The 115343-nt window shown below is 29.6% G+C and carries 117 protein-coding genes, 1 tRNA gene and 2 pseudogenes (2 of these 120 cut by a window edge); 33 read left to right on the top strand and 87 right to left on the bottom strand.

The features are described from left to right. From CD56_RS01575 to kpsM, 23 genes and pseudogenes are all read right to left on the bottom strand, one after another. Positions 1 to 637, bottom strand: partial view of a sugar phosphate nucleotidyltransferase gene (locus CD56_RS01575; RefSeq protein WP_047208751.1) — the 5' end (the start) only. Its footprint begins 860 nt before the window's first position; the window shows 637 of its 1497 coding nt (coding positions 1-637); the start codon lies at positions 635 to 637; the stop codon falls past the left edge of the window. A 1-nt stretch (position 638) separates the two neighbouring features. After that, positions 639 to 1364 (bottom strand): class II aldolase/adducin family protein, encoded by a 726-nt coding sequence (locus CD56_RS01570; RefSeq protein WP_047208000.1) that lies wholly within the window; start codon positions 1362 to 1364, stop codon positions 639 to 641. Then, a complete protein-coding gene (locus CD56_RS01565) occupies positions 1354 to 2652 on the bottom strand; it encodes an HAD-IA family hydrolase (RefSeq protein WP_047207999.1) in 1299 nt (432 codons plus the stop codon). Before CD56_RS01565 ends, CD56_RS01570 begins: the two co-directional genes overlap by 11 nt. Next, a complete protein-coding gene (locus tag CD56_RS01560) occupies positions 2645 to 3238 on the bottom strand; it encodes a PI-PLC domain-containing protein (protein WP_047207998.1) in 594 nt (197 codons plus the stop codon). Before CD56_RS01560 ends, CD56_RS01565 begins: the two co-directional genes overlap by 8 nt. Then, complete coding sequence (locus tag CD56_RS08395) at positions 3235 to 4926, bottom strand: hypothetical protein (RefSeq protein WP_047207997.1); 1692 nt, start codon at positions 4924 to 4926, stop codon at positions 3235 to 3237. The genes CD56_RS01560 and CD56_RS08395 overlap by 4 nt, the downstream gene beginning before the upstream one ends. Then, complete coding sequence (locus CD56_RS01550; RefSeq protein WP_047207996.1) at positions 4923 to 6920, bottom strand: hypothetical protein; 1998 nt, start codon at positions 6918 to 6920, stop codon at positions 4923 to 4925. Before CD56_RS01550 ends, CD56_RS08395 begins: the two co-directional genes overlap by 4 nt. 10 nt (positions 6921 to 6930) lie before the next feature. Next, entirely contained in the window at positions 6931 to 10197 is a 3267-nt protein-coding gene (locus tag CD56_RS01545; protein WP_047207995.1) for a hypothetical protein, read from the bottom strand. Next, positions 10178 to 10927, bottom strand: a complete 750-nt coding sequence (locus tag CD56_RS01540; protein ID WP_047207994.1) for an inositol monophosphatase family protein — start codon at positions 10925 to 10927, stop codon at positions 10178 to 10180. Before CD56_RS01540 ends, CD56_RS01545 begins: the two co-directional genes overlap by 20 nt. After that, a complete protein-coding gene (locus tag CD56_RS01535) occupies positions 10924 to 11418 on the bottom strand; it encodes a YhcH/YjgK/YiaL family protein (protein WP_047207993.1) in 495 nt (164 codons plus the stop codon). The genes CD56_RS01540 and CD56_RS01535 overlap by 4 nt, the downstream gene beginning before the upstream one ends. Continuing rightward, a complete protein-coding gene (locus CD56_RS01530; RefSeq protein ID WP_047207992.1) occupies positions 11418 to 12350 on the bottom strand; it encodes a phosphoglycerate dehydrogenase in 933 nt (310 codons plus the stop codon). The genes CD56_RS01535 and CD56_RS01530 overlap by 1 nt, the downstream gene beginning before the upstream one ends. After that, positions 12340 to 13050: an acylneuraminate cytidylyltransferase family protein gene (locus tag CD56_RS01525; protein ID WP_047207991.1), complete on the bottom strand. Its 711-nt coding sequence runs from the start codon at positions 13048 to 13050 to the stop codon at positions 12340 to 12342. The genes CD56_RS01530 and CD56_RS01525 overlap by 11 nt, the downstream gene beginning before the upstream one ends. Continuing rightward, entirely contained in the window at positions 13043 to 14050 is a 1008-nt protein-coding gene (locus CD56_RS01520; RefSeq protein WP_047207990.1) for a Gfo/Idh/MocA family protein, read from the bottom strand. The genes CD56_RS01525 and CD56_RS01520 overlap by 8 nt, the downstream gene beginning before the upstream one ends. A gap of 3 nt (positions 14051 to 14053) precedes the next feature. Beyond that, positions 14054 to 14626: an SIS domain-containing protein gene (locus CD56_RS01515; protein ID WP_047207989.1), complete on the bottom strand. Its 573-nt coding sequence runs from the start codon at positions 14624 to 14626 to the stop codon at positions 14054 to 14056. Next, on the bottom strand, positions 14626 to 15333 hold the full coding sequence (locus CD56_RS01510) for a cyclase family protein (RefSeq protein WP_047207988.1): 708 nt from the start codon (positions 15331 to 15333) through the stop codon (positions 14626 to 14628). The genes CD56_RS01515 and CD56_RS01510 overlap by 1 nt, the downstream gene beginning before the upstream one ends. Beyond that, entirely contained in the window at positions 15323 to 18217 is a 2895-nt protein-coding gene (locus tag CD56_RS01505) for a glycosyltransferase (protein ID WP_047207987.1), read from the bottom strand. The genes CD56_RS01510 and CD56_RS01505 overlap by 11 nt, the downstream gene beginning before the upstream one ends. Continuing rightward, positions 18204 to 20219: a glycosyltransferase family 2 protein gene (locus tag CD56_RS01500; RefSeq protein WP_235375838.1), complete on the bottom strand. Its 2016-nt coding sequence runs from the start codon at positions 20217 to 20219 to the stop codon at positions 18204 to 18206. The genes CD56_RS01505 and CD56_RS01500 overlap by 14 nt, the downstream gene beginning before the upstream one ends. A gap of 16 nt (positions 20220 to 20235) precedes the next feature. Further along, positions 20236 to 21603 (bottom strand): glycosyltransferase family 2 protein, encoded by a 1368-nt coding sequence (locus CD56_RS01495; protein ID WP_047207986.1) that lies wholly within the window; start codon positions 21601 to 21603, stop codon positions 20236 to 20238. Between the two features lie 184 nt (positions 21604 to 21787). After that, positions 21788 to 22654 (bottom strand): annotated as a pseudogene (locus CD56_RS01490) (glycosyltransferase); the annotation flags it as partial. Continuing rightward, positions 22651 to 23607 (bottom strand): KpsF/GutQ family sugar-phosphate isomerase, encoded by a 957-nt coding sequence (locus CD56_RS01485; RefSeq protein WP_047207985.1) that lies wholly within the window; start codon positions 23605 to 23607, stop codon positions 22651 to 22653. The gene CD56_RS01485 and the pseudogene CD56_RS01490, both read right to left, overlap by 4 nt. A gap of 8 nt (positions 23608 to 23615) precedes the next feature. Next, positions 23616 to 25274 carry a polysaccharide biosynthesis/export family protein gene (locus tag CD56_RS01480; protein ID WP_047207984.1) on the bottom strand — a complete coding sequence of 553 codons (1659 nt, stop codon included), beginning with the start codon at positions 25272 to 25274 and terminating at the stop codon, positions 23616 to 23618. Then, on the bottom strand, positions 25274 to 26389 hold the full coding sequence (locus tag CD56_RS01475; RefSeq protein ID WP_047207983.1) for a capsule biosynthesis protein: 1116 nt from the start codon (positions 26387 to 26389) through the stop codon (positions 25274 to 25276). The genes CD56_RS01480 and CD56_RS01475 overlap by 1 nt, the downstream gene beginning before the upstream one ends. Continuing rightward, a complete protein-coding gene (locus tag CD56_RS01470; RefSeq protein ID WP_047207982.1) occupies positions 26379 to 27050 on the bottom strand; it encodes an ABC transporter ATP-binding protein in 672 nt (223 codons plus the stop codon). Before CD56_RS01470 ends, CD56_RS01475 begins: the two co-directional genes overlap by 11 nt. Then, complete coding sequence (gene kpsM, locus CD56_RS01465) at positions 27047 to 27823, bottom strand: capsule polysaccharide transporter KpsM (protein WP_047207981.1); 777 nt, start codon at positions 27821 to 27823, stop codon at positions 27047 to 27049. Before kpsM ends, CD56_RS01470 begins: the two co-directional genes overlap by 4 nt. Before the next feature lie 81 nt (positions 27824 to 27904). Here kpsM and CD56_RS01460 point away from each other — a divergent pair, with 81 nt between their 5' ends. After that, entirely contained in the window at positions 27905 to 28714 is an 810-nt protein-coding gene (locus CD56_RS01460; RefSeq protein ID WP_047208748.1) for a ferritin-like domain-containing protein, read from the top strand. Here CD56_RS01460 and CD56_RS01455 read toward each other — a convergent pair. The 4 genes from CD56_RS01455 to acpP form a co-directional block, all read right to left on the bottom strand. Further along, positions 28705 to 28780 (bottom strand) — tRNA-Phe (locus tag CD56_RS01455). The two genes, CD56_RS01460 and CD56_RS01455, sit on opposite strands and share 10 nt — an antisense overlap. Positions 28781 to 28848: 68 nt before the next feature. After that, positions 28849 to 29784, bottom strand: coding sequence for an acetyl-CoA carboxylase carboxyltransferase subunit alpha (locus CD56_RS01450; RefSeq protein WP_039617520.1), 936 nt, complete (start codon positions 29782 to 29784; stop codon positions 28849 to 28851). Between the two features lies 1 nt (position 29785). Next, the gene (locus tag CD56_RS01445; protein ID WP_039627924.1) at positions 29786 to 31000 is read right to left on the bottom strand and encodes a beta-ketoacyl-ACP synthase II; all 1215 of its coding nucleotides are present in this window, start codon (positions 30998 to 31000) and stop codon (positions 29786 to 29788) included. Positions 31001 to 31026: 26 nt separating this feature from the next. Continuing rightward, positions 31027 to 31260: an acyl carrier protein gene (acpP, locus tag CD56_RS01440; protein WP_039617517.1), complete on the bottom strand. Its 234-nt coding sequence runs from the start codon at positions 31258 to 31260 to the stop codon at positions 31027 to 31029. 145 nt (positions 31261 to 31405) lie between these two features. On the opposite strand from acpP, the gene tenA reads away from it, so the two are divergent. Then, the gene (gene tenA / locus CD56_RS01435) at positions 31406 to 32071 is read left to right on the top strand and encodes a thiaminase II (RefSeq protein WP_047207980.1); all 666 of its coding nucleotides are present in this window, start codon (positions 31406 to 31408) and stop codon (positions 32069 to 32071) included. A 15-nt stretch (positions 32072 to 32086) separates the two neighbouring features. On the opposite strand, the gene feoB is transcribed toward tenA, so the two are convergent. The 7 genes from feoB to CD56_RS01400 form a co-directional block, all read right to left on the bottom strand. Continuing rightward, positions 32087 to 34111, bottom strand: coding sequence for a ferrous iron transport protein B (gene feoB / locus CD56_RS01430; protein ID WP_047207979.1), 2025 nt, complete (start codon positions 34109 to 34111; stop codon positions 32087 to 32089). Continuing rightward, on the bottom strand, positions 34111 to 34338 hold the full coding sequence (locus tag CD56_RS01425; protein WP_039617512.1) for a FeoA family protein: 228 nt from the start codon (positions 34336 to 34338) through the stop codon (positions 34111 to 34113). Before CD56_RS01425 ends, feoB begins: the two co-directional genes overlap by 1 nt. Before the next feature lie 92 nt (positions 34339 to 34430). After that, on the bottom strand, positions 34431 to 35771 hold the full coding sequence (locus CD56_RS01420) for an MmgE/PrpD family protein (RefSeq protein WP_047207978.1): 1341 nt from the start codon (positions 35769 to 35771) through the stop codon (positions 34431 to 34433). A 6-nt stretch (positions 35772 to 35777) separates the two neighbouring features. Beyond that, the gene (gene purB / locus CD56_RS01415) at positions 35778 to 37142 is read right to left on the bottom strand and encodes an adenylosuccinate lyase (RefSeq protein ID WP_047207977.1); all 1365 of its coding nucleotides are present in this window, start codon (positions 37140 to 37142) and stop codon (positions 35778 to 35780) included. Positions 37143 to 37145: 3 nt separating this feature from the next. Beyond that, a complete protein-coding gene (gene metC, locus CD56_RS01410) occupies positions 37146 to 38315 on the bottom strand; it encodes a cystathionine beta-lyase (protein ID WP_039617507.1) in 1170 nt (389 codons plus the stop codon). Between the two features lie 13 nt (positions 38316 to 38328). Beyond that, positions 38329 to 39768 (bottom strand): C4-dicarboxylate transporter DcuC, encoded by a 1440-nt coding sequence (gene dcuC, locus CD56_RS01405; protein ID WP_047207976.1) that lies wholly within the window; start codon positions 39766 to 39768, stop codon positions 38329 to 38331. 3 nt (positions 39769 to 39771) lie between these two features. Continuing rightward, entirely contained in the window at positions 39772 to 40134 is a 363-nt protein-coding gene (locus CD56_RS01400; protein ID WP_047207975.1) for a Rid family detoxifying hydrolase, read from the bottom strand. Between the two features lie 166 nt (positions 40135 to 40300). Between CD56_RS01400 and CD56_RS01395 the strand changes: the two genes are divergently transcribed. Next, the gene (locus tag CD56_RS01395; RefSeq protein WP_039617503.1) at positions 40301 to 40975 is read left to right on the top strand and encodes a YheO-like PAS sensor domain-containing protein; all 675 of its coding nucleotides are present in this window, start codon (positions 40301 to 40303) and stop codon (positions 40973 to 40975) included. Between the two features lies 1 nt (position 40976). Here the strand turns inward: CD56_RS01395 and CD56_RS01390 are convergent, their stop codons facing one another. The 4 genes from CD56_RS01390 to CD56_RS01375 are packed head-to-tail and all read right to left on the bottom strand — an operon-like array spanning position 40977 to position 45718. Further along, on the bottom strand, positions 40977 to 42308 hold the full coding sequence (locus tag CD56_RS01390) for an anaerobic C4-dicarboxylate transporter family protein (protein ID WP_047207974.1): 1332 nt from the start codon (positions 42306 to 42308) through the stop codon (positions 40977 to 40979). Then, positions 42308 to 43711, bottom strand: a complete 1404-nt coding sequence (argH, locus tag CD56_RS01385) for an argininosuccinate lyase (protein ID WP_047207973.1) — start codon at positions 43709 to 43711, stop codon at positions 42308 to 42310. Before argH ends, CD56_RS01390 begins: the two co-directional genes overlap by 1 nt. A 60-nt stretch (positions 43712 to 43771) precedes the next feature. Further along, complete coding sequence (locus CD56_RS01380) at positions 43772 to 44242, bottom strand: ankyrin repeat domain-containing protein (protein WP_039625330.1); 471 nt, start codon at positions 44240 to 44242, stop codon at positions 43772 to 43774. Between the two features lie 51 nt (positions 44243 to 44293). Then, a complete protein-coding gene (locus CD56_RS01375) occupies positions 44294 to 45718 on the bottom strand; it encodes a catalase (protein ID WP_047207972.1) in 1425 nt (474 codons plus the stop codon). 243 nt (positions 45719 to 45961) lie between these two features. Here CD56_RS01375 and CD56_RS01370 point away from each other — a divergent pair, with 243 nt between their 5' ends. From CD56_RS01370 to acpS, 3 genes are all read left to right on the top strand, one after another. After that, positions 45962 to 46600, top strand: coding sequence for a YheO-like PAS sensor domain-containing protein (locus CD56_RS01370; protein ID WP_039617494.1), 639 nt, complete (start codon positions 45962 to 45964; stop codon positions 46598 to 46600). 64 nt (positions 46601 to 46664) lie between these two features. Continuing rightward, positions 46665 to 47210: a flagellar basal body-associated protein FliL gene (gene fliL, locus CD56_RS01365; RefSeq protein ID WP_039617492.1), complete on the top strand. Its 546-nt coding sequence runs from the start codon at positions 46665 to 46667 to the stop codon at positions 47208 to 47210. Further along, positions 47210 to 47566 carry a holo-ACP synthase gene (gene acpS / locus CD56_RS01360; RefSeq protein WP_047207971.1) on the top strand — a complete coding sequence of 119 codons (357 nt, stop codon included), beginning with the start codon at positions 47210 to 47212 and terminating at the stop codon, positions 47564 to 47566. Before fliL ends, acpS begins: the two co-directional genes overlap by 1 nt. A gap of 10 nt (positions 47567 to 47576) precedes the next feature. On the opposite strand, the gene fabG is transcribed toward acpS, so the two are convergent. Both fabG and gpmI read right to left on the bottom strand, forming a co-directional pair. Further along, positions 47577 to 48320, bottom strand: coding sequence for a 3-oxoacyl-ACP reductase FabG (gene fabG, locus CD56_RS01355; RefSeq protein ID WP_047207970.1), 744 nt, complete (start codon positions 48318 to 48320; stop codon positions 47577 to 47579). 14 nt (positions 48321 to 48334) lie between these two features. Further along, the gene (gpmI, locus tag CD56_RS01350) at positions 48335 to 49813 is read right to left on the bottom strand and encodes a 2,3-bisphosphoglycerate-independent phosphoglycerate mutase (RefSeq protein WP_047207969.1); all 1479 of its coding nucleotides are present in this window, start codon (positions 49811 to 49813) and stop codon (positions 48335 to 48337) included. Positions 49814 to 49891: 78 nt separating this feature from the next. Here gpmI and mraY point away from each other — a divergent pair, with 78 nt between their 5' ends. Next, on the top strand, positions 49892 to 50950 hold the full coding sequence (gene mraY / locus CD56_RS01345) for a phospho-N-acetylmuramoyl-pentapeptide-transferase (RefSeq protein ID WP_047207968.1): 1059 nt from the start codon (positions 49892 to 49894) through the stop codon (positions 50948 to 50950). Then, complete coding sequence (gene murD / locus CD56_RS01340) at positions 50950 to 52149, top strand: UDP-N-acetylmuramoyl-L-alanine--D-glutamate ligase (RefSeq protein WP_047207967.1); 1200 nt, start codon at positions 50950 to 50952, stop codon at positions 52147 to 52149. Before mraY ends, murD begins: the two co-directional genes overlap by 1 nt. On the opposite strand, the gene CD56_RS01335 is transcribed toward murD, so the two are convergent. Next, positions 52141 to 53004: a LysR family transcriptional regulator gene (locus CD56_RS01335; protein ID WP_047207966.1), complete on the bottom strand. Its 864-nt coding sequence runs from the start codon at positions 53002 to 53004 to the stop codon at positions 52141 to 52143. The genes murD and CD56_RS01335 overlap by 9 nt on opposite strands. A 106-nt stretch (positions 53005 to 53110) precedes the next feature. On the opposite strand from CD56_RS01335, the gene CD56_RS01330 reads away from it, so the two are divergent. Together CD56_RS01330 and CD56_RS01325 are read left to right on the top strand one after the other, a co-directional pair. After that, positions 53111 to 54148: a YeiH family protein gene (locus CD56_RS01330; protein WP_052768354.1), complete on the top strand. Its 1038-nt coding sequence runs from the start codon at positions 53111 to 53113 to the stop codon at positions 54146 to 54148. A 128-nt stretch (positions 54149 to 54276) separates the two neighbouring features. After that, positions 54277 to 54879: a BspA family leucine-rich repeat surface protein gene (locus CD56_RS01325; protein WP_047207965.1), complete on the top strand. Its 603-nt coding sequence runs from the start codon at positions 54277 to 54279 to the stop codon at positions 54877 to 54879. A gap of 12 nt (positions 54880 to 54891) precedes the next feature. Here CD56_RS01325 and CD56_RS01320 read toward each other — a convergent pair whose 3' ends face one another. Genes CD56_RS01320 through prfB form a run of 3 tightly spaced genes read right to left on the bottom strand, consistent with a single transcriptional unit; the run spans position 54892 to position 57537 of the window. Continuing rightward, positions 54892 to 55581 carry a potassium channel family protein gene (locus CD56_RS01320; protein ID WP_047207964.1) on the bottom strand — a complete coding sequence of 230 codons (690 nt, stop codon included), beginning with the start codon at positions 55579 to 55581 and terminating at the stop codon, positions 54892 to 54894. Further along, positions 55581 to 56417 carry a universal stress protein gene (locus tag CD56_RS01315; protein ID WP_047207963.1) on the bottom strand — a complete coding sequence of 279 codons (837 nt, stop codon included), beginning with the start codon at positions 56415 to 56417 and terminating at the stop codon, positions 55581 to 55583. The genes CD56_RS01320 and CD56_RS01315 overlap by 1 nt, the downstream gene beginning before the upstream one ends. A gap of 19 nt (positions 56418 to 56436) precedes the next feature. Beyond that, entirely contained in the window at positions 56437 to 57537 is a 1101-nt protein-coding gene (prfB, locus tag CD56_RS01310; RefSeq protein WP_047207962.1) for a peptide chain release factor 2, read from the bottom strand. Between the two features lie 77 nt (positions 57538 to 57614). Between prfB and rimO the strand changes: the two genes are divergently transcribed. Both rimO and tilS read left to right on the top strand, forming a co-directional pair. Continuing rightward, on the top strand, positions 57615 to 58931 hold the full coding sequence (gene rimO, locus CD56_RS01305; protein ID WP_047207961.1) for a 30S ribosomal protein S12 methylthiotransferase RimO: 1317 nt from the start codon (positions 57615 to 57617) through the stop codon (positions 58929 to 58931). After that, positions 58921 to 59883: a tRNA lysidine(34) synthetase TilS gene (gene tilS / locus CD56_RS01300; protein ID WP_080956320.1), complete on the top strand. Its 963-nt coding sequence runs from the start codon at positions 58921 to 58923 to the stop codon at positions 59881 to 59883. The genes rimO and tilS overlap by 11 nt, the downstream gene beginning before the upstream one ends. Here the strand turns inward: tilS and CD56_RS01295 are convergent. Together CD56_RS01295 and CD56_RS01290 are read right to left on the bottom strand one after the other, a co-directional pair. Further along, positions 59864 to 61231, bottom strand: a complete 1368-nt coding sequence (locus CD56_RS01295; protein WP_047207959.1) for a phosphomannomutase/phosphoglucomutase — start codon at positions 61229 to 61231, stop codon at positions 59864 to 59866. The genes tilS and CD56_RS01295 overlap by 20 nt on opposite strands. Before the next feature lies 1 nt (position 61232). Further along, complete coding sequence (locus tag CD56_RS01290) at positions 61233 to 62237, bottom strand: diguanylate cyclase domain-containing protein (RefSeq protein WP_047207958.1); 1005 nt, start codon at positions 62235 to 62237, stop codon at positions 61233 to 61235. A 53-nt stretch (positions 62238 to 62290) separates the two neighbouring features. Here CD56_RS01290 and CD56_RS01285 point away from each other — a divergent pair, with 53 nt between their 5' ends. Genes CD56_RS01285 through CD56_RS01275 form a run of 3 tightly spaced genes read left to right on the top strand, consistent with a single transcriptional unit; the run spans position 62291 to position 64577 of the window. Next, positions 62291 to 63865: an ABC-F family ATP-binding cassette domain-containing protein gene (locus CD56_RS01285; RefSeq protein ID WP_047207957.1), complete on the top strand. Its 1575-nt coding sequence runs from the start codon at positions 62291 to 62293 to the stop codon at positions 63863 to 63865. After that, positions 63862 to 64194, top strand: a complete 333-nt coding sequence (locus CD56_RS01280) for a hypothetical protein (protein WP_039617462.1) — start codon at positions 63862 to 63864, stop codon at positions 64192 to 64194. Before CD56_RS01285 ends, CD56_RS01280 begins: the two co-directional genes overlap by 4 nt. Before the next feature lie 50 nt (positions 64195 to 64244). Further along, positions 64245 to 64577, top strand: a complete 333-nt coding sequence (locus CD56_RS01275; RefSeq protein ID WP_047207956.1) for a hypothetical protein — start codon at positions 64245 to 64247, stop codon at positions 64575 to 64577. Positions 64578 to 64596: 19 nt separating this feature from the next. Here the strand turns inward: CD56_RS01275 and CD56_RS01270 are convergent, their stop codons facing one another. Further along, positions 64597 to 65178, bottom strand: a complete 582-nt coding sequence (locus CD56_RS01270; RefSeq protein WP_047207955.1) for an IMPACT family protein — start codon at positions 65176 to 65178, stop codon at positions 64597 to 64599. Between the two features lie 74 nt (positions 65179 to 65252). Here CD56_RS01270 and galU point away from each other — a divergent pair, with 74 nt between their 5' ends. The 4 genes from galU (at position 65253) to CD56_RS01250 (ending at position 68772) form a co-directional block, all read left to right on the top strand. Then, complete coding sequence (gene galU / locus CD56_RS01265; protein WP_047207954.1) at positions 65253 to 66083, top strand: UTP--glucose-1-phosphate uridylyltransferase GalU; 831 nt, start codon at positions 65253 to 65255, stop codon at positions 66081 to 66083. After that, on the top strand, positions 66073 to 67296 hold the full coding sequence (locus CD56_RS01260) for a glucose-6-phosphate isomerase (protein ID WP_047208746.1): 1224 nt from the start codon (positions 66073 to 66075) through the stop codon (positions 67294 to 67296). Before galU ends, CD56_RS01260 begins: the two co-directional genes overlap by 11 nt. Positions 67297 to 67425: 129 nt before the next feature. Further along, on the top strand, positions 67426 to 67881 hold the full coding sequence (locus CD56_RS01255; protein WP_047207953.1) for a Dps family protein: 456 nt from the start codon (positions 67426 to 67428) through the stop codon (positions 67879 to 67881). Between the two features lie 9 nt (positions 67882 to 67890). Continuing rightward, positions 67891 to 68772, top strand: a complete 882-nt coding sequence (locus tag CD56_RS01250) for an Mbeg1-like protein (RefSeq protein WP_052768353.1) — start codon at positions 67891 to 67893, stop codon at positions 68770 to 68772. A 10-nt stretch (positions 68773 to 68782) separates the two neighbouring features. Here the strand turns inward: CD56_RS01250 and CD56_RS01245 are convergent, their stop codons facing one another. Both CD56_RS01245 and CD56_RS01240 read right to left on the bottom strand, forming a co-directional pair. Continuing rightward, a complete protein-coding gene (locus CD56_RS01245) occupies positions 68783 to 69946 on the bottom strand; it encodes a 2,3,4,5-tetrahydropyridine-2-carboxylate N-succinyltransferase (protein ID WP_039627879.1) in 1164 nt (387 codons plus the stop codon). Positions 69947 to 69959: 13 nt separating this feature from the next. Continuing rightward, entirely contained in the window at positions 69960 to 71060 is a 1101-nt protein-coding gene (locus CD56_RS01240; RefSeq protein ID WP_047207952.1) for an Mrp/NBP35 family ATP-binding protein, read from the bottom strand. A gap of 107 nt (positions 71061 to 71167) precedes the next feature. On the opposite strand from CD56_RS01240, the gene CD56_RS01235 reads away from it, so the two are divergent. The 5 genes from CD56_RS01235 to CD56_RS01215 all read left to right on the top strand — a co-directional run bounded on the left by CD56_RS01235 (position 71168) and on the right by CD56_RS01215 (position 75283). Continuing rightward, positions 71168 to 72283, top strand: a complete 1116-nt coding sequence (locus CD56_RS01235; protein ID WP_047207951.1) for a bifunctional 2-C-methyl-D-erythritol 4-phosphate cytidylyltransferase/2-C-methyl-D-erythritol 2,4-cyclodiphosphate synthase — start codon at positions 71168 to 71170, stop codon at positions 72281 to 72283. Then, positions 72280 to 73155: a DNA-binding transcriptional response regulator gene (locus CD56_RS01230; RefSeq protein ID WP_047207950.1), complete on the top strand. Its 876-nt coding sequence runs from the start codon at positions 72280 to 72282 to the stop codon at positions 73153 to 73155. The genes CD56_RS01235 and CD56_RS01230 overlap by 4 nt, the downstream gene beginning before the upstream one ends. Then, a complete protein-coding gene (locus CD56_RS01225) occupies positions 73133 to 74299 on the top strand; it encodes an ATP sulfurylase (sulfate adenylyltransferase) (RefSeq protein WP_039617444.1) in 1167 nt (388 codons plus the stop codon). The genes CD56_RS01230 and CD56_RS01225 overlap by 23 nt, the downstream gene beginning before the upstream one ends. A gap of 2 nt (positions 74300 to 74301) precedes the next feature. Next, on the top strand, positions 74302 to 74793 hold the full coding sequence (locus tag CD56_RS01220; protein WP_039627871.1) for a phosphatidylglycerophosphatase A family protein: 492 nt from the start codon (positions 74302 to 74304) through the stop codon (positions 74791 to 74793). A gap of 67 nt (positions 74794 to 74860) precedes the next feature. Then, the gene (locus CD56_RS01215) at positions 74861 to 75283 is read left to right on the top strand and encodes a hypothetical protein (protein WP_047207949.1); all 423 of its coding nucleotides are present in this window, start codon (positions 74861 to 74863) and stop codon (positions 75281 to 75283) included. Positions 75284 to 75456: 173 nt separating this feature from the next. On the opposite strand, the gene mnmA is transcribed toward CD56_RS01215, so the two are convergent. From mnmA to aroQ, 11 genes are read right to left on the bottom strand one after another with little or no spacing between them, the layout of a single operon-like run. Further along, the gene (mnmA, locus tag CD56_RS01210) at positions 75457 to 76473 is read right to left on the bottom strand and encodes a tRNA 2-thiouridine(34) synthase MnmA (protein ID WP_047207948.1); all 1017 of its coding nucleotides are present in this window, start codon (positions 76471 to 76473) and stop codon (positions 75457 to 75459) included. Then, on the bottom strand, positions 76436 to 77071 hold the full coding sequence (locus CD56_RS01205; protein ID WP_047207947.1) for an LOG family protein: 636 nt from the start codon (positions 77069 to 77071) through the stop codon (positions 76436 to 76438). Before CD56_RS01205 ends, mnmA begins: the two co-directional genes overlap by 38 nt. Continuing rightward, positions 77068 to 77907 carry a flagellar motor switch protein FliY gene (gene fliY, locus CD56_RS01200; protein WP_039617433.1) on the bottom strand — a complete coding sequence of 280 codons (840 nt, stop codon included), beginning with the start codon at positions 77905 to 77907 and terminating at the stop codon, positions 77068 to 77070. The genes CD56_RS01205 and fliY overlap by 4 nt, the downstream gene beginning before the upstream one ends. Further along, positions 77897 to 78988, bottom strand: coding sequence for a flagellar motor switch protein FliM (gene fliM / locus CD56_RS01195; protein ID WP_039617431.1), 1092 nt, complete (start codon positions 78986 to 78988; stop codon positions 77897 to 77899). The genes fliY and fliM overlap by 11 nt, the downstream gene beginning before the upstream one ends. Then, the gene (locus tag CD56_RS01190) at positions 78988 to 79674 is read right to left on the bottom strand and encodes an RNA polymerase sigma factor FliA (protein ID WP_039627867.1); all 687 of its coding nucleotides are present in this window, start codon (positions 79672 to 79674) and stop codon (positions 78988 to 78990) included. The genes fliM and CD56_RS01190 overlap by 1 nt, the downstream gene beginning before the upstream one ends. After that, positions 79661 to 80017: a hypothetical protein gene (locus CD56_RS01185; protein ID WP_039617428.1), complete on the bottom strand. Its 357-nt coding sequence runs from the start codon at positions 80015 to 80017 to the stop codon at positions 79661 to 79663. The genes CD56_RS01190 and CD56_RS01185 overlap by 14 nt, the downstream gene beginning before the upstream one ends. 14 nt (positions 80018 to 80031) lie before the next feature. Continuing rightward, the gene (flhG, locus tag CD56_RS01180) at positions 80032 to 80895 is read right to left on the bottom strand and encodes a flagella biosynthesis ATPase FlhG (protein ID WP_039627865.1); all 864 of its coding nucleotides are present in this window, start codon (positions 80893 to 80895) and stop codon (positions 80032 to 80034) included. Continuing rightward, positions 80888 to 82270 (bottom strand): flagellar biosynthesis protein FlhF, encoded by a 1383-nt coding sequence (gene flhF, locus CD56_RS01175; protein WP_047207946.1) that lies wholly within the window; start codon positions 82268 to 82270, stop codon positions 80888 to 80890. Before flhF ends, flhG begins: the two co-directional genes overlap by 8 nt. Positions 82271 to 82278: 8 nt before the next feature. After that, a complete protein-coding gene (gene folK / locus CD56_RS01170) occupies positions 82279 to 82752 on the bottom strand; it encodes a 2-amino-4-hydroxy-6-hydroxymethyldihydropteridine diphosphokinase (protein ID WP_039617423.1) in 474 nt (157 codons plus the stop codon). Between the two features lies 1 nt (position 82753). Continuing rightward, entirely contained in the window at positions 82754 to 83779 is a 1026-nt protein-coding gene (locus CD56_RS01165; RefSeq protein WP_047207945.1) for a M24 family metallopeptidase, read from the bottom strand. Then, the gene (gene aroQ, locus CD56_RS01160) at positions 83776 to 84258 is read right to left on the bottom strand and encodes a type II 3-dehydroquinate dehydratase (RefSeq protein ID WP_039625266.1); all 483 of its coding nucleotides are present in this window, start codon (positions 84256 to 84258) and stop codon (positions 83776 to 83778) included. The genes CD56_RS01165 and aroQ overlap by 4 nt, the downstream gene beginning before the upstream one ends. 88 nt (positions 84259 to 84346) lie before the next feature. Between aroQ and mqnF the strand changes: the two genes are divergently transcribed. Together mqnF and sppA are read left to right on the top strand one after the other, a co-directional pair. After that, positions 84347 to 85570: an aminofutalosine deaminase family hydrolase gene (mqnF, locus tag CD56_RS01155; protein ID WP_047207944.1), complete on the top strand. Its 1224-nt coding sequence runs from the start codon at positions 84347 to 84349 to the stop codon at positions 85568 to 85570. Next, the gene (gene sppA / locus CD56_RS01150; RefSeq protein ID WP_047207943.1) at positions 85558 to 86451 is read left to right on the top strand and encodes a signal peptide peptidase SppA; all 894 of its coding nucleotides are present in this window, start codon (positions 85558 to 85560) and stop codon (positions 86449 to 86451) included. The genes mqnF and sppA overlap by 13 nt, the downstream gene beginning before the upstream one ends. Here sppA and ribD read toward each other — a convergent pair. The 13 genes and pseudogenes from ribD to CD56_RS01085 all read right to left on the bottom strand — a co-directional run bounded on the left by ribD (position 86448) and on the right by CD56_RS01085 (position 99750). Next, on the bottom strand, positions 86448 to 87440 hold the full coding sequence (ribD, locus tag CD56_RS01145; RefSeq protein WP_047207942.1) for a bifunctional diaminohydroxyphosphoribosylaminopyrimidine deaminase/5-amino-6-(5-phosphoribosylamino)uracil reductase RibD: 993 nt from the start codon (positions 87438 to 87440) through the stop codon (positions 86448 to 86450). The genes sppA and ribD overlap by 4 nt on opposite strands. An 8-nt stretch (positions 87441 to 87448) precedes the next feature. Continuing rightward, a complete protein-coding gene (locus tag CD56_RS01140; protein WP_047208744.1) occupies positions 87449 to 88837 on the bottom strand; it encodes an McrC family protein in 1389 nt (462 codons plus the stop codon). Then, the gene (locus tag CD56_RS01135) at positions 88827 to 91211 is read right to left on the bottom strand and encodes an AAA family ATPase (protein WP_047207941.1); all 2385 of its coding nucleotides are present in this window, start codon (positions 91209 to 91211) and stop codon (positions 88827 to 88829) included. Before CD56_RS01135 ends, CD56_RS01140 begins: the two co-directional genes overlap by 11 nt. Positions 91212 to 91220: 9 nt before the next feature. Beyond that, a pseudogene (locus CD56_RS01130) lies at positions 91221 to 91498 on the bottom strand (hypothetical protein). A gap of 72 nt (positions 91499 to 91570) precedes the next feature. Continuing rightward, entirely contained in the window at positions 91571 to 91993 is a 423-nt protein-coding gene (gene rimP, locus CD56_RS01125) for a ribosome maturation factor RimP (protein ID WP_047207940.1), read from the bottom strand. Beyond that, positions 91983 to 92345 carry a 30S ribosome-binding factor RbfA gene (gene rbfA / locus CD56_RS01120; RefSeq protein ID WP_039617407.1) on the bottom strand — a complete coding sequence of 121 codons (363 nt, stop codon included), beginning with the start codon at positions 92343 to 92345 and terminating at the stop codon, positions 91983 to 91985. The genes rimP and rbfA overlap by 11 nt, the downstream gene beginning before the upstream one ends. Next, positions 92342 to 94978, bottom strand: a complete 2637-nt coding sequence (infB, locus tag CD56_RS01115; RefSeq protein ID WP_047207939.1) for a translation initiation factor IF-2 — start codon at positions 94976 to 94978, stop codon at positions 92342 to 92344. The genes rbfA and infB overlap by 4 nt, the downstream gene beginning before the upstream one ends. Beyond that, positions 94959 to 95225 (bottom strand): YlxR family protein, encoded by a 267-nt coding sequence (locus CD56_RS01110; protein WP_080956319.1) that lies wholly within the window; start codon positions 95223 to 95225, stop codon positions 94959 to 94961. Before CD56_RS01110 ends, infB begins: the two co-directional genes overlap by 20 nt. Positions 95226 to 95249: 24 nt before the next feature. Next, complete coding sequence (gene thrB, locus CD56_RS01105) at positions 95250 to 96128, bottom strand: homoserine kinase (protein WP_047207938.1); 879 nt, start codon at positions 96126 to 96128, stop codon at positions 95250 to 95252. A gap of 8 nt (positions 96129 to 96136) precedes the next feature. Then, positions 96137 to 96541 carry a glycoprotease gene (locus tag CD56_RS01100; protein ID WP_047207937.1) on the bottom strand — a complete coding sequence of 135 codons (405 nt, stop codon included), beginning with the start codon at positions 96539 to 96541 and terminating at the stop codon, positions 96137 to 96139. Positions 96542 to 96582: 41 nt separating this feature from the next. Next, entirely contained in the window at positions 96583 to 97467 is an 885-nt protein-coding gene (gene lpxC, locus CD56_RS01095) for a UDP-3-O-acyl-N-acetylglucosamine deacetylase (protein ID WP_047207936.1), read from the bottom strand. Positions 97468 to 97469: 2 nt separating this feature from the next. Continuing rightward, positions 97470 to 98849: a peptidoglycan metallopeptidase Pgp6 gene (pgp6, locus tag CD56_RS01090; RefSeq protein WP_047207935.1), complete on the bottom strand. Its 1380-nt coding sequence runs from the start codon at positions 98847 to 98849 to the stop codon at positions 97470 to 97472. Positions 98850 to 98922: 73 nt separating this feature from the next. Continuing rightward, the gene (locus CD56_RS01085; protein ID WP_047207934.1) at positions 98923 to 99750 is read right to left on the bottom strand and encodes a prephenate dehydrogenase; all 828 of its coding nucleotides are present in this window, start codon (positions 99748 to 99750) and stop codon (positions 98923 to 98925) included. Positions 99751 to 99827: 77 nt separating this feature from the next. Between CD56_RS01085 and bamA the strand changes: the two genes are divergently transcribed. From bamA to CD56_RS01050, 7 genes are all read left to right on the top strand, one after another. Beyond that, entirely contained in the window at positions 99828 to 102044 is a 2217-nt protein-coding gene (gene bamA, locus CD56_RS01080) for an outer membrane protein assembly factor BamA (RefSeq protein ID WP_047207933.1), read from the top strand. Positions 102045 to 102095: 51 nt separating this feature from the next. Further along, positions 102096 to 102938 (top strand): acetyl-CoA carboxylase, carboxyltransferase subunit beta, encoded by an 843-nt coding sequence (accD, locus tag CD56_RS01075; RefSeq protein WP_047207932.1) that lies wholly within the window; start codon positions 102096 to 102098, stop codon positions 102936 to 102938. Between the two features lie 3 nt (positions 102939 to 102941). Then, positions 102942 to 103397 carry a 23S rRNA (pseudouridine(1915)-N(3))-methyltransferase RlmH gene (locus CD56_RS01070; RefSeq protein ID WP_039627829.1) on the top strand — a complete coding sequence of 152 codons (456 nt, stop codon included), beginning with the start codon at positions 102942 to 102944 and terminating at the stop codon, positions 103395 to 103397. An 8-nt stretch (positions 103398 to 103405) separates the two neighbouring features. Continuing rightward, positions 103406 to 103762, top strand: coding sequence for an RNA polymerase-binding protein DksA (dksA, locus tag CD56_RS01065; RefSeq protein ID WP_047207931.1), 357 nt, complete (start codon positions 103406 to 103408; stop codon positions 103760 to 103762). After that, positions 103759 to 104742: a hypothetical protein gene (locus tag CD56_RS01060; RefSeq protein WP_047207930.1), complete on the top strand. Its 984-nt coding sequence runs from the start codon at positions 103759 to 103761 to the stop codon at positions 104740 to 104742. The genes dksA and CD56_RS01060 overlap by 4 nt, the downstream gene beginning before the upstream one ends. After that, positions 104739 to 105665 (top strand): tRNA dihydrouridine synthase, encoded by a 927-nt coding sequence (locus CD56_RS01055; RefSeq protein ID WP_047207929.1) that lies wholly within the window; start codon positions 104739 to 104741, stop codon positions 105663 to 105665. Before CD56_RS01060 ends, CD56_RS01055 begins: the two co-directional genes overlap by 4 nt. A gap of 61 nt (positions 105666 to 105726) precedes the next feature. After that, positions 105727 to 106047 (top strand): hypothetical protein, encoded by a 321-nt coding sequence (locus tag CD56_RS01050; RefSeq protein WP_039617382.1) that lies wholly within the window; start codon positions 105727 to 105729, stop codon positions 106045 to 106047. Here CD56_RS01050 and recO read toward each other — a convergent pair. The 14 genes from recO to atpD all read right to left on the bottom strand — a co-directional run. After that, a complete protein-coding gene (gene recO, locus CD56_RS01045) occupies positions 106031 to 106645 on the bottom strand; it encodes a recombination protein RecO (RefSeq protein WP_047207928.1) in 615 nt (204 codons plus the stop codon). The genes CD56_RS01050 and recO overlap by 17 nt on opposite strands. A gap of 1 nt (position 106646) precedes the next feature. Beyond that, positions 106647 to 107159, bottom strand: a complete 513-nt coding sequence (locus CD56_RS01040) for a cysteine hydrolase family protein (RefSeq protein WP_047207927.1) — start codon at positions 107157 to 107159, stop codon at positions 106647 to 106649. Continuing rightward, positions 107152 to 107913 carry an ATP-binding protein gene (locus CD56_RS01035; protein ID WP_047207926.1) on the bottom strand — a complete coding sequence of 254 codons (762 nt, stop codon included), beginning with the start codon at positions 107911 to 107913 and terminating at the stop codon, positions 107152 to 107154. The genes CD56_RS01040 and CD56_RS01035 overlap by 8 nt, the downstream gene beginning before the upstream one ends. Further along, complete coding sequence (locus tag CD56_RS01030; protein ID WP_047207925.1) at positions 107910 to 108596, bottom strand: 5'-methylthioadenosine/adenosylhomocysteine nucleosidase; 687 nt, start codon at positions 108594 to 108596, stop codon at positions 107910 to 107912. The genes CD56_RS01035 and CD56_RS01030 overlap by 4 nt, the downstream gene beginning before the upstream one ends. Continuing rightward, positions 108593 to 109513, bottom strand: a complete 921-nt coding sequence (gene fabD / locus CD56_RS01025) for an ACP S-malonyltransferase (protein WP_047207924.1) — start codon at positions 109511 to 109513, stop codon at positions 108593 to 108595. Before fabD ends, CD56_RS01030 begins: the two co-directional genes overlap by 4 nt. Further along, on the bottom strand, positions 109513 to 110097 hold the full coding sequence (locus tag CD56_RS01020; protein ID WP_039617371.1) for an FKBP-type peptidyl-prolyl cis-trans isomerase: 585 nt from the start codon (positions 110095 to 110097) through the stop codon (positions 109513 to 109515). The genes fabD and CD56_RS01020 overlap by 1 nt, the downstream gene beginning before the upstream one ends. Positions 110098 to 110110: 13 nt before the next feature. Then, the gene (locus CD56_RS01015) at positions 110111 to 111100 is read right to left on the bottom strand and encodes a Tol-Pal system protein YbgF (protein WP_039617370.1); all 990 of its coding nucleotides are present in this window, start codon (positions 111098 to 111100) and stop codon (positions 110111 to 110113) included. Between the two features lie 12 nt (positions 111101 to 111112). Next, on the bottom strand, positions 111113 to 111598 hold the full coding sequence (gene pal, locus CD56_RS01010; protein ID WP_039617368.1) for a peptidoglycan-associated lipoprotein Pal: 486 nt from the start codon (positions 111596 to 111598) through the stop codon (positions 111113 to 111115). Between the two features lie 64 nt (positions 111599 to 111662). After that, positions 111663 to 112862, bottom strand: a complete 1200-nt coding sequence (tolB, locus tag CD56_RS01005) for a Tol-Pal system protein TolB (protein ID WP_047207923.1) — start codon at positions 112860 to 112862, stop codon at positions 111663 to 111665. Further along, positions 112859 to 113638 carry a hypothetical protein gene (locus CD56_RS01000; RefSeq protein ID WP_047207922.1) on the bottom strand — a complete coding sequence of 260 codons (780 nt, stop codon included), beginning with the start codon at positions 113636 to 113638 and terminating at the stop codon, positions 112859 to 112861. The genes tolB and CD56_RS01000 overlap by 4 nt, the downstream gene beginning before the upstream one ends. A 3-nt stretch (positions 113639 to 113641) precedes the next feature. Then, entirely contained in the window at positions 113642 to 114028 is a 387-nt protein-coding gene (locus tag CD56_RS00995) for an ExbD/TolR family protein (protein ID WP_047207921.1), read from the bottom strand. A 3-nt stretch (positions 114029 to 114031) separates the two neighbouring features. After that, positions 114032 to 114592, bottom strand: a complete 561-nt coding sequence (locus CD56_RS00990) for a MotA/TolQ/ExbB proton channel family protein (protein ID WP_039617360.1) — start codon at positions 114590 to 114592, stop codon at positions 114032 to 114034. Further along, entirely contained in the window at positions 114592 to 114984 is a 393-nt protein-coding gene (atpC, locus tag CD56_RS00985; protein WP_039625212.1) for an ATP synthase F1 subunit epsilon, read from the bottom strand. The genes CD56_RS00990 and atpC overlap by 1 nt, the downstream gene beginning before the upstream one ends. A 2-nt stretch (positions 114985 to 114986) precedes the next feature. Then, a protein-coding gene (atpD, locus tag CD56_RS00980) for a F0F1 ATP synthase subunit beta (RefSeq protein WP_039617358.1) crosses the window boundary here: on the bottom strand, positions 114987 to 115343 show its 3' end. Its footprint extends 1041 nt past the window's final position; only the last 357 of its 1398 coding nucleotides appear in the window; its start codon lies beyond the right edge, outside the window; the stop codon is at positions 114987 to 114989.

Genomic DNA, 115343 nt, shown 5'->3' with positions numbered 1-115343 from the left:
ACACATAATATTCTCCAGAAACCATATCTTTGGCTTCTATTTGTTTTTTTATTGCTTCAATAGCCAACTTTAAAGCTCTAAAATAATAAATACCAGAAGAATAGTATTCTTCAAATTTATTCTTAGAATTATATTTTTCTATAACTTCATATACTTTATAAGTATTATCATACACCTTACATGCTGCATATACATTCTCTAAAGGCAATAAATGAGGATGATAGCCAGTGTAGCAAGGAATTATAGCCTGAGCATCTTGGTTTTCATGTACAAATTGCAGAAAATCTTTATAGTTCCATTCTTGTCCAAAGTCACAATAGCTAATGATAACTTCCTCATCAAATATATCTTGCAACTGTGATGCCACACCATATAAGCTTCCAGCAGGTCCTAGTTTTTCTCCTTTGTAGACAATAATTTTTGCATTAATTTTTCTAGATAAAACAAAATCTTCAAATTTATTTTTCTCACACTCTTGGACAATAAAATAAAAAACATCTTTTTGAACATCAAAGCATTCAACTACATAGTCCAAGATAACTTTATCTTTCATAACTTTAATAAAAGGTTTTAATTCTTTATATCCAGCTTCTTTAAATCTCTTGCCTATTCCAGTTGCAGGTATAATAATATTCATTCTAACTCTCACTTTCCATAATTTTTTTTCTGTATTGTTCATCAGGTAAATTTAACAATTTATCAATTTCACTCACTTTTAATGGGTGTAGATTAATTTGTTTTTTAATAGCAATATTCTCTATTACATTTCTAAATAACCATAGCTCCTCATTAGTCTTATCAACTGCATCATCTGGAGTATACACAAAATCATTTTGTTCAAAAAATTCACTTTTTAATTGATTATATAATTCTATTATATCTTGAATTTGATCTGCGTAAATAACAACGCCGTGATTTCGCAATAACACCACACCCTTTTCTTGATAAGAATAATTTTTTCTTAATGCCTCATACAAATCATTTCCAGGCAAAATAAAATCAATAACTTTATAATTTTCAAATTTATATTCCCTAGCACACAAATAAGGTAAAATATAAACAGGATGATAATGTGCTACATATTTATTTTTAAACACCATATGCATTTTGATTTCCATAGATGGTTTTACAATATCTTCAGAATAATCTTTGCAATAAGAAAAAGAATTGACATTATTTTTAAAAATAGAAATTTTATGCTCTTTTTTTAAATCCCCACCTGAAGCCTTAATAATGAAATATTCATCATTCTTTATAGAAATATTTCCACCTTTTGATGGAGCATCTAAAATATTGCCAAAGATTTTACACAACACTTGATAGTCTTTAATACATCCATCAAGCTTTTTATTGTTATGTATCATTTTCCACCATCCATCTATTTTTCAAAATCAGATCAAAAATATCTTTTACGGTTTGAATCAAATCTTCATATCTACCAGTATATTCTTTTTGCAAGTAGTCACTCAATAATATATCCCTTAGATGTATTTTAAAAATACCATCTCTAACTATAATTAGAAAATTTGCATTGTCTTTTTGTTTTTCAAGATATTTTTTATAATCTTCCTCTCGTTTTTGTATAGTATCTATAATCTTAGAATGACTATAATTTCTTTCTTTGCTATCTCTATTTATCTTCTGTTTATCTGCTTCATCTGAATCAATATATATTTTGATTTTTACAAAATCTCCTATAACCTCTTGATATAAAGTGTGTAAACCCTCTATAATCACAATATCTAAATCTTTAATCTCAATCTCATCAGATTTAACAATCACTCCATTTTTATGATCATATAATGGTATACATAGTTTATTCCCTATATCTTGATAGATATGTTTTATATCCATGGCCAGCTGAATAAGATTATTTGCTTCTGGATTGTAGTGTGTTACCCTCTCCCACATCTTAGAATGTCTTTCATATTTATGATAGCCATCAGTACTAATAATAAAACTTTTATATATCTCATCAATAGCATTACTCAAAGTAGTCTTTCCACTTCCACTTTTTCCAGAAATTGAGATCAGAAGTTTTGAACAATTATATGGATAATAATTTATCCTATACCCCCCCCCTAGAAAATTATCAGCGATAGAATCTCCAATCATTACAACTTCTTCTTCATCAATAAATTTCCCATAAAGCTCTAAAGCTCTATCAATAAGCGCTTTATTTGGTTTTTCAAGCTCAAATTCTTCAGAGCATACCAAATAATCAATCATATTTGTCAAATTTGCACAATTTAGTTTATGGATTTGCTCAATAAAATAAAAGTTTGTTATAGCTATTACTTTTTTATTAAGACTTTTAACAAAACATAAAAATTCAAACATTGTTTTATCTACTTTTAAATTTCTTGTAAAAATAGAAACGTACAACTCAAACATTTCACTAGCTTTTGAAAAATGAATATTTTTATTTTCACAAATAATTTTAAAATACAATTCTTTTTTATGATGATTTGCAGATAACCCCCTCTTTGCAATCATCTTTTTTGCTAGATCATAATCTTCTAATGTAAAATTATATTGTTTCATTGTAGCTTCTAAGGCATTTTTATGTGCAAATGTGTAATTAAACAAAGTATTATCAATATCAACCATAATAAGTTTATAATTTTTGGCTATTTTTCTTAAATTAAACATACATACTCCATAAATCAGGCTTTTTAGTACACACAGAAAATCCTTTTGGTAGAATACTTTGAATAGGTTTTATAAGCTTCATATATGATAGATCATATAACTCAGGAGAAACCAATATAGGTTCAACTTGTCCTAATTTTGGTTTGATGTTATAAATAAATTCTTGATAATCTTTAATGTTAAAACTAGAAAATTGTGAATAATCCACCCATACATATTTAGGCTTGCTAATATCCATAAGTTTTTCATTATAAGATTCAACATCTGAAATTCTGATGATAAATTTACCTTGATATCCGTTTTTTGATAATCTTAAAATGTCTGGAATTTGAGAGTCTAAAAAATAATACTCAAAATTATCACCGAGCAATTCTATAATTTTTTCTTCTAGTCCCGATTCTTTCACGTTGCAAATTATAGGGATATTTTTCATAAACTGAATTTTTTCTTTAAAAAAAGGATACAGGGAATTTTTTTCTAGTAGATCGTGGTTTAATACTAATTTTTCATTATATCTCAAGTCAATTTCTATGCCATAATTTTCAATAAATGATTCTAAATTATTTTGGCGATGTAAAAATATCATCTTATATCCTTTTTTATATAAAATTCCCTTTTCAACTTCCTAATTTCAAGCAACAACCTGATATACCCCCCCCCATACCAAGTTTTATTAGCTTGTATAAGAGCTTGACCTAGTTTATAAGTAAAACATTCTTTTTCTTTTAAAGCTTCTTTGTAATCAGGATAAGATTCTAGCGGAGGTAATATTAAAGAAGAATCTTTTTTTATTTTTTCTTGATAGATTTTTTGTTCTTGTTTATGCTTATCATAAATATATGATAATACAAAAGGCATTCTTATATAACCAAGTATAGATTTAGAATTAACTATCATAGCTTGACCCAGTTTATAAGAAAGTTGGTTTTGAATACGCAATTTGGCTGAATGTATTTTATTATAAATTTTTATATATTTCAAAAACAATTCATTATTATCATTTTGCAATTGGTATTTTTCTTTTAAAAAGTTCTGTTGAATTTTTAAAATATTTTCTTGTATCGCTTTTTTTTCTTTTATTTCTTTATTTAGTATATCTTGTATTGGATTTATTTTTCTAGGATCCATTATTAAACAATATTCCTCTATTGCTTTCTTATATTTTTCTATAGGTGGAATTAAAAAATTCCAATCATATTGTTTTGGAATTTTTATATCTATATTATTCATTTTTTTTAAATTTATTTTTACATTATAATTAACACTATTAATTAAAAAAAAAGATATAATATCAAAATGCTCTAATCTGTATATTTTATTATTTAACTCAATAGCACTTGAACTATCCGCATCAAAATACACTGATGTATTGTCATCTATATTAATTTCAGTATCCTTAAATGCATTCATATATGGTTGAGCAATTTTGACAATTGCTTGATTGTTTTTAATTACAATCGTAGAAGTGAATCTATGATTTATCTCCCAATTTTTATTCATTTCAATAAGACCACTATTCCAACTATGAATACCTATTAAAGTATAACCATCAAGACATTTCGGAAATTTTAATATGCTAGATTTATCAATTCTAAATATCGTTTCACTAAAAAATGAATTGCTAAATTTCATGGTTGATTTTGTGCGATATTTTTCATAGAGTGTATTATTTTGAATAAAATTATCACTATTTGACAGCATTTCACTTGGAAAGCAAATTTTAAAAAAAAATCTTTTATCATATATTTTTTTAGGATATAAAAAATAGTTTATATTATTTACAATATTTTTTGCCAATTGGATCATAATAAAACCCATCTGATGTGATTCATCCACATTATGAAAAAAATCACATAAATTAAATCTCTCATAATATTCTTGCAAATCTATAATATTAAAACCGTATTTTGCTATATGGAATTTATGAATATTATTACATCCTTTACTTTTTTTAAAAAGAATATGAGGCATGAGTATAATTAATATTTTTTTATTTATTGAAGCTAACTCACTATACAACCAATCAGTATGTTTAAGAACAACATCAAAAGAAGCGGCTCTATCATTAATATTACTTTCAGAAATAATTAAATCAGCATTTTCTAAGTATTCTTGGTTTCGTTTTCTTTTTAATTCATAAAGATTTTGCAATGAACTACTTCCACCTAAAGCTAAATTTGTTAGGTTTACATTCTCTTGCCTTAAGCCTTTTTGTAGACCATTTACCATAACAGAATTACTGCCACCAAGTAAAACTACATTATATTTTTTCATTTAGAGTTACTCTTGTTTTGATATGAGTTAAATTTTTTTACACTTTTATAGGTATTTATAAAAAAATTTATATATCCTAACTTATATTTGCTTTTATTGGCTTTAATCAATTCTTCACCCAACCTATAAGTTAAGCATTGTTTTTCTTTTAAAGCCTCTTCATAATCTTCACAACACTCCATAGAAGGAATTTTCAAAAAAGTCATTGTCTTTATTTTTTCATTATATTCATTAACTTCAACTTGATGTTTTTTATAAACTTCATTTAAAATATAAGGCATCTTTAAATATCCAAAAATACTTTTAGAACACATAATCATTGTTTGCCCTAGCTTATAAGCCAAATGATTTTTCACTCGAGCTTTTGCTGAATAAAACCTACTCCTATCTAATAGGTCATTTTCGCAAATATTCACTTGTCCATAAAATTGAACAACATCACTAAAAAAACGTGTATTTTGCTCGATTATATCACTACCATAATTTTGTTTTTTTAAATTTAAAATATCTTTTTGCAACTCATCTTGCAAATTTGGAAAACATATACTTTTTGAAGATATTGATCTTGCAACATTGACATTATATGCAAAATGTGGTTCAATTGATTTTATATTATTAAATACCAACCACTTGTGTAGTGCTTCTTGAGCGTGAAAATCTTTTCTAAATGAATCCCGAAAAAAATCCAATCTTGTATCTTGAATAGCATCCCAAATGTCACAAATCTTTTTAATAACTTCACGATTTCCCATAAAAAAGTAATCCAAAACCTCTTTATGGTGCGGCCACAACTCGTGTGTAGCAATAACATTACCAATATTTATTTTTTCAAGTATAGCCGAATCTATTCTAGGATAATCTAAATCTGGTCTAACAATCAACACAAAATCATATTTTTTTTGAAACTTCTTCTCATATTTTTCCATTAATTCAAAAGCTATTTTTCTACCATATAACATTTTATGCAAATTATTTAATTCACCATATTTTTGATGAAAAGCAATAAAGCTTCTTTCATCCTCTAAATAAATATCATTAAAAAAAACATTTAATTGCTCCAATTCATCTTTAGAAAAAGGAATAGACAAATCCTCGCTTAATTTACTATATACATTCGGAAAACATTTTGTGAATACATTGAAGTTTTTAATTTGCTCAGGAGTATCATTATAAACTTCTGGAATTCTTCTATATACCCAATTACTTCTATTTCTAATACTTGGCCACAACATTTTTTTGTTCCAAGAAAATAAAAAAATATCCGCATTTAATGGATCTACAACTTGATCTTTTAAAAATTTTAAAGATTCAAACCATTTTTTTCCTCTAATAGCCCCTGTCACTAAAACTGCAACATTTGGCATTGTATAAACAATATTTAATTTCTTCTTTTTCAATAAAAAATTTATTTGCTCATAACAGATTGAAGCTCCGTAAAAATTTTGTTTCATAAAATCTTGCAAAATAAACATATAATCTTGCATTCGATCCAAAAAATCATCATCATTGCTGTAAAAAAAATAATCAATGCTTTTTTTTATATAATAAGCAGTTGAAATTACACCGCAAGCCTCCTTATAAGTTCCCCACTTATATTTATTATTTTCCATATAAACAATTGAAGTATAAAACAACTCGTGACAAAATTTTCCATTTAACTCTTGCTTTGAAATTTTAGAATTTAAAATATAGCATGCCAAATATCTCTTTTCAAAACATGTAGCTTTAAAATCAAATTGTGCTACTTGCAATAATTTTTCTCGAAAAGAAAAAAAATTATAATCTTTACTTATCCTCGTCATTTCCCACCAAGTGGGTGTTTCTTGAAAAACTTTAAGAAAGTTATAAATTTTTTCAAATTTTCCAATTTGAAATAAAAAATCAACATACTCATTTTCAAGTGAATCTAATTTTTTTTCATATAATATTTCAACTGTATCGAAATTCCATAATTTTAATTGTTCTTGTATTTTTTCATCAACACTTTGAAACATAAACAAACCTTTAGCTCAAAAACTCTTTTTGAAATTCTTCAATTTTTTTTCCGTATTTGAATTTTCTTGCAACATAATCATCGTATAGGTAATATTTTAAGAGTCTAGCGATATGACTATAAAAATTTTCCCTCATTTCTTCTGTAAAACCATCTTTTATTGCCTTATCAAGAACTTGTTCCAAATTATCTTTGGTAAATGCTTCATAGGTACAATTTTTATGTTTTAAATGTGTATATCCCAACATGACAACAGGTTTATCACGCATCAAAGCCTCATAAGAGCTTTGAGATAGTATAGTTACTACAACATCAGCCAAACCTATAAGCTCATGAATATCCACACCTCTAGCATCAATGATTTCAGATTTTTTTTCTTCAAACCACTCTAAATTAGGATGTGGTTTGTAAATAAAATTCCAATCGTTTTTAATACATATTTCACTTAAAACTCTACAAGCATCATTTGAATCAACACTCCAAGGAGAATGATATTTAACCACATGCTGATTATAGGGTATCATCCCTGCTTCAAAATCATTTTGTCCAAAATACACAATCGTTGGGCGATCTTTTTTTATTTCTTTCTTAATATTATCAATAAGATTATTTTTAGGTTGTAAATTTCTACATAGTTTTTCTTTGCAAATATATTCCAAAACTTTTTTTGCATTTTCAAGATCATTTGAATTAATTGTTAAATCATTAAAATCTGATGTATGATTTGCTATCCAACTCTCACCCATTTGCCCTTGCAAATCAAAATTAAATGTACCAGGGATTACTCCAAATTCCATAAAAACACATTGTATATTTCTTTTTAGACAAACTAGGTAGAAAATTTCATGCGTTGCATTAAATTTATTCCATATGAAAGCCTTTTTTGGAGAAGTTTTTTCCAGTAAAATATCAAAATATTGAAATAAAAACACAGCCATTTTATCTGGATAATTTTTACCCATATCTTTATATTGCAACTTCATTCTAAGACTAATTTCTTTTAATCTTGGATTTTGTTCTAAAATATATTTCTCAGACTCTGTAAGATTAAGATCAACATTTCTGTCATATCCTCTATTAAAAGTAGCTTTAGGGACTATAATGCTTGGCATTTTTAATTTATTTTGCACAAATTCTTTTTTCAGCCAAGGCGTTGTAGATACCACTAACGCGGACTTGCTTTGAGTTGCATTAGAAATATAACGACATACCCCTTTATCAAAAGAAGCAAAATGGCCCACAAAAAGAAAATCTTTTTTTTCTAATGCATCATCAAAGCATTTACTTGGAAGTTCAAATAAATCTTGTGTATTTTTTTGAAGACTTTGTTTTTGTTTTTTTAGTTCTAATTTATCTTTGAAATTTTGAAAAAATGAAAAATTTTTAAACTTTTTATAATATCGCTTAATTATTTTTCTTATAGTACAATATTCGTTTGGTTTTTGAAAATTTTTTTTACTCGCAAACCATCGTTCATAGCCAATATTGTTATCCCCCACTATAAAATCATCTTTAAAAGTTAAATTTTTAAAGACATTCATATCCCTAGCTTTTGGTTGCCATAAAAATCGTGTCAATAAATGATAAAAATCAAAACCGTGTATATTTAATGCATCAATATCTTTTTTAAATAAATCATAAAATTCTTCAATATTACTTAAAATTTTTTCTTGAATTTTTAGAATTTCATCTTGTACCTGGTATTTATCGTCGAGTATAAAATCAAATTTATCATTTTTCTTTATAATTTCTTGCAATGTTCCAACAGGCTCACTTAGAATATCTTCAAATATTTGATTATGGATTATATGGATGTGCTGAAAAAAAGTGTTACTAAAGTCAAAATATGTTTTTATACCATCATCGCCTTTAAAACCAAAATGTTTAAACATATGATAGGCTGTAGTTTCAATATTTAAAACATCTTTTAAAAACTTACGAATTCTTCCACTATACCCTACATCAAATACAGCAATATTTTTACCATCAGCTATGACATGATTACAATAATCTTTTATAATTTCAGTTCTTTCCTTAGCATTATTAAAAAAATATTCATATACTTGATCAGCAATTATCAGTTGATTTTTGACATCTCCAATATAAGAATCTAGTACAAAATTATATTTTTCTGATACTTCAGTAACTTGAGAATCATTCATTAAAAACCTTAGTTTTAAAAAACTCTCAATAGTCATAGTAGTACTTGCTGGTATTGCAACTAACTTTTTTTTACATTCTTTTTTACTTAAACCATCAAAAGCATATAAAGCTTTTCGAGAAAGCCTCAAAGGCTTTATATTGATCTGAGTACTTTTATCCTTTAAAAAAATATTTAAAATTTTTTCTATCAAATAACCATCTCTATAAACCAACAACAAAGTGTCGATATTATTTTTTTTACAATCTTCTAAAAGCCACTGAGTGAAAGCATAAAAAATAGGTGTTAACAATAAATTTGTAAAATTTTCAATCTCGCCATTGAACATAGAATGATCTTTATCATATGGTCTTGAAATATGATCAAAAACCTTGTTAATCATAAAACCTAATATAAATCTATTATCTGTAAATGCCATTTTTGAATATTGAATAGAATCTAATAAATACAACATATTAAATCTATCCGAAGAATTAACAATTCTAATACCTTTAATCCCCTTAGAGTTAGGTATATTTACATCAGCTCTTGGATTATCACCTATATGTAAAATGCTATTTTTTTCAAACCCCATTTTTTCAAATTTAGCAATTATAAAATCGAATAATCTTCCGCTACCTTTAGATAATTTTAAGTCTCCCGAGACAAACAGTTCATTGTAGCCTTTGTAATTATTTTTTTCTAAAACTTTTTCCAAAAATTTTTTTGGTAAATACATATCTGAAACAATAATAACTTTTTTATGATTTTCCAATGCTTCAAAAAAAATTTTCTGGATTGAATTTTTAGGGTACAAATAATCAAACTCAACTTCCATTTCTATAGTTTTAAGTTTTTCACACTCTTCTGTCGAAAATTCAAAATTTAAATGTAAGTGTTTATAAATATCATCTATAGTAATATCATCCTCATAGAATGGTTTATTTTCTCTTGCATATTGTTCAGCTATTTGTCTAATCTTTATAAAAGATTCATCATAACCTGCTCTTGTAGCCACAATTTTAAACATATCAGAAGGAACAATACAAGGTCTAACCAACAAAGTATCAAAAATATCAAAACTAACAATTTTTACTGATTCTGATTTTACAAGCTCACTAATTTGCTCTAATGTCATTTTTTTCCTTTAATTTATTTTCTACCCTAACTAAGCATTTCAATTCATTTTGAAAAAAACCATATGTTATATTTCCTAAACTTTCAAGTATTGCTATTCCTGCTGCAACATCCCAAATAGCTATATCTTTTTCATAATAAGCATCAATTCTCCTGCATGCCACATAAGCTAAAGATAAAGCCGCACTACCAAGCAACCTGATTTTTTTAAATTCTTGAATATTCGATATAAATTCCATTAGTCCATCTTTATCATAATTCATATAAGAAGAAAAACCTGTTGCCAAAATAGCTTGACTTTTGTCTTTTATATTATCAGATGGAATAATTTTTTTATCATTTAACCAAGCGCCAACTCCAACTATACCACTAAACATTTCATCTCTATTAAAATCATATATTACACCTAATACAGGCCTATCATTTTCATATAAAGCTATACTAATACAGCATAGTGGAATATTTTGGCTATAATTTAAACTTCCATCTAAAGGATCAACAATCCAATAAATTCCTTTTTTTTCTTCATCACTGATTTTATAACTTTCTTCACTTAAAATAGGATAAGAAAAAGCATCTGTTAAAATTTCATGTATAATTTTTTCAGAATCTAAATCTGCCTGTAATTTAATATCTTTTTTATCATTAGAATTTACTTTTTTTTCTTTTAAGTTTAATAAAAAATCACCCGCTTTATAACATGCCAATTTTGCAATTTCTAATTCTTTCATTTCCATAATTCCAATGGATATTTAATAACTGTCTTTAAAACATTTGATGGATTCTCATTATACATAGCCATTCCTAAATGTGCATCTTCTGGAAAAAAAATAGCTATATCATTTTTTTGCATTATAATTTTATTTGAATAACGATTATTATTATATATAATTAAATCTTTTTCTTGACTATATTCTTCTGAAATTTCAAGATAACTTATATCAATAAATTCCATTTGTTCTATACCACTTAAGTGTAATTGTATATCAATATATTTTTTGTGACTCTCCCAAAAACACTCATTTCTTGGTTTTGTTATATAATTTTGCTCTAGTGCAAAAAAAAATTCATTTATATATTCTTTTTTGCAACTTTTTAATGGTAATTCTAAAATTCGGAGCCGATTTTGATGTGTACTATCACATACAGAATAAAGATATTCTAAAGCCACTTGATCTTTTAAAAAGCTATGAACTTGATGTACATTAGTGATGATTGCCATTAAACCTCTTTAAAATAGTCTACTAAATTTTTAATGGCACTTTCTCCCATTGCTAAAACCGCTTCTTTAGCATTGCCACCAATATGTGGGGTGCAAATCAAATTTGGCAATGAAATAAAATCATAATCCTTAGGTGGTTCTTGATCATAAACATCAATAGCAGCTCCAGCTATAATTTTTTCTTTTAAAGCCCATTTTAAATCCTCTTGAACAACAATATCCCCTCTAGCAGTATTAATAAAATATGCCTCTTTTTTCATCATAGTAAAAACATCTTTATTAATCATATTTTTTGTTAAATCAGTTGAAGGCGTGTGAATAGTAACAATATCACATTTTTTATAAATTTCTTCCTTTGTTGCCTCAATCAAATTATTTCTTTTATAATACTCATCCTGTTGTATTATATCATTAACATATATTGTACAATTAAAGGGCTTTAAAAGACTTATAAGATCCTTACCAATATTTCCAACTCCTATAACTCCAACATTTTTTTCACTTAATTGAATTCCACCATTTTTATCCCATTCTTGTTTTTTTAATTTATTTGAAGTTATATAACTATTTCTCATTAAAGATAAAATATTTCCTAAGGTAAGTTCTGAAACCGATCTTTTATTTACTCCTTGAGGATAAACAACACTTACATTATATTTATTTGTAGCATTAAAATCAATATTATTTAATCCGACACCATATTTAGAAATTACTTTAAGATTATCAACTTCTTTTAAAATATCTTCATTTATTTCATCAAGTCCAATAATAGCGCCATCAGCATCTTTTAAAAAACTTTTTAATTCATCTTGGCTTAATCTTTTTAAGGAATCGTTAAATTGCACACATTTAAAATATGAATTTAATTTTTCTCTTAAATATTGATTTTTAGAAAATGCCACCGTAGTAACTGCAATTTTTTTATTCTCCATAATACTTTACCTCATTTTTGCTACAATATCTTCGTGCTTTTAATAATTGTTCTGCTAATAAAAAATCTTCTTCATAGCTAATTTTAATAGATTTTATAGGATCAATAGGCCATAAAGCACATTTTCCATTAAAAACAGCATAGCCATTTTTTTCATAAGATTTAATAAAACTTTCTCTTCTCCAAATGCACACTGTCCACACACATACTTGAACCGGATCAATATTTTGCGTCATAGGCAATAACCCATCTTTATTAAAATTTAATGCCTTTCCTTGGTAAAAACATTGCAATCTTTCATCTTTAGCTGATATCATCGAGTCTAATTGATTTGTTTCAAAAAATTTGATAGCATTTTCTATATCACTTGATTCTACTAAAGGTGAAACAGGGTTAACCATGACTAAGGCTTCGCATTCTATTTTTTTTAAAAAATCATAATTAAATTGATCTGACACAATATGATCTAGAGCTAATTCTTGGCTCCTTTTATAATATTTTACACCATAATCCAAGGCAACTTGTCCTATTAAATCACTTTCTGTGTTTACATACACCTCGGAAATACTATTTGCATTTTTACAAGCCTTTATAGCATAAGCTATCATAGGCTCCCCTTCAATAAGTCTTAAATTTTTTTGCCTTACTCTTTGACTTCCTAATCTAGCAGGAATTTCTGCAATGTATTTATTTTTAGTCATTGTAAAATCCTGAGTTGTTATAAATTTTCTCAATCAACAACATGGTTTGAAGAGCATCAGCACTAGTGCCATTTTTAACACTCACTTTACCGTCCACTGCATCTAAAAATTCTTTTATTTCAATTTCCCAAGAATCATCGTTTTCAAACCAAGTAATATTTTCTTTAGGTTTACCCATTGCAAAAGTTATATCTTCGAATTCTCTTCTTCCCACAACTAATGTTTCTGGTGCATAACTTCTAGTCCCAGATAAAATACCATCAAGATTGATATAACCTTCTTCAAAATACATCTCTAATAAAAACTTATGCTTCCAATGTGTAGCACTAGAATGCAACATTGCTATAGTATTTGAATATGTTTTCATAATAGCAAATGCATTATCTTCCACCTCAATATCCCAATAAGCATTTGTTACAAAACTATTAATTTTTTCAAACTCCTCACCAGATAAATAACGCATCAAATCAAGCATATGAATTCCCTGGTCTATAAGTATACCACCGCCTGATTTGTTTTTATAATTGCGCCAATTTTTATGATAATCAATACTTCCGGCTTTTCCATAAGTACCTTTCATCCATAAAAGCCTTCCCATAGTTTTAGAGTCTATAATTTTTTTAGCCTCCATAACTGAATAGTGATATCTGTGATTAAATCCATACTTTAAAATCATTTTAGTCTTATGCTCAATTTCAATTACTTCTTGAAGTTCTTTACTAGTCCTAGCAGGTGGTTTTTCACAAAAAACATGCTTACCTGACAATAATGCTTTTTTGGTATACTCAGCCAAAGAATCCACAAAAGTACATATAAAAACAACATCGATATCTTGCGACAATAGCTCATCAAAACTATGACAAAAAATTATATCATTGCTTAATTTTGAAGGCTTTTTAATATCATAAACCGCAAGTACTTTGCCATAATCTTTTTCTAAAATTTTTTGAGCTCTTAACTGACCTATCTTTCCAAAACCTGCAATACCAATTTTGATCATAAATTACGCCTTTTGCATATAGTATGAATATATAATATGATCAAGAATCATATGCACATCTTCCACCAGTCCATATTCACCTTTAGGAGTTTGAACATGAAATTTAATATCAGATAGCTTTAACAAATCTCCACCATCAAATCCTGTGGCCCCTATCACCGTTGCACCAACTTCTTTTGCATACTTTACTGCATTAATAATATTTGGTGAAGTTCCACTACAAGATATAGCAAAAAGAACATCACTTTTTTTTAATACATCTTGTAATTGGAGTTTGAAAATATTCTCATATCCTATATCATTTGCTATAGCTGTACAAACTGGTACATTATCAGCCAAACTTTTTATATTAATACTTAAAATATTTCTTCTTTTTAATCCAGCGGAAAAATCATTCGCCCAATGCGAAGCAGTAGCTGCACTACCTCCATTTCCTATAATATAAATCGTGTTTTTGTTTTTTGAAACTTGTTCAAATAAATTAACAATATCAGCAACAATATCCACATCAATTTCACTTAATAATTGATTTAATTTTAAAATATATTCCTCTGTAAAATCTTTTATATTTTTCATCATTTCCTCCTACATTTTGCCATTGCAGTACACAATGCTCCATCCATTTTTTCATAATAAAAGGGCGCAATAAACAATTCATCGATTATAACATCTCTTTTTAAACAGCCAAAATACATATCTTCTACCACCAATATCTCTCTGCCACCACTATTGCTTAAAAAATTAAAATGACACATCTTACCTTCACTTCGATCAAGCTGAGATGTTAAAGAAATAATATCAAAACCTACAATTCTTAATTTTGGATATTGCTTTTTCAAAAACAATGGTAAATCTTGACTAATTACAGGAGAATTCCAAATATATTGCATGCTATCCCTAATAGTATGAAAATTGGTATTTATTAGCAAGATTTCCACTTGGTTTGAAATCATGTTTTTTTTACAAAAATGTTCGCAAGTTAATTTTGGATTTACATCTTTAATTAAATCAAAAAAAACTACATCAACTTTTCGAGAATAAAAAAAATTTATAGGATATTCCTCGCCAAAATTTCCCGATTTAATACAATGAGCAGGAAAATCAATATGTGTATTCATATGCGAATTAAGGAAAAAATCTGTTTCTCTATTGATAAACCCTTGAGGATACGCCTCCTTATTGTTTACAACCCCAGTTTTATCTTTATAAAATTTCCTTTTTGAATTAAACGCATAGGATAAACAAAGCCACTGATCCGCATCATATAAAAAACTATTTTTCATTATTTTTCCATTTAATATAAATTTTTATAGAGTAAAATATAAACATAATAGGATGTTTTAAAAAACATTCACCTAGTTGATAAGCTAAATGCCGTTTAATTTTCTCGCCCTCGATAAAGTCATAACACTCATCTATACTTTGATTCCCAAAATTGACATTTATTGATTTAAGTTTATCTCCAATCTTTTTTTCAATATGATCTTGGTAAATAATATTGATTAAAGAAAAAGGGAGGGTTAAAATTTTACCAATTGTTTTTGATTGTATTATTCTTAAACCTATTTTATAAGAAAGACTATTTTTAACAACATTTACTGCACTAGTGTATTCGTTAAAAATTTTTACATATTTAGTGTGGGCACTATTTTCAGAATGATATATATCTTTAAAATAATATTTATCTTTATAATCCATATTATCAATAAAACAATTTATTATCTCAACCACCTTACTACTTCTAAAAGATATTTTAAAATCCCCAAATGTTGAAATTAAATCTCTTGAAAATTCCAATTCGTGTTTAGAAATAATCTTATAAATTTTAACTTTGTGTCGTTCGTATGTATTATACACCCTATTTATCTGCTCATCTTTAATAAAACTTATAGGTAATTCTGGTGCTGTTACTAAAAATTCTCCGATAAGATGGTTTTTAAAAAATACCGATGAATAAGAACATGTCTTAGCAAAGTTAAACAAAAAAGTCTTTTTAGCATTTGGCATTATATAAAAATAATACGCATAAAAAAAATTCTTCTTTAAAACAGACCGTAAAATTCTCAAAGAACTAAATTCAAAAGAAACAAAATCAAAAATTCCTATTTTACCTTGTTTAAAACTAAAATTATCTATATACTTAACAAATGACTTTTCAATTTCACTAGATAATTTTCTAATAGTATACAAATTAGATCTAAGCAAATCTAGTTGTATTTTTTTAGATAACACTTTGTGTTTATACTTTTTAAAACTACTTAACGCTTCAACGCACAAATCAAATAAACTTGATATTTTATTATCCCAAGGCAAGTCATCTGCTCTCAAATCAATATCCGATAAAATCTTTAAAGCTCTCGAGGCATATACATATTCAGTCCTGATATTTGTTTTAAACTGTTGTTGCAAAAAGTTAAAAATTTTTTCAATAACATAACCATCTCTCGCAACAAAAACAAATTCTTTTAAATCATTTTTAATTGCTTGGTTATATACAAAACTAGCCAAACCATAGCAAAGCGGCCCACCATAAAAATAACCAAAAACTTCCCAATAATTATCAATATATTTATCGTTTAAAATCCATTTTTTTATATACAATCCTAAAACAATACTTGCCTCTAAGCTTTCATTATTATAAATCATACATAGCTTAGGGTTACGTTTTAAAAATTCATCTTTAGGACTAGTATATCTAAAATGATATTTTTTAGGATCAATTCTTTGAATATCAAATAAAAATTTTCCAAAATATAAAAATACATTATGATCTTTTTCTTGAAAACTTTCCGCAGAATAAATATCTTCATAAAAATCAAAACCATTCTTTTGTAATACTTCAGCAATGTATTGTTTTGAATATATGCTATTATTGATTAAAATTATCTTTTTCCCTAAGCTATCTAAGAATTTTAGGATTTGAAACAACTCTTGATTTACATAAGAACACTGTTTAATTAATCTCTCTTCTACATCTTTAATATGTGCAAATTCTTTTATCATAAAAAAATAAATTTCTTCATTACTCAAAAAGAATGTTTTCTTTTGATAAAAAACCGCAGCTTGATTAATTGCTCGTTTTCTGTATAAAACAAAATTTTCAAGACTATACACTTGTTCTATAAATCTGTATAAATCATCTAAATTAAAATATGGAAGCAATAATAAGTAATCCAAAATATCAACGTATATATAATCATTTTGTGCTATATTTATATAGCTACTTTGAATTGCTAATTTACTATATAATATTTCACCATAAAATATACTTTCATGAGCAATTTTCCACCATTCTGAAAAAAATTTATTTTTATCTTTCCAAGGTTTTGTTTCAGATATATAGTGAATTATACCAGGATCTGTTTTTGCTTCATTGATTTCTTTTATAGCTTGCTGAGATAAATACAATGGTTTTTGTTTGCATTCTATGTCAATTGTCCATAAAAAATTCCACTTTAAATGCAAAAAATAGATATTATTTTGAAATACAATATTTAAAACATCTTGATCTGGTAAATATAAACTATTAAAATTTTTAAGAACATTTAAACACCTATCAACAGATTGAATTTTATTACATTTATCAATATCAAATACAATTAACCCTGAATTAATATAATTAGGAACTAAAAAAAGTCCTATTTTGTCAAGGTTTAATCCGATATTTTGCTGCCATATTTCACTTCTTTTTCTATAAGAATATAAAACTGCAATGTCTTTACAAGCTGCTATCGCATTACCCTTTAAATCTATATGGAACAACTCGGATACATCTTTCTTAAAAAGCATATCACTATCACAATATACCACTCTATCAAAATTATAAAAAATTTTGGGAATAAAAAATCTATAGTACATAGCTGTTGTAAAGTAGGATTTTTCATAAAAAATATTACCATGTTGTTTAATTGCGTCTTCCAAATAATGCTTTATATCAACAAAATTAATAATTATATTACTTCTTGATTTAGTTATTTTTTTTAATTTGTGTAACCTATTTAACTCAATACCTGTATAAATAATATAAATATCATATATATAACACTTTGTACTTTTTTTCACTAAAGAATTTATAGCAACAGAAACATATTGGAGATATTTTTCATCAACAGAAAAAACAATCGAAACCTTTTTATCATGTAATTTTATTATTTTATCTTCCCTCATTGTTTTTCCATTTGATATAAATTTTTATAGAGTAAAATATAAACATAATAGGATGTTTTAAAAAACATTCACCTAGTTGATAAGCTAAATGCCGTTTAATTTTCTCGCCCTCGATAAAGTCATAACACTCATCTATACTTTGATTCCCAAAATTGACATTTATTGATTTAAGTTTATCTCCAATCTTTTTTTCAATATGATCTTGGTAAATAATATTGATTAAAGAAAAAGGGAGGGTTAAAATTTTACCAATTGTTTTTGATTGTATTATTCTTAAACCTATTTTATAAGAAAGACTATTTTTAACAACATTTACTGCACTAGTGTATTCGTTGTTATTTATATCATACTCTAAAAACTGCTTTATATATTCACAATGATTTTCTTTAACATAACTAATAAAAAAACTATCATTACAAGAATTTGATTTTAAATAGCTAATCAAAACAGGTTGTACATTATAAAGTTTCATTTTATTTAAATATAGATGATTATAAATATTATACCGTAGAGAAATATTTTTCCAATGATTATAATACACAATATTCATTATAACTTCATCTTTGGAAATTAAATCATTTTTAATAAAAATAGTTTTTTCTAAAAATAATATTTTATTCAATAGATTATCTCCAAACAAACGCTCTAAATTAACTATCAATATATTTCTCTCAAAATAATTCTTATGCATAAATTCTTTATATATAAAATCGGATTTAAGTGGATTTTGAACAGCAACAGCCGCAATTGCTTTATCTTCAAGATCTATATTCCACATTTGATTCAAACTATCCTTGGCTATAATCTTAGAATCAATTAAAATACATTTCTTAACATTTATGCATTTTAAAGTATACAAACATTTAAAATAAAAACTTTTAAAATTGCTTTTATAATTTCTAATATCAATTATTTTGATTTCAAAATCTTTAATTTTTCGAAGATTTAAAATACTTTGCTCATTTAAAAAATCCCCTTCGTGTAAGACATAGAAGCAAAAATGATCAAGTGGGATAGAATTATTTAAAACAGAAAATATACCACCAACAAGATCATATAATTGCATATTTTTATATATAAAACAAACATGAATATTTGAATCTGAACCACAAAAATACTTCATAAATTCTTGGACTTTTTCATCATCTAGTTGACAACCATTAATTTGCATTTCTTCTATTAATTTATAAACATACTGTTTTTTACAAAATTCTAATGGAGAGCATTTCTCTATCAAACGAGTATTTTTAATTGCACCACCTAAGATAAATTGTCTATAATGTTTTGCTATTAACTTGGAATTATTCTGTTGCAATCTGGATGTCAATTTATTCCTACTAATGCTAAAATTACTTATTCTATATAACAATAAAGTCTCTGGAATATTAATAATTTTACCACCTTTTTGAATAATATCAGTCCATAGCTTATAATCTTCTGCATACTGATATTTATAAGAATAAGCCAAATTATGATTTTTTAAAAATTCAGCTCTAATCATAACTGTAGGATGACATATAGAACACTCAAACATCATTTTTAACTTGATCATATCATGCTCGCAGACATTCACCCAATTACCAAAAAACTCTGTATCTTCACCTATAGGCTTAAAATAACACCCAGCAACAATAATACTATTATCTCTTTCCATAGCATCAACTTGTTTTTCTATTCTTTCTGGTAAAGATATATCATCATCATCCATTCTAGCAATATATTTTCCCTTGCATATCCCCATGCATTTATTTAGCGAATAAACAATTCCTCTATTTCTTTCATTTCTTAAAACAACAATTCTTTTATCATTTTTGGCATATTCTTGAATTATATTATATGTTGCATCAGTTGAACAATCATCAATAATAATAAATTCGAAATTTAGATATGATTGATTTAAGATAGATTCTATAGCAAAACCTATATAGTTTTGCCTATTAAAAGTAGGCATTATAATACTCACAAGCGGTTTGTCGTATTTGTCTTTTTTCATAAATAACATTTCATTTCCTAATCGATTACCAAATCTGTTCTAGTTTGTTTTTTATTTTAATTGCTTTTTGATAATCTTTGTAATACTCTAATGGTAATTTTTTATTTGATAAATCTTTTTTAACATCTGTTTTATATTTTTTCCTGTTTTTATAAAAATCAAAACACAAATAAGTTATCTTAAATGGCAATAAAATTTTTTTTATCCCATTATTTTTAGATATTTGCTTGAATATTTTATAAACAAAATAATCTTTCACTCTTTCAACTGCACCTAAAGGTTGATTTTGAATATACTGCTTAAGTATTTTGATATTCTTTTTATAAAATAAAGGATCTTTATTAAATATTTGCAAAGTTAAAGCTTTATTGCAAACCACTGGTAAAAAATGTGTTTTTATATCCTCACCAAAATAATGATTTGAATTAATAAATTTTATAAATTTTAATGCTATTTGTGCCCAGCTTGCCGCTTCATGGTAATTTCTTGTTATACTTGCATTTTGAAAAACATCAATTTGTTTTAAATAAGAACCAGGATGTATATTATATTTTTTCTTAGAATAATTCATTAAACTTGACTCTCTTATGCGATATATATAAAATCGTCTTGGAAGGATGTAAATATTTTCACATAAAGCAAACAATATCACTCCAAAATGACAATCTTCCGCAAAAATTCCATCAATAAATTTTAATTTTATTTTTTTAAGATAATTAAAATTAATCATACCTTGCCAAGCAAACCAAAAATAAAAAAGTTTTTTTTCCTTAGCTCTTTTCAACCATTCTCTTGGTGTAATAATTTTTTCATCATTGTATCCAAAATAAAACATCTGGCTTTTACTGTCTCTTTTTTTAGTCTCGTATAAAAATTTAAAATCAAACCACAACACATCCACCCCATCCATTCTAGGTACACATTCTTCTATGCAGTTTAATTCCCAATAATCATCAGAATCTAAAAAGATAATATAATCTATACTAGGATAAGTAAAGTTAGTTAAATCTTGTTCATTATTAAAAGCTTTATAGCTTTTATATACAGTATATATTTCATAAGGATTATTACCTTCTATATTAAACTCTATTAAAGAATTTTCTTTTATAGTTTGAGTTTTATTTTTGAGTTTATATTCTCCACTAAAATATTCTATACCTACATTTCTAGCAGAGCTTAAACCACCATTTTTTTTATCAAAAAGAGTTATTCTTTTATCTTTTAGAGTGTATTCTTTTGCAATATTGAGTGAGTTTTCATCTGTACTACCATCATTTACTAGTATGATTTCTAAATTAGTATAAGTTTGATTGATTACACTATCTAAACATTCTTTTAGATATTTTTCTACATTGTATATGGGGATTACTACACCGATGGTTTTAGTTTGCATTTAACTTCTTTTTCAATAATCTATAAACTTTAGTGTGAGATATTTTTATCAATAAAAAATTAAAAATATTCAAAATATTAAAATGCTTGATTTCATATAAATATCTAGTATAAACTAAAGATTTCAAAGGAATGTATTTTTTTGTGAAATTAAATCTACCATATTCTGTAACATCTTTATCAAGCAAAGACTTTAAATGATAGCTTTTTATATTAGATAGGTTTTTATAAAAAAGTTTATGATTTTTTCTACGATTACTCATATAATCGTTTTGATTTGGTTCTTCATGATAAAAATGATACATATAAATTCCATGAAAACTCATTTCTTCACCTAGCAAAGAAAACCAAACCCTAAAACCTTTAAATGAACTCAACTCCCAATTTGCCTCATCATAAGGCAATGTTTTTGGAATTTTTTGAAATTCTACCGCGCTATAAATAAGTCTTGCTAAAAAATCAAAATCCTCATAACTATGCCCTACAAAAGCCTCACTATATCCGCCAAGACTTAAAAATTTATACTTGTTTAAAACTACACTACTTGAAACTAAAGAATAAAATTTAATCCACTCTCTTTTTCCACTGATTAAATCGTTTTTAATCAAACCATCCCATAAATCTTTTTCTTGTGTGTAAATAAACTCACTCCCTTCTTTACTAAAATAAACAGCAGGAAGTACTAAAAACTCATTAATATTTTGTGAGATATTTTTTATATCTATAAGCTGTAAAATTAACTCAAGAGTTCTTGTAGAAAAATAACAATCCACATCTAAAAACATCACTACATCTGAATTTGCAAAAGATGCACCGAGATTACGGCATTTTCCTTGCGAGAAAAATTCCTTTTGACTTTCATCTTTAAGATAAATATGTCCATTTTCTTTGATAATATGCTTTAAATCATTTTCTAAAGAAGAATATCCTTCAACAAAAATATATTCAACTCTATCATCACTTTTAAATTCGCATGCTTTTTGACTAACACGATCTTTTATATAAATTCTTTCTTTACTTAAACCAAAAGGAATAATAATAGAAAGTTTCACATATTTCCTATCGCGTAAAGCTGTATAATGCCCGCTATTTTTTCATCTTGAGTGACAACTATTTCTTTGATTTTATGTTTTAACATAAGTTCTTCTGCTTCACTTGCCATAGCACTTACTTCTATGGTTTTTGGACTCTCACTCATGATTTCTTTAGCTTTAAAATCAAATCTTGGCTTATCATTTGCTCTTAAAGCCCTTCTTAAATCCCCATCTGTGATGATTCCTACTAGCTTCTCATTTTCAAGTACTATGCAAAGTCCTAACTTGCCACTAGTCATCACATCAACTAGCTCATTAAATTCACTTTCAGGGCTTACTATAGGTAGATTATTTGACACCATCAAATCGCCTACTCTAGTTAAAAGCTTTCTACCCAAGCTTCCTCCTGGATGAAATAAAGCAAAATCATCAGGTCTAAAATTCCTTGCCCTCATCAAAGCTACTGCTATAGCATCACCCATCGCTAAAGTAGCCGTTGTAGATGAAGTTGGAGCAAGCTGAAGCGGACAAGCTTCTTTTTTTACTGCTATGTTTATAAAAATATCAGCTTGTTTAGCTAGGGTAGAGTTTTGATTTCCCGCCATGACAATTAAAGGAATTTTTCTTTTTTTAATCACTGGTATGAGTTTTAAAACCTCTTCAGTTTCTCCTGAATTTGAAATAGCCAAAAGCACATCCTCGCTTGTAAGCATACCAAGATCTCCATGTAATGCCTCACCTGGATGCATAAAAAAGCTCGGTGTGCCTGTGCTAGCTAAGGTCGCAGCTATCTTAGCCCCTATATGACCTGATTTACCCATACCACTTACTACACATCTACCTTTGATAGATAAAATCAACTCAATAGCTTTATTAAAACCTTCATTTAAATTATCACATAAATCTAAAATCGTTTTTGACTCTATCTCAAAAACTTCTTTGGCTATTTTAATCGCATCTATTTGGCTCATCTAAATTCCTATATATTTAACACTACATTAGTTGCAATAGCTATTTGGTATAAAATTTGTGTTAGCATGCTAAAAATTTGGAGATTTTGGCTATCTACTTTTGGTAAAACTAAAATAGAATCTCCCGCTTTGATATCTGCTGAACTTCTACCGCTGTATTTAGTTGCTTTGCCATTGGCATTGATTACCAAAACTCTTGATATGTCTGCTCTATCACTAAAACCACCCGCTAGGTTAATATAATACTTTAATTTTTCTTTATCCATATACACAAATGCACCTGGTATAGAAACTTCACCTTGAACTAAAACAAGATTATTTTTACTAGGTACATTTACTACATCACCTTCTTCTAATACTATAGAATTATACGCCTTAACATTGTCTATAACGATTTGTCCTTTTGGCTGAGCTTGCTTTGCACGCGCAATAAATTCTAAAATGGTCTTAGCTTGAGTAGCTCTAATACTAGCTTGTTCAGCATTAACTGAAGAGCTTGTTAGAGCTAGCGTCTCAAGCTCTTTAAGCTGGGCTTCAATAAGCTGTTTTTGAGTAGCTGCTACGCTTTTTCTAAAAACTTGCAAGGCATTGATGTTTGATTGATCATTAACTGTAATCATTTTAGCAAGTTCAGCTAAAGTTGTGCCTTTTTTTATCACCACCGAGTGCAGACCACTATGCTCACCTTCTATACTAATGCTAATATTTTGCGCAGTATAATCAGGTCTAAACTCTATCTCATCACCATTATATAATTTCACACCTAAAAACTGCTTTTTGCTATACGCATCTACATGTAATTTATGATCATCTCTATAGCTTTTTACCACAGCATTAGTAACTATAGGTTTAGCTCCTGCAACTTTGGCTATATCTTCTAAATTTAAAATATCATTACTGAGCTCAAATCTAAAAGGTTTTTGCACATCTCCTTCTACAAAAACATACTTTTGTACACTACCTACTAAGATCACATCACCCATTCTAAAAGGAAAAAGATCAAGCTGGCCTTTAAGTAAAAAATCATACAAATCTACCTTTTTAATGACTTTATTATCTCTTAAAATTTGAATATCTCTAAAACTACCATATTCTAGATTAATACCATTAGCTTTATCTAAATACTGTATAATAGAATCTGAACTTAGTCCTTGATAAAGGCCTGGTTGATTTACATTTCCTGTAACAAATACCGATACATTTTGATAAATATCCATATCTGCATATACATAGACATTGCTTTTATAGATTTTATTAATAGCTTTTGTAATGACTTGAACCAAAGCACTATTTTTCACACCCAAAAGATTAATCGCACCTACTTTTGGTATAAAAATATTTCCTTGAGAATCTACTGTTAAAGTTTGTATAAACTCTACCGCACCCCAAATTTTTACATTAATCCTATCGCCTACTGCTAATTTATAATCAGGATTGTAAACATGTTGGGTAAATTTAGTAAAATTACCATTAAATAAATGCGCACCAAAAACTTTAGTTATCGGAACTTGAGTTTGATTAAAATCACTTTGGTTGTTATCATAATTTATAATTTGTGGCTCTAAAGATGGAGTTAATGGTTGATTTTGAATTTTTGCGATTTGAGAAACATCTACCGCCGAAAATAAAAACAAAGGTAAAAGTAAAAATAAAAATATCTTTTTCATTAGTATCTATGCTCCTCTATAATCATTTTAATAAATTTAACAATTCCATAAATCAAAGATAAAATCATAAAAGCCGTGAGTATATTATACAAAGCTTCTGGGTATTTAGCACTTTGAGGTAAACTTGGACTTTGCACTATAACCACTTGTTTTATCTTTCTTAAAGCCTCTATCCTAGCACTTTCATAAGCTTTTAATGCAGCTGTGTAAGCACTTTCTGCAAAACCTGCTTCTATGGTTAGATCTTGAAATTTAGCTGCAAGATCATTAAGCTTTTGAGAAGATTTTGGGGATGAAACTTTGGATTTTTCCTTTTGAAGTTGTTTTTTTAAAGCTGTGATTTCACTTTTTATAGTAACAATCTGTGGTGCATTATCATTTATATAGCTTTGCATCATTAAAAGCTCAGCTTCTTTGGCTGCTATCTTTGATTCAAGTTCGGCTATGAGTTTTAGCGTACCTTCTGCTTGTTTGAGTGGATCAAATACTCCGTATTTGTTTTGAAAAGCCAAAAGCTCATCTTTAGCCTTTTGATATCTTTTTTTAAATTGTAAAAGTTCTTCTTCAGCAAATTGCATTTGATCTCTTGCGGCTTTGTGTGAAATTTCATTGATAAATTTTTCGCTTTCTTTAACTATAGTTGAAGCTATCAAATGTGCACTTTGTGGATCAAAACCTTCTACTTCTACACGCAAAAGCCCATTGGCTGAGTTTTCTTGAATAATCTTAACACGATTTTGATAATACTTTAAAAAATCCTCTTGGTCAGCCGATGAAGAAATGCTATAAAAAAAATCAAGTTTTTGTTTTTGATATAACTCACGAATTTGAATTTTTTCTTCTAAAATATTTAACATATCTAAAGAATGGATGTAAGATTTTAAGAAAGTTATATCCTCGCTTGAAAAAGAATTATTAGTTAAAAGTGCAGCAATGCCTGTGATAGCTCCGCTATCTCCTGTAGTTGATTTCACACTTAAAACACTTTCACTCACATAGCGATTTGCTGCTATAAAAATATAATAAAACACAACAAATGCTGTCAAAATCAATACTATTTTAAAAGAATTAAGTATCTTTAAATTTTTAAACTTTTTTAATAAATCATTTTGCATTTATTTTTCCTTGATACACCGCTATACCCTCATCTACATCATTATATATAGTAGCTTGTCCATCTTGCATGAATATAATTTTATCACACCATTGTTTAATTTCAGCTACATTATGTGAAACCATGATAACTTTTGACTGACTTAATTTTTCTTTATAAATTTTAGAGCTTTTTTCTCTAAATTTAGGATCTCCCACAGCACCTGCTTCATCAATCAAATAATAATCAAAATCAAAAGCCATACTTAAACCAAAAGATATCCTAGCACTCATACCAGCTGAGTAAGTATTCATAGGCTCATCAAAAAATTTACCAAGCTCAGCAAAATCTTCCACAAATTTAATCTTTTCTTCTAAATCCTTTCCTTTATAACCATACACTCTAGCTACAAAGCGTGCATTGTCCCTTGCTGAAAGTCTATGTTGAAATGCACCTGCTAAACCCAAAGGCCAAGAGAGTTTTTTATTGGTTATAATCTTACCTCTATCAGGAAGCAAGGAACCACTTAAAAGTTTCATTAAGGTTGATTTTCCAGCACCATTGCGTCCCATTAAACCTATACTACAATTTTCAGGAAATTCAAAACTTAAGTTTTTAAAAACATAATGCCTTCCACCATTGCGCAAAGGAAAAGATTTGGTTAAATTAACTAATTTTATCATCGTACCGCTATCAACTTTTCTCTAGTAAAATAATAAAAAAACAAACCCAAAAACAAAATCACACTTAAACATGCAATAGGGTAATAGTAATTATAATCATCAAGCAATGGATAATTTTGAAAAAAATTATATTTTAAAAGTTCCATAATATGCAAAAGTGGATTATAATATAAAATGTCTAAAATAGGTTTTGGAACTATCCATATAGGAAATACCACCAAAGCTGTCCAGTATAAAACTATATTTAAATAATTTAATGCCATTTTTAAAGGCTCTGCAAAATGTCCTGCTATAGCAAAACACATTCCCATAGCAAAGCCAAACACCACAAGCAAAAAAAACGAAAACATCACTTCTAAAAAATGCTTAGGTATAACTTGCATATGCAAAAACCATCCAGCTAAAAACATTACACAAATAAAAATAGTAAAATAAATACAAAATTCAAGCAATGCTCTTGCAATAAAAACATGTATAGGGCGAATAGGTTTATATGCAAAAAGAGCTAGATTTGCACCTATGCCATTTAAAAGCTGAGTAATAATACTTCTAAACATAAAAAAAGGTATAATCCCTACTGCTAAAAATAAAAAGATAGAAACACCCTCAGGCATGATTTGATGATGAAATTCTCTAATAGCTGCTATAATGGAAGTGATTACCAAAACCACCATCATAGGCTCTCCAATCACCCAGAAATAGCCCAGATATTTATTAATACCAAATCTTGTCTTTAACTCTCTAAAAAAAAGAGCATGTATGACATTAAACATATTTTTAGCAAACCTTTTTAAATTTTCAAAATTTTTATATTATACTTTTTTATCTTATATAATATTTAACAAGGTTTAAAAATGAAAAGAAATTTCTTTGAAGAATTAGAAAAAATTTTATATCACAAAGATATTTTTAAAAAGATTGAATTATTTAATGAGTTTTATGAAAATTTTAAATCTAATTTATATGATTTTAATCATTCGCATGAAGCGATCATTTGTGAAAACTCACAAGTTAAAATCCTTCATCCTATGAAAATAAGGCGTCCAAAAGAGGCAAATAGCACTTTATCTTTAGCTAAAATATTACATTCAGTTGCACATATAGAATATAGTGCTATAAATTTGGCCTTAGATGCTAGTTATAGGTTTAAAAACTTGCCATTGAAATTTTATCAAGATTGGCTTGAAGTAGCTGATGAAGAAATTAAGCATTTTTTACTTTTAGAAAAAACTTTAAATGAACTTGGTTTTAAATATGGAGATTTCCATGCACATGATAATCTTGAAAAAGCCTTGTTTTTAACCAAAGATAATCTTGCTCACAGAATGGGCATAGTTCATAGAGGACTTGAAGCAAAAGGACTTGATGCTAATCCTTTTGTCTTAGAAAAATTAAACACCACCAATCATCCTATAAAAAGTTTATTTAGTGAAATTTTTACCATTATACTAAATGATGAGATTAAACATGTAAATAAAGGGGATTTTTGGTGGAATTATACAAAAAACGAAAATGATAGTTATCTTGATCTTTGTGCCAAATATAAAGAATTTAATCTTTTAGGAAAAGTATATAACAAAACAGCTAGAATACAAGCAGGATTTAACGAAAATGAACTTCAAGAATTAGATGATTTTTATAATAAAAAAGGAAATGGTGGTTAGAGGCAGAATCGAACTGCCGACACGCAGATTTTCAGTCTGCTGCTCTACCGACTGAGCTATCCAACCACTGAATTGAAGTTGTAATTATACAATAGTTTTTTTAAAAAAAGTTGAAATTTGCATAAAAATGCAAATTATTCAGAAAAAGCTCCAAATTTAAAGATTTTTTGCATTCTTAATGCAGCTAATTCACGTTTATCGTATTGCTCTAATTCTTCTATAGCTTTTAAGACATAATCACTTAAATTTTTAATCGCATTTTCTTTATCTCTATGAGCTCCACTCATTGGCTCTTCGATAACATCATCAATCAAACCTTGAGTTTTTAAATCATCAGCAGTTACTTTCATGGCTTTAGTAGCAGCTTCACTTTTTGATGGATCATTCCATAAAATAGCAGCACAACCCTCAGGTGAAATCACAGAAAAAACTGAATTTTTCATCATAGCAAGTTTATCAGCTACTCCTATGGCTAAAGCACCACCACTTCCACCTTCGCCTATAACTACTGCTATAGTGATTGTTTTAAGAGCGCTTAATTCATATAAATTTCTAGCTATAGCCTCACTTTGACCACGCTCTTCAGCACCCACTCCTGGGTAAGCACCTGGAGTATCTACTAAAAACAACACCGGTATGTCGAATTTTTCAGCCATTTTTGCTACTCTTAGAGCTTTTCTATAACCTTCAGGATGAGGCATACCAAAATTTCTATGAAGTTTATCTTTAGTACCTCTACCTTTTTGCTCACCTATAACAATAACTTTTTTCCCACCTATATAGCCTGCATAACACACAATAGCAGGATCATCTCTAAAAGCACGATCGCCGTGAATTTCATAAGCATCACTTAATATAGCTTGAATATAATCAAGCGCATAAGGACGATCAGGATGTCTTGCAAGCTGTAAGCGTTGATAATCGCTTAAATTTTTATAAACTTTTTGGGTTTCTTTTTCAAGATTTTTTTCTAAAATTTTTACTGCTTCATCATCGCCTTTGATTTTAGCATTTGCTAAATCCTCATCAATTTGCTGAATATTTTTTTCAAAATCTAAATAAGAAGCCATATTAATCTACTTTTTTGAAAATCACACAACCATTTGTTCCACCAAAACCAAAAGAATTGCTCATTACAACATTAACTTCGCTTTTTCTTGCAGTATTTGGTATATAGTCAAGATCACAGTTTTCATCTGCTACGATTTGATTGATAGTTGGCGGTAATATACCTTGATCAAGCGCCATTAAAGAAATAACAGCTTCAATAGCACCAGCAGCACCTAAGCAATGGCCTGTTTGACCTTTTGTAGAACTAACTAAAGGAATTTGATCTTTGAAAAGTTCTTTAATAGCTGCTGTTTCATTTTTATCATTTACCGGAGTAGAAGTTCCGTGCGCATTAATATAATCTACTTTTGGATTTCCTGCCATTTTTAAAGCTTTTTTCATAGCACGCAATGGCCCTTCTAAAGTAGGCGAAGTGATATGATGTGCGTCCGCACTTTCGCCAAAACCTACTAACTCAGCATAAATTTTAGCTCCACGCTTTTTAGCAGCCTCATACTCTTCAAACACTAAAGCACCAGCACCCTCACCCATCACAAAACCATCTCTTTCTTTGTCAAATGGTCTTGAAGCCTTAGCTGGATCATCATTTCTAGTAGAAAGAGCTTTCATAGCAGCAAAGCCACCTATGCCCACAGCACAAATAGCTGCTTCAGCGCCTACTACAAGCATTTTATCTGCATTGCCTAAAGCTATGCTTTTATAAGCTTCGCCTATAGCATGAGTTCCCGCTGCACAAGCAGTCACGCATGAGATATTTGGTCCTTGTAATCCATGCTCGATTGAAATAATCCCACCAAGCATATTAACTAAAGCTGATGGTATGAAAAAAGGAGTAATTTTACGTGGTCCACGCTGTGCGCAAGTAACAGAATTTTTTTCTATATTTGGTAAACCACCTATACCAGCTGCTGAAACTACACCAAATTCTTCTTTGTTTAAAGTTTCATCAAATTTAGCATCTTCCATAGCTTCTCTTGCTGCTTTAATGCCAAGTTGTATAAAACGATCTATTTTTTTAACCTCTTTAGCATCACAAACACTCAAAGGATCAAAATTTTTTACTTCAGCAGCAATTTGCACTGGAAAATCAGTGGTATCAAAAAGAGTGATTTTATCAACACCACTTTTGCCATCACAAATTGCTTTAAATGAGCTATCTTTGTCTAAGCCAAGGGCATTGATCATTCCTATACCTGTTACTACAACGCGTTTCAAACCGCACTCCTTATTAAAAATTAAAATTATTTTTGAAGATTTTCTATATAATTAACAACATCTTCGATTTTTACTAGTTTTTCAGCATCGCTGTCTGGAATTTCTACATCAAATTTTTCTTCTAAAGCCATAACTAATTCAACAACATCTAAAGAATCTGCACCTAAATCTTCAATGATTTTAGATTCCATTTTAACTGCATCTTCATCAACACTAAGTTGCTCAACAACTACTTTTTTTACATCATCAAAAATTGCCATTTTTATCTCCTAGTTTAAAAAATTAAACCACATTTTACAATAAAAAAATAAATTTCTTGTTTAAAAAGTTAAAAATTAAAGATTATTACGAAAAATTTAATTATCTGTGTTTAAATAAAAGCTTAAATTTTAGCAAAGGAAATTGATGCTTTTGGATAGACTTATAAAAGAAAATAAAAAAACTTGGGAACAATACATCCATCATGAATTTGTAAAAAAACTTCAAAATGGCACTTTAGAAAAAGATGTATTTTTATTTTATCTTAAACAAGATTATATCTTTTTAAATAATTATGCAAAATGCTATGCCCTGCTTGCTTTAAATACGAACAATGCTAAAGAAATTCAATTTGCTATTAAAAATCAAAACTACACTTTAGAAGGAGAATTAGAGCTTCATAGAAGTATTTTAAAACTAGGCATTGATGTAGAAAAACTAGACTATAAGGATGAAAGTTTAACTAATATTGCTTATACAAGATACTTACTAAGTGTGGGACAAAATGGAGATTATTTAGATATGCTATGTGCTTTGAGTGCTTGTGCTATAGGCTATGCATACATAGGAGAAGAAATTTATAAAGGACTTAATGAAAAAAACTTAGAAAATCATCCTTACAAAGAGTGGATTTTAACCTATGCGGGAAAAGAATTTCAAGATGAAATTAAAGAATTTAAAGATTTTTTTAATTCTTATGCAAATAGCATTAGTGAAGAAAAATTTAAAAAATTAAACGAAATTTTTTATACTACTGTAAGACTTGAAACAGCCTTTTGGCAACATTCTTTAGAGCAAAAAATGGAAATTTAATCATCATAAAGATGATTAAATTATCAATTTAGCAATATTAATCCCCAAAAAAGCGATCAAATACGCACATAAAGATGTAAATATAAAAAGATACCATGCATATTTTTTATTTCCTGCTTCTTTAGCAAAAACTATAGTTGCTGCAAAGCAAGGATTATAAATCATAACAAAAAGTATAAAAGCAACTGCTGTGTTAAAAGGGATGTTTTCTTTTATAGCTTCTTGTAAATTTAAACTTGTCTCATCAACTTCATCACCTAAAGAATAAAGCACACCCATAGTAGAAATCATCACTTCTTTAGCAGCTAAACCACTTACCAAAGATACACTAAGTTTCCAATCAAAACCAAGTGGTGCAAAAATAGGCTCTATTGTTTTGCCAAATTGTCCAAGATAACTATTTTCTATCTGAAGCTCTTGAGTTAAAGCATTTTGAGTATTATTTTCTTGTGCAGGAAAATTACTCGCAAACCAAATAAACAAAGAAGCTATCAAAATAAATGTTCCTGCTTTTTTTAAATACATTTTGGCTTTATTAAACACCATAAACCATACCAAATTCCAATTTGGCATTCTATATTTTGGCATTTCCATTACAAAGGGCTCATCTTGTCCTCTAAAAGCACTCATTCTTAAAATCTTAGCTGCAATCAAACCCAAAAACGCACCCAAAAGATAAATCCCAAAAAGATAATTTCCTGCCACATCAGCAGGAAAAAACACTCCAACAAAAAGCACATATACAGGAAGCCTTGCACCACAACTCATAAAATTAATAATAAAAAGAGTTAATAACCTATCTTTTTTATTTTTTAAAGTTCTTGTAGCCATAAATGCAGGTACTGAGCAACCAAAACCCGTGATTAAAGGGATGAAACTTTTACCATGTAAGCCAAATTTGTATAAAATTCCATCTAATAAAAATGCAACCCTAGCCATATATCCAGTTGTTTCAAGCAAAGCTATACCAAAAAATAAAATCATAATATTTGGTAAAAAAGTTATAACCGCACCAACTCCACCTAAAACACCATCAGCTAAGGCTGATGCGATGAATTCATTGCTAATATTATTTTTTACCATATCACCTAAATTAGCAAAAAACATTTCTATATAATCCATAGGGATTTGACCTAAAGTAAAGGTTAGTTGAAATAAAGCCCACATAAAAAACAAAAATATAGGAATTCCTAAAAATTTATTGATTAAAATAGAATCTATTTCTTTGGTATGATTTTTATACTTAACACCCTTACTTAAAACCTTAGCACATATACCATTTGCAAAAGCAATTAGCTCTTCTTTAAAAATACTTTCTATATCTTTGCTATGATATGCCATATAGATTTTTTCCAAAGCTTCATCAAGTATTTTTCTCAAAGCGTGTGAAATGACTATATTAGCTTCATTTTTAAGTAAAGCAAGTGCTAAATCTTTTGTAGAAAAATCTAAATAAGTAATTTCATTTTGATTTAAAAATTCACTTATTTTTGTAAGTTCTTCTTCTATGATATCACTATAAACACGCTCTTTGGCTTCAAATTTAGCTTCATGGGTTGAAATGATTAAATCCAAAAGTGCATTTAGATTTTCTTTAGTTTTAGCACACACACCAAGACAAGGTGTATTTAGAAGTTGGGATAAAATTTTAAAATCTATACTAAAACCTTCATTTTTAGCTTCATCTTGCATATTTAAAGCCATAATCATTTTAATTTTAGCTTCTATTAAAGATGCACTCAAAATCAAATTACGCTCCAAATTTGTAGAATCAAGCACATTTACTACAAGATCAAATTTACCCTTTTTTAAAAAATCTTTTGTAATTTTTTCTTCTTCGCTATAACCATCTAATGCATAAGTTCCTGGTAAATCTATAAATTTAAACTCATAATTTTTATAAACTAATCTAGCCTCAGCCTTTTCAACCGTAACACCGCTAAAATTACCAACTTTCATATTAGCTTTACAAAGTGCGTTAATTAATAAACTTTTACCAACATTTGGCTGACCTACTAAAGCAACGATGATTTCTTTCATTAAAACTCTTTTGAAATTTGTATTATTTTTGCTTCACTTGAGCGTAAAATCACACAAGTTGTATCAAGTTCTACCATAATAGTAGAATTTGCAATAGAAGAGCGAATTTTTTTAACTTTTTTGTTTTTTGCAAAACCAAAACTAAAAAGTCTTGCTTGGAGTTGTTTATCTGCTTCAAAGCCTACTATAAGAGCTTCTTCATTATCTTTTAATGTATCTAAAGTCATGTTTTTCCTTACAAAAACTAAGATAAAACATTATATAAAAAATTAAATTATTTCTTTTTTAAAATAATAAGCAATCTCAAAAAATGAGATTGCTAGAAATCAAAATCATTTAGATTTTCTAAATTTTGAAGCTTTTTGACTAATTCCTCAGCCTTTTCTAAAGAAAGTGCTATACTAGCATTAGAAAGAAATTTATCTTTTAATTCATCAAAACTTAAAGGATTATCAAAATTTCCTTTGTTAATCAGTACATCTTTTTTAATTACCTTTCCATCATTTAAAACAGCTTCTAAATGTCCTGGAAAGTATTTAGGGAAACCGCTAGATTTTTTCTTTTCATAGCTAATTTTTTTAGCAAATTCTATTAGTTCGGCTCTATTTAAATTTTCATAAGATTTTAAAGTGATCTTGCCATCAAAAAATGCCAAAGCCATTAAAAAAGGCATGGAAAATTTAGCAGCATAAGCACTTTGTGGAGTATATTTTGCTTCTATTGGATCACAGATAAATGAAATTGGCACCTCATCTACAAAACAATGTAAACTTTTGATATCTTGTGCATTTAAACCATCATTTCTTAAACTCATAGCACAATCAATAAGCCCATGTGCAAAATGACAACTTGGATAAGGTTTTAGTGAAACTTGCATTACTTGCCAAATTTCATTCAAACCCTTACAAAGTTCATTTTTATCACACTCATCTTCTAAGCCAAAAGTTCTAAAGATATTATCCCTTCCTTCAAATATACTCAAAGGACCACTCATATTAGCTTTTGCGCAATTTGCTACTAAAATTCCATTTTTCAAAGCATTAGCTATGTGCAAAACTTTAGAATTAGACCCATTAGATAAAAACTCATTCACCCCACTTGCAAAACTTCCTGCTAAACCTAGAGCATTGATGATTTGTTCTTTGTTTAAATCAAGCAAAACACAGCTTGCAGCCACACTACCAAAAATTCCTGCTATAGCTGTAGTATGAAAGCCGCGTTTATGGAAATTTCCTTTGCTTGCTATACCCACTCTAGCAGCAATTTCCCAACCAACTATAAAAGCTTTTAAAACTTTTTTTCCATCTTTACTTACGCTAAATCCATAAGTTAAACAAAGCGGAGTTAAAATAGCACTAGCGTGCAAAATAGCTTCAGTATGAGTATCATCAAAATCAAGGGCATGCGCTGCAATGGCATTTACCATCGCAGCATAAATTACATCAAGCTTTTTATCCCCACTCCAAATTTTTTCACTAGGATTTATGCTTAAAGCTTCAAAAGCCTTAGTTGCATTTAAAACACAAGCTTCATTTTTAGCAGCTAGGGCTGTTCCTAGTGCATCAAGCATAAGCTCTTTTGCTCTTTGCTTTACTTCGCTAGGAATAGCTTCATAGTCTAAATTTACGATAAATTCGGCTAGTTTTTCACTTAAATACATTTTTTCCTACTTTAGAATTGGTGCATTAGCGATTTTTTCTAAGAACTCATCAACTAATTTTGGTGCATAACCTACATAAGTTGTAGCATCCATTAAAACATCAATATCTTTTTCACTTAAAACCTTACTCACACGCTCATCTTCAAGTAAAACTTCTTTGAAAGTTTTATGATTTTCTATGCCTCTCATAGCATTTTCATAAACAATTTCATGTGCATGTTGCTTACCATAATGATCACTCAAAGCAAACATCACGCGTTCTGCTAATACAAAACCATTAAGCGTATCAAGATTTTTTAACATTTTGTCTTTTTTAACTTCTAAATCATCAAAGACAAATTTCATATTTGCTAATACCACTGAAAGCATCAAAAACGCTTCTGGCAAAAGCTTCCATTCCATTTTCCATACTTGACCATCTCTTTCATGCTCATGTCTTTCTATATCACTTAAAATTGCAATATTAGCTCTTAGAGCATTACTTACAGTCACTGCATTTTCACTTACTGCAGGATTTCTTTTATGAGGCATAGTAGAACTTCCTACTTGACCTTTTCCAAAAGGCTCAGCAATTTCATCGATTTCATTATGGGCTAAGATTAAAAGTTGATGTGCGATTTTGTTAAAGGTTGCATTGATATTGCCTAAAACATAACCAAGCTCGATAAAACGATCTCTTGCTGGTTGCCATGAGATATCAGGAACTTCTAAACCTAAGCTTTCTAAAGTAAGTTTTTCTACTTCATTAGCCTTGTCACTTAAACTTGCTTTAGTTCCCACTGCACCTACAATTAAACCTACATATAATCTTTTTTCAAGTTCGATAATTCTTTCATAATGGCGATTAAGCTCACTTAGCCAAATTGCAACTTTGTGTCCAAAAGTTATAGGTAAAGCTTGTAAAGCTAAGGTTCTTCCCATCATTGCAGTATTTTTATGCTCTTTTGCAATTTTTGCTAAATTTTTAGCTATATCTTTTAAATCTTGCTTGATTAAAGCCATAGCCTCTTTAAATTGTAAAACTAAGCCTGTATCAATGATATCTTGCGTTGTTACACCAAAATGTACATATTCACCAAGACCATTTTCACAAGCTTTTTCTAAACCACGCACAGTAGGCACTAAAGGGTGTTTGGTCTTTTTAAACTCAGCAAAAATAAAATCCATATCCATAAATTTATAATGCGCTTTTTTAGCTATTTCTATAGCTGCTTCATTAGGGATAATGCCAAGTTTTGCTTGGGCTTTTGCCAAAGCAGCTTCTACATCAAGCCATTTTTGAATTCTATTTTCTTCACTAAAAATAGCTCTCATTGCAGGGGTGCTCCAAGAATCTTGAAGCAACCTCATATCAAATACACTCACACCCATGTTTTATCCTTTAAAATTTATTTTTTCAAATGCTTGTTTTAAATCAGCAATCAAATCCTTACTATCTTCAAGACCTATATGAAATCTCACAAAAGGTCCTCTAGCACTCCAATCTGTTGCAGTTCTTGGCGGAGTAGTAACAGTAGCTAAACTCTCATATCCACCCCAGCTTGCACCGATTGAAAAATACTCTAAATTATCTACAAACTCAATAGCTTGTTCTTTAGAAATACCATCTGCAAATTCAATCGTTACCATACCATTAGCACCTTTATGATCGCGCATAAAAACTTCATGGTTTGGATGAGTTTTTAATTTTGGATAAAAGATTGTTTTAACTTCTTTTCTACTTTGTAAAAACTCTACTACCTCATCTGCACTTTTTTCATGTGCTTTCATTCTTACATCTAAAGTTCTCATACCACGAAGCACTAAATAAGCATCATCAGGACTTGTAGTAAATCCTAAAGCTTCTGGTAATTTGTCAAAATTCTTCCATTCTTTTTCATTAATCACTACTATACCCATGGTTACATCTGAATGCCCACTTAAGTACTTAGTTGCGGCAATTACTGAAATATCCACTCCAAGCTCAAGCGGATTTAAAAAATACCCACTTGAATAAGTATTATCAATCGCTACTGGTATGTTGTGTTTGTGCGCGATTTCGCAAAGTTTTGGCAAATCTATGATTTCATAAAGTATAGAACCTGGGCTTTCACAAAGAATTAATTTTGTGTTTGGTTTGATCTTTTCTTCTACATCAGAGGCATCAGCTTTTAAAAAGTCAATTTCTACTCCCATTTTAGTTAAAAATAAATCACAAATTGTTCTAACAGGTCCATAAATAGCATCAGTAATTAAAAAATGAGCATCTTTACTAGCATAATTTAAAAGTACCATAGCTAGTGCTGCAAGTCCTGTTGGGAAAAGTTGCGCTCTATGGCCACCCTCAAGCTCACAAATTAGTTTTTCAAGTTCAAAATTAGTTGCTGTTCCTCTAGCACCATAACTTAAAACACGATCTGTTTTTCTTAACTCACGGTATTTTTGCCAAGTTGCATGATCTTTAAAAAGTATAGTTGATGCACGCATTAAGGTTGGATTAACTGATCTTACTTCAGCATTTTGATCGCCTCTTCCTAGGTGGATTAATTTAGTTTTGTTGTTCATTTTGTACTCCTTTTTATAGATAAATATAAGTCATAATCACATTAACAATAGCAGCTACAAGCATAGGAATAGCTGTTCTTTTTACAACTTGTAATGGATTTACCTTAGCTATAGCCGAAATTGCCAAAATAGCAGGTGCAATAGGTGAAACACATCTACCAAAACCTGTCATGATTTGAATAGGTGCTATCATAGCTATAGTTTCAACCCCAAAAGATTTTGCTATATTTGGGATAAGTGGCGCAAAAGAGAAAAATGCTGCATTTCCTGAACCCATTAAAAATGCACATACAGCAAGCAAAATAGAAACTGCTATAATAATAGCAAGCACTCCAAAACCTGCATCTTTTGCAAAACCTATTAAAGTATCTACAAAGCCAACTGATAAAAGTCCGTTTGCAAAAACTTGACCACAAACGATCAAAGAAACTGTGATTACAAACAAATGCCCCATACCTTTGAAAAATACCATAATAGAATTTAAAGTATCAATCAAACTTCTATAACGAATGATTTCAAAAATAATTGCAATAAAGGTTGAAATCATCATTGCAACTGGCACATTCATTTTAATAGCAGTAGATGAAGCGGCTTTAACTTCTTCCATAGTAGTAAATCCCATTAACACCATAATGCTATCTAAAACACTACTAAAACCCAAAATTAACACTAAAGGTATAATAGGTAAAATCGCATAGATTCTAGGTGGTTTCTTCACCTCTTCTTTTTTGCTATCATTTTCTGACAACTCTTTTTCTATCTCATCACGATTAAAAACAAAATTTTCTTTTTTATCAAAATATTTTGAGCAAAAATAAATCGCAATACCTACTGCTATGATAATAGGCACAGTTGTAGGAAGCTGATAATGCACAAAATATACCGCAGGATCAATTTCAGCTGTTTTTGCAGCCAAAATCACATTACCACTACCTGGACCATGGTCAATGTATTGACAAATAGCGATAATTGAAAGAGCAGAAAGCTTAGAAACGCCTGAGCGCACTAAAATAGGATACATTGTAACCATAAGCAAAAGCGCCAAACCTGCATGTGAAGGTATAAAAAGCACTAAAAACTGGATTACAAAATATGAAACTAGCAATAAAATATAAGGTGATTTTACTGCCTTTAAAGGTCTTTCAAACACTTTAAATAAAGCATAACTTGCGCCCACATGATCCATATAAGCAGAAAATCCCGCTATACACATCAAAGTAAGTCCAAGTCCTGCTAGAGTGCTTGACATATTTGTATTAACAACTTGGAAAATATCAAAAAGACCTAAATGCAAAGATTGCTTTTCACCAATGATAGGAGAAAGTCCAAAAATTCCTGCTAGAGATAGCAAGAATAAACCACTTAAAAGCAACGCCATATGGGCGTTGATTTTTTTATAGAGCATAAAAACAAGTAAAAATACAGAACATCCTGCAAAAAATAAACCCAACATGCTCTATCCTTTATGAGCAATAACCTCTATCTCCACTTTAGCACCCTTAGGAAGATCTTTTACCGCAAAAGCACTTCTTGCAGGATATGGAGCTGCGAAAAATTCAGAATAAACCTCATTGAAAGCCACAAAATCATCAATATTTGCTAAAAAGCAAGTAGTTTTTACCACATTGTTAAAATAAAGATTATTTTCTTCTAATATAGCCTTAATATTTAACAATGACTGTCTTGTTTGTTCTTTTACATCTTCACTTTCTATATTTCCACTTCCTGGATTAATAGGAAGTTGTCCTGAAATAAATAACAAACCATTAGCTTCTCTATAAGCTGAATATGGTCCTATAGCCTTTGGATAATTTGCCATGTATACTCCTTGTGTTTAAATGAAATCATAATATAATATTATCATCATAATAATAAATTGTCAATATTTTTTTATCATAGTAATAATTTTTTTTATTATGATAAATATTGGCAACTTTGATGAAATATTTTGTAAAATAACAAAAAACAACAAAAAGGTCTAGATCATGGATGAACAACAAAAAGAATTATTTATCAAACTCACTCAGTTTTTAGGACAGGTGCTTGGAGATCAATATGAAATCGTTTTTCATGTGATTGCACCTGAGGGTTCCTATATTGCAGCCATTGCAAATAACCACATTAGTGGAAGAACCATTAATTCTCCACTAACCTCTTTTGCAAGTGAGCTTGTACAAGAAAAAGAATATTTAAATAAAGACTTTTTATGTGATTATAAAGCAAAGGTTGGAAAGTCTAAGATTGTTACTGGATCAACTTTTTTCATTAAAAATCAAAATAAAATCGTAGGTATTTTATGTATAAATCACGATACCACAGAGCTTAGAAATGCTATTAGTAAAATCATAGAACTTGAAAAAATCAATGATTTTAGTGATTTATTAGATATTCATAATCAAAACAATGTAAATTTACATAATGTGAGTAATATAGAAACACTTAGTCATTCTATAGAAGATATTTTAGCTGAAAACATAGATTTGAAATATTTAAATTCAGGATATAGCTTAAGCACTGAGCAAAAAGATGAGATTATTAAAAAGCTTCATTCAAAAGGAATTTTTAACATCAAAGGAAGCATACCTATAGTTGCTAAGTCGCTTAATATATCAGAACCTAGCGTCTATAGGTATTTACAAAAACTTAAAAACAATCTCTAAGCTAAAATACAAGCTTAGAGATAAAATAACCCGCAATAGTCGCACTAATAATCAAAACAAACCCCGGTCTTAAGTAAGAGTGATTGATTACAAATTTACCTATTTTTGTTGTACCCGTTCTATCAAAAGCCACGCATGCTATTTGATTAGCACCTGGAACTATAAAATCTCCACTCACACAAGGATAAAGTACAATAAGAATTTGGGGAGGAATTCCCAAACTCACACCCAAAGGCATTAAAGCAGCTACCGTTGCTGAAGGAGAAAAAATCACCATAGAAAAGGCGAATAAAGCCACCCCAAATAAATACGGATAGTCCTCTACAACATGTGATAAAGAATCGCTAAATAAAGGCTTATAAGCCTCAAAAAACGTTCCTGTCATCCAAGCTATACCAAAAACCCCTACAACTCCTATAAGTCCTGATTTAAATACAGAAGCTTCACCAAGTTTATTAGCAGGAACTTTAGCAAAAAGCATAATCAAACAAGCTGTTGCAAGCATGATCATTTGGATTAAATTTGGGGTAGAAAGTCTTTCTATTTTACCATTTGCAAGCTCATAATGAGGCAATAAATTCGTAAAAGTTCCAAAGAAAATAATAGTTAAAATCCCCAAAGCAAAAATATATAAAGACCTTTTAGCCATAGGATCATGCTCGCTATCTTTATTTTGCAAGTCTTCACTTAAAAAATGATATTCTCCTGCTTTTACTCTTCTTTGAAACTCCTCATCTTGCTCAAGCTCTTTTCCTCTTTTAAAAACACTCAAACAAGCAAGAAATACACCTATAAAAAAAGCAGGTAAACTTACCATTAGAATTTGCACTATCGTTGTACCACTAAAGGCTAAAACAGCTACCATAGCAGCAGTAGCTGCACTCATAGGAGAAGCTACCACGCCAATACCTGCTGCAATCACTGAAACAGAAAGTGCTCTTTCAGGTCGAATTTTAGCTTGAGCAGCCACTTCTGCAATCACTGGATAAATAGAAAAAGCTACATAAGTAGTACCACAAAAAATAGTAAAAGTAGAGCTAATCAAAGGCCCCATAAAAACAATAGCTTGAGGTTTTTTCTTTAAAATTTTTTCTGCTATTTTTACTAGTAAATCAAGCCCGCCTGCACTTTGCAAAACACTTACACAAGTAATCACAGCAAGTATAATAAATACAACACTCACAGGAAGCGAAGCTGGTTGCATACCAAAAACCAAAACTAAAACACACATACCAAGTCCGCCTGCAACCCCAAGTCCTATACCGCCATATCTACCACCTATGGCTATCATAGAAAAAATAATAAAAAGTTCTAATAAAAAAATAATATCCATTAATCTTGCGCCTTATATTGATCCAAAAGCTCTTTTGCATGTTTAATTTGCTCTAGCACCACTTTAGTTCCTGTGCCACCATAAGATACTCTTGCATCTATACAAGTTTCTAAAGCAATTGCTTCATAAATATCTTCTTGGATATTTTCATTAAACTGATGAAATTCCTCCATGCTAAGTTCTTCAAGCATTTTGTTATGTTTAATACAATAATTCACAGCACCACCAACTATGCTATGAGCTTCTCTAAATGGTATATTTTTTCTTACTAAATAATCAGCCATATCCGTAGCATTTGAAAAGCCTTTTGCAGCAGCTGCTCTTGTATTATTAGCATTTACTTGCATTTTTTCTATCATAGGAGTTATGATTTTCAAACTTGCCATTAAAGTATCCATAGAATCATAAACTTGAGCCTTATCTTCACTCATGTCAGTATTATAAGCTAGTGGAATACCTTTCATAATAGTTAGCATTGCCATAACATTACCATACATTCTACCTGTCTTACCACGCATTTTTTCAGCCACATCAGGATTTTTCTTTTGAGGCATTATGCTTGAGCCGGTACAAAAATCATCGCTTAATTCTACAAATTTAAAATCTTGACTTGAAAAAAGTATAAGCTCTTCGCAAAAACGACTAAGGTGCATAAAACACATAGCAGCCACAGAGGTAAATTCAACCATATGATCTCTATCGCTAACACTATCAATACTGTTTTCTGTTGGTTTTGTAAAACCTAATTCTTTAGCACAAAAATGTCTGTCTATATTAAATGTAGTTCCACCAAGTGCAGCTGCTCCTAAAGGACACTCATCCATTCTTTTATACAAATCCTCAAAACGAGAATAATCTCTACTTAACATCCAAAAATACGCCATAATCCAATGTGAAAAAAGTACTGGCTGACCCGTTTGTAAATGTGTATAACCTGGCATAATAGCTTTGATATTTTTTTGAGCTTGATTTATAATCTCTTCTTGCAAAGCAATAATTTGAATTAAAATTTCTTTAATAACTGCCCTCATATGCATTTTTGAATCAAGCGTAGTTTGGTCATTTCTACTTCTTGCAGTATGAAGCTTTCCACCTACTGGGCCTACAATTTGTGTCATTCTTTTTTCTACAGCCATATGAATATCCTCATCAGCTATATCAAAAACAAAAGTTCCATTTTGAATTTCTTCTCTAACTTGTTCTAAACCCTTGATGATAGTTTTTGCTTCATCTTCTTTTATGATGCCTTGTTTTGCAAGCATGGTACAATGGATTATACTTCCTTGTATATCAAAAGGAGCAAGTCTTGGCTCAACTAATAATGAAGCAGTGTATTCTTCAACTAATTTATTTGTAGGCAAATCAAAACGTCCACCCCATAATTTCTCTGCTTTTTGCGACATATTTATCCTTTTATTTACAAATAAAAGGATAATTTTATAATTTTTATTTTTTCAAAGAGTTTAACTTTTCTTTCTTTTAAAAATTTTCAACACACCAAAAGCTATTTTTTTAAGAAAGCTTTTTTTAGAATGTTTTGTTAAAAACTCTACTATATCTCTATGCCCAAACATTAGTGCAAAAGTAAAAGGTGTCATACCAAGACCGTTGTTTTCATCAATATTTGCCCCATATTCTACCAAAAGCTTACACATAGGCAAATACCCTTTAAAACACACCCCTGCTAATGGAGTTTGCCCTCTATCATTTTTCTCATCTACCCTAGCATTATTTTCTAGTAAAAACTTAGCACACTCATAAGCATTATGATAACTTGCAAGCATTAAAAGACTATCACCTTTGTGATTTTTTAAATTCACACTCAAACCTGCTTCTATCATAATCTTTAAATTTTGTAAATCATTTTTTCTTGCGTAATCAAAAGCCATAGTGCAAAGTTCTTGAATTCTTTTTTCTTCTTCATTACTAAACATATTTTTCCTTTATAATCTTTAGTTTGCCACTTTTAAAGTGGCAAGTAAAAATTATATTTTCAAGGCTTTTTTAACACCATTTGCATATTCACTTGAAATTTTTTCAAAATGACTTAATGCTCTTTGTATGATTTTTTCATCAACCCCGCTCATAGAAGCTGCTATGTTTTTAAATAATTGCTCTTTTTGATCTTGATTCATTATATTAAATAAAGCTCTTGGTTGGGTGTAAAAATCATCATCAAGTGGAGCATATCTTTGTGCGCTACCTTCAAGTACTAAGTCAGGCTCAAGATAGCTTTTATCTTCTTTTGGGCTATCATCATAACTATTTGGTTCATAATAAGCAAGGCCATTTTTATAAGTGTCAAAATTCATGGCTCCTGCTACATTATAAGTATTTACTTCACTTTTTGCGCGATTAACTGGCAATAAATGATAATTTGTTCCTATGCGGTATCTGTGCGCATCAGGATAAGAAAAAATTCTAGCTTGTAGCATTTTATCAGGGCTAAAACCAATACCAGGAACAATATTACTTGGACTAAATGCAGCCTGTTCTACTTCGTTAAAGTAATTTTGTACATTTTTATTAAGTACTAATTCTCCTACTTCTATTAAAGGCGCAATACTATGTGGCCAAACTTTAGTTAAATCAAAAGGATTAAAACCTAGTTTTTCTGTTTCATCTTCTTTTAAAACTTGAATTTGGAAAGTCCATTTTGGAAAATCTCCTTTTTCGATAGCTTCATATAAATCCCTTTGATGACTTTCTCTATCATTTGCTATTAAATTTGCCGCTTCTTCGTTGGTTAAATTTTTAATACCTTGCTTGGTTTTAAAATGAAATTTCACCCAAAATCTTTCATTTTTATCATTAATTAAACTATAAGTATGACTTCCAAAACCATGCATATGACGATAACTTGCAGGAATTCCCCTATCGCTCATTAAAATAGTAACTTGGTGTAAGCTTTCAGGACAAAGACTCCAAAAATCCCATGCAGCATTATTACTTCTTAAATGAGTTCTTGGATCTCTTTTTTGAGTATGGATAAAATCAGGAAATTTATACGCATCTCTTATAAAAAATGTCGGGGTATTATTACCTACTAAATCCCAATTTCCTTCTTTAGTATAAAATTTAATTGCAAAACCTCTTACATCTCTTTCAGCATCAGCAGCACCTGCTTCACCTGCAACGGTTGAAAATCTTATAAATAAAGGTGTATTTTCTCCAAGCTGTAAAACTTTTGCTTTAGTGTATTGAGAAATATCTCTAGTGATTCTAAGTTCTCCATAAGCACCACTTCCTTTTGCATGTACTGTTCTTTCTGGAATTCTTTCTCTATTTTGATGAGCAAGTTTTTCAAGCAAAATATAATCTTGCATTAAAAGCGGACCCTTAACACCTGCGCTTAGCGAATTTTGATTATCAGCTATGATGTTTCCAAAATCATTTGTTAGTTTTTTCATCATTTCTCCTTTTCTAAATAATAATTTTTATTATTTGATAAATTATATTCATATATTATTAAAATAAAATAAAACGATAAAAATTATCATTATTTAAAAATAGCTATATTTTTATTATTTTTTACATATAATCTCTTTTTAAGCAAAATTATTTTTATTTTGTATTAAAATTGTTAAAAAATAAGAATAAACATTCTTGTTTTAAATATTTTTACTACAAAATTAACAAAAAAGGAATATCCTATGGACAAAGAGACAAGAACTTATTACATTAAATTAGTAAAATTTCTCGCAGAAGCCTTGGGTAGAAATTATGAAATAGTTTTGCATGATGTAAGTGAAGATGGAGCTAATATAGCAGAAATTGCTAATAACCATATTAGCAAAAGAACTATAAATTCACCTCTAACGGGCTTTGCTATTGAAATGATTAAAAACAAAATCTATTTAGAGCGAGATTACATAACACATTATAAAACTTCCACCAAAAACTCACAAGTTATGTCAGGTTCAACATTTTTTATTAAAAAAGATGAAAAACTTGAAGGTTTGCTTTGTATTAATCATGATACTTCGGCATTTAAAAAAATCTCTGACGAAATTTTAAACCTTGGAAATATTTATGATAATGCTTATGAAAACACAGAACAAGAAAATAAAGAATACATAAAACTTGATCTAGAAGAAATTATCGAAGATATTTCTGGTATGGATATAGAAAGTTTTAAGAATAAAAGTTTAAAACCGAAAGAAAAACAAAAAATTATAGCTAGTTTATATGAAAAAGGCGTATTTAATGTAAAAGGTGTTATTCCTAAGGTTGCTGAACTTTTAGGCATTTCCGAACCTAGTGTTTATAGGCATTTACAAAAGATTAAATAATCATAATTTTAAAAAAACATAATTTTTGATACAATAACACTCTAAATTTAATAAAAGGAAAAATATGGCTGAAGATATGATGGATGAACAGACCGAATCAAAGAAAAAAGGTGGCAATACTTTAGTAATTATTATCGTTGTATTTTTATTTGTATTTTTACTTGTGATTGTAGGGGCAATTGCTTATTTAATGTTTAGTGGTGGTTCTGAAGAAAATCCTACTCCACAAGTTGAAGAAAGCGCACAAGCAACACAAACTCCTAAAAAAACAAATGCAGTGGCAGCTAGAGGAAGTGATTATGCAAATATCGGCGTTATGTATCCTTTAGCACCTTTTACACTAAATTTATTAAGCGATGGTGGATCAAGATATGTAAAATGTACTATTCAACTTGAGCAAAATGTTGAAACTTTAACCCCTGAGCTTGATAAAAAAGTTGCTATTATTAGAGATATTATCATTAGAACTTTAACTTCAAAAACCTTTGAAGAAGTAAGCACCACAAAGGGCAAAGAAAGATTAAAAGATGAATTAACCGGTAAGATCAATGAGGTTTTAACTGATGGTTTTATCAAAAATATTTACTTTACTGACTTTGTAGTATCTTAATGATAGGCTGTGATATAGTCGTATGCTCTCGCATAGAAAAAATTTATGAAAGATATAAAACGCTTTTCTTGGATAAATTTTTATCCAAGCAAGAGCAAAGTTATATAAAAAATACCAACACTCTAGCAGGATTTTGGGCTATTAAAGAAGCTGCTTCTAAGGCTTTGGGGGTTGGAATTTCTAAAGAATGTTCTTTTTTTGACATCATCATCTCTAAAGATGATAAAAATGCTCCACATATTAGTTTTTCTCAAAAAGTCATGCAAGAATTTAATATAAAATCAGCAAGTGTAAGCGTAGCACATGATGGGGGTTTTGCTATAGCAGTAGTGGCTATAGAAACTAAGCAAGGTTAAAACCTTGCTTTTACATATAAAGCCCACCGTTGACTTTTAAAATTTCCCCTGTAATATAAGAAGAATGATCACTTAATAAAAACGCCACAGCTTGAGCTACTTCACTTGCATCTGCAAAACGCTTTAAAGGGATATTGTTAATATAATTTTGTTTTATTTCATCACTTAAAACTTCAGTCATATCACTTTTTATAAAACCTGGTGTAATACAGTTATATCTTATATTTCTTGCTGCACCTTCTTTAGCAAAAGATTTTGTTAATGCTATCATACCACCTTTGCTAGCGCTATAATTAGTTTGACCTGCATTTCCCATTTCTCCAACTATAGAAGCAATATTAACAACCGCACCAAAACGCTTTTTACTCATAGTTTTTAATGCTTCTCTACAACCTAAAAAGCTTGAATTCAAATTAGCATTAATCACTGAAGAAAAATCATCCATACTCATTCTAAGCGCTAATTTATCATTAGTAATACCTGCATTATTAACTAAATAACTAAGTTCACCATCACTTTCTACTATAGTTGCAATAGCGCTTGTAAATTCTTCTTCAACACTTGCATCAAATTTAATCACAGCTGCAGTGCCACCATTTTTTTCTATCTCTTCTTTTAACGCATCAGCAAGTTCAGGTTTACTTCTATAATTAATCCAAACTTTTAAACCATGACTTGCTAATTCTTTAGCTATTGCTGCACCTATACCTTTACTTGCACCTGTTATTAAAACATTTTTTCCACTAAATTTCATTGTTCTCCTTTAAATTAAAATAAAGCCTCATCCATTTCTTTTGGAATAGGCAAGTTTAAAATTTTAAGCACACTTGGCGCTATATTACTAAGCCCCATGCCTTCTTTAAGCTTTTCTACTCCTTTAGCTTCGACAAAAGCAAAAACATCAAAGGTTGTGTGATTAGTGAGCATATTTTCATTTTCATCTCTCATTGCTTCACAGTTTCCATGATCTGAAGTAATAACGAAAGCATAATCATGCTCTCTTGCTTTGGCAATAACCCTACCCAAGCACTCATCCACACATTCAACCGCACTAATCGCAGCTTCAAAATCACCCGTATGTCCTACCATATCACCATTTGCAAAATTGACTACGATAAAATCCATACCATTTTCTATGCCCTTAAGCACCTCATCTGCAACTTCTTTAGCGCTCATTTGAGGTTTTTCATCGTATGTTTTTACCTTAGGACTTGGGATTAAAACCCTTGTTTCATTACACTCTAATTCTTCTTTTCCCCCATTAAAGAAAAAGGTTACATGAGCGTATTTTTCTGTTTCAGCTGTGTGAAGTTGGCTTAAATTTGCATTAGCTATCACAGAAGCTAAGGTATTATTTAATTCTTCTTTTTCAAACATCACAGGCAGTTTAAAACTCTCATCATACAAACTCATAGTAATGGCATTTTTTACAAGTACTTCTTTTGGAAATTCATTAAAACTTTCTTGGGTTAAAGAAGCAACTAATTGACGCATTCTATCATTTCTAAAATTGATAAAAATCACGCCATCTTCAGCCTTAATCCCATCAAAGTTTTGACTAATAACTGGGGTTAAAAACTCATCTGTGATGTTTTCATCATAGCTTTTTTGTATAAATTGCACAAAATCATCACACTTTTGTGCCTTAGCAAATAAAGCATCATAATAAGACTTAACCCTATCATAGCGCTTATCTCTATCCATAGCATAAAATCTTCCCGATAAAGAAGCAAAATTAACCCCTTCTTTTCCGCAAAATTTCTGTAAAGATTTTATAAATTCCAAACCTGAATTTGGAGGACAATCTCTACCATCACTAATTGCATGTGCAAAAACTTCTTTATTTTCTTGCTTACAAATTTTTAAAAGTGCATTAAAATGTGTATGCATAGAATGCACCCCGCCATCACTATAAAGCCCTATAATATGCACTCTTTTGCATTTTTGCAATAAATCTTTTAAAGCCTTATTATCTTTTAAAGTGTCATTTTCTATGGCTTTATTTATCTTGACTAAACTTTGATAAATTATGCGTCCGCTACCTATACACATATGCCCTACTTCGCTATTACCCATTTGACCTTCAGGTAGGCCAACTGCCAAACCGCTTGTTTTTATCAAAACATTAGGGGTATTTTCAAAAAGCATATCATAAGTTGGCTTTTTAGCATGAAAAAAAGCATTATAGTTTGAATTTGTATTATGTCCTATACCATCTGTGATTATCAAAATACATTTTTGACTCATTTTTTACTCTTTTTTATAATTTATTTATGTGATTTTACTAAAATTATGCTTTTAAAAAACAAATACAAGGTTAAAATTTTGCTTTATCTTACAGAATATACAAATTATATGTTTTTTTCTTATATTAGCGTGCGTGCTGGTTTTGCATTTTTTATCGCTTTATTTTTGAGTTTATATTTAATGCCAAAATTTATCAAATGGGCTCAAAATAAAAAAGCAAATCAACCTATTTATGAATACGCCCCACAATCACACCAAGCCAAATCTCATACCCCTACTATGGGTGGGCTTGTTTTTATCTTTGCTACTATCATAGCAAGTGTTTTAAGCGCTGATTTAAATAATAGTTTTGTAATCGTTGGATTATTGTGTTTAGTACTATTTTGCACTATAGGCTTAGTGGATGATTTAGGGAAAATTTTAAAAAAAGACAATCACGCAGGACTAAGTCCAAAAATGAAACTTCTAGGGCAATTTAGCGCTGCTTTTATTTGTGTTGGATTATTATATTTATTTGATATAAATACTGAATTTTATTTACCTTTTTACAAACATGCTCTATTTGATGGTGGTGTGTTTATGTTGTTTTTATGGATTTTAGTTATTGCATCAAGCTCTAATGCTGTAAATTTAACCGATGGACTTGATGGTCTTGCAACTGTGCCTTCTATATTTTCTCTTTTAAGCCTTGGTGCTTTTTTATATTTGAGTGGAAATGCTATTTATAGTTCTTATTTATTTTTACCTAAAATTCAAGGTTTAGGAGAACTTGTAGTGCTAAGCTCAGCTTTGGTTGGAGCGCTTATGGGATTTTTGTGGTATAACTGCTATCCTGCGCAAGTTTTTATGGGAGATAGTGGGAGTTTAAGCATAGGGGCATTTTTAGGCTATCTTGGTATAGTAAGTAAAAATGAAATTTTACTTTTACTGATAGGTTTTGTATTTGTTTTAGAAACTATTTCAGTGATTTTACAAGTAGGAAGTTTTAAAATCTTTAACAAAAGAGTATTTAAAATGGCACCTATTCATCATCATTTTGAAAAAATAGGTTGGGTAGAAAATAAAATCATCGTGCGTTTTTGGATGATAGCCTTACTTGCAAATATCATTGCATTAATTAGTATAAAGTTAAGATAATGAAAATTTCACTTTTTGGATACGGAAAAACAACCAAAGCTTTTGCGCAGCGTTTTGGAAATTGCGATATTTATGATGATCATTTTACAAGTATAAGTAAAGATGAATTTGGCAATACACTTTTACCACCTTGTAAATTTGATCCTTTAAAAAGTGACTTAGAAATTCCAAGCCCTGGCTTTCCAAGTGATCATCTTCTCATACAGCAAGCAAGAAATTTAAGCAGCGAGTATGATTTTTTTTACGATGGCATGCCAAAAAGCGTTTGGATAAGCGGAACAAATGGTAAAACCACTACCACTCAAATGACACATTATCTTTTAAAACACATTAACGCACAAATGGGAGCAAATATAGGAACCCCTTTAGCACAAATGGACGCTAATGCTAAATTATGGATTTTAGAAAGCTCATCTTTTTCACTTTTTTACACCAAAGTAGCTAAACCTGAAATTTATGCACTTTTACCTATCACACCTGATCATCTTTCTTGGCATAAAAGTTTTGAAAATTATGAGCAAGCAAAGCTTAGCGTGCTTGAAAGAATGAATGAAAATGATGTAGTAATTTTACCTAAAAAGTATGAGGCTTATCCAACTCATGCTTATGTTATAAGCTATGAAGACGAGCAAGATTTAGCTAAAAAAATGCAAATTGACTTAGAAAAAATTCATTTTAAAACCCCATTTTTACTTGATGCACTTATTGCCTTAAGTATAGAAAAAATCATACTAGATCGTTGCTCTTATGAGCTTTTAAATGAGTTTAAGATAGAAAAAAACAAGCTTGAAGAAATATTTGATCATAAAAATAGACTTTGGGTAAATGATACTAAAGCAACTAATCTTGATGCTAGTTTAGCTGCTCTTAAACGCTATAAGGATAAAAAAATTCATCTTATCATAGGTGGGGATGATAAGGGAGTGGATTTAAGTGCTTTATTTACTTTTATGAAAGAGCTTGATATAGAACTTTATGCCATAGGAAAAAGCACTAATAAAATGCTTGAATATGCTAAAAATGCTAATTTAAAAGCACATTATTGTGAGTTTTTACCTAAAGCGGTAGAAAAAATCAATCAAAACCTAACTAATGATGAAGTAGCCCTGCTAAGCCCTGCTTGTGCGAGTTTAGATCAGTTTAAATCTTATGAAGAAAGAGGGGAGCTTTTTAAAAAATGTATTCAAGAGCTAAACTAAATCTTTTTGAATGCAAAGTTTTAAAAACTCACATAAATTTATAAATTTCTTGCTTGGCTCTTTATTTTTATGATAAATCAAGCAAAGCTCTCTTGAAATTTTAAAATTTTTTAATCTCACTTCAAATAAGCTTTTAGCTTCAAGTTCTTCTTTAACACTAAATTTAGGTAAAACTGCTAAAAATTCACCTTTTTTAACCAACTCTTTTATCATAGCAGTTGAGTTTAGCTCATAAACTAAATTAAGCTTTATATCTTTAGGCAAAGCATTTAAAAACACTTCTTTTGCACCCGAACCTTGCTCGCGACTTAGCCATTTAAAATCCTTTAACTCATCTATGAAAAATTCTTTTTTTAAGTCATTTTTACTCACCACAATAAGTTCATCATCACAAATTTTAATCTTTTTTATATCATTATCTTTGCAAATTCCTTCAATCAAACCTATATCGATTTCTTTATCTAAAATATCTTTGATAATATTTTGACTATTATCCAAGGACAAATTTAACTTGATATTTTCTGCCTTTTGGTCCAAAAAAGATCCTAGTAAATAAGTACCTACATTTTGACTCACTTTCATACTTATTTCATAGCTTTGATCATCTTGCATTGCTTTTTCAATGCGCTCAAATTCTAAAATCAAAGGTGTAATTTGCTTTAAAAAAACCTTTCCTTTTTCATTTAAACTTAAAAATTTAGCATTTCTATCAAAAAGCTTGGTGTTTAAACTTTTTTCAAGTTCAAATATAGCTAAAGACAAAGCAGATTGAGTTATATTTAATTCTTTAGCACAAGCTCTTAAATTTAAATTTCTACACAAAGCTTGAAAATATTTTATTTGTTTAAAAGTCATAAGTACTCTTTTGATAAATATTTTTAATCATTATATCAAATAAAATTAATTTTACTTATCATAAAAAAATCATTAAGATTACAAAAAAATAAAAAAGGAAAAATCTATGCATAAAAATATATATAAAAATAGAAAATTTGAAGCTTTTTTGCTACTTTTTACCCTTGCTTTTTGTGCTTTTGCTATTTCTGAGCTTAATTTTTTTAAAAATCTTGGAATTTCAGCTTTAATCATAGCCGTAATTTTGGGAGCTTTAATAGGAAATTTAGCTCATCAAAATGCAAATTTACTCAAAAAATCAGGAGTTTTAGGCATAGCAACAAAAGAAATTTTAAGACTTGGGATTATACTTTATGGTTTTAGAATTACTTTTAATGATTTAGAAAAAGTTGGATCAAATGGAATTTTGCTAGCATTTTTAGTGGTATTTTCTACCTTTTTTATAGGGCTTTTATTAGGAAAATTATTTAAACTTGATCTTAAAGAAAGCATACTTATAAGTAGTGGCTCAAGCATTTGTGGGGCAGCTGCTGTGATGGCAAGTGAAAGCGTTGTTAAAGGTGGTTCTGCTAAAGTTGGCGTGGCAGTTTGTACTGTGGTTGTATTTGGAACTTTAGGGATGTTTTTATATCCTTTGGCTTGGAATTTGGGTTGGTTTGATTTTTTTAGTTTAAAGCAAATGGGGTATTTCATGGGAGCAAGCTTGCATGAAGTTGCACATGCTGTTGCAGCAGGTGAAGCTATACAAGCAGGAGATGGTGCTGTCATAGAAAAAATGATGCGTGTTTTAATGCTAGTACCTTTTTTAATTTTTTTAAGTCTTTTTTCATTGAAATTTCTAAGTAAAAATAATGAAAAAATTTCCATTAAAGCAAATATTCCTTATTTTGCTTTGTGGTTTTTATTTGCTTGTGGTATTAGCTCACTTGAAATATTAAATACCGATTTTGCACTTAATTATATAAAACCAAGCATACAAACTATAGATACACTTTTACTTTCTATGGCCATGGTAGCTTTGGGAGTAAATATCCATAAAAATATTTTAAAAAATGCAGGTTTTAAACCATTTTTGATGGCATTGTTGCTTTTTATTTGGTTAATCTTTATATCAATTAGCTTAATTTTCTTATTAAATTTATAATATGTTTCATTATGAAACATATTATAGCATTTTATATTTTTTTGTTAATTTAATATTTATTTTTTTCTATTTTATATTTAATTAGTATTATAATTTTAAAGAGAAATTAAACATAAAAAGGAGCTAACATGTTTACGCCTAAAACAAAAAGCGAATTAGTTGCTCTTATTAGAGAAGAGCTTATTACCTTAGATGAAATCGATGTAAGCTTAATCACGGATATGTCTTATTTGTTCTACTATTCTACTAGAACTAATTTTGATGGTATAGAAAAGTGGGATGTGTCAAGCGTAAAAGATATGTCTTATATGTTTTATTGCTGTAAAAGCTTTAATCATGATATTTCTAAATGGAATGTTAAAAATGTTGAAAACATGGAAGGAATGTTTTTTGATTGTGAATCTTTTGATCAAGACTTATCTTCTTGGAATATGTCAAATGTTAAAGATACTAAGTATATGTTTTGTAATTGTCTTAAATTTAATCATAAAGTAGAAAATTGGGATGTGCATAATGCCATTACGATGGCACATATGTTTGAAAACTGCAAACAATTTGATCAAGATTTATCAAGATGGGATGTACATAATGCTAAAACAATGGCATTTTTATTGCACAATTGTACTAATTTTCATCACGATGTTAAGAAATTAGATATTGATAAAAACTGCAATATTCAAAAAATACTAGGACATGAAGAAATACAAAATAAATATGCTATAAAACATTAATCGCAAGGTAAGCTATTGCTTACCTGCTTGGTTAATCCAAAGTCCCATAGCAATCACAACAATAACCTGCCCTAAAAATCCTTGAAATACGCTAAATAATCTTAACAAAGAACTAACAGGCGTTACATCTCCAAAGCCTATCGTTAGCATAGTAACTCCGCTAAAATAATAACAATCAACCAAACCTTTTATTCTATTTTGAATTTGAGGTTTTAACTCATCATTTAAAGACCAAAAATTATGAATTCCTCTTATAGGTGTTTGAAACTGCACTTCTATGATTTTTTCTTGCAAATCCACAATCTCTAAATTTTCATTTTTTTGAGTAGCAATTAACATTCTATTATAATTATCTACATCACAAGAAAAATAATACAAATTCCCGTACGCAAACCATATCAAAACATAAGCATATAAAATAATAAAAAATTTTTCTTTGATATTAATCTTACTACTAAAAGCAGCCCAAATACTAATAAGCAAAAACATCATCAATGCCACAGCCACCATAATAGGAATAATATTTAAAATTAAAAATAAAATTTCAGAAGTAATTTTACCCGTTGCATAAATGGCAAGCTCGTCAAATAAAAAACTACAAAATAAAGGCACCACAGCAAGCAAAGTCCAAACAAAAAGAAATCGTTTGGTACTTTTATGATAAATGCTAATATAGTGATTTAAAAGTCTATGGTATAGCATTAGCGAATTAACAACAAAGGTTTTTTAGCCTTAGTTAGAATATCATTTGTCAAACTACCAAATAAAATACTTTTTAACCAATGATGTGAATAAGCCCCCATGATCAACAAATCTATATCATTTTGCTCACCAAAATCAAATAAAGCCTGAGTAATCTCACCACTTAAATGCTGAGTTTGTACATTTAAATTTGCTTCTTTAAAAATTTGACTTACTTGAGCTAATAACTCATAAGAAGCTTTTTCATCTTTAGAAACATTTACTATATAACGCTTTGCTTCCTTAAAAATAGGTCTTTTAATGGCTTGCTCTATGGCTTTTTTAGCTAAATTACTCCCATCATAAGCCATCATCACACTTTTAATCTCTTTAAAAGCAGAATTTACAAGCAAAATAGGCACATTTAAAGCTCTTACTAATTCTTCTGTATGAATGCCTATTTTATTTTTCTTACCTCCGCCTTTTAAACCTGCTATGGCTAATCTTATTTGATCATTGTATTCTTTTAAAACTTCTTCCAAATCTCCATCTCTTTGCACACTAAAGCATTCTTTTACGCCTTGTTCTTTTGCATAAGCACAAAATTCTTCTAAAATTCTTTGCCCTTTTTTGCAAAGATTTTCATTTTTTTGACTTTGCTCTTCTACCAAATCTTCAATCACACATCCACTAGCGCCTATGCCAAAACTACAAGCTAATTCAGCATTAGTAAAATTTGGTTCTATGGTATATAAAAACATTAAAGGTAAATCTAGCTTTTTAGCTAAATACACCCCATAATACAAACTTTCCTTACAAGGCTCTAAAACATCCACACAAACTAGAATTTTTTCCATTTAATATCCTTTTGTAGTATTAATCTTGCGCTTTTTGTGCTATTAAAACACCTTCTATGATTTTTTTAATATCCCCATCTAAGATATTATCAACCTGTGAAAAAGCTTCATTTGAGCGTGTGTCTTTGACTTGTTGATAAGGAAAAAGCACATAAGAGCGGATTTGATGCCCCCAACCTATCTCACTTTTCTCGCTTGAATTTGCTTCATCTTGTTGTTTCATAAGCTCAAGTTCATAAAGGCGTGATTTTAACATTTTAAAAGCAGTTGCTTTGTTTTTGTGTTGACTTCTATCATTTTGACATTGCACTACTATACCACTTGGCATATGAGTTATACGCACTGCTGATTCAGTTTTATTAACATGCTGTCCACCCGCTCCGCTTGCTCTATAATAATCAATCCTTATATCTTTTTCTTCAATTTCTATTTCTATATCATCATCAAGTTCAGGTGAAACCATCACACTAGAAAAACTCGTATGGCGACGCCCTGCACTATCAAATGGAGAAGTTCTTACTAAACGATGAATACCATTTTCAGCTTTTAAATACCCATAAGCATTTTCACCTTTTACTAAAAAGCTCACATCTTTAAGCCCTGCTTCTTCGCCTTCTTGAAAGTCAAGTGTTTCTACTTTAAAACCTTCTCTTTCACAAAATCTCAAATACATCCTATAAAGCATACTAGCCCAGTCATTACTCTCCGTTCCACCTGCTCCTGGATGAATGGAAACTATGGCATTTTTACCATCATTTTCCCCACTTAAAAGCATAGAAATTTCAAGATTTACAATAAGATCTTCTAGCTTGTTTGCATCTTCAAATAAAGCTTCTATGGTGTCCAAGTCATTTTCACTATTTGCTAGATCAAAAAGCTCACTTGCATCATTTAAAGCATTGAAAGCGTTCTCGTAGTTTTTTAATAAATTTGAAATTTTAGTTTTTTCTTTACCTATAACGCCTGCTTGTTTTACATCACTCCAAAAAGAAGGGGAATTTTCTAAATTTTCTATTTCTTTTAATCTTGCTTTTATCTCTTCAGGCTTAATAATAGAAGCGATATTTCCAACTTTATTTTTTAATTTTTTTAAAAGTTCGCTGTATTCGTAATTATCCATAAAAATTTTCTTTCTAATTTTGATATAATTTAATCTTATAATTTTAGCAAAAAAATAAAATATTTAAAGTGAGAAATATGCCAAAACTTTTTTTAATGTCTTTAGGTTGTAATAAAAATTTAGTTGATAGCGAAATCATGCTTGGAAGATTAAGTGATTATGAAATTTGTGATGAGCCAAGCATAGCTGATGTTTTGATTGTAAATACCTGTGGCTTTATAGATAGTGCTAAAAAAGAAAGCATAAATGCGATTTTAGACTTACACGAGCAAAGAAAAAAAGATTCATTGTTAGTTGTAACAGGATGTTTAATGCAACGCTACCGCGAGGAATTAATGAAAGAACTACCTGAAGTTGATCTTTTTACCGGTGTGGGAAATTATGAAAAAATTGATGAAATGATACTTAAAAAAACTAATCTTTTTTCAAATTCCACTTACTTGCAAGATAAAAATACCAATCGTGTAATCACAGGATCAAATTATCACGCTTTTATCAAAATAGCTGAAGGATGTAATCAAAAATGTTCATTTTGCGCTATACCAAGTTTTAAAGGAAAACTCAAATCAAGAAGCCCAGAAAGCATTGTAAATGAAGTAAAAGAGCTTGTTAAAAAAGGCTATAAAGACTTTTCTTTTATTGCTCAAGATACAAGTTCGTATTTGTTTGATCAAGGTCAAAAAGATGGACTTTTAAAGCTTATTGAAGCTATAGAAAATATCCAAGGTGTAAAGGCTGCTAGAATTTTATATCTATATCCAACAAGTATTAGCAAAGAAGTGATAGAAAAAATCATTCAATCAAAAGTTTTTGTAAATTATTTTGATATGCCTTTGCAACACATCAGTGATAATATGCTTAAAATCATGAAACGCGGAGCTAACAAAGCTAAATTAATCGAACTTTTAAATTTAATGAAACAAGCTCCAAATTCATTTTTACGCACAGGTTTTATAGTAGGACACCCAGGAGAGAGTGATGAGGACTTTGAAGAATTATGCGCTTTTATAAAAGAATTTGGTTTTGATAGAATTAGTGTTTTTGCTTATTCTAAAGAAGAAGATACCGCAGCTTTTAACATGGAACAAATTCCTAGTAAAATCATTAATGCGAGATTAAAAGTGATAGAAAAAATCGTCGATAAATGCATAGAAAAAAGTTTTAATCAACAAGTTGGTAAAAAAATCTTAGCATTTTGTGAAGGTCAAAGCTCTGAAGGAGAATTTTTCATCGGTGCAAAAGATTTGCGTTGGGATAGAAATATTGATGGAGAAATTCTCATCAATGAAAGCGATTGCGGAGATTTAGAAATGGGTGAGCTTTATGAGTGCGAAATCACGCAGAGTTTAGATAAAAAACTCATTGCAAAAGCTTTAAGAAAGTTTGATGATTGATAGCAAATATTTAAATCATTTAAAGCAAGGGAAAAATCTTTTAGCATTTTCTCATGGGAGTGATTCTAGTGCTTTATTTTTCATGCTTTTAGAAAAAAATATAGATTTTGATCTTGCTTTTATAAACTACAAAACTCGTAAAAATAGTGATAAAGAAGAACAAAGTGCCAAAGAATTAGCCAAGCGTTTTCATAAAAAAATTTACATCAAAACCGCACACAAGATAACAAAAAATTTCGAAGCTTGCGCAAGAGCTTTGCGTTATGAGTTTTTTGAAGAACTTTGCAAAAATCACTCTTATGATAATCTTTTACTAGCTCATCATTTAAATGATAAACTAGAATGGTTTTTAATGCAATTTTCTAAAGGTGCAGGGCTTAGAGAATTACTTGGCTTTAAAGATATTGAAAAAAGAAAATATTTTACTATCATAAGACCCTTGCTTGAAATTCCAAAAAAAGAAATTTCAAACTACCTAAAAGAAAACAATATCACTTATTTTCATGATGAGAGTAATGATGATGAAAAATATTTTAGAAATTTCATACGCAAAAATTTTGCAAATGAGTTTTTAAAGCTTTATCCAAATGGAGTAAAAAAAAGCTTTAAATACTTAGAAAAAGACTTAAAAGAAGAAAATATTTGTGAATTTAAAAATATTTACATTACTCATAAAGATGAAAGTTTAATCGCAAAATGCTTTAAAAAACTTGGAGTACTTTTAAGTACCAAACAAAGACAAGAAGCATTAAAAGGTGATGGGGTGATTTCGCATAAAATAGGCATTGTTTATATACAAGAAAAAGTTTTGATTTTTCCTTTTGTAAGTTGTGAGAAAATGCCAAAAGAATTTAAAGAAATTTATAGAAAAGCAAAAATCCCTAAACTCTTAAGAGCATATTTATACACAAAAAATATTGATGTAAAAGAGCTTATGCAAGCTCTTTTATGATTTCTTCGAAAAGTTCTTTTGCCCTTGCTTCTAAAAAGTCTTTAAATTCAGCACTTGTAGCTTCGGTGCGCATGATAAGATATGGACTTGTGTTAGAAGCACGCAAAAGTGCCCAGCCTTCTTTAAAGGTGATTCTAACTCCGTCAATTTCATTACAATCAAGCACATTTTCAAAAGCGTTTGCTTTTACTTTTTCTTTAAATTTTTCTATGATTTGAAATTTATTTTCCTCACTAACCTTAAGCTTAATCTCTTCACTTGCATAAAGTTTTGGTAACTCTTTAACTAATTTTTCTATATCAAAACCATTTACTAAAAGCTCTAAGGTTCTTAAAAATGCATAAATTCCATCATCATAACCAAAATATCTATCTTTAAAGAAAATATGCCCACTAAGCTCTGCTGCTATGTCGATATTTTGCTCTTTCATCATTTTTTTAATGTTAGAATGCCCGGTCTTACCCATCATGATAAAACCAAATTTAGCTACCTCATCAAAGAGGTTTTTAGAGCATTTTACTTCACCTAAAACTCTAGGATTTTTTATATTTTTAGCAAATAAATAGCAAAGCTCATCGCCCTTAAATACATAGTCTTTACTTGCGACTACTAAACGATCTCCATCTCCATCAAAAGCAAAGCCCATTTTTGCATTTTCATTTTCTTTTAGCGCAACTTGCAATGCGTGTAAATTTTCAAGCTCTGTTGGATCGGGCGCGTGGTTTGGGAAATTTCCATCAGGATTTTCAAATAAAATTTGTGCATTAAGATTTAATTTTTCCACCAAAGGCTTTATAATCACTCCAGTAGCTCCATTTGCACAATCAATAATGATTTTTTCTTTATAATCTTTAAGATGTGAAAAATGTTTAGCTAAAAAGTCTATATATAAGCTTTTAACATCATAATTTTCATATCTTAAATCATCATTGATTTCAAGTTCTAAATACTCTTGCACTTTTAAAGAAAGCTTTTTCAAATCAGCACCAAAAAAACTTTCTTTGTTAATCGTGATTTTAAAGCCATTGTATTCTTTTGGATTATGCGAGCCTGTTATCATGATATTTGCATCAAAAATATCATCAAAAAACAAGCTAAAATATCCCATAGGAGTTGGTGCTAAGCCTATATTAAAAACTTGCATATTAGCTTTATTTAAACCGCTAATTAAATAGTTAAAAAGTTCATTTGCACTATATCTTGCATCATAGCCCACACTTACTTTCTCACAACCTCTTGATTTCATTTCTAAACCCAAAGCATAACCTATAGCTTTTACACTTTTTTCATTTAACTCACTTGGGTAAAGCCCTCTTATATCATACTCTCTAAAAATCAAATCTAACATTTTAATCCTTTTGTCTTCTAAGTTCTAATTTTACTTGTTTTAAACTTTCTTCTATGTTTTCATTTTTGCTTGATAAACAAAGTTTAATTTCTAATTTTGCATTTTGCTCTTTCAATTCAAAACTATATTTTTGCATAAAATTTTCAAGCATTTGAAGCTTACTTTGCACAAAGGCCATGTTTTCATTTTCAAATACAATGATAAAATAATCCTTATCATCTTTAAAAACCCTAGCGTGTAAAGCTTTTTTTAAAATCCTAGCAAACTCATACATTACAAACTCGCCCATTTTTGAGCCTTTTTGATGATAAATTTCATTGATATTTTTTACTTCAATCAAGGCTAAATGAAAATTTTCAAGTCCTTGTGCATATCTTCTTAAGGCTTTTAAATTTGGCAAATTGGTTAAAGTGTCAAAAAAGGCTATTTTATAAGCTTTATACGCTAAAAATCCTATCAACACTAAAGAAGCAAATTCATAATAACCCAAATCAACACTATTGTAAAATAAAAACTGCACACTCAAGCCCATATAAGCTAGTAAAAAATGAAAATCATTATTTTTAAAATAAGAAAATAATAAAAATATCATTCCCACCCAAAACACACAAAAGCTTAACTCGCTAATAGGCTTAAAAAATTGCGTTGAAAGGCCAAAAATTTCACTTGTAATGCTTGCATTAAAATTAGTACTTGTGCTAAGTATTAACGCTACAAAACCCATAAAGGCTAAATACGCAAATTTAATGAGATTAATTCTTTCAAACACAAGCTTGCTATCTTGTAAAAACACAAAAAGCACAAAAGAAAAAGGTAAAAATACCGAGATAAACAAATGCGCTTGATACTCACTTGCTACTAAAGATAAAGCCCTAGCACATAAAATTAATAAAAGTAAGAAAAAAATCTTATTTTGCTTAAAAAAATAAGCTAAAAATAAAGCTAAGATATTAAAAACCAAAGTCATACTAGGCAATGTTTTTAACAATAAATACGAAAAATCCAAAATAATAAACCTTTTTTTGTTAAAATTATAGCAAAAATATTTTAAGGATATTAATGGTAGAAGTAAAAAATCTCACTATGCGTTTTGCAAACCAACTTTTATTTGAAGATGTAAATTTAAAATTAAACCGTGGTGAAAGATATGGACTTATAGGCGCAAATGGCGCAGGAAAATCAACCTTTTTAAAAATTCTCTCAGGCGAAATAGAATCAAGCAGTGGAGAAATTTGTATAGATCCAAATTTAAAAATCGCTGTATTAGGACAAGATCAATTTGCTTTTGAAAACTACACTATCAAAGATGCGGTAATGTGTGCAAATAAAAGATTATATGATGCACTAAAAGAAAAAGAAAAACTTTATATGAGTGAAGAATTTACCGATGAAATCAATGATAGATTAAGCGAGCTTGAAATCATAACAGCAGAAGAAGATCCAAACTATGATTGTGAACTTAGATGTGAAAAAATTCTTAGTTCTTTAAATATTAAAGATTTTAATGCTCTTATGAGTACTTTGCAAAGTGCGGATAAATTTAAAGTTTTATTAGCACAAGTATTGTTTTTAGGTGCTGATGTATTATTTTTAGATGAGCCTACAAATAACCTTGACTTAGAAGCTATTTCTTGGCTTGAAAATGAACTTTTAAGACATGAGGGAACTTTAGTAGTAATTAGCCATGATAGACATTTTCTAAATAAAGTTTGTACAAGAATTTTAGATGTGGATTTTAAACAAATACGCGATTTTGCTGGAAATTATGATGATTGGTATATGGCTTCAACCTTACTTGCTAAGCAAGCTGAACTCAAACGCGATAAAACCTTAAAAGAAAGAGAAGAATTAGAAAATTTCATACGTCGTTTTAGCGCTAATGCTTCAAAAGCCAAACAAGCTACAAGTAGGGCTAAAGCTTTAGAAAAACTTGAACTTGAAGAGATTAAAACTTCAAGCAGGCGTGATCCTAGTATTGTTTTTAGAACAAATAGAGAAATAGGAAATGAAGTTTTAGAATTAAAAGGTATTAGCAAAGCTTATGATAAAACCTTATTTGAAAATTTAGAATTGAAATTAGAAAAAGGTGATAAAATAGCCTTAATCGGTGCAAATGGTGTTGGAAAAAGCACTTTAGCTAAAATTATCGCATCAAAATTAGAACCCGATAGTGGCCACATCCACCTTGGTGCTACCATAGAAATGGGATATTTTTCACAAGATACAACGAATTTAATTAATGAAGATTTGAAACTTTATGAATGGCTAATGAGTGAAAAATTCAAAGATTTGGATGAAATTCGCAAATGTCTTGGTAGAATGCTCTTTAGCGGAAGCGATCAAGAGAAAATGGCTTCTAGCTTAAGCGGGGGCGAAAAACACCGCTTAATGCTTTCAAAATTAATGTTAGAACGTGGAAATTTCTTACTTTTAGATGAACCGGATAATCATTTAGATCTTGAAAGTATCATTGCATTAGGTGAAGCCTTGTATAATTTCAAAGGTTGCGTGATATGCATAAGCCACGATAGAGAACTAATTAGTGCTTTTGCTAATCGTATATGGTTTTTAGAAGATGGGAAATTAACAGATTTTAAAGGAAGTTATGACGAGTTTTTAGGAGGTTTAGAATGAATTCGTTTAAGATAAAATATGCAGCTGGTTTTGGACATTTTACTCAAAATCACAGAGGCTTTGGCCCAACTATTTATGTAGAAGAAAGTATTGATTTTCAAAGCGAAAAAGATTATTTTGACTATGTTGAATTTTATGAAAAATTCAGCAAAGAAGATGATACTTATTTTCATATTTCATTTTTAGAAGATCGCCCTTTAACTTCTCAAGAATTAGAAAGTAGAAATGCTTATAGAAAACTAAGAGATGAGCGCTGTAACAAAGCCAGAGAAGAGTTTATTAAAAACAATGAAATAGAAGCTGAATACTACCCAACTCATGGTGATTAAGGAATGATTTTTGCTTGTTTTTTCCTTGTAATATTTTGAAAGGAGAAAACATGCAAGTTAACCATGATAATTTATCGGTTAAAGAGTATGGGTATGGTCAAAGTAGTGCTTATAAAAGCACTCAAGGAGCTAATGAAGACTTTATGTCTTTACTTAGTCAAAACAATAGTGAAAATTTAAACGAGCAAAGTTTAAAACTTGATGAGCTTTTTTCAAAAGCTATGAATCAAGATCAATTTAGCACAGGAATTTTTAGCTCAAATATGTCAAATATTTATAATTATCGTTTTAGAGGACAAAACGAAACTCCTATGCAAGCTAATATAGAAGAAAAACAAGAGCCACAAAAAGATATAGTAAAAGATCTTTTAAGTTCTTTATAAAAATGAAGTAAGCAAACGCTTACTTCCAAACAAGTCCGCTAAATTCAAACTCTTTTGCAAATTTTTTAAATTCCTCTTCTTCTTTAGCATTAACGTTTAAAATCAATTCAACATTTTCTTGAAATTTTTTTTCATATGAAATGTTATTTTTATTTAAAAAATGCTCAAATCTTGCATAAAGATGAAAAGGAATGTTTAAAATTAAAATATTTTTAGCTTCAAAATCTAAAAGCGTTGCATTTAAAATAGCTTCATTTGTAGCTTCACTATAAGCTCTTACAAGACCGCCTGTACCAAGTTTAATCCCTCCAAAATAACGCACCACAATCACCGCGCAATTAACAAGCAAAGCCCCTCTTAAAACATTCAAACAAGGCATTGCAGAAGTTCCTTTTGGTTCACCATCATCGCTTTTATCTTCTATGATTTGATCAAATTCATTTAAATACCTATAAGCATATACAAAATGCACGGCTTTTAAATGCTCATTTCTTAGCTTTTGCATTAAATTTTGAAAATCTTCAAAAGGACATAAAAAAGACAAAAAAGTTGATTTTTTGATTTCTATTTTTGCTTGATAAATTTGATCAATGGTTTTCATATTTTCCTTAATTTAGCTATAATATTTAAATAAAATTATAATCAAAACAACTTATAAAAATTTAAGGATAAACTATGCTTCAAACTTGTATTTTTCCTGCAGCAGGTTATGGTACTAGATTTTTACCTGCTACAAAAACCCTACCTAAAGAAATGCTACCTATACTAACTAAGCCTTTAATTCATTATGGTGTGGATGAGGCTTTAGAAGCTGGTATGGAAACTATGGGCTTTGTTACGGGGCGTGGAAAAAGAGCTTTGGAGGATTATTTTGATATTTCTTATGAACTTGAACACCAAATCGCAGGTACTAAAAAAGAATATCTTTTAAGTGAAATAAGAACACTCATAGATCGTTGCACTTTTACTTTTACAAGACAAAATGAAATGAGAGGCTTAGGAGATGCAGTTTTAAAAGCAAAGCCTTTAGTGCAAGATGAAGCTTTTGGAGTGATTTTGGCAGATGATTTATGTATAAATGAAGATGGGGTAAATGTCTTAGCTCAAATGGTAAAAATTTATGAAAAATACCGCTGCTCTGTTATAGCTGTGATGGAAGTTGAAGCTGACCAAGTTTCAAACTATGGGGTTATAGCAGGAAATGCTGTGGAAGAGGATTTAATCATGGTAAATTCTATGGTGGAAAAACCTGATCCAAAAGATGCTCCAAGCAATCTAGCAATCATAGGAAGATACATTCTAACGCCTGATATTTTTGGTATTTTAGAAAATACTAAAGCAGGTAAAAATGGAGAAATTCAACTTACCGATGCCTTACTTTCACAAGCAACTAATAATATGGTTTTAGCTTATAAATTTAAAGGAAAAAGATTTGATTGTGGAAGCGTAGAAGGCTTTGTAGAAGCGACAAATTATTTTTATGAGAAAAGTAAAAATGCTAAATAATACTTTATTTTTTAAAACCCAAGATTTTAAAAAAATTACCGCTTATGCAAATAGAATGAATGATGAGTTAGAAAGTGGCGATATAGGGTATTATCACTTAGTAGATACAAGCTTTGATTTAATCAAAGAAAGCAAAGAATTTATCGCAACTAAAACTCATATAGAAAATATCGTTTTAGTGGGCATGGGTGGATCAAGTTGTGGGGTTAAAGCTTTAAAAGAGCTTTTATTTGATCAAGTAGAAGAAAAAAAACTTTTCATTATAGATAATACTTCCTCACATACTTTTACCCAAACTATGCAAAAAATAAATCCCCAAAAAACACTTTTCATCATAGCAAGTAAATCAGGCACAACTATCGAAGTGATTTCTTTATTTAAACTCATCATTGCTCATTTTGATTTTAAAAATGAAAATTTACACAAAAATTTTGTGTTTATTACTGATTTTGAGTCAAAACTTCACAAACTAGGAGAAGAATTAAATATAAAATGCTTTTTTATACCTAAAAATGTCGGTGGTAGATTTAGTGTTTTATCTGCTATTGGTATTGTTCCTTTGAGCTTTTGTGGCTATGATACTAAAGCCTTATTAGAAGGTGCAAAAGCTTGTTATGTAGATTTTTTTGAGAAAAAATGTGATCAAATTTTACAAAAGGCTTATCATTACTGCACACATAAAAGTGCGCATATTAATGTGCTTTTTTCTTATGGGGATGCTTTTAAAGGTTTTAATGAATGGTATATTCAACTAATTGCTGAAAGTCTAGGTAAAAAACAAGGCTTTAAACGCATAGGTTTAACTCCTATTGCTTTAATTGGTGCTAGAGATCAGCATAGCTTTTTACAACTTATCATGGATGGACCTAAAGATAAAACTGTTACTTTTTTAAAAATCAAAGATAGTCAAAAATCTCCTAGTATCCCAAATATAAGCTTTAATCATTTACAAAATTGTGATTTTACCAATGAAGTTAATTTACATAATCTTTTAAACGCGCAATGCGATGCAACCATGCATGCATTAATTGCTGAAAATTTAAGTGTTGATGTAATAGAACTTGAGAAATTAGATGCTTATCACTGTGGGTATTTGATGTATTATTATGAGTTATTTACTTCTGCATGTGGCATTATGCTTGGAATTAACACTTATGATCAACCTGGCGTAGAGGTGGGAAAATTAATACTCAAAAATATATTAAGTAAATAAATTTGCTTTATTGTAAAAAAAGAGTATAATGAAAATATAATAATTATTAACATTAAAATTTATTAGATAATAATAATTATTATTTAAGAATTTTATGTTATAATTTTAAAAATAAAAAAAGGAGATAACATGTCAGTAGCAAAACAATTATTACAATTACAAGCAGATGCTCATCATTTATGGGTTAAATTTCATAATTATCATTGGAACGTAAAAGGTTTACAGTTTTTTTCAATTCATGAATATACAGAAAAAGCTTATGAAGAAATGGCAGAACTTTTTGATGATTGCGCCGAAAGAGTTTTACAACTTGGAGAAAAAGCTATTACTTGCCAAAAAGTTTTAATGGAAAATGCAAAAAGCCCAAAACTAGAAAATGGTAAAGATTGCTTTACTCCTGTAGAAGTTTTAGAATTTATTAGAGAAGATTATAAATATCTTTTAGCTGAATTTAAAAAATTAAATGAAGAAGCTGAAAAAGCAAGCGATACTACAACAGCAGCATTTGCTCAAGAAAATATCGCAAAATATGAAAAAGTTCTTTGGATGCTTAATTCAACTATCCAAAATACTTGCTCTATGTAAGAATTTATAATGTTTTTTGACTTGCAAAGCTTTATTGCTTTAAGTCAAAAAACAAATTTAACTTCCCAAGAAAAACTACTCTTACTAAAACTTCATACTCATTTTGAAAAAAATATCGATTTATTGCAAAAATTATATGATTATAGTTTGGTAGCTTATTGTGCTAATGTATATTTAAATCAAAGCTTACAAAAAGAAGGTTTGCAAAAACACAAAGCCATTATAAAAGCTTTAACTAATCCTTTTTATAAAAAAGAAAAAATTCCCGTAGGTGGTTTAAACAATGCATTTTTAGCTTTAAAATTTGTAAAAAATTATGAAATACTTGAGCACATCAACGAAACACACCCTCAATCTAAAATGGGTTTTAGAGCTAGTTTTATTTATGATAAAAAAAGAAAAAATTATATTTTAGCCTTTGCAGGAAGTGATTTAAATCCTTTGTGTTTTGATTTTAAAGATTTTTATAGTGATTTTTTGATTTTACTTAACAAAACTCCAAAAGGCCAAATTCAATCCATGCAATATTTTTACAATCAACTCAAGCAAAAATACACCATTGATAAAAATCTCATCATCATAGGGCATTCTTTAGGAGGGTATCTAGCTCAAACTTTTGCAAGAACCTTTCCTAGCGCAGCAAAAGAAGTCTATGCCTTTCAAGCACCTGGTTTAAACCAAAACTTTCAAAATCATTCTTATATAAATTTTCATATAAATACCACCCATAATTTAAATTTCAAAACTTACAAATGGTGGAATTTTAATTTTGTGCAAAAACTTTATAAAAAAGATAGCAAAGAGATTTTACTACATATAGGAAGTATTAAACATCACCCTAGCGTGTGTATTTATAAGCTACATGAATTATTTAAAATTCTTAACCCATAAGGGCTAAGAATTAATGCAAATCTTCATTAAGTTTTACAGCCTTTTTATTAAAAGCTGCTATCATCACTCCACTTTGAGAATCTTGTCTAAAATGCAAGCCATTTAATCCTGCTAACTCTAAACCTTTGTATATATCTTTATCAAATTTAAAATCAGGATTGATTTTTTGAAGTTCTTCTTTATTTTTTAAAGCAAATTTAGTCCCTTCTAAAACAGCAATGCCTGCATCAACGATACAATTATCCCCTAAAGGAATTCCCGTAACCGAATTTGCACCCAAAAGACAAGCTTTACCGATGCTAATAGCATTACCACTTGTACCACTTAAAACACCAAGTATAGAAGCACCACCTCCTACATCGCTACCTTCACCCACAACGGCTGAAGAACTAATACGCCCTTCTACCATACAAGCACCGGTTGTACCTGCATTAAAATTCACATAAGCAGCCCCTGGCATTATAGTAGTACCTGCAGCTAAAACCGCACCCATTCTTACTTTAGAACTTTCTAAAATTCTAGTATTATCCTCAGGAATAACATGAGCTAAAAATCTTGGAAATTTATCTACATAATCAATCCTTGGATATCTTCCACTCATTTTTAAATCAATCTCATTTTCTCTTAAAAAGTCTAAATCAATAGGCTTATTATCACTCCATGCAACATTTGGTAAAATCCCAAAAGCACCTGTTAAATTTAAACTTCTTAAAGGTACTTTTTTATTAGAAAGCAAATAAAGTTTCAAATACACACTTTCTAAACTTTTTGGTGCCTCATCTTCAAAAATACAAACAAAAGAAAAAGCATTTTCTCTAAAATTTTCCTTTGCTGCTTTGATTGCTTCTATATTTTTATGACCTTGCTCTTGTAAAAATGGCGCAAAGCATTCAAGCGCAAAATCCAAATCCTCTTTAATCAAAGTAGCCACAAACTCACTTTCATTAAAATCAACATCAACCCCTCTTCTAAAAAAAGCTTCAAACATAACAGCTGCAGCAGCATAATTTTGCTCAAAATTAATCACACCAAAATTAGCTTGAAGTTTTTTACTAGGATCAACTTGACTTAAATCAAGTCTTGCTATAGCAAAAGCTTTAGGCTTTTTATAATTAATCCTTTGTTCGATTTGCTTGATTAAATTTAAAAATTCTTCTTTACTTTCTATTGGCATATTTTCCTCCTTATTACGAGCACGCACTTTTGCCATTCATTACAGGTTGAATAGCTGAATTATCTACTTTACCTTCTTGATTAACCTTTTCTATAAATTCCCAAATTTTTTCAGCAGCTTGTAAATATCTTTTTGAACTTACACTCTCAGGCATATAAAAACTTACAGGCTTACCGCTATCTCCACCTTCTCTTACACTCATTTCGATAGGAATTTGAGCTAAAACATCACACTTATAAGCTTTTGCCATTTCTTCTGTGGTGCCTTTACCAAAGATATCATATTCTTTGCCATTATCAGGACATAAAAAGCCACTCATATTTTCTATAATACCTGCAACAGGAATGTGTAATTTTTCAAACATATCTAGCGCTCTTTTGCTATCATCTAAAGATACTACTTGAGGAGTACTTACACACACACCTGCACTCACTGGCACGCTTTGAGCTAAGGTAATTTGCGCATCACCGGTTCCTGGAGGCATATCAAGCAATAATACATCAAGCTCAGGCCAAAGCACATCAGCTAAAAGTTGCTCAATTGCCTTCATGATCATAGAACCACGCCACATCAAACCTTTACCTTCTTCTATTAGCACACCCATACTCATCATATAAACTCCATGAGATAAAATAGGACGAATTTTTTGACCTACAATCTCGGGCTTGCTTTTACTCTCACCAAGCATTCTTGGTATATTTGGCCCATAAATATCTGCATCTAAAAGCCCTACTCTTTTACCCATTTTAGCCAAAGAAATCGCTAAATTTAAAGTTGTAGTACTTTTACCTACCCCACCTTTACCACTTGAAATCATAAGGAAATTTTTAATTTGTGGAGCGATATTTTTACCACTTCTTGAATTGCTTTTTTCTTCAGGAATTTTTGGTTGAATGATTTCTAAATTAAGCTCTAAATTTAAATCTTTTAAAGCATTTACGATGTTTAGTCTAAGCTCTTGTGCGATTTGAGCATTAGCTGAAACGATTTCAACTACAATATGTGCTTGATTTTCATTTGATTCAATTTTTTTTACAAAACCAAAACTAACTATATCTTTTTTAAAACCTGGATATATAACTTGTTTTAGTCTTTCTTCAATTTTTTCCTTCAATTTTTCTCCTTATTATTTAAAATGATTAATTCTACTAACATAAATATAAATTTTGGCTTTTATGGTGTATAATATCGTAACATTAATAAGAAATTAAGGTGTAACAAATGTTAGATATTTCCTTGATAATGCTATCTGCGGGAGAATCATCAAGATTTAATGCTCCGGTAAAAAAGCAGTTTTTACGACTAGGCGAACAACCTTTATGGCTTTATGCTACTAAAAATTTAAGTTCTTTTTATCCTTTTAAACAAATAATTGTTACTTCTGGTAATATTTCTTATATGAAAAAATTTGCCCCTGAATATAAATTTGTTCAAGGTGGCGCAACTAGAGCACAATCTTTACTCAATGCTTTAAGCATGGTTGAGAGTGAATATGTTTTGGTTAGTGATGTTGCAAGAGTTTTGATTTCTAAAAATCTTTTTAATAACATCATAGAAAATCATGACAAAGCTGATTGTATTACACCTGTTTTAAAAGTAAGCGATACTACAATTTATGCTCAAGAAGCTATTGATAGAGATAAAATCAAACTCATACAAACCCCTCAACTTTCACGCACAAGTATGCTAAAAAAAGCTTTAGAGCAAAGCTCAAATTTCACCGATGATAGCACAGCCATACAAGCTATTGGTGGTAAAATTTGGTATGTACAAGGTGATGAGTTAGCTAAAAAAATTACCTTTAAAGAAGATTTAAAAAGCTTAAATTTACCAAAACCATCTTGGGATATTTTTAATGGAAATGGTTTTGATGTGCATGAATTTGGAGAGCAAAGAGCTTTGCTTTTAGGTGGGGTAAAAGTGCATGAAAGTATGGGTTTAAAAGCTCATTCTGATGGAGATGTATTAACTCATGCGCTAATTGATGCGCTTTTGGGCGCAGCAGGGCTTGGAGATATTGGCGAACTTTTCCCAGATAATGATATGCAGTATAAAAATGCTGATTCTATGCTTTTATTGCAAAATGCTTATACTTTGGTGCAAAATTATGGTTTTGAACTTGTAAATGCTGATATTACCATCATAGCTCAAACACCTAAAATGAAAGATTTTAAAGAAGCTATTGCTTTTAATATCGCTAAAACATTAAAAACCACACCAAATAAAATCAATATCAAAGCCACCACCACAGAACATCTAGGATTTGTAGGAAGAAAAGAAGGAATTGCGGTTTTAGCAAGTGTAAATTTAAAATATTTTGATTGGATGAAATTATGAAAGTTTTAATAGTAGAAAATGAATTTTATTTAGCCCAAAGTATAGGCTCAAAGCTTAATTCTATAGGTTATGATTGTGATATTATCGTAAATGTTAATGAACTTGCTCATCATGATTATGAGGTTATTTTGCTTTCTACTAGCATGGCTAATTTTGAACATATTATAGAAATTTTTAAGCATAAAATCATTATTTTACTTATATCTTACATAAGCTCAGATACTGTTTTAGCACCATTAAAAGCTGGTGCGAGTGATTATATACAAAAGCCTTTCATGATAGAAGAATTAATGCGTAAAATAAAGCATTTTCAAGAATTTAAAAAAATAAGCATATTAAATCATACTTATCAATCTTATTTAAAACATAAATTTGAAACAGCAAAGCTACCAACTTTTGATTATAAAAAATTCAAATTGCCTTTGATTTTAAAAACTAATAATCAAATTTTTGCTGATCATTTTGTATTTAATTATACTAATGAGCACAATATCGCAAATATATACATAGATCTTTCACATCAACAAAATTTAGATAAGATTTTTAAGGATAATTCTTTATATTATTTAGTCAATTTTCAAACCTTAAAACCTTTGGAAAAAGAAAAGGTATTAAATCTTGCTTTAAAAAAAGCTGTTATTATACATACAAGTGCGAATATTGAACATAGTGATTTCCAAATTTTAGAGCTAGGCGAAGATGAAAAAAGCTTTGAAAGCAATGGAATTTTAACCATTGATGATTATGTTAAACACATTATCATTAGTTATCAAAACGTCTTTCCTGATACGGATTTATCTAAAAAGTTAGGAATTTCAAGAAAGTCTTTATGGGAAAAAAGGAAAAAATATGGCATTACAAAGAAAAAATAGCATTATAATCTCAGAGGAAGAATACGAGGTTTTATGCTTTATCAAAGAAGGAATTTTTGGTTCTTTTACTAAATTAATGAACCAAAAAGAAAGAGATGAAGTCCTAGCTACTGGAATGATTCATAATCAAAAAATTCCTTATACTCTAACCTTTGCACCCGCTAGCACTGAAGAGAATAATACAGTTTTAAAAAATGCAAAAGTTGGCGATAAAATAGATTTTATCTGCAATGATAAAATCATAGGACATATCATTTTAGAAAGTAAATTTGAAAATGATAAAAACAGCAATGATATTTTTAGACCTAATGCTTGTTTAATTCAAGATTTTGGAAAAACTTGCATTAGTGGGGAATTTGAAATTTATCATAATCATATCAAGGCTATTAAAGAAGATTTTGAAAAAATCAAAAAAAGATTAAACCCTTCCAATATCACTGCCATTGTTTCAAGTTTTGACCCTTTTCACAGAGCGCATGAGAGAATTTTAAGATGGGCTATAGAGCAATCTGATCTAGTGATTATTTTCCTTATAGAATCTTATGAAAATAACGGTTTGAGCTTAAAACTTAAAAAGCGTTGTTTTGATGTTTTTGCACAAAATTACTTACCATCTTCTAGGGTTTTACTCATACCTTTGCATAATATCAAAATTTTTGCCTCACATTTAAATCCAGTTCTTGAATGTGCTTTGGCTAAAAGTTTTGACTGTAATAAGCTTTTTGTAGGACAAAATCATGCAGGACTTGGAATGTATTTTAATCAAAACAGAGCCTTTACTGTACTTGATGACTTTGCAAAAGATTATAATATAGAAGTAACCATACTTCCTGAATTTGTATTTTGCGATGAATGCAAAATGATAGTAAGCACCAAATCATGCCCGCATGGAGCTCATCATCATATGAAATACCATGGCGATTCTTTAAAAAATTTACTTAGACTTGGTATCATTCCACCAGCAGTTTTTATAAGAAGAGAAATTTCAGCTTTGATTTTATCTGAGCTTTTTCCAAATCGCTTTCATAATAAACAAAATATCTATAGCAATCTTTTCCCTACGCATGGTATTTTAGAATATCGAAGCGACAAAGAATTTTATGAGCAACTTATAAAACTTCATCAAATGTCATATATGGTGTAATCATGCAAAAATTATTTTTAACTTTTTTTTATTCAGGTAGTATTAGTAAAGCTCCAGGAACCTTTGGCACGATAGCAGCGCTAATCCCTGCTTTTTTTATTTTAAGGTATTTAGGCGTAGAAACTTTAATCTTACTTGCTATTTTACTTTTTTTAATCTCTATAAAAATCATCGATCAGTATGAAAAACAAACAGGCATACACGATGATAAACACATCGTTATAGATGAAGTTGTTGGGGTGTTTTTAGCCTTGGCAATTTGCGGACAGAGTGTTTTTACTTTTTTACTTTCTTTTGTTTTGTTCAGATTTTTTGATATCACAAAACCATCTATCATAGGTAAAATTGACAAAAAAACCAAAGGTGGTTTAGGGGTAATGCTAGATGATGTTTTAGCAGGAATTTTCGCAGGTTTATTTAGCGCTGTGATTTATGGAATTTTACTTAAATTTGATCTTTTATGGTTTGATATAAGCATTATGGAGATATTTTAACTCCATAATTTTTTAAGTTTAACTTCATTTATGATAAACTTCACAAACTAAAATGAAAAGGATAAAAATGATTAAAAAAACAATGTTTGGTGCTTTAGCATTAATTTCTTTTATAGCATGTGCTAATGGAGTAGATTATAAATATGATCCAAGTAAAGGTTCTAAAGGTGGTTATGATTTATTCATTAAAACTTTAAAAAAAGATTATGGCTCTAATGTTGTGATAAAAAGCCTTAAAGATGTTGATTTAAATGCTTTAAAAGAAAAACACCCTGAAGTAGCTGAAGATTTTGAAGAGATAAAACCGACTCAAGATGAATTAGCTAAAGAAGTTGCAAGAGGCGAAATAGAATATGGAGATGTTGTTTATATCAACTATAAAAATGGCGATTTGAATAAACATGAAATAGTTTATGGCATGTGTGATACAAGAAAATGGAATAAAGAAAGATGTCAAAATAGTGGAGCAATTGTTGATATGACTGAATAAGATCAACCTATCAAATGCAATATAATTTTTCTAAGACAAGATTTGCTTAATCTATCTTAGAAAAACCTCAACCACAATTTTCTTATTTTTTATTACAATAAAATAATTTTAATTTTTAAAAAAAAGTTAGTATAAAGGGTGCAACGCCAAAGGGGTGCAACCCTTTAGCTTTTTTATTTTATAAATCCGCTTGCAAGAACTAAATCTTTATCATAAAATACTGCCATTTGCCCGCTAGCAAGCCCATAAACAGGCTCTTGTAAGATGATTTTTGCACTCTTATCTTCATTAATCAAAACTTTACACGGGGTTGATCTTGACCTATAGCGTATTTTTACTTCACAATCTATTTCTTTAGCATCGATAAATAAATTAATATTATCAAGCTTAAATTCACTTATCTTAAGCTCTTCTTTTTTACCTACTATGATTTCATTTTTTTTAGGATCAATTTTTAATACAAAATGTGGCTCATGAGCCCCACGCACTTCAAAACCTCTTCTTTTACCTATGGTATAGTGCATATAACCTTCGTGTTTTCCTACTTCTTTACCGCTACTATCTCTTACAATACCTGGAATTTTAGTATCCATAAACTGATCTAAAACTTGCACATAAGTATCTTCCACAAAACAAATCTCAGAACTTTCCTTTTGTGTTGCAAAAGATTTTAAAACATCGATTGTAGAAGCAAATTTTTTCACATCTTCTTTTTTCATCTCTCCAAGAGGGAAAATCAAATACTCTAAAGCCTTTTTATCTGCATTTGCTAAAAAATAGCTTTGATCCTTACTCTCATCAACTGCAGTTTTAATCAAACCATTTTCTATCCTTGCATAATGACCTGTGGCTAATTTTTCACAACCCAAACTCTTAGCAAATTCCGAAAGCTTGCCAAGCTTGATAAAGCGATTACACAAAGCACAAGGATTTGGCGTCTTTCCTTCTTTGTAAGTATTAACAAAAGGCATATAAACTTGATTTTTAAAATCTTCTTGTAAGTCTAAAATATGGTATTTAATGTCTAAAAATTTAGCAACTTTTTCAACTTTTTGTATATTTTCTTCATGATAATTAGCTTTTCCATGAAGCTTCATATAACAACCTATGATCTCATGTCCTGCTTGTTTTAATTTATAAGCAGTTACAGTACTATCCACACCCCCACTCATCGCAACAAGAATTTTCATCTTTTTCCTTTATCATTCTTATAATTTCATCTAAATCATCACTTATACTATACTTTAACTCATCATTTTTAGATATAGTTCCAAGTTCTAGTAAAGAAGTTTTGATAAATTCATCAAGAGGTTGCCAAAATTTTTGCCCAACTAAAATAATAGGAACATCTTTTTTAAAACTAAGTTGTTTAAGAGTAAGAATTTCAAAAAATTCATCTAATGTTCCAAAGCCGCCTGGGAAAATCACAAAAGCTAGACTCTTTTGAATAAGAGCCATTTTGCGAATGGCTAAGCTCTTAAAAGTGATATTATACTCTAAAAAGTCATTTGCTTTTTGCTCAAATGGTAAATGTATATTAAATCCAAAAGATTTTAAGTGTGAAGTTTGACTTTGCATAGCCCCATAATTTGCAGCTTGCATAATACCACCGCCACCACCACTGATGATACTATAACCAAGATCTGCTAACTTTTGAGCTAATTTTGAAGCCAAAATACAATACTCATTATCTGCTTTTAATCTAGCAGAACCAAAAAAGGTTATGCCTTTTTGAATTTTTTCTAATTCTTTAAGATAGGTAACATCCTCAATGATATATTCTTTCATCTTAGTTGTTCTAATCTTTCTTTTTTAGAGCCTATCTCAGTAATTTGCACTCCAAAGTTTCCATCTACGATAACCACTTCCCCATAAGCGATTTTTTTATCACCTATTAAAATTTCTAAAGGATCATTTGCTAATTGATCAAGCTCGATAACCGAACCTATATCCATAGTTAAAACATCTTTTAAAAGCATTTTTTTACTACCTATACGCACTCTTATAGGCAAACGCACATCCATAATCAAACCGATATTTCTTAGCTCTTCTACATTAGCCAAGGCCTTATGATCTTGCGTATGATCTTCATTTGTTGCTACGATTTCCTCTAAGTCAGTTTTGGTTAAAATCTTATAAATTTTTTCATCAAATACTAAAGAAATTTTTTCTTCTAAATCAGCTATTTTTACATTATATAAATATAGCTTATGAAAACCACCAAGTTCTAAGCTATCTGCAACAAATTCACAATTTTCTAGACTAAACTCCATTTTTGGAATTTCTTTTTGTGCACCTAAAGTTGTAGAAAATGCTGAGATGATATTTTGTATAGCTTCTTTGGCTGCATCCATTTCATCTTCATTTAGCTCACTGTTTTTGGAGATTTCTTCTTCTCCCATCATCCACTCACCAATTGCACTCATTAAAACTGCACTGGCTAGGATTTTGATTTTCATTTCATTATTAACGCTAAAAGTAGCGCTAACTAATGGCGGAGTCATAGAATCTTGAGAATTTACATCATATTCATAATACTCGCTAAATTCAGCACTTTTTCCTGTTAAACCTTCTATTGTACTTACACATTCATTAACGAATATGCCTAAAAAATCATTGATCATCGTCTTCCTCTTCTAGTTCTTCATTATCATCATACGAATTTGCTTTTGCTCTTCTTTCATCTTCATATTTTTCAAGCATTTCTTTAATCTCATCTTTATCAGTTTTGATAAGTTCTAAGATTTTAATTGACTTTCTAAATCTATGAAGCCCCACTTGAGCTAAAAATACTTCTTTTTTATCAATAGCTACTATAGCTTTATCATCTGCACTTCTATCAAGCTTTAAAATATCCCCTTGTTTTAAATCTAAAAATTCATTCACATTGATAAAAGTTTTACCAAGCATAGCTTCATAAATTACCTCAGCACGACCGATCAAGGTTTTAAGTTCTTTATTTCTTGATTTTTTAGCTGAAGTTTCACCCATCATAATATCACGATTTGCCAAACGGCTCAAAATACTTTCCAAATGCACAACAGGATAACAAATATTTACCATACCACTTGAATTTCCGATGATAATCTCCATTACCACCATGATAACAATCTCATTTTGTGAAACAATTTGCACAACATTTGGACTTGACTCTTTTGCCTCTACGCTTGGATAAATTTCTGTAACATTCATCCAGCTTTCTTTAAGCCTTTGCATAATAATACGCAAAATAGAATCAAGCAAATTAAGCTCGATTTCTGTAAGCTCTCTTAAGGTGTCAAAACTTTCCCCTTGACCACCCAAAAGTCTATCTATCATAGGGAAAGCAATACTTGGATTAATCTCTAAAACACAGTTTCCATCTAAAGGCTTAATCGAAAAAACGTTAAAGCTTGTTGGCGAAGGTAAAGACATCAAAAACTCACCATAAGTCATTTGATCCACTGAATGTAGTTTAATCTCAACTATACTTCTCATCATGGATGAAATTTGAGAAGCAAGATTTCTTGCTAATTTATCATGAATCCCTTTGATAGAACGAAGCTGTTCTTTAGAAACCCTATTTGGACGCTTAAAATCATATACTACTATATCTCTTTTATCTTCTATTTCTTCTAGTTTTGATGTAGCTGTACTCTCATCGCTATCATCATCAACAACTTCTAAAAGAGCATCAATTTCTTCTTGGGAAAGTATCTCAGCCATTAAACTAGCCTTTCTCTAATCTTCTTAAGCAAACGCTTATGAATTTGTGAAATTCTTGACTCGCTAATCTCTAAAATCTCTGCGATTTCTTTTAAATTTAATTCTTCATAATAATAAAGCTGTATTACAAGCTTTTCTCTTTCTTTGAATTCTTCCAAAACTGCGTTGATTTTTTCTATTAATTCTTCTTTTTCTATTTGTTCTATGATATTGCTATCATTAAAGCAATTTAGCTGTTCATCCAAAGGCATAACAAGCGATATAGCATGAGCTGCTCTTGCTTCTTTTACCTTTTCTACTTCTAAATTTAGTCTTTGCGCTAAATATTCATCATCAGGTTCTTTTTCATTTTCTTGATAAAACTCATCTATAATAGCATCAATATCTTTGATGATTTTCCTATTGCTTCTGCTCATCACATCAAGGCTTCTTAGATAATCAAGCATAGCCCCATTAACTCTTTTTCTTGCAAAACCCCAAAAATTATCATTTTGTTCTTTATCATAACGGCGTGAGAGTTTGATCATCTCTTCTACGCCAATACTAATTAAATCATTTACATCAATACTAGCAGGCAAACGCTCTTTAAGCCTAAAAGCCATAGCTCTTAATGCTGGCATATAAGAGATGACTAAGTCATCTTGTTCTTTTTTTAGCGTAGAAGCATAGGCATTATGCGGCTGCATGTTTTACTTTTCTTTTTGAAGAGCTTTCAAGCTTTTTAAGGTCTTCGCGCTCTTCTTGAAGTTTTTCAAGCAAGTAATCCATTTTCTTTTCTCTTGCGGCTAATTCTGCTATAAAACTATTATTTTCATTTTCATATTTTTCTTTATTAAAGCTTCTACCGCTAATTTTATTAACATCTACAAAGATCATAATTACTATATGGATTAACACATAAAATACAAAAGTAATCAAACAAGTATATACAACTATCTCTACTGCATCTTCTATATTAACTATGGTAAACATTAATCCTATAAAAAAACCACAAACAGTAAAAAAAGCAACAAAATTCTCTGGTCTCATCTTTTTCCCTCAATCTAAAAACGATCCAAAAGCTTTTTGAAAAAACTCATAATGCTTTTATCTCCCACATTATTAAGCACTTTTTGTTCCAACCTATACAAAAGCTTAGAAGCTATGGCTTTTAGCTCATCACTTGCATTAGTGTCATCATCACTAAATAAAGTTCTTTTTTTAATACTAGAACTAATATCTTTACTTTGACCTAAAAATCCTAAAAATTCTAAATTTAAACTATGCTTAATGTTAATATCTGCTACTTTTTTAATATTATCAAAAATTCTCAAAGCCTCATTTTCGTTTTTAACAACATTAAACACCATTAATAAATTCTCTTTAGTTTTTGAAGTGGTTTTAATAGTAGCATAAGCATCGGTAATCGCGGCAGGATCAGGCACAGTGATAACAATAACCTCATCAGACATTTCTAAGAAATTTCCTATATTACCACCTATACCTGCTCCTGTATCAATGATTAAAAAGTCTAAATCATCTAAAATACTTGTTTGATTCAAAAATCTCTCATAAATGTTTTTATCATTGTATTTTAAAATTTCATCGCCACTCTCACCTGGGATAAGCCATAAATTTGGCTTTACTTCTATTAAAATATCTTCTAGCGAGCATTCGCCTTTCAAAACATGTAAAAGGTTTTTTTCCACACGCACATTTAAAATCACATCTAAATTTGCAAGCCCTATATCTGCATCAAAAAGCCCTACTTTATAACCATTTTTAGCTAGGATGTTGCCCAAATTTGCGCTAAAAGTACTTTTTCCAACCCCACCTTTACCGCTAGTAACTGCGATAAAATGAGTATGTTTTACATTTGAGTTTTCATTTTTCACTAGATCTTTTAATTTTTCTGCTTGATTACTCATTTTCATCCCTTCTAAAACCTTCTAACACACAACGCACTAAAAAGTCACTATTAGCCACTTCTATATCATCAGGCACTTCTTGACCTATGGAAAAAAAGCTCATCGGAGTGCTAGTTTCATAAAGTAAAGAAAATACATTTCCAAATACTTTTGTTTCATCAAATTTGGTAATGATTAAAGTATCTATATTTAAAAATGAAAAATTATTATAAGTTTCTAATAAATCTTCATATTTTGTATTTGCTGAAAGTACCAAATTTACATCAATTTGTGCATTAGAATGCGATAAAAATTCTTTTGTTTTTTCAAGTTTTGCTTTATCATACTGTGAATTTCCGGTTGTATCTACTAAAATAACCTCACAAGTATTTAAACTTCTAATCGCATCATCTAAGTCATTTGGCTCTATACTATCAATAATAGGAAGTTTCATCATCTTAGCATATTGGAAAAGTTGCTCTACTGCGCCTATTCTATAAGTATCAAGAGTTATAATACCGGTTTTATAGCGTCTATCTCCATAAGCATAACGAAAAGCAAGTTTAGCTAAAGTAGTAGTTTTACCCACTCCTGTTGGGCCTACTAACATCATGATTTTTTGCTTTTTAATTTCACTTTCTAAACGACATGGAAGCATATTACGCAAAAGTGAGTAAAAATACCTTTGCACTGCTTCTTGATTTGCTTTCATAGTGCTTGGCATATTTTCAATAGTTGCTTTCATAATCGCTTCTAAATGCGCTTCTTGCATACCACTTGCCTTAGCTTGCTTATAAATACTTGCAAACTCAGGTGGTATAGCTAATTCTTTGCGTAAATCTGCCTTATCATCCCACATCATATCCACAAGCAAATTCATTTTATCATTAAGCTTATTCATTTGCTTTTCAAAGGCTTCAATTTTTTTATCATAATTTGGATTTGGCATAGAAAAATCTTGATAGTTTGAAACCTTGCTAATTTCTGAACTAACTTGAGAAAGTTTGTTTTTTAAATTTAAAAAATTATCATCTTTTTTGCTTGTATTTAAATAAGGATTAATAGGTTTTTGCTTAGCTTTTGAAGAAAAATCAAGCACTATATCTTCTTCTTTTTTTTCATCTTCAAATTTTGGAGCTTGAATTTTAGCCTCAGGAAAACTTGCTGTGTTTGGTTTTTTCTTTGGTGGCATAGGTAAATTGTTTTGTTTTAAATGCTCTTCATAATCAGCTTCTTCAATCGCTACTATAACCTCATACAAAGGCTTTTGATTGATGGTTTTTGGACGAATTTGCTTATTAGTTACTATCAAAGCTTTATCGCCATAATCTTGCTTAACCTTAGGTATAATCTCATCTGTGCTTTCAACTGTAAAAGTATGAATCAATTGTCCCATATTTTTCCTTATCTTAACAAGCCCAAAGGCAAAGTTACGCTAATTCTATCATTTACCCCCACATGAGGCACTGTGCAATACTCATCTTTACGCGCTTTTTTTGAAAAATACAACAAATCCAAATCAAGCGTTCTAGGAGCATTTTTAAAAGTTCTTTTTCTTTTGAATTTAAACTCATAAAAAAACAAAACTTTTAAAAGTGCTCTTGCGTGCAAACTTGTGCTTACAACCATCACTGCATTAGTAAAGTCTTTTTGCTCTTCAAAGCCAAAAGCTTTATTAATCAAAAATGGCGATGTTTGCAATACTTGCAAGCGTTTATCTTGCATTAAAAGCCTAAATAAACTCCGAAAGCGTTTTTTTTCATCTTCTATATTGCTTCCAAGTCCTATAATGGCTATGTATTTTCCTTTTTTATCTGCCTTTGAATAAAAAGGAAAAAAACGAATTTTTTCTAACCTTCTAGCTCCTTTAATCAGCAAATTATAACACCACCGCCTTTTCTTTATCAAGATAGACCATGTCTTCTATTCTAATACCAAGTTTATCTTTGATATAAATTCCAGGTTCAATGGTAAATACCATACCCTCTTTTAGTTCATAATCACTTCTTGGACTAATGTTTGGCAACTCATGTATATCAAGCCCCACTCCATGTCCTAAACTATGAATAAATTCTTTTTCAAAACCTGCGTTTTTAATCACTTCTCTTGCGATAAAATCAAGCTCACTTGCCATCATACCAACACGTGCTTTTTCAATAGCTTGAAGTTGGGCTTGCTTAACCACTTCATAAATTTGCATAATTTCTTTATCTTTAAAATTTGGCTTATTTTTATCAAATACTATACCACTCTCATCAAAACAAGCCGTTCTTGTACGATCAGAACAATACCTTTGATAAACCACACCCGCATCAACTAATAACAAATCTCCATATTCTAAACATTTATCACTAGGTAAAGCGTGTGCTTTAGCCGCATTTTCATTAATAGCTACAATAGGCGAAAAAGAAAGTCCTAAAGCGCCTTTTTTTTGAAAAATTTCACATGCTTTAAAATGCAATTCTTTTTCACTTTTTCCATAACCTTCTTGGCTGATAAAATTAGCAAATTCTTCAAAACATTCTTTACCAAAATTTACAGCCTTTTGCAGAAGTTGCAATTCTTTAGCGTTTTTTATAATGCGTTTGTTTTTACTCAAGTCTAATTTTTCTTCAAAAACGACATTTGCACTTTTACTAAGTTCTTTAAATTCAAAATAGCTAAAGTCTTTTGGGTCAAAACATATTTTATCAATTTCTGCTTTTTCTAAAAGCTCTCTAGCACTAGCAAAAAGATCTTGTGCTAAAACTACCTTAGCATTTTTTATCATTTCGCTAGCTTCAAAGCTATATCTTGCATCAGTGATGAAAAATGCTTCATCTTCAAGCTTTAAAAACAAAGCATTATCACAAGAATAGCCACACTCATAAAAAAGTGCATTTTCGTTTTTTAAGATAAAATTCATTGATTTGCTTGTTGTGCTTTTGCTTGAGCTGCTTTATATGCATTGATTTGATCAAAAATTTGAAAAAGTCCCATTAAAGCCATATGATAACCAAAAGGACCAAAACCTACCACACTACCTGCGCAAACTGGTGCTATCATGCTTTTTTGTCTGAATTCTTCTCTTCTGTAAGTATTGCTAATATGCACTTCAATCACAGGCATATTAATCGCTGCAATCGCATCGCGGATTGCTATAGAAGTGTGTGCATAAGCAGCTGCATTAATAATCACTCCATCTACACTACCTAAGCATTCTTGAATTTTATCAACTAGCTCACCTTCAAAATTGCTTTGAAAAAACTCAATCTCTACATTAGCTTGTTTTGCAGCTTGTTTCATTTGCTCATGGATATCTTCCATTTTCATATTGCCATAAATATGAGTTTCTCTCACACCAAGCATATTGATGTTTGGTCCTTGTATTACCATAACTTTCATAATCTAACCTTTATTTAGTAAAATTTACTATATTATAACACTTTAAAGCTAAATTTTAGCTACAATTTCCCTTTTTAAAGGAGGTAAAATGTTTATAATAGCACCTAAAATCATCTTAACTTGCGATGATGATTTTAATATTTTAGAAAACAAAGCAGTTCTTTTTGATGATAATATTTTAGAAATTGATAGCTTAGAAAATTTACAAAAATCCTACCCACAAGCTAAGCTTATACCAACTCCAAAAGATACCTTACTTTTACCTGCTTTTATCAACCCGCACACACATTTAGAATTTAGTGCAAATAATGGAAATTTAGTCTTTGGGGACTTTTTAAAATGGCTTGATAGCGTTTTTAATAACCGCGAGCAATTAAACGAAAAAGCCAAAGAAAAATTAATCTCACAAAATATCCATAAAATGTTAAAAAATGGCACTGCTACCATAGGAGAAATTTCAAGCTTTGGGAGTGATTTAAACCCTTGTATCAATTCACAAGCTAGAGTGGTATTTTTCAATGAAATTTTAGGTTCAAATGCAAATTTTATCCAAGCTAAAAAAGAAGAATTTTTAACTCGTTATGAAAAAAGTATGAGTTTTAAAACTTCTAAATTTATCCCTGCTATTTCAGTGCATGCGCCCTACTCAACCCACCCAGAACTTGCCAAATTTGCTATAAAACTTGCTAGAGAAAATGATCATTTACTAAGCACACATTTTCTTGAAAGCAATCATGAAAACAACTGGCTAAGGTTTAAAAAAGGTGGTTTTAAAAAAAGCTTGGCTAAATTTAGCAAAAATCCTATGCCATTTTACACCCCACAAAGTTTTTTAGAGCTTTTTAAAGGCCAAAGGACTTTATTTACTCATTGTGTGTATTTTAAAGAATGGGATTTGCTAGATAAAAATTTACACTCGATCACGCATTGTGCTTTTTCAAACAGACTTTTGAGTAAAAATACTTTTAAATTAAAATCTGCTTTAAAAAATGGTGTTAATATCCACCTAGGAACTGATGGTTTAAGTTCAAATACCTCTTTAAGTATGCTTGATGAAATGAGAGCAAATTTACTTATACATGATGATTTAGAGTTAGAAAATTTTGCTAAAATATTGCTTTTAATGGCAACAAACAAAGCCGCAAAAGCTTTAAATTTAAACCTAGGCCAAATTCAAAAAGGTAAAATAGCTGATTTTAGTCTTTTTGCTTTGCCATATAGCACAAATTTAAAGCAACTTCCTTTGCAGTTTATCTTACAAAGCAAAGAAGTGTTAAAACTTTTTATAGAAGGGAAAGAATGCAAATTATAAAATCATTTTTTAAAGGAATTGGAAAAATCATCTCTTATATCAACACTTATTTTAAAACCTTTGTGTTTTTGTTTATCGTGTTTTTGATCCTTACTCCAAGTGGGGATAATACTAAACTTTCTAATGCAAACTTAGCACAAATTAACCTTAAAGGCGAAATTAGCGATGCGAGCAATCTTTTAGAACAAATTTACAAAGTCAAAGATGATAAAGCTATAAAAGGGGTTTTGCTTTTTATAGATAGCCCTGGGGGAGCTTTTGCACCAAGCATGGAAATAGCTTTAGCTATACAAGATCTTAAAGCTAAAAAGCCTGTGGTAGTCTATGCAGGTGGAACTATAGCAAGCGGAAGCTACTTAAGTGCAGTGGGAGCTGATATGATCATCGCTAATCCTGCTAGCTTTGTAGGATCTATTGGGGTAATCATGCAAGGCTTTGAAGTAAGCAATCTTGCACAAAAACTTGGTATAAATGAGCAAACTATCAAAGCAGGAAGCTATAAAGAAGCAGGAACTTTCATGCGTAAATGGAGCAAAGATGAAAAAGACTTTTTACAAAATTTAGCTAATCAAAGCTATGAACTTTTCACGCAATTTGTCGCTAAAAATCGCAGATTAGACTTAAATCAAACAAACTCATGGGCTGATGCAAAAGTGTTTTTAGCTAATGAGGCTTTAAAATTAAAACTCATTGATAAAATAGGCAATTATGAGCAAGCCAAAAAAGAGCTAGAAAAACTAGCTAAAGTACAAAACCCTATCTGGCAAAAAGAAGATGCCATAGATAAGTTTTTAAAACGATTAGAAGAGCAAAGTGCTGGCTTTTTTGCTAACACTTTAGCACGATTTTTCACACAAGTAAGCTCACAAAAAATCTACTAAGATTTAATAATCTCATAAAATCCATAAGTATCATTTTCTAAAAAGCCTTTATATAAAGGCTTTAGCTTTAAATCTAACTTAACATTTTCAAGGGTGTTTAAATTCGAACTTGAAAAAATCAAAAGCATATCTAGCTCATCTTTAAAGGCTTTTAAAAAATTCTCCCCACCCTCATACATGATAAACTTTGCTTTGCTAGGAATGCTTGTAAAAATTTCTCTTTTAGGTACGCTAAATAAAGGAATGTTTGGATCAAAACTTTCTAAATTTTGACGGCTTAATATGCATAAATTTGGTGCTTTAGCTTGAACTAACCTTGCATCCAAAATAGGCCTATCATGTCTTATAGTTTCTCCGCCCACTACAAGCAAATCAAGCTTTGAGCGTATTGCATGGGCATAGGTTCTACTTGCTTTAGAACTTACGATTTTACCATAAACAGAGCCATTTAAAGAAAGGGCTAGTTTAAAAAATTTAAAACTTGATTTTTGCCATTTTAAAAAAGGCTTTAAAAGCTCTTTGGCTCTTTGCTCGCAAATTCCCATGTGAACTTTTATGCCTTGATTTTTTAAAAACTCTGCTCCACCGCTTGCGAGCTTATGCTCATCTTTAGTGGCGATAAAAACTTCGCTAAAACCAAGCGTGCTAAAAAGTTTCGCACAAGGTGGGGTTTTACCCTGATGATTGCAAGGTTCTAAACTCACATAAGCACTAGCGCCTTTTAGCAAACCTTGATGATTTTGACAAATAAACTCATGCAAATCATTTGCATTTTGGGGTAAATCTAAATTTGGATTAAGCGCTTTTAAGGCTTTACTCACTGCTTCAAGCTCTGCATGAGCCTTGCCCGCTTCTTTGTGTGCTTCTATGCTTAAAATTTTACCATTTTTATCTAAGATCACACAACCTACGGCTGGATTTGGGTAGCTTAAAAGCTGATATTTCCAAGCTTCATCTATGGCTAAATTCATATAAAATTCGTGATTCATGTTACTTCCTAAAAAGGCAAAGGTGCGAAAAATACCTTAAGCTTTACATGTTCATCGCAAGCTTTTAAAAAACCTTGTGCTAAAAACTTAATATCTTTAGTTTTTAACTTCTCTCTTAAGTCAAAACTTCTCTCGCATAGAGGATAAATAAGATAAATTTCCTTTATCTCGTATTTATTTGCATAAGCAAACATTTGATATAAATCACTTTGCGATATGCTATGCTTTTTCTCATCTTCGTTATCATCTGGAATTTTCCATTTGGTATCTAAGATCATTTTATTTTCTATATATAAATCAGGCTTTAACATAAAACACTTTTCATTATTTTTTGAGATTAAATACTTTCCACTGCTTTGAGTTTTTATATTTTCATTAGGATTAGCAAGTTTAAACATATAAGCTACATAGTTTTCAAAAAGTTTTTCCATAGGAAAAAGCAAAGCAAAAGCTTCTTTTTTACCTTTATATGGAGCAAAACTTTGATTTTGCAAAAATATCTTACACCAAGAAAGTATATTTTCATAATAATCAAAATGTCTTGAAATTTTAAAACTAAAATCTTTTTCGTAATTTTTAGAAAACTCTACCTCATCAAGCATTTGCATAGCTTTGATGATTTTAAATTTATTCAAGCTTGTTTTGGATTTTAAAAAATTTAGCGTTGATTTTATCAAGCGATTTGGAGCTATGTCTAAAACAAACTCATCGCTACTTGTGAAAAATCTTTCTTTGTGTATTAAATTTGATTTTATATGCTCATTAAAAAGTAATTTTCCTTTTAAAAAAGTTCTGTTTTCTTCGCTACTTACATAAGATCTCATCAAACCTTTTTTATACACACTATCAAATTCATCTAAAAACATCGTGATAAATACTTCAAACAAAGGCATTTTAGCAATTTGTAAAGATGAAATTTGAGACTTTTTAAAGGGAGAATTTTTTAAGGTTTTTAGCATGTTGATTAAAAGATTTTTGGGGTTGAAATTTATCTCTTTTATACTATACCATTTCTTTATTTTAATGTTTTTCACAATTTTATATTCTTGAAAATAGCTAAAATTAGTATATAATTTATTACCATTGCTTATTGTATAGGCATAATTTAACTTGCTCTTTGAAACTTTCAAAGATTTATCTTTTTTTTCTTTATAGCTATCCAAATTTGTGCATTTTGGCAAGATTTCTAAAACACCGCTTTTAGTCTGTATAATACCAACATAATTTTTAGCTTTTAAGGCGTTTTTACTTTTAAAGCCTAGAAGACTTTCATTGTTTTTTGCGAAGTCTTCTAGCTCTTTATAAAATATTTCAGCTTTTTCTTTAAAAATTTCTTTTAAATCTTCTTTAGAAAAATCTTGGTATTCGATGATAGAAAAGGTATTATTATTTATCATTTTCATATATTTTTATAAAAGTGCTTTTATTCCAATCTTTGCTATTACTAAATTTATAAATACCATTATCTCTTTCTATAAAATCTGTCATATTTTTCAAATAATCACTATTTATATCTTGTTTTTCTAACATACCATTTTTATTTAAAACCACGTCAATCAATGCATAATCATTATAAAAATACTCTTGTAATAGTGGGATGATTTTATTTTGAAAAACGTTTTTTAATTTCTCTAAACTATCAACGCCTATAAAAAATGCATGTCCTATAGTCTTTTCTCTATCTAGTAAGTATTCTATGCGAGTATTTATAGCTTCTAATAATTTTTTTAAATTTACATCTTTATATTTTGATTTTTCTAACTCTTCAACATCAGGCATCATCTCGATAAATTCAAAACGTCTTCTTAATGCTGTATCAAGTGAAGTTATACTTCTATCAGCCGTATTCATAGTGCCTATGATATAAACATTTTTAGGCACTCCAAAATCTTTACCACTATAAGGTAATTTTACTTTTATTTCCTCTTCTTCACCTATCCTTTTGCTAGGCTCTATCAAGGTTATAAGCTCACCAAAAATCTTACTTACATTACCACGATTAATCTCATCTATGATGATTATAAATTTCTTTTTTGTATTATCTTCTACATCTTCAAGATTATTTGGTTGGCTTATCTTTGCTAATAAATCATTAGGATTAATTCTATATAATTCATAAACAGTTTTTTGCACTAAAATTTTATCATTATTCAAATCAAGAATGTTTATTTCATCATTTTGAGAAATCCAACTAACTTCTCTATATGTTTGATATTTTTTGTCTTCATTATATTTAACATCGCTTGTAATAATTCCAACACCCTTTATAGTTTCTGAAGTATTAAAAACACATACTAAATCCCCTATTTGCATGTATTCTACAAAACTTATTATGCTATTTTTATCATTTGAACCTAAATTTAAAAAACGTTCATCTTTGTTCTTTGGAATATCACTCCAACCTATACAAATTTTATTTTTTTCAAAACACTCACTTCTTAATGAAGCATTGGCCCCTAAAGAAATTTTCCAAACTTTTGAATTTTTATCGATAGATATATCATTGTTAATTTTTCTTTTTTTATCCAAAGCTTTTTCACAAAGTTCTTTAAAAATTCCATCTTTTATTTCGTATTCTATTTTCTTAGAATTTTCCTCTCTATCTATGTGAGGCTTTATACCTTCTACGAATTCTTCATATCCATAGCTTTGATGAAAAGTAGTAAAAACTATTTGTCCGTTTTTAACGTACTCATCAAATTTTACTTTTTTATCATCTCTATTTTCTAAATTTTCATTTAAAATCTCTAAAGCTTTATCTATAGTGTGATAAGTTTTCCCCGTTCCTGGAGGCCCATAAAGAATTTGATTTAAAGGTGGATTTTTCATATTTAATTCCTTATCCATTATTTCATTATTTAAAAATTGTCTTTCAAAATTGTATAAAAAAGTTCTATAATGCTTTAAAGCAACAGAATACATTTTATTTCCATTATTATTTTTTAATACAAATTTATTATTTTTATTTAATTTTTCTATATTTTGATCAAAATTATATAAATTGCAACTATATAAATTATCTTTCAAAAATTCATTAGATATATTTTCTACAGCTGAAGCATATTTTTTTATGCTAGAAGTATCTATATTTCTTTTACTTAAATATTCACAAAATAATTTTTTCATTTTTTTTATGTTTATTCCATACTCAACCCATAAAGGAATAGCCATATTTTCTATCATTTCAATTAATGATAAATTTTTATTTTCTAATAATTTTTCATAAATTTGATATATTTTTAATTTTTCTTTAAATTCATTCAAAGATATTAAATCTAAAACATTTTTAGAAAAAATATTAACTATTTTTATATTTTCTACATTTTGATAATGAAAAGCTATTTTCCATTTAGTAGCATCTCCAAAATCTATATTTTCTATAGTTTCTAAATTATTATTTTTACTTGCTTGTATTATATCTATAATTGTTTGTTTTATTTTATTAAAAGCTTCATCTTGATTATTTCCATATTTGGATAACCAAGCATAATTATCATTGTAAGTTTTACCTTTTAAATTTTCTTTATCATCATTAGAATTTCTTTTATATATACCAAATTTAAAACTAGAACCGCCCCAAATACTTCCTATATCATCAAGTTTATTTTCTATCCAAAAAGTAAAATCGTTCCTATCTGGATTATCTTTTTTAATACTAGTATATTCTTCAAGAGTCATACTTTTAACTTTTTCTAAAGTCCAAATTCTTTGAAATTCTAAAAATTTATTCTCTATATTTTTCTTTTGTTCTTCATTTAAATTAATATTCATATAATTTCCCTAATCCACAATTGCAAAAAAATTACAATTTTTATAATATCTATGAAAATATTCTCCATCTTTGTGCATAGATTTCAAATAGGTGAAGTCCATTTATAACCTTGACTTTTTGGATGAAATTCATCTATTAATTTACCATTTTGATAAACATACACACTCATACCGCCATTTTTTACAACTGCTTCTTTAAATTCATCACTATCTTTTGGATAATGATGATATATATTGCCATTTTTATCTTTTTTGCTGATTTTGTAATCATATTTATTTTCAAGCATTATACGCCTTTGTATTTTTGTATTTAAAATTAATTATACAAAATATAAGTAAAAATTTAGATTTCTAAATTTTTACCATTGTATGAAGGTTTTAGCTTTTCTTATGTCACTAAAATTTATAGTAGTTTTTTCTTGAGTTTCTAAATTTTCTAAAGTGATATTTTCATCATCTACGGCGATGATTTTTGCTTCGATTTTTTCTTTTTCACTAGTTGTGATTTTTACAAGCTCATTAATGCTTTTTGCAAAATGCTCGATTTTGCTAAGTTTTCTCTCAAGCCCACAGCTTGATACTTCTAAAAAATATTCTCCACTCACAGGTGGCTCTACATCAAAAATAGGCGATAAAATCTCACTAAGTCTAGCACAATCATCAAGATTTACCCCACCTTCTTTTTGCACATAAATTCTATAAATCTTTCTACCATTTTCACTTACTAGCTCATCATCATAAAAGCTAAGCCCTGCTTCTTTACAAAGTGCTTCAAGATTCATTTTGTTCCTTTTTGATTTTTTCAAATAAAGCATCCATGTGGTTTTGATACTCTAATCTATCATCAAATTTAAAGTGAAAATTCGGACACCTATACCACCCTTGCTCACTCATGCAGTAATTTTGCAAAGCACGGGCGGCTTTTTTAAGTTGATTGAGTATGATTTCTTGCTCTTGGGTATTAAAAAACATTTTATCTAAATACACAAAAGCATCATATCTGCCTTTTTTACACTCCACATCCACCACACACAAGTTTTTTAAAGCTTCGTTGTCTAAATTTGCTAAAGCTTCTGGTATAAGTTCTTTTAAAATGCTTTCTGTGCGTAGCTTTTTGATTTCAGCTGGGTTCATAGACTTACTTGTTCCTCAACTTCTTTGTAACTTTCTATATAATCCCCCACTCTCATATCATTACAACCTTCTATGCCCACACCGCATTCATAGCCTTTTGCAACTTCTCTTACATCATCTTTAAAGCGTTTGAGCGAGCTTACATTACCTTCAAATACCACAACCCCATCTCTAATGAGCCTGATTTTAGCACCACGATTGATCGTGCCTTCTGTTACCATACAACCTGCGATTTGTCCTAGTTTTGGCACATTGATCACTTGGCGAATTTCAGCTTGACCAAGTTGTTCTTCAGAGATGATAGGACTCATCATACCACCTAGTAAGGCTTTTACATCATCAAGCAAATTATAAATAACATTATAAGTTTTTATCTCTACGCCTTTATCTTTAGCGCGTTCTTTGATCTCACCAGTTGGGCGTATATTAAAACCTAAAACGATAGAGTTTTCACTAGCACTTGCAAGCTCTATATCACTTTGAGTAATCCCACCTACCCCACTATGGATGATATTAACCTTAATCTCATCGTTTTTGAGTTTTTCTAAACTCGCCTTAATCGCTTCAAGTGAACCTTGCACATCTGCTTTTAAGATCACAGGAAGGGCTTTTAAATTACCTTCTTTGATTTTTGCACCAAGCTCATCTATACTTACTTTAGTAGATTTACTTAGTTCTTTTTGGCGGTTGTATTCATGGCGTTTATTAGCGTATTCTCTTGCTTGTTTATCGCTATCTACAGCTATTAGAGTTTCTCCTGCATCAGCTACTTCACTAAGACCTATGATCACCCCGCACTCACCTGGACCTATTTCTTTTAAAGCTTTGCCTTGATCATCACTCATAGCACGCACTTTACCATAAGCTTCCCCTGCTACGACTGTATTTCCCACTCTTAAAGTACCATTTTGTACGATGATAGTAGCCACAGGACCTCTACCTTTTTGAACCGAAGATTCTATAATACTTGCTTTAGCATGGGCTTTTGGATTTGCTTTAAGCTCTAAAATATCAGCTTGTAATAATACAATTTCAAGTAAATCCTCTATACCATCACCCTTTTTAGCTGAAACTGGTACAAACTCATGGCTTCCACCCCATTCTACTGGCATGATATCCATTTCTGCTAGCTGGGTTTTTACCATGTCGGGATTTGCGTTTTCTTTATCCATTTTATTAATAGCAATGATGATAGGCACATTAGCTGCTTTTGCATGATTAATCGCTTCTTTAGTTTGTGGTTTTACCCCATCATCTGCAGCTACTACAATAATAACAATATCCGTTATACTAGCTCCCCTTGCACGCATAGCAGTAAATGCCTCATGGCCTGGAGTATCGATAAAAGTGATTTTTCTACCATTTTTTTCCACCATGTAAGCACCAACATGCTGAGTGATCCCACCTGCTTCACCACTTGCAATGCGTGATTTTCTTATATAATCAAGCAAAGAAGTCTTACCATGATCCACATGCCCCATGATAGTGATAACCGGAGCTCTTTGGCTTAAATTTTCTTCTGTTTGATTTTCATCATAATCTTTTACATAATCAAATTCATCAGCTTCATCAATGATATTAATCTCCACGCCAAATTCAGCTGCAAGAATTTCTATAGCATCCTCATCTAAAAAGTCATTTTTAGTCGTCATCATGCCAAGCATGAAAAGTTTAGAGATAACTTCTCCGGTGTTTTTACCAAGTTTTTCAGCAAATTCATACACACGAATTTCTTTAGATATGCTTACACTTGTAATCGCTTCGCTTTCTTTTTTTTCTACCTTTTTAGGTGGCTTTTTACGACTTCTTCTTTGTATACCACCCTCGCCAAATGGATTGATAGAATTATTTAAAGATTGCTTTAAGATATTTGGTTGTTTTTTGTTTGCTGGTTGTGCTGGTTTGTTTTCTTTTACACTAAAATCAGGTAAAACTACCATATCATCATCTTCTAAAGAAATATCAGCAAAGTCTTTATCTCCTAAAAGATCCATTTTAGTAGTGCTTTCTTTTTTGCTTGCTACAGGATGATTTTTCTTTTCTTTTTTCTTTCTTTTTAAATTCTCATCTGAATTTGAAAAAATCATACTAAGGCTTAAACCTTGAGTAGTTTGTGTACTAACTTTTTCCTCTTTGTTGATTTGAGTTTCTTTGCTTTCTTCTTTTTTCTTTTTAACGATGACCAAGCCTCTTCTTTTGGCCAAATTTAAATTAGAACCTAGCTTTTCATCGAGTTTAATTTCTTCTTTTTTTTCTTCTAATACTTCATTTTTTATAGGATTTTCAGGTTGTTTTTCTTCTTTTTTTATTTCATCTTTTTTTTCACTTACTGCTTTAGCAAGGCTTTTGCTTTCTTTTTTAGTAGTAGTTTTTTTCTCTTCTTTTTTGCTTTCTTCTTTTTTAGTTGAAGTTTTTTTTGCTGCGCTTTCTTTTTTAGGTTTGGCTACTTTTTTTACCACATCTAGTATTTCACCAGATTGAACGTATTGATAAATCGCTTCTGCGATTTCAGAAGATACTTTTTTGTTAGGGGATTTGATATCTTCTAAGCCCATTTCATTGGCTTTTTCTATAATTTCTTTACTTGTATATCCTAACTCTTGAGCGATCTCGCTAATCTTTACATCTGCCATTAAAAAATATCTCCTTTAAATCCTGCTGATTTATATTACCATGAAAATTGCCTTTGCAAGCTCTCATAAAAGCCCTTTGCAATGTTTTTTCATCTTTTTCAAAACATGGATTACAAATATATAAACTCCTGCCAAATTCCACTTTAGTGATAATTTGAGAATTTTTTATTTGAAATTGATGCAAACCTTGCTTTTCATAACGGCCTTTGCAAACAATGCACATTCTAATGGGTATATGATTTTTCAAAATTATATCTTTTTTTTGGAATTTTTAGCAAATTTTAAAGCCCTCATCATCAAATTCTAAAAGCTCAACTCTAAATTTAGCAAATTTATTTTTGATTTTTTCTTTGATTTTTTTGGCATCATCTTTATAAGCTAGAGTAAAAAAACTCGAGCCTGATCCTGAAAGCGTGCTCATGAGAGCATTATTATCTAAAGCTAGTTTTTGCACTTCAAAAAGTTCTGGCAAAAGTTTCATTCTTTGATTTTGATGAAGTTTATCCAAACTTGCATATTTTAATAAATCATATTTTTTTTCTAAAAAGCAAGCAGTTAAAAATGAAGCATGGCAAAGATTAAAAACACTATCTTCTAGATTGATTTTTTTAGCTAAAACTGCTCTTGATTTTTGAGTATTCATCGCTACATTTGGTATGGTTATAATAGCTTGTAAGTCTTTATCTACTTCTTTTTTTATAGCTAAAACTTTTTCATTATGAGTTAATGCACACACAAAACCCCCAAGTGCTGCTGGAGCTATGTTATCTGGATGGTTTTCATATTTTAAAGCTTCATTTAAAATGGTATTTTTATCCGCTTTAAACCCACTTAATTCATAAGCACAAGCAATAGCTCCAACTATCACAGCAGAAGAACTTCCCATGCCTCTAGCTAAAGGGATATTATTTTGGAAAACAAAGCGGAAATTATCTTTTTTACCACTAAGTCTTTGATAAATTTCATAAAAAATATTGACAAAACTATTGTTTTTTTTAAGATAGATATTATTTTCACCTTCTCCGTGTATGCTAATACTAAAAAATTTAGATTTTTCAACTATAGTTTGATTAAAATATTTTAAACTCAAACCCAAACAATCAAAACCAGGACCTAAATTTGCACTTGTAGCGGGAACTAAAATCTTCATTTTTTACCTTAATTAATCGCATCTAAAACATAAAAAGGTGTATTTTCTTTACTGAAATTTAAACCTTTTAAACTTTGGGGCATAAAAAAACTTCCCGCTTGTGTCTTTTCTAAAACAATCTCATCATCTTTTTTTACAAAACATAAATATTTATTTGCAGCTATAGGCATATTGTGATTTAGTTCAAAAGCACTAATAGCTTTTAAAGGTATATTTTTAACTATAGCTAGGGTTTTAAAAGAAACATAAGAAATTTTTATACCCATGTAAGAGCCTGGTCCATGCACATAAATAAGCTTTTCAAACTCATATTGTGAAAGTAAATCTTGCAGTATTTTTGGCAAAACTTCACTAACTTTTAAATCATCCTCAATGGTTTTTATCAATACATTATTTTCGTAAATACCAAGCATTAAAGGTTTTGCTATGGCATTTAAAAGTAAAGTAACCTTTTTTATGCAAAAACCTTTTCATAAACTTTATATGCACTTTTTTCTAAACTTACCACTTCACAAGCACTAGGATCTTTTAAAAGTTCTTTGGTTAGAAGATGATTAAGCTTATGCGAACCTGCATAAGAAGTATAGTCTCCAAAAACTCTACATCCAAGCAAGGTTAAATCCCCGATAGCATCTAAAATTTTATGGCGCACAAATTCATCTTTAAAACGCAAACCTTCAGGGTTTAAAATACGATTATCATCAATCACAACAGCGTTTTCCAAACTTCCACCAAGACCTAAATTCATAGCTCTTAAAGCTTGAACATCCTTTAAAAAGCCAAAGGTTCTTGCTCTTGCTATTTGTTCTATGTAGTTTTGTTTACTAAATTCAAAACAATAATTTTGCTTACCTATAATAGGATTATCAAATTCGATTGTATAGTTTATAATAGGCATATCCGTAGGACTTAAACGTACAAATTTATTACCTTCTTTCACTTCTACACTTTTTTTAATCACTAAAATTTTTTTAGCCACATCAAGCTCTTTTATGCCTGCTTCTTCAAGCATCATACAAAAGCCTATGCTACTACCATCCATTACAGGAGCTTCATTAGCATCTAAAACTATACGCACATTATCAATACCATAAGCATTAATCGCACTCATTAAATGTTCTATAGTAGAAACATAACCTCTATGATCGCCTATTACAGTAGCCATTTGCGTATCGATGACATTTTCAGGCCTTGCCTCATAAGAAATTCCCAGATCGCTTCTATAAAATACTATACCACTGCCAGCTTCTAATGGCTCTAATTTTATACTAATAGGCTCACCCTTGTGCAAACCTATACCAACACCTTTAACTTCTTTTGCTATTGTTGTTTGATTCATTTTTATTCACTCAAAATTCTTTTTTTGCTTGATTCTAATACATTATAGATATTTTCTTTTATCCATTTTGCATCTTGCCATTGCTCAGGACGCACTTCAACTCCTTGCACCAAAACACCAAAATGCACATGATCTCCAAGTGCTAAACCTGTAGTGCCTGTAGTACCTATAACATTACCTGCTCTAACTCTATCACCCACATTTACATCCACATTAGTACAGTGTCCATAAAGAGTATAAATCCCAAAGCCATGATAGATGATAATATTTAATCCATAAATTCCATTTTCTTGCACAAATACCACTTCACCATCGTTATTGCTAATAATAGGTGCTTCTTTTATGCTTGCTAAATCAAGCCCCATATGATAAGAGCTACTAAAAGCTTGATTATTATAAGAATAAAATCTATGATCAGCATAATCAGCTACTTTTTGGCCATTTTTTAAAGGCTTGAAAAGATTAACTTTAAAATTATTAATCATAGTATCAGGAACTTTGCTTGTAATATCATGAATGATAACTTCATTAGAAGCTCTTAAATCTTCATTCACAAATTTAAATTTTTCAAGCCTACTTAATTCTCTATCTTTTGGAGCATATTTTTGTGCTAAAAATTCAATCTTACCATCTAAAAATCTATCACTTACTTTTATATTTGATACACGATATTTTTTATTAGTAAAATAATATCTAATTCTTTGTTTGTTTACATTACCTGCTTTATCTACTGCCACCACATAAGCTCTAAAGTGCTCATCAGTCGCCTCCCAAGGAATCAAAGCAGCATAATATCCTTCTTTCACATAAGGAGTTGCTTTAAAAATTTTATCTTTATCGGTTGTGATATAAACTTCTTGTAAATTCTCATCACTTGCTTTAAATACCACACTACCTACTCCACCTTGCTCGATTTGGTAAGAATTATCTAAAATTTCTACAAACGGTTTTTTGGTATCAATGATAACTTTTACTTCTTTAAGCGCTTGATTTCCTAAAAAGAAATTCCAAAAACTACTATCACTTGCTTCTATTACAAGTTTATAAGAATCAACTTTTTCTTTATAAGCTGGTTTTGGTAATTTTAAATCAAAATGAATGCTTTTTTTATTGCCTTTAACATGCTCATTTACAAGTATTTCGCCATTTAGCTCATTTGCCTTAAATAAAGTAACTTTTATATCTTTTAAAGCACTTTCATCGCTTATTTCTATGGATATAGGATCTGTTAGATTACTATAAATTACATCTGATTTTGTTTGAATCAACGGAGGATTTTTTTCAAACAACTTTGTATTTAAAACAAACACCACAAAGGCTAAAAGTATTAAAAAAACTACAAAAATCCATTTTTTATTTGATCTTTTACGCGCAAAAACCATATTTTCACTTTCAATCTATATTTTTTAAAAATATATTATTCTTTAGCAAATTAAGAGTAAATTATAAAAAATTTTATAAAATTTCTCTTAATTTATTTGCACTTTTAATCCAAGTTTCAAGCTCATTTATATCACATTTTTCTATCATTTTTTTACATTCTTGTAGTTCTTTTTGAAATAAATCAATAGAATTTAATAAATTTTGTTTATTTTGCTCAAAAATACCACTCCACATTTGAGGGTTTGATTTGGCAATCCTGCACATATCTTTAAAAGAAGGACCTCCTAGGTGAGCTATGTTTTTTTTATTTTCTTCTTTCATCACAAAATTTGCCAAAGAAAAACTAATCACATGCGGTAAGTGTGAAATGATAGAAGCATGATGATCATGCGCAATACTATCCATAAATACAAGCTTCATTCCTAAATCTGAAAAAATTTCTATAGCCCTTTTTTGATGAATATGATCGGCATTTTGCACATCGCACAAAACACAAACTGCATTTTTGTATAAATCTTTTATAGCTGCATTTGGGCCACTATTTTCAGTTCCTGCCATAGGATGAGCTGCGATAAATTGACTTTTCAAATAAGGAGGTAAATTTTTAATAATTTCCTCTTTTGTGCTTCCAAGCTCAACGATAGTGCAATCTTTAGAAATATCTTGAAATTCTTTTAAGATTTTTACAATAGCTCTTACAGGAATAGCTAAAAAAATAACATCACATTTTTTCAACTCTTCAAAAGAAACAATTTTATCTATTAATTTTCGCTCTAGCGCGATTTGTTCAAATTCTTTGTTTATATCATATCCACAAACTAAATCTATTAATTTATTCTCTCTTAGGCTAAGACCCAAAGATCCACCTATTAAGCCAAGTCCGACTATACCTACTTTCATAAATTTTCCTTAAAAAGCATTAGTTAAAAATATTTTGGTATTATAACGATTTTGTATATAAAAATTTAGGTAGAATAATGAAAAAATGGTTTGTTTTCTTTGCACTCTCAAGTTCTTTATGTGCAGCTACAATTAAAGATATAAAATTTGAAGGCTTATCGCAACTTTCTAAAGAAAGTGCTATTGCGATTTCTAAATTAAAAATAGGACAAAAAATCGATCCTGCTAGCATAGATACAGCGATTAAAAATCTTTTTGATAGAAATTATTTTAAAGATATAGTAGTAGAAGAAAAAAATGGAGTGCTAACTTTTAAAGTAATAGAAAAACCTTCCATTAGCAAAATAGATATTCAAGGTATAGCAAGTAACGATAGAAAGCAAATAGAAAGCCTTGTTGGCTTAAAACCTGGAATTTTATATGATGAAAATTCAGCTAAAGAAGCTGCTGAAAAAATTAAACTTTTTTATCAAGCCAAAGGTTTTTATGACACTGTTGTAGAAATCAAAGATGAAAAATTAAGTAATTCAAGCTCATTAAAACTTACTTTTGTTGTAAACCGTGGGGAAAATATCATCATAGAAAAAGTACATTTAAGCGGTGCAAAAAATTTAAGTTATTCAGATGTTGAACCTGCAATAGCAAATAAACAAAGAGAAGCCCTAGGCTGGATGTGGGGTTTTAATGATGGTAAGCTTAAAATCTTTGATTTAGCAAATGATAGCTCAAGAATTTCAGATGTGTATTTAAAAGAAGGTTATCTTGATGTAAGTGTATCTCCTGCTTTTTTAAATACTTACACAGATACCTATCAAGCTGATTTGACTTATTTTATCAACGAGGGTGAGGTTTATAAAGTCAAAGGGATTAAAATTTTTAATCCAATTTTTAGTGATGAAGAAAATGAAGCTTTGGCAAATGATTTAAAATTAAGTGTTGGAAAAATAGTTAATATAGAAAAACTAAGAGAAGATATAAAGACTATAGAAACTAAAACAGCAGATTTAGGCTATGCTTTTGTACAAGTTATACCTGATATACAAAAAGATAAAGAAAATCATGAAGCTATGATTATTTTTAAAGTCATACCTAATGAAAAAGTATATATAAGAGATGTCATCATCTCAGGTAACACCAAAACAGTTGATAGAGTTATTCGTAGAGAGCTTTATCTAACTGAAGGCAATCTTTATAATAGAACTGATTTAATAGACTCAAGAAATGCCCTAAGAAGAACTGCATATTTTGAAAATGTAGACATTAAAGAACAAAGAGTAGATGATACGCATATTGATTTGATAGTAGAAGTCAAAGAAGCTTCAACTGGGGCCATTTCAGGTGGTATTGGCTATGGAACTAGTGATGGAATTTTACTTAGCGCTTCATTATCTGATGCAAATATCTTAGGCTCTGGTATGAAAGGAAGTGTGAGTATAGACAAAGGCGATGATACACTTTCAGGTAGAGTATCTTTAAGAAATCCTAGAGTAAATGATAGTGATTATTCTCTTGGAGGATCATTATATTCAGATCGTTTAGAATGGGATAGCTATGATGAGAGAAACTATGGTTTTGACATAAGCGTTGGTAAAACTTTAGGAAGATATACAAGTGTTGATTTAACTTATAATCTTGAGCAAAGTGATATTTATCATTTAAGTGATCGCTTAATTGCTCAAGGATATAAACTTGGAAAAACCTATAAAAGCTCCATTACTCCTTCGATAGTATTTAACAATACAGATGATTATTATTTACCAAGATCAGGTTTTATTGCCTCAACTTCGCTTGAATATGCAGGCTTAGGTGGGGATCAAGAATTCATAAGTTCTACTACTAAGTTTAATTATTATCAAGGTTTGGAAGAATTTATAGGTTGGGATTTAATTTATCGTTATAAAGCAAGTTTTTATAAGGTATGGGATCAAGGCTATTTGCCTATCAATGAAAAATTATATCTTGGTGGTATAGGAACTATTAGAGGTTTTGATAGAAGAAGTGTGAGTCCTAAAAATGAATGGGGTGATGAAACAGGTGGTACAGTGGCTTTTGCAAATTCTGTAGAACTTAGTTTTCCGCTTTTTGATAGAATCAAACTTAGAGGTAGTGTATTTTTTGATTATGGTGCTATCGGAGAGAGTTCTTTAAGTCAAATTCAAAGATGGAGCACAGGTGTTGGTTTTGAGTGGCTAACCCCGCTAGGTGCTTTAAATTTAGTTTTTGCTAAACCATTTAACACCAACTCAAAAGACGATTTAAGCAAATTCGAGTTTATGTTGGGCGCAAGATTTTAAAAATAATAAAATCTTGCTATAATTTTAAAATTTTTATTTTAGGTAGAGATAATGAATTTTTTAGATATTTTTTCTAGTATAAGACGCAAACAAGCTACTCCAAGTGAAGCTCCAAATCACTGGGTAAAATGTAATTCTTGCCATGCGTTAATGTATTATAAAGAAATAGAAACTTGTTATAATGTTTGCCCTAAATGTAATTTTCATATGAGATTAGACCCTCTAAAACGCATTGAATTGCTTAGCGATGAAGGCTCTTTTGAGGAAATGGATAAAGACTTACATGCAATCGATCCGCTTAAATTTGTAGATAGTAAATCATATAAAAAAAGATTGGCAGAAAATGAAGAAAAAACAGGAAGAAAAAGTGCCATAATAAGTGGTGAATGTAATATAGATGGGATAAAAACTCAACTTGTTGTTTTTGATTTTTCTTTCATGGGTGGAAGTTTAGGCTCAGTAGAAGGTGAAAAAATTCTTAGAGCTATTGAAAGAGCGATTGAGAAAAAAACTCCTGTTGTTATAGTAAGTGCAAGTGGTGGAGCTAGAATGCAAGAAAGCACTTATTCTTTAATGCAAATGAGTAAAACTAGCGCGGCATTAAAACTATTAGCAGAAGAAAAACTTCCTTATATTTCAGTATTAACTGATCCGACCATGGGTGGCGTAAGCGCGTCCTTTGCTTGGCTTGGAGATATCATCATGGCTGAACCTGGTGCTTTGGTAGGATTTGCAGGAGCTAGGGTAATTAAACAAACCATAGGAGCTGATTTACCAGACGGCTTTCAAAAGGCCGAATTTTTACTTGAACATGGATTGATTGATGCGATTGTGGAAAGAAGCGAACATAAAAAATTTATAGCAGATTTTTTAAGGTTTTTTTCTAAAAACTAAAAAATGCAAATCAATCTTTTAAGTATTCAAAAAAATAGTAATGATGAATTTAGCAAGATAGATGAGCATTATACCAAACTCATCAAAAAATTTTGCAGTTTTAATGATATATGTGTTTTTAATAACAAAATTAATCAAGCACAAAACGCTAATGCTATAGAAGCAAAAAAATCTTATACAAATGCACTAAGTCCTTATAAAAAAGGTTTTTGCATAGCATTAGATGAAAAAGGTAAAGAATTTACAAGTGTAGAATTTGCAAAATTATTGCAAGATAAAAATGAAATTTCATTTTTTATAGGTGGTGCTTATGGATTTGAGCAAGAATTTATTGCACAAATGCATACAAGTATAGCTCTTAGTAAAATGACCTTAGTACATAAATTTGCCAAAACTATGCTTTTAGAGCAAATTTATCGTGCATTTTGCATTAATACAAATCACCCATATCACAAATAGGAGCGTTTATGCAAGAATTAAATCTTGAAGAATTTAAAAATATATTACTTCAAAGACAAAAAGAAATTTTACAAGAACTGCAAGGTAATATAGACAATATCCATAACCTACAAGATAGTGAACCTAGAGATGAAGTTGATTTACAACAAATTGACAATAGCTCTCATATTGATTTTAAAATTAATGAAAATTTAAAAGCTGAACTAGAAGAAATTAAACATTCATTAAGCAAAATAGATAACAATACTTATGGTATTTGTGAGTATTGTGAAGATGATATTCATCCTGAAAGACTTAAGGTTAAACCTCATGCAAAATATTGCATAAATTGCCGTGAAACCCTAGAAAAAAGGAAAAAGCTATGAAAATAAGATTATTTTTCTTTGCAAGTTTAGTTTATCTTTTAATTGTTGCAGCCTTAGTTTATAATCTAAATTTAGGAAATTATACTTTTGCAATTTCTACTTTTGAATTAAATTTGCCTATTAGCTTATGGGTTGTTTTGCCTGCTTTGTTTTTAATGATACTGGCTTTAGCGCATATGAGTTTTTATGGCTTTTTAAAACATTTACAATATAAAAATCTAATTAAAGATAGTAAAAATTATGAAAATTTTATTATTGATATTTTTTTAAAAAAAGCAAGCAAGGTTAAATTTAAAACTCAAGAATTTCAAAACATAGCAAAAAACACTCAAGCTCTTTGTTTTAAAGAAAAAATTCAAAATCCTAAAATAGATGAAATTATTGATATTTTTGAGAACTTAGACAAAAAGGAATTTGTGGAATTAAAAAAATACAAGCTAGATCCAAATAATGAAATTTTTATTTTAAATGAAAAAAATCACTTTCAAAATGATAATAATCATGCTTTTTCTTTTATCAAAAACAAAGATACCTTAGTAAATGAGCTAGAAATTTTTGCTTATAAAATAGTGTTAGAAAATGCGCCCTATAGTCAAATTAAAACACTAAAAATACAAAAAAATCAAGATGATATTTTATTGCTTTTAAGTAGATTTGAAAAAGAAAACTTAGAATTAAATCATGCTGAAATCGAAGTTTTACTTAGTATGAATACCTTAGATGATAAATCATATTTGCACTGTGCTAAAATACTTTGCAAAAAAATAGAACCTCAAATATTAATTGCTTTATTTAAAAAGTTAAAAGATAATCATTCTCAAGCTTTAAGAGCTTATCTTTATACTTTGGCAGAATTTGGTATGTATGATGAATTGCTTAATGAATTAGGAAATGATCAAAATGAGCATAAAGACTTTAGACTCTTGCTCTTTTTAAGAGAGCATAATAAAAAAATAGAGCTTGAAAAATTAATACAATGATAGATTTTAGCAAAAAACCTTTATTTTTAGCCCCTATGGCAGGTTTTTCAGACTTGCCTTTAAGAAATTTAGTTAAGCAATTTGGGGCTGATGTAACCATTAGTGAAATGATAAGTTCTAATGCCTTAGTGTATGAGAGCTCAAAAACTCTTAAAATGTTAGAAAAAGCTGAACTTGAAAGCCCTTACATAGTTCAAATTGCAGGCTCAGATGAAAGCGTAATTCAAAAAGCAGTAGAAATACTAAATCGTTTTGATTTTATAGATGGGATTGATTTTAATTGTGGTTGTCCTGTAAATAAAGTTATAAAACAATGTGCAGGTAGTGCTCTTTTGCAAGATCTTGATAAATTACAAAGAATTTTAGAACTTATTAAAAAAACAAGTAATAAAAAATTAACTAGTGTCAAAGTAAGATTAGGATTTGATAAAAAAGATCCCATTGCTATTGCTAAAGCGTGTGAAAATGCTGGAGTAGATTTTATCAGTATGCATGGTCGCACTAGAAAACAAATGTATAGTGGAAATGCTGATTATGAAGCCATAGCTTTAGCCAAAGAAAATATCAAAATTCCTTTAGTAGCAAATGGTGATATTAGTGCAGAAAATGCTAAAGAAGTATTTGAAATTACAAACTGCGATGCTTTAATGATAGGGCGTGCAAGCATAGGAAAACCTTGGATATTTCATGAGATAAAAACTGGTAAAAAAATCGAAAAGGCTATGAAAAATAAAATTATATTCGCGCATTTTGAAGAAATGTTAAAGCATTATAAAGAACAAGGCATAAGCATATTTAGAAAGCACTTGCATGAATATTCTAAAGGTTATGAAGATGCTTCTAATTTTAGAGATTGTGTTAATCGTATTAATGATGCAGATATTATGCGAAAATATATTCAAGAATTTTTCAATAAGGAATGATTTTTGCTTGTAAGTTACTAAGCAATATGAATGAAGAGATACCATAAAACAAGGAAGGTTCATGGCAGCTCATATCAATTCAAAAGGGATTTACAAAGCATTAGGTGGCATTAGAACAAGTGCAAACAATTTAGCAGCACATGCTTCAAAGCTTAACAATCAAAGTTTAAATTTCGAGCAAGTTTTGCAACAAACCCAACCAAAATGTATAAGCACTTGCCTACAAAGCTCTCAAAAACAACTTGGAAATTTGCTTGAAGATATTAAAAATAGCAAGGAAGCTATTATAAAAAATACACATATTGACAGTGCAAATATCATCGCAAAATTAAGACAAGAGGCTATTATGATGTATGATATTACCCTTAAAAACCCTCTTTAATAATTTTATATAAATTATCAATATATTCATCGCTAAAATGCGATGAATTAAAATTTTCATAAAACTTTGCAAGATCTTCAGCTTTAAACTCATAGCCAAAAGCACATTTTTTATGTGCAGGTAAAAAAGCTCTTACCAATACAACGTTTTTTTGTATATATTCATCACAATAAAAACACACAAAGCTTTTATGCAAACGTCCTTCAAAACTTAAAATCTTTAAGTAAGCATCCACAATCACACGCTTGCAATCTTGTTTTTCAAAACGTTTAGCACAATCTTCTAAAAGCTCAAAATAAAAACTATCAATTTCCTCAACATCTTTTAAATGCCAATAAAAAAGCCTAATAAATTCTTGCCAAAAAAACATTCTCTCTCTGTCTAAAATCCAAGAAAAACCAATATGTAAAACATCTTTTAAGCGTGGTAAAAACCTCGAACTTTCTTCAAGCTCAAAATCAATCTTATATCCACTTAAAATATTAGAATGTCTCATTCCGTAAAATCTATAACTTTTAATAATTCTTTTAGCACTTAAAAGATAAACGATTAAATCCTCATCTTTTACACTCTGAGTGTGTAAGATAAAACCTTGCATTTTATAAAAGTTCTACACCATAAGCTTGCAAAATTTCATAAGCACTATTTTCTAAAGACTTGCTAAAGCTTGCTGTTGCATTTTTATGCAATATAATTTTTGAGTTGATACTAGCGCTTTGAGCTAAAATAATATTACTAAATACACAAATATGTGAAACCAAACCACAAAATTCTATACTTTCATAATAATTTTGTTTTAAAAAATTAGCCAATTCTAAGCTACCAAAAGCATTCTTATAAAAGATTTTTTTTGCATTTTTTAAATACATATCAAAATCACTTGGCATTTGCCAACCTAAAGTATCTCTAATGCAATGATAAATAGGTAAATTTTTTCCTTCTTGAGTTTTTAAATAATTCTTATCATGCGTATCAAAAGTAAAAACAATATCACCTTGATGATTTTTCAAAAGAGCAAGAATATTATCTTTTATCTTGGTAGCTTTTTCAAAACCTAAGCTACCATCGATAAAATCATTTTGATAATCAACAACAACTAAAAGTTTAGTCATTATCCTTAACCATGAAAAAACTATCCGTGTGGATATTTTCAAATGCAGTTTTTAAGCTTGTAAATAATTTTGGATTTTCTTTTTCTAAATTTGCTAAAAGCTGTTTAGCTTCTTCTCTAGCGTGAGGAAATTTTACATTTTTTTCACTTAATTTCATACCAGGACAAAATTCATTACCAATAACTTCTAATTCATTATTAATAGCATTTTCTCTTAATTGTCTTTCTCTTACAAAAATCAAAGGACGAATAACCTCTACACCTCTTTTGCTTTTATATTTTGGAGCTAGACTTCTAAGAGCACCATTGTAAATAAAATTCATAAAAAAACTTTCCACTGCATCATCTAAATGATGAGCTATGGCTAATTTATTAAAACCATTTTCTAAGGCGTAAGTGTATAAAGCTCCGCGCCTCATTCTTGAAAAATAGCTACAAAAGCTTGAATTTTTTCTAATAGTATCGCCTGAAATTTCATAAATATTAGAATCAATTACTTCATGATCAATACCATGCTCTTTGCAGTGATTATGAAGCTTAGTATAATCCTCACCCATACCATAACTTAAAGTTACTGCCTTAAGTTCAAATTTAAAAGGCGCATGCGCTTGCATACGTTTTAAAAGATGTGCTAAAGCTAGAGAATCTTTCCCGCCACTAAGTCCCAATAAAACCTTATCATTATCCCCTATTAGGGAAAATTTAGCATTTGCTTTTGCAACTTCTCTAATTAGTTTTTTACTAAGATTTATCATAATTTCTCACAAATTTTTAAAACAAAATTAGCTGAAATTTTAGCGGATTTTTCTACAAACTCATCAAAGTCAAATTCAGCCTTTTCGCCTGCTTTATCACTCATTGATCTTAAAATCAAACATGGAATTTTTAAAGCATCACACACCAAAGCTACACTAGCCCCTTCCATTTCACAAGCATCTGCATTAAAAATTTCTCTAATTTTTGCTTTTTTACTCTCATCGCAAATAAACTCATCACCTGTAGCTATAATACCTGATTGTAATTTAACACCAAGTTCTTTAGCAACCTCTATAGCAATATTATTTAGCTTATCATCTGTTTTTATAAAAATTTCATTGCCTGGAACATAACCAAGTGGATGACCAAAAGCTGTGATATCTAAATCATATTGAGCTAATTTTGTTGCATAAATTAAATCTCCTATTTCTAAACTAGGATTAAAAGCGCCTGCTACACCTGTAAAGAGCAAAAGCTCAGCTTTAAATTTTTCTATCATAATAGCCGCACTAAGAGTGGAATTTACTTTCCCTATCTTAGAATAAGCGATAATTAATTCATGATTTTTATATTTTGCAAGATAATAAGTATTGTTTGCATATTCTACTGTTTGATACTCTTTTAATGTTTCTAGTAAAGGAGTGACCTCTTCAGGCATAGCACCTAAAATAGCTATTTTCATTTAATTACCTTTAAAATTTCATCAATATCTTCTATTTTACTTAAGGCATAAGTTTCTTTTTGAGTGATTTTTTTATTTAAGCCCTTTAACACACTTGCACCAAATTCTATATAAAAATCTACTTCTTTATCTATTGCCTTAATGCTTTGTTTATAAAGAACAGGCTTGATGAGTTGCTCACTTAAAAGCGTTAGAGCTTGATTTTTATCATTATACACTTTTGCATTAACATTTGATACTACGCTTTTAAAACTCTCTTTTAAAACAGGTTCTAATTCTTTTGTAAGTTTCAAAGATGCATTTTTTAATAATGGACAATGGCTTGCAACACTCATATTCAAAAGCATGGCTCTTTTAGCTCCTGCATTTTTAAACTCACTCTCATAAGAAGCTAAATCAGGTTTTAAACCTGCTACTACAATTTGCCCATCACAATTATAATTAGCAGCAAAAATGCTTTTTTCTTCGCTTAATGCCTTTTGACAAAGTTCTTCTACCACTTTATCTTCAAGCCCTAAAATCACCATCATACCAGCTTCTATTTTAGAGCAGTCTTCTTGCATAAACTTACCGCGTTTATTAACAAGCGCTATTACATCTAAAAAATCAAATGCATCTTGAGTTGCCAAAGCACTAAATTCTCCTAACGAATGACCCAAGCTATACTTAGCTTCTATATTAGCTTGCTCTTTTAACGCTTCATAAGCCATTAATGAATTTAAAACTATGGCCATTTGCGTAAATTCACTTTTATTTAAATTTTCATTTTCCCTAAAAAGCAAATTTTTAAAATCAATTTTACAAAAATCACTAGCATTATCTAACAATTCTTTTGCTTTTTTAGAATTATCATAAAAACTCAAACCCATGCCAACACTTTGAGAGCCTTGACCTGGGAAAATAAATGCACTATTCATTAATGACCACCGCAGCAGCCGCCACCGCCATGCCCATGGCCTCCGCAACATCCGCCACCGCCATGTCCGTGATGATGATCATGGTGATGTCCTCCACCACCACATCCACAACTTCTACTACCTGCGATAATTCCTGTTAAAATTTCATCTTCACTTGCAGCTCTAACATCTACGATATTGATTGAAAATAACAAGTCTTTTCCTGCATAAGCATGATTATAATCAATAGTAACTTCATTTTCAGTAATTTCTCTAACAATTACTCTTACTGTATTACCATCTTCACCTTCGCCAAAAAGCTCCATACCAACTTGCAAATCAATCCCTGCAAACTGCTCTTTTGGTAAAGTTTGTAATGCATTTGCATCATATTCACCCAAAGCATTTTCTTTTTTTATCACAATATCAGCATTACATGGGGCATTAAGTTTTTGAATTTCTTCTTCTAATCCTTCTAAAATTTGACCTTTACCCAAAATAAAAGAAATAGGTTCAGCATAAATATTTGATTCTAAAACTTCATTAGTATTTGCATCTTTTAACTCATAAAACATTGAAACTACACTATTTTTTTCTATAGCCATTTTATCTCCTTTGTTATTTTCTATCTGGTGAAACTTTTGCTTCAGGACTATCAGGATAAGCTGTCTTTAAAGCCTTATAAAATTTATTAGCACTTTTTGGATCTCCAACTTTATCCAAGCTAATAGCCGTGTGATAAAGCAATTTTGGCACATAATCACCTTTAGTGCTTATAGCAGAACTTTTTTTATAAAATCCCAAAGCACCTGCATAATCTTGCTGTTTATATCTTATCTCTCCAAGCCAAAAAGTAGACCTAGCAGGTTTATAGTGAATACTTATTAGATATTCAAATTTTTCTCTTGCTTCTTCAAATTGATTTTTATTAGTTTCATCTATCGCTTTTTTCAAAATTTCACTAGATTGTAATTTTTTCCAACTATCGTCTTTTACTTCAATCACTTCATCTTGAGTTTTATTTGTATCTTGAATGATTTCTTGGGTTTTATTATCATCACTTACAACAGGAACAACTGGAGTAATTTTTGTTTGATTTTGCACCCTAGCTATTTCAGATTGAAAAAAAGTTATAGTTTGATTCATATCTTCTTTGGAAATATAATCATCATTAATCTTATTGATTAAAGTTGTAATTTCACCTAAAACTTTTTGAATTTCTTGGTGATTTTTTTCCTGAATTTGTCTATTTTCTTCAATATAAGCTCTTAAATTTTGAATTTCTTGGGTAATATTTGCATCAAAATTTTGATAGTTTTCTTCTAATGAAAGCAATTTTGTATTAGCTTTTGAATACTGAGCATTTAATCCCTCAGTGACACTTTGCAAACCCTCTATGTTTTCCACTGCTGTATTTATTTTGCTTGTTAAATTTGTATAATATTCATTTAAAGCTTTTAAGCGTTCTTGATTTTCATATTGCAATTTTTCATTTTGAGTTAAACCATAAGGTGTTTTTGTATCTACTTTTCCTGCATCAAATGCTGAAATTTCAGCATGTAAAAAAGTAGCTCCTAAAAGAGCTACTGATAATAAGTTTAATTTCATTTATTTAAAACTTTATTTTGCAATTTTAAATTCTGCACGACGATTTTGAGCATCGCATGCTTTTGTTCTTTCAGTACATACAGGATTAGTCTCTCCATAGCTTTTTACACTAATTCTATCAGCATTAACACCTTGAGCTACTAAAGATTCTTTTACTGCTTTAGCTCTTTTTAAACCTAAAGCTTGATTATACTCATCAGTTCCCCACTCATCGCAGTTTCCTTCAACTACGATTGCAGCATTAGCAACTTCTTTGTTGAAAATCTTAGCATTATTTGCAATAACTTTTTGCATATCCGATCTAACATTAAATTTATCAAAATCAAAATATACATTTGCAACAGAATTTAAAGATTCAAGATTTTCAAATCTATCTGAACCACCACTACCTTTTGAACCATCTACACTACTTGAGCTACTTACACTAGTATTTTTTGTAGCACATCCACTTACAATAACAGCAAATGCAGTAATTGAAGCAAAAATGATTTTTTTCATTGCTTTCCCCTTTTTATTTAAAAATCATACTTAATTATAACAAAAAAAATGCTATTTTGATATTTTACCAATCAATTGATTGAATTTTACCTACTTTTAAACCATAATGAAAGGCTTTATTTGCATTAATTCTAATAACTCCTAATGCACTTTGTGAACCTAAATATTTAATAAATACAACACTTTCTCCATCACTAGAAAATCTTGGAAAAAGATTTTTACCATTTGCAGTAAGTTGTCTTATATAATCACTTTGAGTTGACATTAAATAAAGATTAAAAACTCCGCTTTGATTTACTTCTCTACTAGAATAAACCATATAGTGTTTATAAGTAGAAACCGAAGAATTATTTTTACCATGAAAAACAACTTGTTCTGTTAAATTTGAATCTAAATTTTGCATAAAAATATTTGGATAACCCAAGCGATCAGACACAAATACAATTTTTTTATCATCATCTACAAAATTGCCATTTACATCAATACCCATGTAGTTTGTAATTTGTGTCAGATTTTTTGAATCTACATCATACAAATATACGTCAGGTTGGTCTTTTGGGGCCATGGTAAGTAAAATTTTTTTACCATCATCACTCACATCAGAAGCAACCATCATACCTTTGCTAGCAATGATTTTTGTTATATTTTTATTTTTCATGTTGTATTTATAAAGAGTTGGAATCTCATCTTCATAGGCAGTAAAATAAAATGAGTTTTGCTCTTTATTTGCCCATTTAGGAAACAAATTTAAACCTTTTGAAATCAATACTTTTTGATAAGTTAAAGTATAATCTGCTAATAAAATATCACTTTGCTTATTACCTTGGGTTCTAGCTATTAAAATTTTATGATCCATCCAATCAACCGGAGCAAAACCTAACTTTTTATTCATTTGAGCAACACTTCTATGTGCTAAAAATGGATACTCTTCAATAGAAAGAATTTGTTCATAAAATCTTGTTTTAGTTTCATTTGCAGCTAAAATTTCAACATCAATATCTAAAAGCTTGCCATTTTTATTTAATATATAAGAAAAAATATAATCACCTTGTTTTTCATCTTGAGTTATCTCAAAATTTGAACTTACTTTTATATCATTAACAAGCATGTTGTAAAAACTTTTTTTAAGATCTAAATCATTCAATTTAGACTGATCTTTAATATAAATTTTAGGCAATTGCATACCTTTATTAACAACAGATATTGTTGCATCTTGTCCAAATAATACTGAACAAAAAAATAAGAATACTAGTATTTTTTTCATTGTTTCTCCGTTTTAAACTCAATTATATCACTAAGTTGCATTTTGATTTTTCTTATTTTACCATTTGGAGGTAAAGTTATGTATCTTCCTTCTAAATTTTGTAAAAATTCTTTTGCTTTTTTATCAAAACTATCACTATGTGCACTAGTAGCACTTAGCAAATAAAAATAGCCATTATTATCAATTACAAATTCTACATCTATGCTTAAATTACCACTAGGATTATAAATCCTCCATCTATCTTCAAGGTATTTTCTCACAGTACCTAAAAATTGATTGTAAACACCTATTTTTTGCTCTATAACAGATTGTCCTAGTTCTTGGTTTATTTTTAAATTTTCATTGAGTTGTTTAGAAAAATCATTGATTTTTTCTCTTTGGGCAAAAGTAGGTTTTTTTGAAGGCATAGAAGATTGCACTTTAGTTGTTTTTTCTTCTTGATAGTCTTCTATTTTACCAAACAACTCATTAAAAACACTTGCTTGTTGTTCTATATTTTGCGTATTGACACTTTTGTTTGTGGTGTATTTTTGCAGAAGATTTTCTTCAAATAAGCTTTGCAAATTTTCTTTTTGCAATTCTTGTATCATATTTACTTGATTTTGATTTATACTATCGCCAAGTTCTATATTAATAAAACTATTAGGATCATCAGTATATTCAATGGCTTTTGGTTTATACTCAACCAACTTAAAAAATACCAAAAAAACAACAAAAAAATAAACTAAAGTTGCATAAATAAAAGCTTTAAGATTATGTGTAGAATTTTCTTCCATTTTTTACTCAGTTTGCAAAGCAACTTTTTGGAAACCTAAATGTTTCATTGTTCTTAAAACACTCATTACATCATCATATTTTAGATTCTTATCTGCTCTTATGAAAACTGTCTCTTGTGTGTTATACTGAAGTTTTAAAGCATTCATATTATCCGCAAAACTTATAAAATCAAATTTATCTTTTCCTATAAAAATTTCTTTTTTTGCATTAATTGTTACAATTAAACTTTTAATATTTGGAGCACTTGAAGTTTTTTGCGAACCTTGAGGAAGTTGAACTTTTTCTTCATATGTGATACTTGGTGCTGTTACCATTAAAATAGCAAGCAACACAAGCATAATATCTACCAAAGGTGTAATATTTAATTCGGGTTTTTCTTCTAAAAACATAAATTAAGCCTTTATAGAACTTACCAGCACCTTAATTTCACTATCTAAGATATTAATCAACTCATAAGCCTTGCGTTTGATAATCAAATGAAAGCTATATGCAGGGATTGCTACTAAAATCCCACAACCTGTAGCCACCAAAGCTTCACTAATTTTAGGAGCAATAATGCTTAAAGAATTTTGCATTTCTAAACCACCAAAGGTTTCAAGTATAGAAATCACTGTACCAAAAAGCCCTATAAAAGGAGAGGTTGAAGCTATGATACTAAGCCAAGTTAATCCTATTGTAGCTTTTTTTTCTACAGAATTTTTATAAATGTTCATTTTAGTTTCATCAATTTCCACACATTTTTTTAAAATTGACGCACTTTGACTTAAATCTTTTTCCCCTCTCATTAAAGCTTCTAAAGCTTGACTTTCATTTTGAGTCCATTTATTAATAAGCATTAATCTTGAAAATAAAATACTAAAACTAAGTATAAAATACACTGAAAGCCAAGCTAATACAATATAAGTGATTAAGCTTGTATTTTCAAAGAAATGAAAAATTGCTTGAAAATCCACTATTTTTGCCTTACATTATTATCCATCTTAGCAAAAGTAGAAGCTAAAGCAACGCTATCACTACTCATAGATTTAATCAAATCTTTTGCTTCTTCTAATCTTTTTGCTATTTCACTATCGCTATTTCCACCAACCCATACAGCACCTTTTGCTAAAACACTTACTTTAGTTTCAGATACCTTTGCATGGCCTGAATCAATAGCAACTAATTCATGAGTTGAATCTGATTTTTCTATATCTATAATTCCTGCCTTTAAAGAAGAGATTAAAGACGCGTGTCCTTTTAAAACACCAAACTCACCTTCACTTCCAGGAAGAACAATAGATTTTACATTATCATTATAAATCATACCAAGAGGTGTTACCACCTCTATATGTATTAAATTATCCATTATTAAGCCTTAAGTTTTTCTGCTTTTTCAATAACTTCATCAATTCCACCTACCATATAGAAAGCATTTTCTGGTAAATGGTCGTATTTTCCTTCTAAAATACCTTTAAAGCCTGCTATCGTATCTTCTAAACTAATGTATTTACCAGGACTTCCTGTAAATACTTCTGCAACGAAGAATGGTTGAGATAGGAATTTTTCAATTTTTCTTGCTCTTTCAACAATTAATTTATCTTCTTCACTTAACTCATCCATACCTAAAATAGCAATAATATCTTGCAAATCTTTATATTTTTGAAGCACTGATTGTACTCCACGCGCTACTTTATAATGCTCTTCACCTATAATTTGTGGATCAAG

This window comes from Campylobacter lari (assembly GCF_001017575.1).
Taxonomy (GTDB): Bacteria; Campylobacterota; Campylobacteria; order Campylobacterales; family Campylobacteraceae; genus Campylobacter_D; species Campylobacter_D lari_C.
Note: the sequence above shows the minus strand (reverse complement) of the source record. Positions and strands in the feature narration are given on the sequence as shown.

Coding starts and splice junctions, on each gene's coding strand:
- sppA (WP_047207943.1), top strand. CDS start 85,558: ATGCAAATTATAAAATCATTTTTTAAAGGAATTGGAAAAATCATCTCT.
- flhG (WP_039627865.1), bottom strand. CDS start 80,895: ATGAGTAATCAAGCAGAAAAATTAAAAGATCTAGTGAAAAATGAAAAC.
- acpS (WP_047207971.1), top strand. CDS start 47,210: ATGATAGGCTGTGATATAGTCGTATGCTCTCGCATAGAAAAAATTTAT.
- feoB (WP_047207979.1), bottom strand. CDS start 34,111: ATGAAAGAAATCATCGTTGCTTTAGTAGGTCAGCCAAATGTTGGTAAA.
- CD56_RS01320 (WP_047207964.1), bottom strand. CDS start 55,581: ATGCTATACCATAGACTTTTAAATCACTATATTAGCATTTATCATAAA.
- rimO (WP_047207961.1), top strand. CDS start 57,615: ATGCCAAAACTTTTTTTAATGTCTTTAGGTTGTAATAAAAATTTAGTT.
- CD56_RS00995 (WP_047207921.1), bottom strand. CDS start 114,028: ATGTTTTTAGAAGAAAAACCCGAATTAAATATTACACCTTTGGTAGAT.
- rbfA (WP_039617407.1), bottom strand. CDS start 92,345: ATGAACCCAGCTGAAATCAAAAAGCTACGCACAGAAAGCATTTTAAAA.
- CD56_RS01280 (WP_039617462.1), top strand. CDS start 63,862: ATGAATTCGTTTAAGATAAAATATGCAGCTGGTTTTGGACATTTTACT.
- CD56_RS01400 (WP_047207975.1), bottom strand. CDS start 40,134: ATGGCAAATTATCCAAAGGCTATAGGACCATATTCAGCTTATAGAGAA.
- pgp6 (WP_047207935.1), bottom strand. CDS start 98,849: ATGGTTTTTGCGCGTAAAAGATCAAATAAAAAATGGATTTTTGTAGTT.
- lpxC (WP_047207936.1), bottom strand. CDS start 97,467: ATGAATCAAACAACAATAGCAAAAGAAGTTAAAGGTGTTGGTATAGGT.
- CD56_RS01085 (WP_047207934.1), bottom strand. CDS start 99,750: ATGAAAGTAGGTATAGTCGGACTTGGCTTAATAGGTGGATCTTTGGGT.
- CD56_RS01185 (WP_039617428.1), bottom strand. CDS start 80,017: ATGAGACCAGAGAATTTTGTTGCTTTTTTTACTGTTTGTGGTTTTTTT.
- CD56_RS01000 (WP_047207922.1), bottom strand. CDS start 113,638: ATGGAAGAAAATTCTACACATAATCTTAAAGCTTTTATTTATGCAACT.
- CD56_RS01530 (WP_047207992.1), bottom strand. CDS start 12,350: ATGGAGAATAAAAAAATTGCAGTTACTACGGTGGCATTTTCTAAAAAT.
- murD (WP_047207967.1), top strand. CDS start 50,950: ATGAAAATTTCACTTTTTGGATACGGAAAAACAACCAAAGCTTTTGCG.
- CD56_RS01495 (WP_047207986.1), bottom strand. CDS start 21,603: ATGCAAACTAAAACCATCGGTGTAGTAATCCCCATATACAATGTAGAA.
- fabD (WP_047207924.1), bottom strand. CDS start 109,513: ATGAATAGTGCATTTATTTTCCCAGGTCAAGGCTCTCAAAGTGTTGGC.
- CD56_RS01545 (WP_047207995.1), bottom strand. CDS start 10,197: ATGACATTAGAGCAAATTAGTGAGCTTGTAAAATCAGAATCAGTAAAA.
- CD56_RS08395 (WP_047207997.1), bottom strand. CDS start 4,926: ATGAAAAAATATAATGTAGTTTTACTTGGTGGCAGTAATTCTGTTATG.
- CD56_RS01050 (WP_039617382.1), top strand. CDS start 105,727: ATGGCAGCTCATATCAATTCAAAAGGGATTTACAAAGCATTAGGTGGC.
- recO (WP_047207928.1), bottom strand. CDS start 106,645: ATGCAAGGTTTTATCTTACACACTCAGAGTGTAAAAGATGAGGATTTA.
- infB (WP_047207939.1), bottom strand. CDS start 94,978: ATGGCAGATGTAAAGATTAGCGAGATCGCTCAAGAGTTAGGATATACA.
- CD56_RS01270 (WP_047207955.1), bottom strand. CDS start 65,178: ATGAAAACCATTGATCAAATTTATCAAGCAAAAATAGAAATCAAAAAA.
- CD56_RS01140 (WP_047208744.1), bottom strand. CDS start 88,837: ATGATAAATAATAATACCTTTTCTATCATCGAATACCAAGATTTTTCT.
- galU (WP_047207954.1), top strand. CDS start 65,253: ATGCTTCAAACTTGTATTTTTCCTGCAGCAGGTTATGGTACTAGATTT.
- aroQ (WP_039625266.1), bottom strand. CDS start 84,258: ATGAAAGTTATGGTAATACAAGGACCAAACATCAATATGCTTGGTGTG.
- tenA (WP_047207980.1), top strand. CDS start 31,406: ATGCTTTTGGATAGACTTATAAAAGAAAATAAAAAAACTTGGGAACAA.
- kpsM (WP_047207981.1), bottom strand. CDS start 27,823: ATGTTTAATGTCATACATGCTCTTTTTTTTAGAGAGTTAAAGACAAGA.
- CD56_RS01565 (WP_047207999.1), bottom strand. CDS start 2,652: ATGTTTAATTTAAGAAAAATAGCCAAAAATTATAAACTTATTATGGTT.
- metC (WP_039617507.1), bottom strand. CDS start 38,315: ATGAACAACAAAACTAAATTAATCCACCTAGGAAGAGGCGATCAAAAT.
- CD56_RS01225 (WP_039617444.1), top strand. CDS start 73,133: ATGGCATTACAAAGAAAAAATAGCATTATAATCTCAGAGGAAGAATAC.
- CD56_RS01235 (WP_047207951.1), top strand. CDS start 71,168: ATGTTAGATATTTCCTTGATAATGCTATCTGCGGGAGAATCATCAAGA.
- CD56_RS01165 (WP_047207945.1), bottom strand. CDS start 83,779: ATGAATTTTATCTTAAAAAACGAAAATGCACTTTTTTATGAGTGTGGC.
- CD56_RS01450 (WP_039617520.1), bottom strand. CDS start 29,784: ATGGCTTCTTATTTAGATTTTGAAAAAAATATTCAGCAAATTGATGAG.
- CD56_RS01325 (WP_047207965.1), top strand. CDS start 54,277: ATGTTTACGCCTAAAACAAAAAGCGAATTAGTTGCTCTTATTAGAGAA.
- CD56_RS01030 (WP_047207925.1), bottom strand. CDS start 108,596: ATGAAAATAGCTATTTTAGGTGCTATGCCTGAAGAGGTCACTCCTTTA.
- acpP (WP_039617517.1), bottom strand. CDS start 31,260: ATGGCAATTTTTGATGATGTAAAAAAAGTAGTTGTTGAGCAACTTAGT.
- flhF (WP_047207946.1), bottom strand. CDS start 82,270: ATGGGACAATTGATTCATACTTTTACAGTTGAAAGCACAGATGAGATT.
- CD56_RS01515 (WP_047207989.1), bottom strand. CDS start 14,626: ATGAAAAATATAAAAGATTTTACAGAGGAATATATTTTAAAATTAAAT.
- CD56_RS01260 (WP_047208746.1), top strand. CDS start 66,073: ATGCTAAATAATACTTTATTTTTTAAAACCCAAGATTTTAAAAAAATT.
- CD56_RS01485 (WP_047207985.1), bottom strand. CDS start 23,607: ATGAGCCAAATAGATGCGATTAAAATAGCCAAAGAAGTTTTTGAGATA.
- CD56_RS01420 (WP_047207978.1), bottom strand. CDS start 35,771: ATGTATTTAAGTGAAAAACTAGCCGAATTTATCGTAAATTTAGACTAT.
- rimP (WP_047207940.1), bottom strand. CDS start 91,993: ATGAATCTTGAAGCACTTTGTAAAGAAGCAGGGCTTAGCTTTTATGAT.
- CD56_RS01070 (WP_039627829.1), top strand. CDS start 102,942: ATGCAAATCAATCTTTTAAGTATTCAAAAAAATAGTAATGATGAATTT.
- mqnF (WP_047207944.1), top strand. CDS start 84,347: ATGTTTATAATAGCACCTAAAATCATCTTAACTTGCGATGATGATTTT.
- mnmA (WP_047207948.1), bottom strand. CDS start 76,473: ATGAAAATTCTTGTTGCGATGAGTGGGGGTGTGGATAGTACTGTAACT.
- CD56_RS01100 (WP_047207937.1), bottom strand. CDS start 96,541: ATGCTTGGTATTTACGAAAATAATGTATTGATAAAAACCATTGAGGAT.
- CD56_RS01285 (WP_047207957.1), top strand. CDS start 62,291: ATGGTAGAAGTAAAAAATCTCACTATGCGTTTTGCAAACCAACTTTTA.
- CD56_RS01215 (WP_047207949.1), top strand. CDS start 74,861: ATGATTAAAAAAACAATGTTTGGTGCTTTAGCATTAATTTCTTTTATA.
- CD56_RS01370 (WP_039617494.1), top strand. CDS start 45,962: ATGGACAAAGAGACAAGAACTTATTACATTAAATTAGTAAAATTTCTC.
- CD56_RS01335 (WP_047207966.1), bottom strand. CDS start 53,004: ATGACTTTTAAACAAATAAAATATTTTCAAGCTTTGTGTAGAAATTTA.
- CD56_RS01520 (WP_047207990.1), bottom strand. CDS start 14,050: ATGATCAAAATTGGTATTGCAGGTTTTGGAAAGATAGGTCAGTTAAGA.
- CD56_RS01390 (WP_047207974.1), bottom strand. CDS start 42,308: ATGGATATTATTTTTTTATTAGAACTTTTTATTATTTTTTCTATGATA.
- gpmI (WP_047207969.1), bottom strand. CDS start 49,813: ATGAGTCAAAAATGTATTTTGATAATCACAGATGGTATAGGACATAAT.
- CD56_RS01540 (WP_047207994.1), bottom strand. CDS start 10,927: ATGAAAGAATTAGAAATTGCAAAATTGGCATGTTATAAAGCGGGTGAT.
- CD56_RS01535 (WP_047207993.1), bottom strand. CDS start 11,418: ATGGCAATCATCACTAATGTACATCAAGTTCATAGCTTTTTAAAAGAT.
- CD56_RS01055 (WP_047207929.1), top strand. CDS start 104,739: ATGATAGATTTTAGCAAAAAACCTTTATTTTTAGCCCCTATGGCAGGT.
- CD56_RS01500 (WP_235375838.1), bottom strand. CDS start 20,219: ATGTTATTTATGAAAAAAGACAAATACGACAAACCGCTTGTGAGTATT.
- fliY (WP_039617433.1), bottom strand. CDS start 77,907: ATGATCAATGATTTTTTAGGCATATTCGTTAATGAATGTGTAAGTACA.
- dcuC (WP_047207976.1), bottom strand. CDS start 39,768: ATGTTGGGTTTATTTTTTGCAGGATGTTCTGTATTTTTACTTGTTTTT.
- CD56_RS01425 (WP_039617512.1), bottom strand. CDS start 34,338: ATGACTTTAGATACATTAAAAGATAATGAAGAAGCTCTTATAGTAGGC.
- CD56_RS01505 (WP_047207987.1), bottom strand. CDS start 18,217: ATGAGGGAAGATAAAATAATAAAATTACATGATAAAAAGGTTTCGATT.
- CD56_RS01015 (WP_039617370.1), bottom strand. CDS start 111,100: ATGAAATTAAACTTATTATCAGTAGCTCTTTTAGGAGCTACTTTTTTA.
- argH (WP_047207973.1), bottom strand. CDS start 43,711: ATGTCGCAAAAAGCAGAGAAATTATGGGGTGGACGTTTTGATTTGCCT.
- CD56_RS01470 (WP_047207982.1), bottom strand. CDS start 27,050: ATGATAAAATTAGTTAATTTAACCAAATCTTTTCCTTTGCGCAATGGT.
- atpC (WP_039625212.1), bottom strand. CDS start 114,984: ATGGATAATTTAATACATATAGAGGTGGTAACACCTCTTGGTATGATT.
- CD56_RS01315 (WP_047207963.1), bottom strand. CDS start 56,417: ATGGAAAAAATTCTAGTTTGTGTGGATGTTTTAGAGCCTTGTAAGGAA.
- CD56_RS01550 (WP_047207996.1), bottom strand. CDS start 6,920: ATGTTTCAAAGTGTTGATGAAAAAATACAAGAACAATTAAAATTATGG.
- CD56_RS01205 (WP_047207947.1), bottom strand. CDS start 77,071: ATGAAAGAATATATCATTGAGGATGTTACCTATCTTAAAGAATTAGAA.
- CD56_RS01035 (WP_047207926.1), bottom strand. CDS start 107,913: ATGATAAATCTTAGTAAAAAACTAATTAGAGAAGTTGCAAAAGCAAAT.
- purB (WP_047207977.1), bottom strand. CDS start 37,142: ATGGGTGTGAGTGTATTTGATATGAGGTTGCTTCAAGATTCTTGGAGC.
- CD56_RS01570 (WP_047208000.1), bottom strand. CDS start 1,364: ATGATACATAACAATAAAAAGCTTGATGGATGTATTAAAGACTATCAA.
- bamA (WP_047207933.1), top strand. CDS start 99,828: ATGAAAAAATGGTTTGTTTTCTTTGCACTCTCAAGTTCTTTATGTGCA.
- fabG (WP_047207970.1), bottom strand. CDS start 48,320: ATGAAATTTAGTGGAAAAAATGTTTTAATAACAGGTGCAAGTAAAGGT.
- CD56_RS01295 (WP_047207959.1), bottom strand. CDS start 61,231: ATGTTAGATTTGATTTTTAGAGAGTATGATATAAGAGGGCTTTACCCA.
- fliM (WP_039617431.1), bottom strand. CDS start 78,988: ATGGCTGAGATACTTTCCCAAGAAGAAATTGATGCTCTTTTAGAAGTT.
- prfB (WP_047207962.1), bottom strand. CDS start 57,537: ATGGATAATTACGAATACAGCGAACTTTTAAAAAAATTAAAAAATAAA.
- CD56_RS01480 (WP_047207984.1), bottom strand. CDS start 25,274: ATGAAAAAGATATTTTTATTTTTACTTTTACCTTTGTTTTTATTTTCG.
- CD56_RS01330 (WP_052768354.1), top strand. CDS start 53,111: ATGCATAAAAATATATATAAAAATAGAAAATTTGAAGCTTTTTTGCTA.
- CD56_RS01040 (WP_047207927.1), bottom strand. CDS start 107,159: ATGACTAAACTTTTAGTTGTTGTTGATTATCAAAATGATTTTATCGAT.
- CD56_RS01375 (WP_047207972.1), bottom strand. CDS start 45,718: ATGAAAAAACTAACAAATGATTTTGGAAACATCATAGCTGATAATCAA.
- CD56_RS01475 (WP_047207983.1), bottom strand. CDS start 26,389: ATGCAAAATGATTTATTAAAAAAGTTTAAAAATTTAAAGATACTTAAT.
- CD56_RS01190 (WP_039627867.1), bottom strand. CDS start 79,674: ATGCAGCCGCATAATGCCTATGCTTCTACGCTAAAAAAAGAACAAGAT.
- dksA (WP_047207931.1), top strand. CDS start 103,406: ATGCAAGAATTAAATCTTGAAGAATTTAAAAATATATTACTTCAAAGA.
- tolB (WP_047207923.1), bottom strand. CDS start 112,862: ATGAAAAAAATACTAGTATTCTTATTTTTTTGTTCAGTATTATTTGGA.
- CD56_RS01220 (WP_039627871.1), top strand. CDS start 74,302: ATGCAAAAATTATTTTTAACTTTTTTTTATTCAGGTAGTATTAGTAAA.
- CD56_RS01230 (WP_047207950.1), top strand. CDS start 72,280: ATGAAAGTTTTAATAGTAGAAAATGAATTTTATTTAGCCCAAAGTATA.
- CD56_RS01560 (WP_047207998.1), bottom strand. CDS start 3,238: ATGATATTTTTACATCGCCAAAATAATTTAGAATCATTTATTGAAAAT.
- CD56_RS01060 (WP_047207930.1), top strand. CDS start 103,759: ATGAAAATAAGATTATTTTTCTTTGCAAGTTTAGTTTATCTTTTAATT.
- CD56_RS01510 (WP_047207988.1), bottom strand. CDS start 15,333: ATGAAAAATAGTTTTTTATATGATGCGGATCAGTGGCTTTGTTTATCC.
- fliL (WP_039617492.1), top strand. CDS start 46,665: ATGGCTGAAGATATGATGGATGAACAGACCGAATCAAAGAAAAAAGGT.
- CD56_RS01250 (WP_052768353.1), top strand. CDS start 67,891: ATGTTTTTTGACTTGCAAAGCTTTATTGCTTTAAGTCAAAAAACAAAT.
- CD56_RS01380 (WP_039625330.1), bottom strand. CDS start 44,242: ATGTTTAGTAATGAAGAAGAAAAAAGAATTCAAGAACTTTGCACTATG.
- CD56_RS01395 (WP_039617503.1), top strand. CDS start 40,301: ATGGATGAACAACAAAAAGAATTATTTATCAAACTCACTCAGTTTTTA.
- CD56_RS01460 (WP_047208748.1), top strand. CDS start 27,905: ATGAAAAGAAATTTCTTTGAAGAATTAGAAAAAATTTTATATCACAAA.
- CD56_RS01275 (WP_047207956.1), top strand. CDS start 64,245: ATGCAAGTTAACCATGATAATTTATCGGTTAAAGAGTATGGGTATGGT.
- CD56_RS01135 (WP_047207941.1), bottom strand. CDS start 91,211: ATGAATATTAATTTAAATGAAGAACAAAAGAAAAATATAGAGAATAAA.
- pal (WP_039617368.1), bottom strand. CDS start 111,598: ATGAAAAAAATCATTTTTGCTTCAATTACTGCATTTGCTGTTATTGTA.
- CD56_RS01020 (WP_039617371.1), bottom strand. CDS start 110,097: ATGGCTATAGAAAAAAATAGTGTAGTTTCAATGTTTTATGAGTTAAAA.
- CD56_RS01525 (WP_047207991.1), bottom strand. CDS start 13,050: ATGACTAAAAATAAATACATTGCAGAAATTCCTGCTAGATTAGGAAGT.
- accD (WP_047207932.1), top strand. CDS start 102,096: ATGAATTTTTTAGATATTTTTTCTAGTATAAGACGCAAACAAGCTACT.
- CD56_RS01245 (WP_039627879.1), bottom strand. CDS start 69,946: ATGCCAATAGAAAGTAAAGAAGAATTTTTAAATTTAATCAAGCAAATC.
- thrB (WP_047207938.1), bottom strand. CDS start 96,128: ATGAAGATTTTAGTTCCCGCTACAAGTGCAAATTTAGGTCCTGGTTTT.
- CD56_RS01255 (WP_047207953.1), top strand. CDS start 67,426: ATGTCAGTAGCAAAACAATTATTACAATTACAAGCAGATGCTCATCAT.
- ribD (WP_047207942.1), bottom strand. CDS start 87,440: ATGAATCACGAATTTTATATGAATTTAGCCATAGATGAAGCTTGGAAA.